Origin of the sequence: Bacteroides faecium (assembly GCF_012113595.1) — a bacterium.
In the GTDB taxonomy this organism is placed as follows: domain Bacteria; phylum Bacteroidota; class Bacteroidia; order Bacteroidales; family Bacteroidaceae; genus Bacteroides; species Bacteroides faecium.
Genome location: NZ_CP050831.1, coordinates 2,537,540 through 2,652,882, shown reverse-complemented (window position 1 = coordinate 2,652,882; position 115,343 = coordinate 2,537,540). Strand labels below are relative to the sequence as shown.

The following is a 115,343-nucleotide window of genomic DNA, read 5'->3' as shown; positions in this document are numbered from 1 at the left end:
TTTATGGAATCTCATTATCGTGCACCCACGACTACGACTTTATCGGCACTCCTTACGAACGCCAGTTGAATTACCATGCGGCACATGACTTGGGACATGCCATGCAGGACTATATGTTAGTGGGATGCAGTTCGTTCGCCACCTGGGGAACTCAAAGTGCGGACTCGTCGCTGCTTATAGGGCGCAACTTCGATTTCTATGTCGGGGATGCCTTTGCAGAAAACAAGCAGGTCACCTTCTGCGCACCGTCCAAAGGGTATAAATTCGCTTCCATCGGATGGCCGGGCATGATAGGCGTATTGTCCGGCATGAACGAAACCGGGCTCACCGTAACCATCAACGCGGCAAAATCCGCCATGCCGACAAGTTCCGCCACGCCTATCTCCATCCTTACCCGGGAAATCCTGCAATATGCGTCAACTATCGACGAAGCCCTCGCCATCGCCCAAAAGCGGAAAACTTTTGTCTCCGAATCTATCTTGATAGGCTCTGCCAAAGACGGCAAGGCAGCTATTATCGAGAAATCTCCGGAGAAGACCGTCCTTTTCAACGGAAAGGAAAAAGACAGGATTATCTGCACTAATCATTACCAATCGGATGCATTTGCCAAGGACGAACGGAATATGGAAAACATACGGACTTCCGACAGTCCTTACCGTTATGCACGTCTGGAAGAACTGATTAGCGAGAACCAACCGATGAATCCGGTGAAAGCCGCTTCTATCCTGCGCAACCGTAAAGGGCGGCAAAACGCCGACCTGGGACTGGCAAACGAAATGGCTATCAACCAGTTTATCGCCCACCACTCCGTCATCTTCCAACCTGAGAAGCAGTTGATGTGGGTATCCACCTCTCCGTGGCAATGCGGCAAATACGTAGCTTACGACTTGAACCTGATATTCAAAAAAGCCATCGCTCTCCGGGCTGAGATATACATTCCGGAACTGACCATTCCCGCAGATGAATTCATGCAGGAACCGGAGTTCGAACAACTCCTTACTTACAAAAGGCTTACTCCGTTGCTACTGAAAAAGATAAAAGCAAAGGAGAAAGTGGAAGACAGTCTGCTCAAGGAATACGAAGCGTCCAACCCTTCTTTCTATTATGTGTATGAAGTACTGGGCAATTACTACGAAGCTATCCGCCAGCCTCAACAAGCCGTCGGCTATTGGAAAAAGGCACTGACCAGACCGATTCCCAAACTACAAGAAAAAGAACGTATCCAACAGAAAATACAAAAACACTCTTAAGATGGAAAAGAACCCCGACATTCAGTTCCGCTCACCGGAAGAAATAAAATGCTATCAAGAAGAACAGCTAGCTGAAGCGTTAGCCTATCTGCAAGCACATTCCAAGTTCTACCAACAGATGTTCGAGGAACATCATATTGATATCAACCGGATTCGGAAGATAGAAGACCTGCAACAAATCCCCGTCACCACAAAGACGGATTTGCAACTTCATAATGAAGATTTCATCTGCGTAGGCAAAGAAGAAATCATCGACTACGTGACGACTTCCGGCACATTAGGCGACCCGGTGACTTTCGTCCTCACTTCCGAAGACCTCGACCGCTTATCCTACAACGAGTTTCTATCTTTCACCACCACCGGATGCACCAGGCAGGATATCCTGCAACTGATGACTACCATCGACCGCCGCTTCATGGCAGGACTGGCATATTATATGGGCGCGCGCGAACTCGGCATGGGAGTTATCCGTGTAGGCAACGGCATCCCTGAGCTGCAATGGGATACGATTCGGCGGATACAACCCACTTGCGGAATGGTGGTTCCTTCTTTCCTTATCAAACTGATAGAGTTCGCCGAGAAAAACCATATCGACTATAATGCCTGTTCCATGCAGAAATGTATCTGTATCGGTGAAGCATTGCGCAACCAGGAGTTCCAGTTAAATACGCTCGGACAGAAAATACATGATAAATGGCCTGCCTTGCAACTGTATTCCACGTATGCTTCCACCGAAATGCAGTCATCCTTCACCGAATGCAGCGAATTCCACGGCGGACATCTGCAACCGGAACTTATCATCGTCGAGTTTCTGGATGATAATAACCAGCCTGTTGCCGAGGGAGAAGCAGGCGAAGTGACCATTACGACATTGGGTGTCAAAGGGATGCCGCTGCTCCGCTTCAAAACGGGTGATATCTGTTACCATCACACCTCACCTTGTGCCTGCGGAAGAAACACGATTCGCCTGAGTTCCATCCTCGGTCGGAAAGGGCAAATGATAAAGTACAAAGGCACGACATTATATCCACCCGCATTATTCGATATTCTGGATAATATTCCTTTGGTAAAGAACTACATTATAGAGGTCTACACCAACGAACTGGGTACGGATGAGATTCTGATTCGCATCGGAAGCGAGAACCGCAGCGAGAGTTTTGCCAAGGATATAAAGGACTTGTTCCGCTCGAAAGTCAGAGTGGCGCCAAGCATCAATTTCGAGTCGGCGGAGTATATCGCCAAGATACAAATGCCACCCATGAGTCGAAAAGCGATTAAATTCATTGATTTACGATAACTTTTTTCTACTTTTGGGAATCGATAACAATATACATAATTCACTTTAACATTAACGTATATGAAAAAACTTATCCTATTCTTATTCTTAAGCACAAGCCTGTTCTGTTTCGGACAAGGCAAAAGTGCATTGAAAGATGTTCAGTCTATCAAATTCTATGGTGTAGACTATTCTCAGGTCAAAGTTTTCGGTGCGGATGAATCACCGCTACAATTCAAAGATGCTTTCAGACGTATCAATGAATTGTTTATCACGGAAGCCAAGAAGTATAATGTAGGCAAACAGTTGAGAAAAGAGGTGACGGAAATTTCACTGGACGCCGTTAATCAGGTAAATCGCAATATTAACGAGTCCGAACTGATGACTACTAAAACAGAGTATAGTCTCGACAAAGAACAAATCAAGACAGCCATCGAAGCACTGCCTATTCAGAAAACGCCCGGCGTAGGCATGGTATTTGTCGCACAATTCCTGGACAAGTCCAAAAACAGAGGTACATATGAAGTCGTATTTTTCAATACCGAAACTAAAGAAATCATCGAGGAATGGATTACAGAAGGAAAAGCAGGTGGATTCGGATTACGTAACTACTGGGCCGGTTCCATTCATAGCGCACTCAAGAAATTATAAACAATTAGAAATAGAATTATGAGAAAACTACTATTATTACTGACTTTATTACTGAGTATCAGTACTTACGTTGCAGCTCAAAACTACACAGAAGTTGTATATCTGAAAAACGGAAGCGTTATCAAAGGAGTTATCATTGAGCAAGTGCCCAATGTTTCTTTAAAGATTAAGACCGGCGACGGTAGTCTCATCATCTGCCAGATGAATGATGTGGAGAAAATCATTAAAGAGGAAAGATACACAAGAGATTATCGCACCGATATCGACAATCGCAAAGCAGCGAGAAATACACTGAAAGGCTATAAAGGTTTCGTTGACTTCGGCTACATAGTTGACCTTAGTGATTATGATGCGAACAAAGTAGAAATTTCAACTTCCCACGGATACCAGTTCAATAACTATTTCTACTTGGGTGGTGGTGTTGCAGCAGATTTCTATACCGATGCAGACCTGATAGCCGTACCTATCTTTGTTGATTTCAGAGCCAACTTTATCAACAAGAAAGTAACTCCGTTTGCTGATATCAAAACAGGATATTCAGTTGGAGATGTTGAAGGGGCATATGTTTCTACCGGTATCGGAGTACGTTTTTCTTTGAAAGGTAAAAAAGCTATCAATCTCAAATTGGAATATAATTATCAGCAGCATAATGACCATGGTGATTATTCATACAATAATAATTACTATTCTTATGATTATGACTATGATTTGGAAGGTCTTGGATTTAAAGTAGGATTTGAATTCTAGTAGATTTAAGTAACTAATATCCATAATAACAAGCCAAACAAAAGCATGAAAAAGAGAATAACAACAGTTGTATTATTAAGTTGCTTTACTATCCTTTCATACGCACAAAGCATTGTTATGACTTCCGGTTCTATTGATTTCATTAAAGACCAGAAAACCATTGACTTTTCTTTCTCTTATGAAGAGATGTTGGTAGGCAAGCTAACCGAAAAAGAATATGTAGATAAGAAAGTGTCCGAGTATAACAAGAAAGAAGAGGGCAAAGGCGACCAATGGAAAGAAGCCTGGTATGGTGACCGCAAAGAGCGGTTTGAACCAAAGTTCTTAGAGCTTTTCGACAAATATATGAGTGAGGTAGGTATCACAGCAGGTACAGAAGGAGCACAATATCGAATTGAAATCAATACGGACTTCACAGAACCCGGCTGGAATGTAGGTGTCATGCGACAAAATGCCTCGGTCGACTTGAGTTGCAAAGTGAAGAATATTGAAACAGGCGAGCAAGTAGCCTCTATCCGAATACGCAATGCCTCAGCCAATAACTTTTGGGGTACTGATTTCACTTCCGGATATCGCGTTCAGGAAACGTATGCCAAAGCAGGAAGAGAACTTGCCAAATTCTTCATCAAGAAAGCAAAGTTGCGTAAAATAAAAGACTAAAGCCATACATTGCTTTTGGATATTCCAATAACGAAAAAGCGAAGTTTCTCTGGAAGCCTCGCTTTTTTTATTTCTCAATACATTAGCAATCAATTAGGGTAATTGCACCAAAAGTCTGTTTCTTTTCTTGCGGTTTCATTCAAAACCGCACGTGAAATGAACTAAATTATAAATAAAGGATTAGGCACGGATTACACGGATTAACACGGTTTCTTTGCGTAAACATTACACTAAAACCGTGAAATCCGTGTAATCCGTGCCTAAAAAATATTCCTTTCTGCATCGTTTTTCTCTAATTCAAATACTGCCTCACCTTCTTGATTGATAAGCCTCTCCCTATTTGATTAGGAACAACTTCCGCAGCACATTAGCCATATCCGTATTGTCTCTCCTGCCCGAATAAAGAACAGCCTGCTTGCCTATCGCATACAATGGCACAGGCGCTCCCGTATGAGTTTTAGTTGTCCATCCCAATGACGCCTTCTTATCCAACAAGGCAATAGCAGCCACCGCTAAAGGTTCGTCTTTCGCGTAAAGGCTGACCACATCTTTCGACTTCTTCTTCAAGAAAGACTCTTCGTAGCAAACCAATAATTCAAGTTCTTCACGCGGGGTAATCTTAATTTGCTCCCAAAAGCCCAGGTTCTTTTTCAGAAACGCTTTCATGTCTTCCCACGAAGGAATCATCTTTCCGCTTTTCATTTCACGCATAGCAGCAGTCAAGGCTTCTTGTGAACACTTCTGATATTGGAGCAAGTCAATATTCAAGTTCATATCGGAGTTGCCCAGTCCAAGACCGCCCGTTTCGTGGTCGGCAGTTACTAATATCAATGTCTCGTTCGGATGATTTTTGTAGAAATCATAAGCCAAGCGGATACATTGGTCGAAGTCAATGGTTTCCTTCACAACAGCGCCACCGTCGTGGGCATGGGCCGCCCAATCTATTTTTCCGCCTTCTACCATCATAAAGAAACCCTTCTTCTCAGTTTCCTGAAAATTAGCAAGGCAGGCTTTTGTCAAGTCAGGCAAACTCAAGTCTTTGGCGGAACGGTCCATCGCATATTTCAGGCTTTTGCTCACTGTGTCGGTTGGGAAAAGGAGAATTTTATCCTTTGCAGTAGCACGGTTATAAGCGTCCATTCCACGAAACATCGTATAGCCTTTCTGATTGAACAAGTCGTAAAGGCAAGGTGCCGAAGGGTTACGCTTGCTGCGAGGTTCGAGCAATCCCGCCCCGCCGAAGAAATCGAAACCGGAATTGGCGGCATCCACTCCTATTTCGTAATACATAGAGCGGTCGGGCTGTGAAGCATAGAATCCACCGGGAGTAGCGTGGTCGATAGAGGCAGAGGTGATTATTCCTATTTTATAACCTTTATCTTTCAGTTGGCGTGCCAGGGATTTTAACCCGTGATTCTTTTCCGCATCCATTCCGATTACATAGTTCGTTGTTTTTTCTCCGGTAGCCAAAGCGGTAGCCGCGGCGGATGAACAAGTTATCAGGTGAGAAGCCGAGCGCGTGCATACCTGAGTCATCACAGGAAAAGTGGGAAATAGCAGCGAACGTTCGCCCGTATCTGTTCCTACTTTCTCCGCATAAATCTGGGTTGCTTCCACATGGTTGAATCCCATACCGTCACCGATAAACAAAAAGATATATTTGGGGACTTGTGCTCCGTTTACAACGACACTGCACAATAATAATAGCCCCAACAGGGACAATCTTAAAAGTTTCTTCATTTCATTTTCCATTTTATTCGCAGCTTCAAGCCGTGCGATAGCTGATAAACAATAAGGTTATTCATAAATATAAATGATGTTGGGCACTCCGCGTTCTCCGGCATGGTCGAAACGTTTATTATCACAAGGATAATTGACGACACCATTATCCGGTGCTCCCGACAGCCATAATGTTGTGGAACCGCCACCGTCCAGATTCAACGCATCCTTACCGCCTAATATCCGAAGCAAGTGTGCCAGTTCGGGGATATTCACCCCTTCGGCACGCCCCGGGAAACGTCCGTTCACCGTGACAAGCAGTATTTTTCCGTCCTTCGTCATACAAACAGCACTACGGGGATGCTTGGTCCGGACAAAGTCCCTTCCACACAAGCTCCAGTCGCATACCCGACCGTCTTTTAATAATAACGGACCGGATGCCAATATTGTACCCACCTTTCGCTTATATTTTTTCTCAATCTGTCTGTTCCAGGGAATCAGCTTCATCTTTCCTTTCCGTTCGTAAACGGCTCCCGTGACACGTAGTTTAAACTCGTTTATCGTTGTCGTATCAATCACTTGCCTGTCTGTTTTCAGGAAACAGACAGAATTCCCATGCTTCATATCAAAATAAGAACCATTGATTGCCGCAAGCGCATGATGTTCGGAAGCTATCCGGCTTGTCTTTTTCATACCGTCCGATAGGGCAATACCCGCTTTCATCCCTTTGCCGGGGTCAATCTCTATCAGGTTGATAACTTGGGGACACTGATAAAGCTGAGGTATAGACGCACTCTTGTGGATAAGCCCCTTTTGAGCATGTACTATCTCCCATTGTGCGGAAACGATTGCCAAAGAATCTGATGCGGTCTGCCCTTTCAATGTTCCGACGGAACAGAGAGCTAAGACAAGGGTAACGAAGTATTTTCTCATTGTAAACAGACAGATAAATGTGTTAAGTTAATAAATTAATTAAGTTATCTTATTCAGTAAGACTATTCCCTTGCAATATCCACGCAGCTTTCCGGGTTGCATATTGCGACCATGCCTTGATATCCGCAGGTATCTGTCCACTCAACTGATTATCATTCACTCTGAATATACCACTCGAACCACTCTTCTCGATTACCGTTCCATATCCGTAAGGGATACTACCACTGAATCCGTTGGTATAAATCATAAACTCTTTCAGGCTCTTCCAAGTGGTCGGTTTATTGTTTCCGTCTAACGGAATAACCGGAAGCGGCCCGCTCAAATTATTACAATATGCCTTTATTGTCACCATACCGGGAATATTTATCAACATATCCAGATTGCCGGTAAACGTATTGTTAAATCCGGCCGGAGTGGAAGTTGGATGATTTGAGATGTTAAAGCTAGTCAATAATTCACATTCTCCCAAAGATTCCGGCAAGTTTCCGCTTGCAGCAGATTCTATTATCCATAAAGTGGTCAATTGGGACAGTTGTCCTATTTCCTCGGGAATACCTGCTAACTTCTGATGTTTGAACTTTATGCTTCTCAGTTCCGACAAGTTGCATAAGGGGATAATATCTCCTTCGATATTATTCGGGGACTGAATATCAATCTCAACCACCCTCTTATTCTCAAACTTCAATCCGAACCAGTTTGTCGGGTTAGTTTCCAGTGGAGCGTCAAAGTTCCATTTCTTCGTCCAGTTATCTCCGTTCGCACTTTCGTAGAACATTCTCAGGTAATCGATGTCTCCCAAAGGTTTCTTATCCTGCGTTATTGTCAGTACGTCGGTAATCCCATTCGAACCTTTCAGGTACAATGAGGCGGTACGTCCCTCGTCTATATCCGTATAAGGGTCAATCGCCAATTTCAGTTCCGATTCATTGATGACGCCCGGAGTAATTGCCGCCCCGTCGGTAACGTGTATCCAGTCGCATCCTTCGGACAGTTCGTATGTGTAAGTAACCATTGTCGAAAAAGGTATCACCTCTTCCGCACTACCTTCCGCTCCTACTTTCACCGCACGTTTCTTTAAAGCGATACCCACTCCTTCCTGTACCACTCTCAGCTTTGTTTCGGCACCCTCGATAATCCAGCCTGCAATTTCCGCTTCGCGGGGAGCTACATTCGCATTTTTGGATACCGATATTCTGAAACTTCCCGTACCCATCCCGTTCGATGAAAGCAAGTCAATCCAAGTGGCGGAAGTCTTCACACGCCAAGGCAGATTGGACTCGATATCCACCGTATATTCCTTTTCTTCCAACGGAAGATTCAGCGTTCCGTCCGCAAACTTCAAATCCGGTTCGGGCATTGTGCGTCCCGTATCATCCGTAAAGTCCTGACAGCTTGCCATACCCATCAGCAAGGACAGGCAACAGATGATTCCCCATAGACCTTGCCGGCAACTATACATTCTATTATTTCGTATCATAATGATTCAACTATTAAGATTCAAACTATTAATTATCGGTCACCACCAACAGTCCGTTGGCAACCGCTCTTTCGACACCGCCATTATCATAAGGCCAATTGCGGATAGCAAAACGGCCCTCTTCAAATCCCGCCTTCGAGCGGATAATGAAAGTAGACGAACCACCGCCATCCAGATTGATAGCATCCTTCGCTCCCAACGCTTTCATGACAGCTCCCATTTCAGCATACCTCATGCCGTTGGAGTACCAAAAGTTACGTCCGTCGGCAACCAAAATATAAACGACATTATTGTCCGTCACGCCGATAGCCGTCCGGGGTTCCAGTGCTGTCGATGTCTGAGGAAGCACATTCCCGTTCGTCATCAAACGCACGCGACCGCCCACCGCTTCCTGAATCTCATCCTTATAAGTATCATATTCGTCATACGAGCCAATCACCGCCTTCTTACCCTTCGTGACGGCAAAGAAAGTACATACATTATCGGTCATCGTATTCTTCAAGCATACCCCGTTCCGGTAGTAAATGCCTTGCGGTGTTCCGTCCGTAGCAAAGAAATCACCATTCACGGCAGCCAGTACACGGCTTCCCTGTTTGTCGTGCGCCAATGCCTGCAACGTCATTTGTTGTTTGGTTTTGAGCTTGCCTTCGTCTTTGGGAGACGAAGCTTTCATCGTCAGGTGCGTGTCTTTCAAATCGACTTCCAGGACAAACATCTTTACTGCCATACCTGTGGCAGAAAGGATTTCCATCTCCAAAGCCTTTACGCCCGGAGTCAACGTATAAGTAGTGTCCGAGAAATATTGTCCGACGTATCCGTCACTTCCGGCAATTATCTTCTGTCCCAACTCCGTTTTCGCGCCCTCGGTGGAATAGACGGTCAGGTCTTCATCATTATTGCATCCCGTCCATAGCAGACACCCCAAAAGAAGAAGAGCGGAATCATATATCAGTTTTTTCATCATTTTGTCTCTTTAATAAGTATAAATACAATCATTATCAATATCCGGGATTCGGCTCCAGGTTCGGATTCGAAATCATTTCCTTGCCTGGTATAGGCAATACCAACTGGTAATCTTTCAGTCCGAGCATTGTCTTTGCCTTATTCGTACGTATGAGGTCATAATATCTGAAACCTTCAGCAAGCAGTTCCTTCCGGCGTTCGTCCAGGATATATTCTATAAATTCGTCTTCATCCTTCGGATTTACGGCATCCAGCCCGCGTTCTTTCCGCAAGTCGTTCAGCCGTCCCAGACCTTTGGAGAGTCCTTGCGCTTCCGCACTTATCAGGTACATTTCGGCCAGACGACTCATCACCACCGGGTCGGTACCGGTTTGTCCGCTCGGATATTTATTGATACAAGGTTCGGCACCTACATTGATAATGGAAACTTCTTTCCGTTTATCCTTGTCGTCATACATATTCATCACGTCGTTCGTGGGACGATACACATAGCTGCCGTGATTGGGATGAGCATATGTATAGAATAAGGTGGAAATGGTGATATTCGATTCTTCCGCCAGACATTGGAAGGAAAAGATAACTTCCGTGTTGGTCTTTCCACGGAATATCTTGTCGAAGCTATCCAGTTTGTATTTTCCATCCTTTATCAGACCTTCCGCCAGTGCAGCCGCTTCCGTCTTTTTGCCACGTTCGAGCATCACACGGGCTTTCAGTGCAAGGGCGGCATCGCGGGATACATAGTAACAACTGGAAGAAGTCCCCAAGAAAGCAAGGGCTGTTTCGAGTTCTTCCTCAATAAATGCCCACACTGCTTCTTCCGAATCACGGAAAGGCTTGTCCATCGTGTTCACTCTTTGGACAGGCACACCACCCCAGCGTGTCACCAGTGAATGATAGATATATGCCCTGAAATAATGCGCTTCTCCGATAATCAGATTGCGCAGGTCGGATTCGGGAAGGTCTTCTACGATGGAGATAACATTATTTACTTGATATAAAGCATTGTAATAGCCGTTCCAACTGTTGGCTACGATCGAATTCAGTGAGGAAAGTACAGAGTTTATCAAGTCCCTTGCATTCCCTGTACTTTGAGTCAAGTCTCCGCCCAATATATCGAATGTAATATATGACTCACGCGCCGGAGAGTTCTGTACCTTATTGTACATTCCCATGCGTAAAGCCGATAAGTCTTTGGGCGTCACACTTCCCGGCGATACGGCGGAGTGGGATTCGATATCAAGCATGCCACTGCATGAAGCCAGCAACAGGCATCCCAGAAATATAGTAATAATCTTTTTCATCATTGTGAGCGTTTATGATTAGAAACTAAGGTTTATTCCGAAATTAACCGAACGGGAAGGCGGCACTCCATACAAATCGACGCCAAAGTACTGCGGATCCATGTTCTTACTCACTTCAGGGTCCCAACCGGAGTATTTGGAGAACAGTAACAGGTTGTCCCCTTGCACATAGAGACGCAGACCTTTCAATCGAATCTTTTGTAACATTACCTGCGGGAATGTATAACTGAATGTAAGAGAACGCAAGCGGATGAAAGAGCCGTCTTCAAGGAAACGGGTGGAGTTCTTGCTGTTATGCCCACACAGCGTATTGACCGCACGCGGATATTTATCAGAACTTCCCGGAGCTGTCCAACGATTCTTGGCGACATCTTCCGTAATGGCCATGCGGTATCCGGGACGGGTAGCGGTCACCGCCCATTCGGCATACACATCATTTCCGTACATATACGTAAAGAACACATCCAACTGGAAACCTTTGTATTTGAAAGTATTGTTCCATCCGCCGAAGAAATCGGGATTGGAAGAACCGGTCAACACACGGTCGTTATCATTGATAATGCCATTATTATCCGCGTCATGATATTTCACGTCACCGGCACGTACACCCAGGTCGTACAATGGTTGCGGCACTTCACCGTCATATTGGTAGAGCCCGTCCATTTGGAACAGGTAGAAAGCTCCCAGTTCCTCACCCACTTTCAGGGCACGGTTAGCACCTATCGGAAGTAAGTCGTCTCCCAGCAGTTTGGTGAGTTTATTTTTATTATGGGATATATTGAAAGAAGAAGTCCAATTCACCTTTCCGATATTCATGTGCCCGTTTATTGAGAACTCGACACCATAATTCCGCATCGAGCCGATGTTGCTGATGATACTGGTGAAACCGCTTGTCCCGTGCAAGGGCATTGAATAAAGCAGGTTGTTCGTATTCTTCAGATAAATATCGGCTATCATATTCAGCTTCCCGTTCCAGAAACCCAGGTCGAAGCCGAAGTCATACTGGTCGGCAGTTTCCCACGTCAGTTTGTTATTTCCCATGCTGGTGACTGCCATACCGCTATTATTGCCGTAATTGATGCCACCGGACATTAACGGTTGCCAGGCATAATTGCCGATTCCATCCTGATTTCCGGTCTTACCATAACTCAGGCGGAACTTCAAGTCTGTCTGAGGGAATTTCCAGAAAGATTCTTTCGAAACATTCCAACCTAAAGAGACAGAGGGGAAATATCCGTAACGGTCGGAAGGGGCAAAACGGGATGAACCGTCCGAACGCATAGTCACATTCAGAATGTAACGGTCTAAATAAGACAGGTTGATACGTCCGAAGTAGGACTCCATGGCAAACTCGGAGATGCCGCCCGAAGCATTATAAATTTCGGAAGCCGTGCCGACCGTATCGAATACCGGAGACGGAAAACCGCGTCCGTCGATGGAAGATGTACGGGTGGACATCTTCTGAAAAGAATGTCCTAGCATCAAACCCGCTTCAAAATCACCGAACTTATCATTATAGTTGAATACATTCTCTATCAATAAGTTCTTCACCAGGCGGTTGTACTCCACAATACGTCCGCCGCCTGCTCCATAAGGATGATTCTCATTGTAGTACACATAGTCATACGTATATCCGATGTCGGTGCTGACAGAGTTCTTCAGACTGAACTTCTTATATTTTAAGTCGGCATTGAACGTTCCTAAATAACGGTAGGTATCAATATAGGATACTTCTTCATTCAGAATCTGAAGCGGGTTATGACGTGCCAGTTCATCAGTTCCACCTAAATAATAGTCTCCGTTCGGCTTGTAAGGGCGGTCGAAAGGACGCTGTTCAACGGCACGGGCTACGATGGTAGAACCGATATTGGCTCCCGGAACCCGGTTATTTTTCAGATAGTTACCGCTAACATTGGCACCGACTTCCAACCACGAAGCCATTTCATGGCTAATCTTCGCTTTCAGATTAATTTTGGTTATATCATTAGTCTTAATAATACCTTCCTGATAATTGTAATTGGCTCCGACATAGAATTTAGTTTTCTTGCTTCCACCGGAAAAGGAGAGGTCTACATTGTAAGAATGCCCCACTTGAGTAATCAAATCCAGCCAATCCGTATCGGGCATTCCCTGAAATGGGTTGGAGATAGGTACTACATATCCCGCCGAACCTACGGTATAGCCATTCTGACGATTATAACGTTCGACTCCGTCGTTGTAGGTTTCCACATACAAGTCGGAATCCGCATATTTGATGCGTCCTTTATTGGCAAATTTGGAGATTCCCGTACTGACATTCAAACGAATATCCGAACGGCCTTCCTTACCGGATTTGGTTGTAATCACCACCACGCCATTCGTTGCCCGCGAACCGTAGATAGCTGCCGAAGCGGCATCTTTCAAAACTTCAATAGATTCGATGTCCGTCAGATTCAATACTGCCATCGAACTCAAATCTTCCCCCATATTGAATAAGGAAGCGTTACTGTTAAGGATGGGAATTCCGTCCACCACGTACAGAGGCTCGTTGCTGGCACTCAAAGAAGCCGCACCGCGAATACTCATACGTTCGGAACTTCCCAAATTGCCGGAGCCGGTCGATACCGTAACACCCGCCACTCGTCCTTGTAGTAATTCGCTCGGAGTCAACACCGGACGCATATTCGATTCGCTGGGCTTAAAAGAACTGATTGCATTAGTCACCAACGCCTTGCGTTGTGTACCGTATCCTACAACCACCACTTCATTAAGCGCCTTTGAATCTTCGCCCAAGGTCACATTGATAGTCTGCTGTGCTTTCACCGGATATTCCATACTCTTATATCCGAGGAATGAAAAGACCAAGGTAGCATTATCGGGAACTTCAAGGCTATACTTGCCATTTATATCGGTGATTGTGCCGATGGTAGTACCCTTAACCGACACATTGCATCCTACGATGGCTTCGCCCGAATATTCCTTCACCAGACCGGTTATTCTTTTCTTGTGTTGCACAGGACTTAGTGCTTCAACTTGTTTTTTCGTAAGGATGATGTGTTTTCCTTCCATTGTATAGGAGAACTCCGTACCCTTCAGCGCATCCACCAGCAGACTTGCCACTGTCCCATTCTGAGTGGAAATAGACACTTTCCGTTTCAGACTAACCTCGTGTTCATTATAGATAAACAAATAGTCTGTTTGTTTTTCAATCTGCCTGATGATTTCGGCGAATGTTGCGGTTCCTTTATTCATCGTAACTTTTTGATTCTGAGAATAGCCGTTTAGGGCATACGTCTCAAAAATGATGAATAACAGGAAAAAGACAGTTAACCTCATAATTCTTAAAATTTGAGTACAGTGTGTTTTTCTATGGACAATACGCCCATACCAAAGATTATTTTTCATATCTTTGCCTAGAGTTATTAAGTTAATACATAAAGATTTGGAATGAAAGTCGAGTCTTTTTTATTGACTTCTCACATATCGGTAAATGTTGCAGCATTTACCGATATTTTCGTTCTAAACAGACAGGTGCTCTTGTTCTCATGTTTTTCATTTTAGGGTTCATACTTCTTAATCAATAGATGATAATCTGATTCTTCTCATCATCCTGCATATAGTTAAATTTAACGTACTTCTGCAATACCTTCATCACGTGTTCGATACCTTCTTTCTGCCGGAACTTACCTGTACACGGACGGGAAGCTATCTCTTTATTATTGTTGATAATCTGCACTTCATAATATTGCTCCAATTTCTTGAATACCGTTGCCAAAGGTTCGTTCTTGAAGGAATAGATTCCCATCCGCCAGAGGAAGTCGTTGTCCGAAGTGAATGTCTCTTTATAAAGTTTACCGTCTCTCGCTTCTACTTTCTCATGCGGTTTCAGCACTATTTCGTTTTGCGTATCCGGCTGGTAGACGGTTACTTTTCCTTCTATCAGAGACGTTTCGAACATATCGGAATTCGGATAGGCGGATACGTTGAAGGTGGTTCCCAATACCCGGATATCATATTTCTGCGTTTCAACAATGAAAGGGTGTTTCTCGTCGTGCGCCACTTCAAAGTATCCTTCTCCTTCCAAAATCACCTTTCTGTTTGTAGAGTGGAAGCCGTTGGCGGGATATTTCAATGTGGAGTTGGAGTTCAACCAAACTGTTGTCCCGTCAGCCAATAACAGATTGGCACGCTGTCCTGCCGGAACGGTCACTGTCTGCACATCGGTAGAATGTTCCAACCGGTAGTCCTGATATTCCTTATGGATGATAAAAGCAAGCATGGCAACTACCGCGGCTATCTTCATCGACGTCCAGAGATACCGCATTACAGGTTTCTTCCTTTCCGTATTCTTCGTATTCTGTCCGTCAACATTTCCGTTCCAAAGAGTTGCGTTATAAATGCGATGCAACTGCATCAGTTGTTCACGATGTTCTTCGCTCTCCTTCATCCAGCGTATCACTTCCTTCTTTTCTTCGGGAAGTACGTCACCGGCAATATATTTATTAAGTAGTCTTACGTCCATACTTTCTCTGATTAAAAAGCAATCCCTTCATGGGCTTACATATATAGGACACATCACTTGCGAAGTTCACTAGTGGAAATATGAAAAATAGCACACTTTTTTTCGGGAATCCGTTCCCCGGTGCCGAAAGCATCGCTCCCCGGTGCCGCGAGGGGTCTTCCCCGGTGCCGAAGGGTGTCTTCCCCGGTGCCGGACTTTTTGAAGGAAATCAGATGAAAAACAGGATATACAAATAGTCCTTCAAATTCACCCGCAGGGCTTTCAACGCTTTGCCTATATGGTAGTCTGCTCCCTTAACGGTGATGTCAAGTGAGTCGGCAATCTCCTTTACCGATTTATTTTCGTACCGGCTCATCACAAATGCCTTTCTAGTCTTTTCCGGCAATTCGTTCAGGGTTTGGTTGACAATCCGGTTTATCTCTTCCGAGAAAATATCCGTCGGATTGCAGGCGTCCAAAGAAGAGATGCGGAAGTCAAGCTCATAGAGTTCGTCATTCAGGATATTCTCACGAGCTTCCATCCGCAAGTGCTCATTCCGCAGATGATTCAACGACTGGTTCTTTACTACGGTCATCAAGAAAGCACGGACATTATCCACTTCTTCCGTCTTCATCGTAGTCCATAAAGTAATCATCGCCTCGGAAGCTATATCTTTCGACAGCATTTCATCATGGAGGTAGGATTTGGCGAATAGGAAGCAACGTTGATAATACTCTGAATAGATATTATCAAATGTCATATTGGAGTCTGTGACGTTGCGCGGCTTTCTCATTTATCAGATTCTTATTGGTGGAGCAAAGATAAACCAAAAAAGTTATCTTCCAAAAATCAGCTATAAAAACTAAAAGACACCCCATATCAAACTTCCGGTTTTCCACTGCCCATGAAATATTTTCGTCATATCTACTCCCACTTCCGGTTTTTTTCGTACTTTTACCCCTCGTTGGAAAGAAGTGCCTTTCGCAACCCTTGAGAACAGAAAAAGAAAAAACAATATATAAAATGAATCACAAATGGAATTATCGACCCATTACACCCGAACAGGCAGAGACAAGCCAGACATTGGCCCAGGAATTAGGGATTAGCCCTATACTTGGACAACTTTTGGTACAGCGGGGAATAACGAAGGCAACGGATGCCAAGAAGTTTTTCCGCCCGCAATTGCCCGACCTGCACGACCCGTTCCTGATGAAGGATATGGATATTGCAGTAGAACGTCTGAACAAGGCGATGGGAAAGAAAGAACGTATTCTAATTTATGGAGATTATGACGTAGACGGTACTACTGCCGTAGCACTGGTCTACAAGTTTATTCAACAGTTCTATTCGAACCTTGATTATTACATACCCGACCGCTACAACGAAGGGTATGGCATTTCGAAAAAAGGAGTGGACTATGCTGCCGAAACCGGTGTAGGACTGATTATCGTACTCGACTGCGGAATAAAGGCAGTAGAAGAAATCACGTATGCCAAAGAGAAAGGCATTGATTTTATCATCTGTGACCATCATGTGCCGGATGACATCCTGCCGCCTGCCGTAGCTATCCTGAATGCCAAGCGTCTGGATAATACGTATCCGTACACGCATCTTTCGGGCTGTGGCGTAGGTTTCAAATTCATGCAGGCGTTCGCTATCAGCAACGGTATCGAGTTTCATCACCTGATTCCGTTGCTCGACATCGTAGCGGTAAGTATCGCGTCGGACATCGTTCCGATTATGGGTGAAAACCGTATTCTGGCTTTTCATGGGCTGAAGCAGTTGAACAGTAATCCGAGTATCGGAATGAAAGCCATTATCGACGTATGTGGACTTTCCGAAAAAGAAATCACTGTCAGCGACATTGTGTTCAAAATCGGGCCGCGCATCAATGCGTCGGGACGTATCCAGAACGGAAAAGAAGCGGTGGACTTGTTGACGGAAAAAGACTTCTCGGCTGCGCTTGAGAAAGCCGGACAAATCAATCAGTATAACGAGACACGGAAAGACCTCGATAAAAGCATGACGGAAGAGGCGAACAAAATCGTCGCCAACCTGGACGGGTTAGCCGACCGCCGCTCTATCGTGCTTTATAACGAAGAGTGGCACAAAGGGGTAATTGGTATCGTAGCTTCCCGCCTGACGGAAGTTTACTATCGTCCTGCCGTAGTACTGACCCGGACGGATGATATGGCAACTGGTTCCGCACGCTCTGTTTCCGGTTTCGATGTATACAAGGCGATTGAACATTGCCGCGACCTGCTGGAGAATTTTGGCGGACATACCTATGCTGCCGGATTGTCCATGAAAGTGGAAAACGTGGAAGCTTTCACCAAACGGTTCGAAGAATACGTCTCGCAGCACATCCTACCGGAGCAGACTAGTGCCGTTATTGATATTGACGCCGAGATTGACTTCAGGGATATTTCTCCCAAGTTCTTCAATGACTTGAAAAAGTTTAATCCGTACGGCCCCGATAACATAAAGCCCATCTTCTGTACGCACCATGTCTATGATTATGGGACAAGTAAAGTGGTGGGACGCGACCAGGAACATATCAAACTGGAACTGGTTGACAATAAATCGAACAATGTGATGAATGGTATCGCATTCGGGCAAAGTTCGCACGTACGATATATCAAGACCAAACGTTCGTTCGATATCTGCTACACCATTGAAGAGAATACCCACAAACGTGGTGAAGTGCAACTTCAAATCGAAGATATAAGACCGATTGAATAAGTATCAGGAGATATTAAGACAATACTGGGGATATGACTCTTTCCGCGATTTGCAGGAAGAGATCATTACCAGTATCGGTGAAGGCAAAGATACACTGGGACTGATGCCGACCGGTGGCGGCAAGTCCATCACATTTCAGGTTCCTGCCCTCGCACAAGAGGGACTTTGCATCGTCATTACTCCTCTCATCGCCTTGATGAAGGACCAGGTGCATAACCTGCGCAAACGCGGTATCAAGGCTCTTGCCGTATATTCCGGTATGACACGGCAGGAGATTATTACCGCACTTGAGAACTGTATCTTCGGCAATTACAAATTCCTCTATATTTCTCCGGAACGTCTGGATACGGAAATATTCCGCATCAAACTCCGTTCCATGAAAGTCTCCATGATTACAGTAGACGAAAGTCACTGTATCTCACAATGGGGATATGATTTCCGTCCTGCTTACTTGAAGATAGCGGAAATACGGGAACTTTTGCCGAGTGTTCCGGTACTGGCACTTACCGCGACCGCCACCCCGGAAGTAGTAAAAGACATTCAAGCCCGCCTGAATTTCCATGAAGGGAATGTTTTCCGCATGAGCTTCGAGCGGAAGAACCTGGCGTACATCGTCCGCAAGACGGATAACAAGACAAAAGAATTATTGCATATCTTACAAAGGATGCCGGGCAGTGCCATTATTTATGTACGCAACAGGCGACGGACTAAAGAAATCACCGAACTATTGGTAAACGAAGACATTACCGCCGATTTCTATCATGCGGGACTTGATAATGCCGTAAAAGACCTGCGGCAAAAGCGTTGGCAAAATGGTGAGGTTCGCGTAATGGTGGCGACAAACGCCTTCGGAATGGGTATTGACAAGCCGGATGTCCGAATTGTACTGCATCTCGATCTTCCCGATTCGCCCGAAGCCTATTTTCAGGAAGCCGGACGTGCGGGAAGAGACGGGGAAAAGGCTTACGCTGTCATCTTATATTCCAAATCGGATAAAACAACACTACATAAGCGGATAGTGGATACTTTTCCCGACAAAGAATATATCCTCAATGTCTACGAACATTTGCAGTATTACTATCAGATGGCGATGGGAGACGGATTCCAGTGTGTCCGCGAATTCAATATCGAAGAGTTTTGCCGGAAGTTCAAATATTTTCCGGTGCCGGTGGACAGTGCACTGAAAATACTGACTCAGGCCGGTTATCTGGAATATACAGACGAGCAGGACAATGCTTCGCGTATCCTGTTTACGCTTCGCCGGGATGAGTTGTACAAGTTGCGCGAAATGGGACCGGAAACGGAAGCACTGATACAGACTATTCTCCGTTCGTACACAGGAGTGTTCACGGATTATGCTTATATCAGCGAAGCATCCCTGTCCATACGTACCGGGTTGACACGCGAGCAAATCTACAACATACTGGTGACGCTGACCAAACGCCGTATCGTGGATTATATTCCTCACAAAAAGACACCTTATATTATATATACGCGCGAACGGCAGGAACTCCGTTTCGTACATATCCCGCCTTCGGTTTATGAAGAGCGCAAAGTCCGCTATGAAGCGCGCATCAAGGCAATGGAAGAGTATGTCACTTCAGACAATGTATGCCGCAGCCAGATGTTGCTCCGCTATTTCGGAGAGAAGAACGAACATAACTGCGGACAGTGTGATGTCTGCCTCAGCCGTCACGCAACAGATTCTCTATCCGAAGATTCTTTCGAGGAACTGAAACGGAAAATCATAGAGCTGCTTACTCAGAATCCGCTATCTCCAGTAGAGATAGCCAATCAAATAGCGGCGGAAAAAGAGGAAGTGGCGGAAGTCATCCATCATTTATTGGAAGAAGGTGCATTGAAGATGCAGGACGGAATAATACATATTTCAAAATAAGTTATTACATTTGCAGATAAACTCAAAAACAACATATCATGCCGAACTTTTTTAAATCTTTCTTCTCCGGAAAGTCTGAAACTCCGGAAAGCGAAAAGCAAAAAAACGACCAGAAAAGATTCGAGATTTTCAAATATGACGGTCTGCGTGCACAACGCATGGGACGTCCGGATTATGCCGTAAAATGTTTCACTGAAGCTCTTGCCATCGAGGAAGAGTTCGAAACAATGGGATATCTCAGCCAACTCTACATCCAAATGGGAGACACGGCAAAAGCACGCGAACTGTTGGAGAAAATGGCTGCAATGGAACCGCACATCACCAACACTTTCCTGACATTGGCAAATGTATGCTTTGTTCAGGAAGATTATCAAGCGATGGAAGAGGCTGCCAATAAGGCGATTGCCATCGAAGAAGGAAATGCCGTAGCACATTATCTGTTGGGAAAAGCCCGTCAGGGACAGAATGACGACCTGATGACCATCGCCCATCTCACGAAAGCCATCACTCTGAAGGATGATTTCGTTGAAGCCCGCCTGCTGCGTGCAGAAGCTCTCCTAAAGCTGAGACAGTACAACGAAATGATGGAAGACATAGACGCTGTACTTGCCCAAAACCCGGAAGAAGAAACTGCCATACTCCTGCGTGGAAAAGTGAAAGAAGCGAACGGACAGGCCGAAGAAGCGGAAGCGGACTATCAGCTTGTTACGGAAATAAACCCTTTCAACGAACAGGCATATCTTTATCTGGGCCAACTTTATATCAACCAGAAGAAACTGACGGAAGCCATCGCCCTGTTTGATGAGGCTATCGAACTGAATCCTAATTTCGCCGAAGCCTACAAGGAGCGCGGACGTGCCAAACTGTTGAATGGAGATAAAGACGGCTCTGTGGAAGACATGAAGAAGTCTTTGGAACTGAATCCGAAAGAGGAGGCCGGGCTGAACGGAGAATTCAAGAACCTTGGAGCGAAGACGGAAGCACTGCCGGGTATCTTCTAAGTGTCCTTTTTATATATTTTAGGCAAGAAAATAAAAAAAGTATCGCTTTTTGTTTGCGTTTAACAGAAAAGTATTACTTTTGTCCCCAGAATTAAAAACCAAAGCAAAAAACAAAGACTCGTATGAGATCATTTACTTATGCATATTACTTCTTTTTTTACTTTTACTTTAGCAACAAAGTAGAGCGGGAGTTTGTATGTATCAAGTGACAGTGATGCTTAAGGACTGAATAGAGAAATCAATCATATGAATCCCGCTCCAATATGGACGCGGGATTTTTTTTATATAAACCATTTAGAACAATGAAAAAGATAGCAATTCAAGGAACACTCGGCTCATATCATGATATCGCCGCACACAAGTACTTCGAGGGAGAAGAAATAGAGTTAATCTGTTGTGCCAGCTTCGAAGACGTGTTTACTTCGATACGTAAGGACAGCCAGGTTATCGGAATGCTAGCCATCGAGAATACGATTGCAGGCAGCTTGCTGCACAACAATGAGTTGCTGAGACAAAGCGGTACGCAGATTATCGGTGAATACAAACTGCGTATCTCGCACAGCTTCGTCTGCCTGCCCGATGAAAGTTGGGAAGACCTGACGGAAGTCAACTCCCACCCTATCGCTTTGATGCAGTGCCGTGATTTTCTGAATCAGCATCCGCAACTGAAAGTGGTGGAAGGTGAAGACACGGCACGCAGCGCAGAAGCTATCAAGAACGGAAATCTGAAAGGACACGCCGCTATCTGCTCCAAAGCGGCTGCCGAACGCTATGGAATGAAAGTCCTGCAAGAAGGCATCGAAACAAATAAGCATAACTTCACCCGTTTTCTAGTCGTTGCAGACCCTTGGCAGGTGGACGAGCTTCGCCAGCATCATGCCAACGCAACCAACAAGGCGAGTATGGTATTCACTCTACCGCATACGGAAGGCAGTTTGTCACAAGTATTGTCTATCCTGTCTTTTTATAATATCAACCTGACCAAGATACAATCGCTGCCGATTATCGGACGTGAATGGGAATACCAGTTTTACGTAGACGTAGCTTTCAACGATTATCTGAGATATAAGCAATCCATTGCAGCAATCACTCCATTAACCAAAGAACTTAAATTATTAGGCGAATATGCAGAAGGAAAATCAAACGTATAAAATCGCTCCTGCCCACAGACTGGCAAGTGTAAGCGAATACTACTTCTCAAAGAAGCTGAAAGAGGTAGCACAGATGAATGCGGAAGGAAAAGACGTTATCAGTCTGGGTATCGGCAGTCCCGATATGCCGCCTTCGGAAAAGACCATCGAAACATTGTGCAACAATGCCCACGACCCGAACGGACACGGTTATCAGCCGTATGTGGGTATCCCCGAACTCCGCAAAGGTTTCGCTGCCTGGTATCAACGCTGGTACGGAGTGGAACTGAATCCGAATACGGAGATACAGCCATTGATTGGCTCGAAAGAGGGTATTCTTCATGTCACACTGGCTTTTGTCAATCCGGGCGAACAGGTATTGGTTCCGAATCCGGGGTACCCTACTTATACTTCCTTGAGCAAGATACTCGGTGCGGAAGTCATCAATTATGATTTGAAAGAGGAAGACGGCTGGATGCCCGACTTTGAAGCACTGGAGAATATGGATTTAAGCCGCGTGAAATTGATGTGGACGAACTATCCGAATATGCCGACAGGCGCAAACGCAACCCCCGAACTGTATGAACGTCTCGTTGACTTTGCCCGCCGGAAGAATATTGTGATTGTGAATGATAATCCGTACAGCTTTATCCTGAACGAAAAGCCGATCAGTATTCTGAGTGTGCCGGGAGCTAAAGAATGTTGCATCGAATTCAATTCCATGAGCAAGAGCCACAATATGCCGGGCTGGCGTATCGGAATGTTAGCATCGAACGCTGAATTTGTACAATGGATACTGAAAGTAAAAAGCAACATCGACAGCGGAATGTTCCGTGCCATGCAACTGGCGGCCGCAACAGCTCTGGAAGCAGAAGCAGACTGGTATGAAGGCAATAACGAAAACTACCGTAACCGCCGCCACCTCGCCGGTGAGATTATGAGAACATTGGGATGCACCTACGACGAAAAGCAAGTAGGAATGTTCCTTTGGGGGAAAATTCCCGCATCTTGCAAGGATGTAGAGGAACTGACGGAAAAAGTGCTGCATGAAGCTAGAGTGTTCATCACACCGGGATTTATCTTCGGCAGTAACGGAGCGAGATATATCCGTATCTCCCTCTGTTGCAAGGATGCAAAACTAGCGGAAGCACTGGAAAGAATCAAAAGACTCTGACCGCCCGGGAGCAAAGATGATTACTGATAATCAAACTAATCCCGCCAGAGTCGTTACAATAAACAAGTATAAAAGTAAAAACAAATAAGAATATGGAACTCGAATCAATTTTATTACCGGGCATTGAAGCTAAAAGACCGATTGTCATTGCCGGCCCATGTAGTGCAGAGACTGAAGAACAAGTGATGGATACAGCCAAGCAATTGGCAGCTAAAGGACAAAAGATATTCCGTGCAGGAATCTGGAAACCGCGTACCAAGCCGGGTGGTTTCGAAGGAATCGGCGTAGAGGGTCTTGCCTGGCTGAAAGAGGTGAAGAAAGAAACGGGAATGTATGTTTCTACCGAAGTGGCAACAGCCAAGCACGTTTACGAATGTCTGAAGGCCGGAATTGATATTCTTTGGGTAGGTGCACGTACCACCGCCAATCCTTTCGCCGTACAGGAAATCGCTGACGCACTGAAAGGTGTTGACATCCCTGTATTGGTTAAGAATCCTGTTAATCCGGATCTTGAACTATGGATTGGAGCTTTGGAACGTATCAACAACGCAGGTTTGAAACGATTGGGTGCTATCCACCGCGGTTTCAGCAGCTACGATAAGAAGATTTACCGTAATCTTCCTCAATGGCATATTCCTATCGAACTACGCCGCCGTATCCCCGAACTGCCCATTTTCTGTGACCCGAGCCATATCGGCGGCAAACGTGAACTGGTAGCTCCGCTTTGCCAGCAAGCAATGGACTTGAACTTCGACGGTCTGATTGTAGAAAGCCACTGCAACCCGGATTGTGCTTGGAGCGATGCTTCGCAACAGGTTACTCCCGATGTACTCGACTATATCCTCAATTTGCTGGTTATCCGTACCGAAACTCAATCTACAGAAAGCCTGAGCCTGTTGCGTAAACAGATTGACGAATGTGACGACAATATCATCCAGGAACTTGCCAAGAGAATGCGTGTCGCCCGCGAAATCGGAACATTCAAGAAAGAGCACAACATCACTATACTACAAGCCGGACGCTACAATGAAATTCTCGAGAAACGCGGAATGCAGGGAGAGCAATGTGGTATGGATGCAGAGTTTATGAAGAAAATCTTCGAAGCTATCCACGAAGAATCTGTTCGTCAGCAGATGGAAATTATCAATAAGTGATTCACGGTTAGTGATTAATGATTAATTGGCTGCGCTATATTATTGTATATGTAAGATAGTAGGTTTATCATCAGCCTATGACTTTAATCATTAACTTATTCGTTAATCATTAATCACTAACTCTATTCGTTAATCACCAATCACTAACCATTAATCGTTAACAAACGTGAGAATATTAATCCTCGGAGCCGGAAAAATGGGCTCCTTCTTTACTGATATTTTGAGCTTTCAACACGAGACGGCCGTGTATGACGTCAACCCGCACCAATTGCGTTTTGTCTACAACACGTATCGTTTCACTACATTAGAGGAGATTAAGGAATTCGAACCGGAACTGGTTATTAATGCCGTTACAGTAAAGTACACGCTGGATGCTTTCCGCAACGTATTGCCCGTACTGCCCAAAGACTGTATCATTAGTGACATTGCCTCTGTAAAAACAGGACTGAAGAAGTTCTATGAAGAAAGTGGCTTCCGTTATGTTTCCAGTCACCCGATGTTTGGCCCTACCTTCGCCAGTCTTAGCAACCTGAGCAGCGAAAATGCGATCATCATCAGTGAAGGCGACCATTTGGGAAAGATATTCTTCAAAGACCTCTATCAGACGCTGAGACTGAATATTTTCGAATATACATTCGACGAGCATGACGAGACAGTAGCCTACTCACTCTCCATTCCATTCGTCTCGACTTTCGTATTCGCTGCCGTAATGAAACATCAGGAAGCTCCGGGAACTACGTTCAAGAAGCATATGGCTATCGCCAAAGGTCTGCTGAGTGAAGATGATTATCTACTTCAGGAAATCCTGTTCAATCCACGTACTCCGGGACAAGTGACCAACATTCGCACCGAGCTGAAGAACCTTCTTGAAATCATTGAGAACAAGGATGCGGAAGGGATGAAAAAGTATCTGACGAAAATTCGGGAGAAGATTAAATAATCCGCAACCGATATAGGTAAGATTTAACCATCCCCTGCAAAAAAGTTCTTTGCAGGGGATTTTTTTATGTGTACCTTTGTATCCGCAAAAACGGATTCACAGGAGAAAAGAAGAATGATAGATCAAGTTACCATCGACCGGATATTGGACGCGGCACAGATAATGGATGTCGTTTCAGATTTTGTCACCCTGCGCAAGCGTGGTGTCAATTACGTCGGTTTGTGCCCATTCCATAGTGACAAGACACCTTCTTTTTACGTTTCTCCCGCCAAAGGGCTTTGCAAATGCTTTGCCTGCGGCAAGGGTGGAAACGCAGTGCACTTCATCATGGAGCACGAGCAGATGTCTTATCCCGAAGCTCTGAAATACCTTGCCAAGAAATACAATATTGAAATCAAGGAACGGGAGCTGAGCGATGAAGAGAAATTTGTGCAGAGCGAACGCGAAAGTCTGTTTATTGTTAATAACTTCGCACGCGACTACTTTCAGAATATACTGAAAAATCATATAGACGGCCGCAGTATCGGTATGGCCTACTTCCGTAACCGTGGTTTCCGGGATGATATTATTGAGAAGTTCCAATTGGGATACTGTACCGACAGCCATGATGCTTTCTCCAAAGAAGCGTTACAGAAAGGATATAAGAAAGAATACCTCGTAAAGACGGGACTTTGCTATGAGACAGACGACCATCGTTTGCGGGATCGTTTTTGGGGACGTGTCATTTTCCCTGTACATACCCTCTCCGGTAAAGTAGTGGCCTTTGGCGGACGTGTGCTCGCCAGTGCTACAAAAGGGATTAAAGTTAAATACGTCAACTCTCCAGAATCAGAGATTTACCATAAGAGTAACGAATTATACGGTATCTATTTTGCCAAACAGGCAATTGTGAAACAAGACCGTTGTTTCCTGGTCGAAGGTTACACGGATGTTATTTCTATGCATCAGTCCGGTATAGAGAATGTAGTCGCTTCTTCGGGAACGGCTCTTACACCGGGACAAATCCGTATGATCCACCGCTTCACCAATAATATGACTGTGCTCTACGACGGTGATGCGGCAGGTATCAAGGCTTCTATCCGAGGGATTGACATGCTGCTTGAAGAGGGCATGAATATTAAAGTCTGTCTGCTACCCGATGGTGACGACCCGGACTCTTTTGCCCGCAAACATAACTCTACGGAATTTCAAGCTTTCATATCAGAGCATGAAACGGACTTTATCCGCTTCAAGACCAACTTACTGTTGGAAGACGCAGGAAAAGATCCTATCAAGCGGGCGGAACTTATAGGTAATTTGGTGCAAAGCATCTCCATTATACCGGAAGCGATTGTACGCGATGTCTATATCAAAGAATGTGCCCAGTTGCTGCATGTAGAAGATAAATTGCTAGTATCGGAAGTTGCCAAAAGACGGGAAACACAGGCGGAGAAACGGGCTGAGCAAACCGAACGGGATCGCCGGATTGCCGCAAGGACAGCTACGATAGCTCAACAAGGGCAGCCGGGAGAAGCAGGCGGAAGTGCCCCCATGCCCAATGGCGATATTCCGTTGCCACCGGAAGCCAGTGATGCCGGATATGCTGAATCTCCTTTTCCGCCAGAGGATAACTATGCTTCTTTCATTCCGCAGGAAGGAAAAGAAGGACAGGAGTTCTATAAATTCGAGCGGCTGATACTGCAAGCGGTAGTTCGTCACGGTGAGAAAGTCATGTGCAATCTGACTGACGAAGAAGGAAATGAAATTCCGGTGACCGTCATAGAGTATGTGGTCAATGACTTGAAGGAAGATGATTTGGCTTTCCATAATCCGTTGCACCGCCAAATGTTGTCGGAAGCTGCCGCACATATGCATGATTCAAGTTTCATCGCGGAACGCTATTTTCTGGCGCATCCCGATCCCGTCATCAGCAAGATGAGCGTGGACTTGATTAATGTACGTTATCAACTTAGCAAATACCATTCCAAGTCACAGAAGATTGTGACAGATGAAGAACGGCTCTACGAACTGGTTCCGATGCTGATGATTAACTTCAAATACGCAATCGTAACAGAAGAACTGAAACATATGCTTTATGCTTTACAAGATCCGGCTCTCGCCCATGATAATGAGAAATGCGACTCGCTTATGCAACGCTATAATGAACTGAGAACTGTGCAAAGCGTCATGGCAAAACGATTAGGTGACAGGGTTGTACTGCGATAATTCTTCCCCGGTGCCGAAGGTATCCTTCCTCGGTGGCGAACACCCTCTTCCCCGGTGCCGAAGCCTGTCTTCCCCGGTGCCGGACAAAAATCACGTTTCCTGTAAGTTTCCCCTACAAAGTTCCGTGTTGAATGAGATTCATAAACTCTTCGCGAGTCTTAGCCTGATTGAAAGCGCCTGTAAAGTCTGAAGTAGTAGTAATGGAGTTTTGTTTTTCCACACCGCGCATTTGCATACACATATGCTTTGCTTCCACTACAACCATCACGCCTAATGGATTCAGCGTTTCCTGAATACATTCTTTGATTTGCAGCGTCATGCGTTCCTGCACTTGCAAGCGGTGAGAGAAAATATCGACTACACGGGCAATCTTGCTCAACCCGGTGATATAGCCGTTTGGAATATAAGCCACGTGCGCCTTCCCGTAGAACGGCAGCATGTGATGTTCGCAGAGAGAGAAGAAATCAATGTCTTTTACAATCACCATCTGGCTATATTCTTCCTGGAATTTAGCAGAGCGGAGTACTTCGTGAGGATCCATATGATACCCCTTTGTCAGGCTCAACATCGCTTTAGCCACCCGTTCGGGTGTTTTCAACAACCCTTCCCGTTCGGCATCCTCACCCAACAAAGTTATAATACTGTGATAATGACTTTTCAACTCTTCCAGATTCGGAGAGACTATTTCTTCTTTTCCTAACATGATTGATTTATAAAGGGATATTTATCTGATCTCTTACAATAGAAACCTCTTTAAACACACCGGTAGCTTTCAACCGGCGCATCATCGCGTCCGCCTCTTCAATGCTCCTGAAATCACCCACACGGCAAAGCCAACGGGGCGGAGTGAATGAAGTATATATCGGCAACTCCGGGAAATACTCTTTAACACGTGAGGCGACATGATAAGCATCATTCTTCGCCTGACGGGTATTATTACCGGCATACGCCTGTATCCGGTATCCGGAAGTCTTTATTACCTTATGCTCACCTGTCGCAGGACGTTCCACACCAATCAGAGCTCCAATACGGGGGTCTTGATGAATAGTCACCTTTCCCTGTCCCGGCACTGTACGTTCCAGGCTTTTGACAATGCCCTGTGCTTGTATGCCGGCACCTGTCAAGACCAACAATAAAGTAAGTAAAGCTAGTTTTCTCATTTTATAAATAATATTAGGCACGGATTACGCGGATTACGCGGTTTCTGATTTCATACACTAAACCGTGTAATCCGTGAAATCCATGCCTGAAATAAATTTTAATTATGCGTTAAATGCATCAATGATTCCTTTGAAATCAGATACTTTCAGAGCAGCGCCACCAATCAAACCACCGTCAACGTCCGGGTTAGAGAACAATTCTTTAGCGTTAGAAGGCTTGCAGCTACCACCATAAAGGATAGAAGTATTATCAGCGATTTCCTTGCCGTACTTGTCAGCTACGATTGAGCGGATGAAAGCGTGGATTTCCTGTGCTTGTTCAGGAGTAGCAGTTTTACCTGTACCGATTGCCCAAACCGGTTCGTAAGCCAATACAATCTTAGAGAAGTCTTCAGCAGACAGAGAGAATACAGATTCCATCTGAGCAGCTACTACTTCATTTTGCTTGTTAGCTTCGCGTTCTTCCAATACTTCACCGATACAGAAAATCGGAGTCAGACCGTTAGCCAAAGCCAATTTTACTTTTTCTTCGAGGATAGCAACTGTTTCACCGTAGTAAGCACGACGTTCAGAGTGACCCAGGATTACATATTTAGCACCAGTAGAAGCAACCATTTCAGCAGAAACTTCACCTGTGTATGCACCTGATACTTTGTCAGCACAGTTTTCAGCACCTACGCCAATCTTAGCAGCGTCTACCAACGGAGTAACAGAAGCCAAGTGGATAAACGGAGTACAGATTACTACATCACAATTAGGTTTTTCAGCCAATGCTTCGTTCAGTTCTTTTGCCAAAGCGATACCCTCTTGAAGGGTTTTGTTCATTTTCCAGTTTCCTGCAACAATGTTCTTTCTCATTTTGTTTTCTTTATTTAAAGGGTTAATAAATTTACTATTCTCTCATTTACGATTTACAATTTAACAGTCTATGGTTTCATCTCGTTGGAGTTATCTACTGACATTGGAGCGTTGTCTGTCGGTTTTTGGGCGTTGTCCGCCAGTTCTTGGGCACTGTCCGTCAGTTTTTGGGCTTCGGCAGCTTTCAGAGCCTCTTCCTGCAGCTTCCGCCTGGCGAATTTCCGTTCTCTGCGACGAACCACCAGGACATCCACTCCCAATACCAGCAACAATGGAATAATGAACCACAAGAATACATATCCCACGGTGTGAGCGTCGCTCACCATCTTTTGCTGTCCCAACGGCAAATTTTCCAATTTGTCGGTCAATACATATTCATCCGGTATATCCTCATCGCTCCATTTATTCAGAATCGTTCCGTTCTTTATCAACATCAATCCCGGATTGGAGCGAACCATTGTCTTCAACGTTATATCATCCATCTGACAGAAAGGATATTCCGCTCCGGTCTTATCCTTCCACAGTTCTATCTGTTCTTCCGGCGAAGAAGTCAGGCAATAGAACTTATAGCCATGCTCCACCGAGTAATCGTATATTTCGTTAATCAGGTCGATATTACTGTCATCCGCTTCTTCAATCCGATGGGCAACCAACAGGAAAGTGTATCCCATATCAGTCAATACATCTTGTGTTATATCATCTCCTGTATTCAAATCCATCATGGAGAAATCGTGGATAGCCGGTTCATATCCTTTCTCTTTGAGTATAGTACGTGTGTCTACAAATGTCCATGTACTGTCCGGATAGTTATCCAGCGTAAATTCTTTCTTTTCTCCGTTCTTTTCTAAGATAAAGATACTTTCATATACATTAGGCTTTGCTCCTTCGGGCATTGTCATTCCCTCTTGGATATTCTTTCCTATCTTGTAGGGGCGAAAATCTAAAACAGGCAGACGATCCAAACAATAGAACGACAGGGTAAATACAAAAAACAGGGTATATAAAGAAACCAGCCATTCCATTTTCACACTGATAAAACGGGTCAGCATCGTTCTGTACCGGAACGCCTCGATTGCCGCAAGTAGCAGTATGACATTCTTGCCGAATGTTTCCCAGTTTGTCAACACCCAGGCATCACCGAAACAACCGCAGTCTGAAACCGGATCGAAGAGGGCAAGATAGAAAGTCAGTGGTGTCATGACAATCATTAGCATCAGTGCCAACGAAGAAGCAAGTGTTCTCCGCGTACCAAAAAACAGGGAGATGCCGACAAAAAACTCAATGGCAGACAGTACTATACCGCCCAGCAAAGGGAAAAATGAAGGGAACCAGGAAGCCATGCCGAATGCAGTCAGATAATCCTGTATCTTATACTGGAAGCCCAGCGGATCAACTGCCTTGACAAATCCGGAAAAGATGAACGAAGCCGCCAAAAGAAAGCGACCGATATTCGCTATGACTTTCTGAATAATATGTAAGTTCTTATCCTTCAAATTCTATCTTTATCAGTCCGAAAACAGAGTAATTTATCATATCCATGTAATTGGCGTCAATTCCCTCGGACACCAACGTATTGCCGGACAGGCTTTCAATCTGCTTGGTACGGTATATCTTCATCAAAATCAAGTCTGTGTAAGAGCTGACGCGCATACTCCGCCAAGCCTCATCATAGTCATGATTCTTGGCAAGCATCAGTTCCAATGCCTCTTTGGCATATTTATCGTATAAAGCCATCGCTTCCTCATTGCTGATATCGGCAGATTCTGCGTATCCCAGTTCCAACTGGATAAGTCCGATGATGCCGTAATTGACAATCGCAATAAACTCGGCACGGATTCCTTCATCAATCAAGGTCACCCCCTTGGTTTCAATACTACGAATCCGGTTGGCTTTGATAAAAATCTGATCGGTTACTGAAGCCGGACGCAGAATACGCCACGCAGGCCCGTAATCGTGCAGCTTCTTGGAAAATAAGTCACGGCACAAAGCGATGACATGTTCAAATTGTTGCTTGGTATCTTTCATTTTCTTCCAAATAGTGCGCAAAGGTAACAATAATTAAGTAAAAACAGAAAGAGGGCACTCTAAATTATATTAAAGTGCCCTCTTCCAAAGCTATTGTATTACTGTTTTATAAGCAAGTGAGTTTATGAACAACGCAAAACCTGTCCGATACGCAAAGTTGTGGTTGCTTTAATACGGTTCAATTTACAAAGTGTGCTGACCGATACACCACGCAATTTAGCGATGCGTGACAAAGTATCACCACTCTTCACTTTGTGGTAGCGAATTGCGCCGTCAGCCACCTGAGTGTCATGTGAGCCTGCGCGCTTCACGCCTTTTGTCTTCCTGAACGTATAAGTATCGGCAACGATATCTTGTTTCGGGAAGTCGAACATATAAACCGGGTTGATTGCAATTCCCAAGAAACGGGTTTCAAAATGAAGATGTGAACCTGTGGAACGTCCTGTATTGCCACCCAAACCGATCGGTTCGCCGGCTTTCACCAACTGGTCGTTTTCAACCAACTGTTTTGACAAGTGTCCGTAGACAGTTTCCAGTCCATTGTCGTGACGAATTACGACATACTTGCCATATCCTCTGCGTTCATATTTCACAACGCGTACTTTACCATCGAATGCGGCAACAATAGTATCACCGATGTTCACTTTCAAGTCCAGACCATTATGCATTCTTCTCCAACGAGGTCCGAAAGGGGAGGTAATTCTCGTACTCGGAGTCGGCATATGGAAGCCTGTCAGGTCGATAGTGTAAGTTTCGGGGATAATAGCATTTCCGTAAGCGTGTACATACTGGTTGTTCCAGTTAGGATAAAGACTCAGGGCGGGATATTCGGACTGTTCGGCACGGATTTGCTTTTGCAAGGCCAAAGAGTCTACAGATTTTAATTTCTTGTCTATCGGTGCTTGGCGGGCAATCAGGTCTTGAGAGAAAGAGCTCAGACTAACCATAGCCGCTACGGCTACCAATCCAGTTTTAATAATGCAATTGAAATTCATTCGTTCTTTGTCAATTCATTTAATATTCGTCGTTTGCATACAGGTAGTCAAAAGTCGCCTGTTTGTACTCGAATATTTCTTCCGGTTTAAAAAATCTCATTAATTCAATAGCTGCAGTCTCCGGTGAATCAGAAGCATGAACTATATTCTCTTGAAAGCTCATACTGTAATCTCCACGAATGGTTCCCGGAGCAGCCAGACGTCCATTAGTCGGTCCCGCCAACGTACGGACTGTTTGAATAGCATCCACACCCTCAAAACAACAAACGATAACAGGAACTGTCATCATGGAATCTTTCACACGTTGAAAGAATTCTTTGCCACTGAGGTGGGCATAATGTTCGCTTAATAATTCATCAGTCAGTTGCATCATCTTCATGCCGGCCAACCGTAATCCTTTACGTTCGAAACGATGAGTAATCTCACCAATCAGTCCCCGTTGAAGGGTACATGGTTTTAAAATGACCAGCGTTTTTTCAAGCATAATACTCGACTTTTCAAATGGTTAAACGATACATTTACTAAAAAAATTCCCCCAAAGGTAGTATTTTCCTTTGAAACAGCAAGGGAGTTATTAACTATTTTTCAGACGATTAGCGACAAACAGGAAAAGAAAAGAGCCTTTAAACCCCTATAAATAGGAGAGATAGAGACCAAATATGTTATGCAACACATTTACGCAAATAAACCGTATGTTTAACCGTTTTTTCAGCTAATGGCAGCCCAGTTAACATTCGTTTTCCGCAGGGATTTGAGTTGCCGCCACAAAATTTCGTTCTCCGGATTCTGTGCCATGGGGTCTTGCTCCACGATTCCTTCGGCTATGGAACGGACATATTGCAGCAGTTGTCCGTCACGGGCTATATCGGCAATCTTCAAATCGAAAGCGACACCGCTTTGTTGCGTCCCCTCAAGGTCACCGGGGCCGCGAAGTTTTAAATCCGCTTCGGCTATTTCAAAGCCGTCATTGGTGCGTACCATAATTTCCAGTCGTTTCCGGGTGTCCTCGGTCAGTTTATAATTGGTCACCAGGATACAATAAGACTGGTCGGCACCACGCCCTACCCGACCGCGCAACTGGTGCAACTGTGAGAGTCCGAAGCGTTCGGCATTTTCTATAATCATCACCGAAGCGTTCGGTACGTTCACTCCTACTTCAATTACTGTGGTAGCTACCATTATCTGTGCTTTTCCCGAAATGAAAAGTTGCATCTGCTCGTCTTTCTCGGCAGATTTCATTTTACCGTGCACTTTGCAGACCGTACATTTGGGAAATTCTTCAAGGATATATTGATAACCTTCTTCAAGGTTCTTTAAATCAATCTTTTCGCTCTCCTTTATTAAAGGATAAACAATATAAACCTGGCGTCCTTCGTCTATTTGTTTCTGTACGAAACGGTACATGCTTTCCCGACGATTATCAAACTGATGGACGGTAGTTATCGGTTTTCGTCCGGGGGGAAGTTCGTCAATAACAGAAACCTCCAAGTCGCCATACAGGGTCATTGCCAATGTACGGGGAATGGGGGTGGCAGTCATCACAAGCATATGTGGCGGTTGGTTATTCTTACTCCAAAGGCGGGCGCGTTGAGCCACGCCGAAACGGTGTTGTTCGTCGATAACGACAAAGCCCAGCGAAGAGAAGTTGACAGTATCCTCAATGACGGCGTGCGTTCCTATCAGGATATTCACGTCTCCGTTCAGTAATCCGGTAAGGATGGCTTCCCGTTTTTTTCCTTTGATGGAACCGGTCAGCAGCTCGACACGGATGTCCATTCCGAAAAGCAGTTCTTTTATGGTTTCATAGTGCTGATTTGCCAGGATTTCGGTAGGAGCCATCATACATGCCTGATAGCCATTATCCAAAGCAAGCAACATACTCATCAAGGCGACCAGTGTTTTTCCACTTCCTACATCTCCCTGCAAAAGACGGTTCATCTGCCGACCGCTGCCTACGTCATTACGTATTTCTTTCAAGACCCGTTTCTGCGCACCTGTAAGTTGGAAAGGAAGGTTCTTTGTATAAAATGTATTGAATACATCGCCCACCTTTTCGAAGATATAACCACGATATCTCCTTTGTCTGTCTTTGGCATAACGAAGGATATTGAGTTGCACATAAAACAGTTCCTCGAATTTAAGGCGATACTGCGCCTTGCGAAGCAAATCGGGGTTCGTCGGGAAGTGAATATTCCGAAGGGCTTCCGTCAACGGCATCAGATGATGCTCTGCCAATAACTTGGGAGAGAGCGTTTCGGGCAAAGGTTCTTGTAGTTGCTGAATCACAGTTGCCATCATTTTCTCTATTGCATGAGAATTGAGGAAGCTGCGTTTCATTTTCTCCGTCGTATTATAATAAGGTTGCAGGCCTACGGAAGAAAGTTTCAGTTCATCCGCCTTGTCTATATCAGGATGGGCTACATTGATACGTCCGTTGAAAACAGTCGGTTTGCCGAAAATGATATATTCCTCGTGAAGTTTATATTTACCCAAGATATACTTGATTCCTTGAAACCACACCAAGTCCACGACTCCTGTTCCATCCGAGAAATGGGCAGTCAGACGTCGTTGACGCCCTTCGCCAATGGTTTCGAAACCTAGTATTTCTCCTTTCAACTGGATATATGGCATATTGCCATCTATTTCGTGAATGTAATAGATGCGGCTCCGGTCAACGTACTTGTAAGGGAAGTAATAAATTAAATCATGCAAAGAGTAGATTTCCAACTCCTTATTTAATACAGCAGCCTTCTGTGGCCCTACACCGGAGATAAATTTTATGTCGCGTGTGACTAAATCGAACATTTACAACAGAGCACTCCCTACTTTCAGGTCGAAAGGAGTTGTTATTTTTATATTTTCACGATTACCTTCTGCAAGATATACAGGTACACCCATTGCTTCTACCACTGAAGCGTCGTCTGTAAAGAATGGAGTAAACTCCTGCGCATAAGCCCGTTTCAGTAATTCCACATCAAAGACTTGCGGGGTTTGCACCAATTTATAGTCATTGCGGCTGACCGTTTCACTTCCGCCGTCCGTCAGATGGCGCAATGTTTCTACTACGTCAATCACCGGAATCACCGCTTTCTGCTCTTTTGCCAAATCATAGCAACGACTTATCACGTCTACCGAGACAAACGGACGAACACCGTCATGCACTCCCACCAGTCCGGGAGCCTGCACCAATGCCAGTCCATTCTTTACGGAATGGAAACGTGTTTCACCGCCGCTGGCAATGAGGTGTTCCACGGCAAAACCATGTTCCTTGCAGAGTTGTTTCCAAAAGTCCTGTTGCTCTTTTGGAAGCACTAATATAATCTGAAGTGTAGCGTCATACTTCCGGAATACTTCCAGCGTATGCATCAACACAGGTTTGCCACCGACAGGAAGGAATTGTTTCGGAAGTTCACTTCCCATCCGCAAGCCCTTTCCACCGGCGACAATAATGACAGATTTCTTCATGGACAGCTTAGCGTTTGACGCACATCGCTTCTACCAGCTCGTCTACTTTTTCTTTACCTGCCAACAGGTCAACAATAGTCAAAGCAAATTCCATGGCAGCACCCGGTCCCATACCTGTGATGATATTTCCGTCACGCACTACGTGTTCATTAACACATTCAGCGCCATCCAGATATTGCTCGAAGCTAGGATAGCAGGTAGCTTTCTTGCCTTTCAGCAGTCCCAGTTTGCCCAGCACCATCGGAGCTGCGCAAATGGCGGCGATAGGCTTGCCCTTTTCCGCAAAGTTAAGGATTAACTTCCGCAACCCTTCGTGCTTATCGAGCGTAGCGGCTCCCGGCATTCCACCCGGCAAGAACAAAAGTTCAGCATCAAAGAAATCGCAATTATCAAAGTTGATGTCACAAAGGATGGACACGTCATGCGCTCCGACTACAATTTCATCCGGTGTAACGGATACGATTTCTACATTCATTCCGGCACGTCTCAACGTGTCAATAGTAGTAAAGGCTTCGATTTCTTCAAAACCATCTGCAAAAAATGCGTATACAGTTCCCATAATGCTATCTATTTTTTGGTTAATGATACTCTATCTCAAATTAAAATAATAAGTGATTGTTCCCGTTTGGTTCGTCACTCCATCCACTGTATTAAAGCGAGCCTTCTTAGCCGCATCTTCGGCGGCTTTCCGCAACGCTGAACTTACAGTATTTGTCTGGGGATTAATGCCGGTCGAAATTACGTGTCCCGCAGGATTTACGGTAATATTCACTACGACACGTCCCTCTTCCTGCACATTATATGCAGGTTTTGGCAAACTGCCCGTACCTAAAGAACGTCCGCCGAGGTCAAATGTTCCATAACCACCCGTTCCTGTTTTGGCTCCGGTAGAAGAATTACCTTCTTTACTACCTTCGGTTCCGGTACCACTGGCCGATGTTCCTTTGTTTCCTTCCATTTGCGCTCCCTTTCCAAAAGCACCGGAAACTCTCTTTCTTGCAGCCTCTTCGGCAGCTTTCCGTTCACGTTCCGCCTTTTCTTCGGCGAGCCGTTTGGCTTCCGCAGCTTTCTCTGCTTCTGTTTTTTCGGGCTTTTTCACCGGTTCTTTCGGTTTGGTTACTTCTTTCGGTTTCACCGTTTCTTTTTTGGGTTCTTCCGTTTTCGGTTTCAAAGTAACCGTTTCCTCTTCGGTCTGTGTCAGCAAATCTTGTTCGGAAGGAAGTTCGGGTGTTGTCTCCGCAGGAGCTGCCGCATCTTCATCCAGTACATCCACATCTACCAGTGAAGGGTCGTCAAAGCCGCGTGCCGACTCCACATTTCCCATCATCACAGGCACTCCGCCTGCGTCTTCATCCGGCTGGGGGACAGTAAAGCTCACCAGAATCAAAAGAGCAATCACTGCCACGTGCACCAACAGTGCACCCAGCGCTCCTATGTATTCACCCTTTTTTCTTCTGTCCATTGTTCATTATTTGTTTTCAGGCGGGCGCGTAGCCAACACCATCTTAAAATGATTCTCGTTTGCGATGTTCAATACACGTACAATCTCACGGTAAGGTACCGATTCGTCCGCATACAGTGCCACGTACATTTCGGGTTCCTTCTCTGCACAGCTCTGCAGGAAGGGAGTCAGTTCGTTCAATGCCACCGGTTGCTCCTTCTCATTGCCGAAAGCGGCATAGAAGTTCAAGTCTTTATCAATAACGACTCTTGTCAGCGGCTTCGCCGAAGTCTGTTGCTTGCCTTGCGGCAACAGCACTTTTATAGCATTGGGCGACACCACCGTAGAGGTTATCATAAAGAATATCAGCAACAGGAATATGACGTCCGTCATGGAAGCCATACTGAAATTGGGCGATACTCTATTTCTTCTTTTTAATCCCACTTTGTTAGTGTTTAGTGGTTAGTGATTAATGATTAACGTTCTCGGTTACTTTTCCACTTTCAGGTGGGTTCGTTCAGCCTTTATATGGACTCATTCACCTTTATGTGGGTTCGTTCAGCAAGTCCATGAATTCCATTGTGCGGGATTCCATCTTGTTCACCACACGGTCTACAAGCATCACCAGGTAGTTGTAGGCAAACATGGCAATGATACCGACAATCAAACCACCGACCGTAGTAATCATGGCTTCGTAAATACCGCCGGAAAGCAGTGTAATATCTATATTTCCGCTACCTGCGTTCGCCATTTCGTAGAATGCGCGTACCATACCGGTCACCGTACCGAGGAATCCGAGCATCGGGGCTCCGCCGGAGATGGTTGCCATCACCGTCAGTCCTTTTTCCAGTTTTGCCACTTCGATATTTCCGACGTTCTCAATGGCAGCCTGCACGTCGTTGATGGGACGCCCCAGGCGGCTGATACCTTTTTCTATCATACGTGCCGAAGGTGTGTTCATCGTGCGGCAGTAGTTGATGGCTGCTTTGATTTCACCGCTATGAATATAATCCTTGATGCGTTCCATAAACATGGGGTCTTCTTTTCCTGCCTTACGAATCATATAGTTGCGCTCGAAAAGGATATAGAAGCAAACTACGGACAGCACACCCAGCACAATCATAATCCAACCACCCTTGATAGCCATATCAAGCATGTTCATTTCAGGAGCGTTCACCTCTGTCAGGACAGGATTGGCAGTAGCCAGCGAGTCGGCCATATTCATAGCCCCTTGGGCTAACAAGATCATTGCATTCATCAGCGTAGACAGTTTTTATATTCCTGAATGGTACGTTCCAGTCCCAAGTACAGCGCATCACTAATCAATGCATGACCAATAGAAACTTCGTCCACCCAGGGAATGTTTTTATAGAAATAGTTTAAATTTACAAGGCTCAAGTCATGTCCGGCATTCAAGCCGAGACCTAGTTTACGAGCTGTTTTGGCAGCTTCAACAAAAGGAGCGATGGCTGCTTCCGGATTCTTCGGATAGTCCGTTGCATAGGGTTCCGTGTACAGTTCCACACGGTCGGCACCTGCTTTTGCCGCATATTCCACCATTTCGGGGTCGGCAGCTACAAAGACAGAAGTGCGGATACCTGCGCTGTTGAACTGGTCGAGAACTTCCGTCAAGAATTCCAGATTCGCTTTTGTATCCCAACCGGAATTGGAAGTTATCTGTGAAGGATCGTCAGGCACTAAAGTTACCTGATGCGGTTTTACCTTCAACACCAAGTCTATAAAATCCGGCGACGGATAACCTTCGATATTGAATTCAGTCCGCAATAAAGGACGCAAATCATATACATCCGAACGACGAATGTGGCGTTCGTCGGGACGAGGATGAACGGTAATACCGTCCGCTCCAAAAGATTCACAATCAAGCGCTACCTTTACAACATCGGGCACATTTCCACCGCGTGCATTTCTCAGCGTAGCTATCTTGTTTATGTTTACACTTAATTTAGTCATGGTTCTACGTAATATTTGCCGCAAAAATACAAATATTATTATTAGTTGCCTAATAATACGAAACGCATTATAGGTTCTTTTTTGGTTATTTAAAGTAGAAATTCACAAGAAAACACAGAAAAAGCATACTTTTGTATACTTTCACTCTCATCGAACCCTAAATAAAAAAGCGTATGAACCAATACTATGGCAACATTAAAGTTAAAATTGACAATCTGGTAAACAGTATTATCCTGAAAGTCATTACAAGCTGTGACCCACAATCTCTTCTCACGAAAAATGAGGACGTAAAGCCTTCACTGGAGGATATAGACAAGATGCTGCATGACCACCTGTTGACAATAGGGTTGGACGAAAGGCAATTACCTTTTCCCGACTCCTTGGGAAAGGGCTATGGTTTTTCGCAATTGCCTAAGAATGATCTCCTGCAAACATTTCTGTTTTTTAAAGAGGAAGTGCTCCTAATGCACAAAAACAAACCTTGCCTCATGGACGAATTTCATGCGCTGTGCGAAAGCTATTATCGTGATACCTATAAAAAGAAAGGAATCCACCGATTTTGCCAAGACTATAAAAGAGAATATATCATCAAATCTTCCGATAAGCGTGATGAAATTGATGCCTGGCTCTATGAGCAGTGGATAAACAAGAGGTACCCTTTGGAAAACATCCGGCTTTTTGTTGAACGCCTTAGTTCGTATTGTCAGGATAAAGAGCAAAGTGCACATACCGACAGCAGCGAAACAAAAAAGAAAATAGAAGAAGACACCCTGCGTGAAATTGAAGCCTTGACACGCCAATGGGAAGAAATGAATGTAATCTCCCGGTTCTTTAAGGGGAAAAAGATTTTCGATGCATATGCTTCAACCTTATCCGACTATTACCTGCAACAATTACAGATAGAAACAGATGAATGTCTTGCATCGTTTTTTCATGTGACCCGAAACGGAATAGAATATTTGCAAACAACCATCAACACCATCTATGAAGTCCTGAACGAGAATGATAAACTATCCGATCATCCATTTATAGAAAAAGAGACACTTTCTGTTCTCATCTCAATGATAGAAAAGGAACATTTATCACTGTCCGACCTAGGTATGAGTAGCATGACAGACATACTTTGTTCACTCCAAGAAGCATCATATCCCGAAGGCAACGAACACGTACAGAACTTGCGAAGAGAATTATCCGACATCCTGATAGACAAATATTTATATCAATTGGAAGAAAGATACCAACAAACCTTCGATGTGATAATTGACGATTCGGGAGTGAAGTACACTGCCGATAAAAGAATATTGCTTAAAGCTCCCCAAGATCTGACTAGTTATTATATTCCGGAAGGGGTTGCGAAGATTTACGATTCCGCTTTCTCTGGTATTGCCAGTCTTGAATATATTAAAATACCGGAAGGGGTATGTACTGTCGGAAAACATGCTTTTCAGGGATGCAGTAATCTGAGAGAGGTCATCTTACCCAAATCGGTTACCCAAATCGGAGATTATGCTTTCAATGGATGTACCCGGTTGGAAGATGCGGTCTTTCTTTACCGGGATATTTCATTTAATGATGAATTATTATTCAAAGATTGTCCGGCACTAAAGAAAGAACGGATTAAGACTTACAATAGTGTAATCACCGGATGGATATTTGATGCAGAAAAACGATCGGGCACCCATAAAGAAACGGGCATAGAGCTTCTGTACTGTTTTGACAATGGAGATGGTACCATAAAAACACAACTCGTCAACTTGTCCGATCGCATGAAAACCTTTCGTACACAAGGGCACTCTCAAGAAGAGATAGATAGTATTTTCAGGAAAGTAGGACGCGAATTTGTGATACTATGCAGATCGCTGCATTAAGATAAAGCACCGTTAGGATTCCATTCACTTTTGTTCCGTCATCGAACCGAATAATTGCAAACCGATTGGCTATCTCAGAAAAAAATGCCAAATTTGCATTTTGAACTAACAACATTGCTTATGAAATTTGCCATTTTCGGAAATACGTATCAGGCTAAAAAGTCCTCTCATGCCGCCAATCTGTTCCGGTTATTGAAAAAACGGGGAGCGGAAGTCTGCGTATGCAGGGAGTTCTACCAATTCCTGATTTCAGAGCATATGGAAATCGAAGCCGACCAGTTATTTGACGGTGATGATTTCACAGCCGACATGGTAATCAGTATCGGCGGGGACGGAACTTTCCTGAAAGCTGCCCGCCGGGTAGGCAGAAAGGGAATCCCTATCCTTGGCATCAATACAGGACGTTTGGGATTTCTTGCTGATATTTCTCCCGAAGAGATGGAAGAGACATTCAACGAGATTCAAGCTGGAAGATACAGCGTGGAAGAACGGAGTGTACTTCAACTTATCTGCAACGATACCCATCTGCAAGCATCTCCGTATGCTTTAAATGAAATTGCCGTGCTCAAACGGGACAGCTCTTCAATGATTAGTATCCGTACTGCTATCAACGGTGCATTCTTGAATACTTATCAAGCCGACGGATTAGTGATTGCCACCCCAACCGGTTCGACAGCCTACTCCTTAAGCGTGGGCGGACCGATTATGGTTCCTCATTCCAACACTGTCGTCATTACTCCCGTAGCTCCACATAGCCTCAATGTCCGTCCTATCGTGATACGTGATGATTGGGAAATCACATTAGATGTGGAAAGCCGCAGCCATAACTTCCTGGTTGCCATCGACGGCAGCAGTGAAACGTGCAAAGAAACAACCCAACTCACTATTCGCCGTGCCGACTACAGCGTGAAAGTAGTGAAACGCTTTAATCATATCTTTTTCGATACGCTTCGCAGCAAAATGATGTGGGGAGCGGACGGCAGAAGATAATCCTTCCTTAAAAAATCAGAGGTACCTAATAACGGATATTCCACATACGGCATGATTAGTAAAGCTATTTCATAATTAGTTTCAACCCCATTTGAAACACTTTGTTTCAAGTAGTGAAACACTTCGTTTCACACCGAGAAACAAAGTGTTTCACACCGAGAAACAAAGTATTTTTAAAAGATGCGCAAAGATAACGCAACTGTGCTAAAAATCAAATAGTTATAAAACATATTTTTTAGCGAAGTCGGAAAAGGAAGCAAAGAAAAGCACATTTGGGCCGGAGTTACGTTACCAAATCGTAACTCACCCCAAATTGCCGCTAAAAACGAAACAATATCCTGTATTTCAGTTTGTTGCTCACTTTTGCATAACATCAAATAACTCAACAGTAATTAAATTTGTAACTAAAAAAAGTTGAGTTATGAGAAGTACGTACCGTGTATTATTTTACACCAAGAATCAGGCAGTAAAGAATGGTAAGGCACCGATTATGGGCCGTATAACCATCAATGGAACCCAGGCAGGTTTCAGTTGTAAGAAAGAAGTGTCCCTCGCTTTGTGGGACGTCAAAGCCAACCGGGCAAAAGGTAAATCCGAAGAAGCCCGCACTCTCAATCAGGAACTTGATAATATCAAGGCCCAGATTACCAAGCACTATCAGTATATTTGCGACCATGACAGTTTTGTCACGGCTAAGAAAGTCTATAACCGTTACGTCGGTTTTGGTGAAGACTGCCACACGCTTATGGCACTTTTCAAAGAACAACTTGAATCGTATAAAGAAAAGATAGGTAAAGGAAAAGCAGAAAGCACCTACCGTGGACTGGTTGCCGACTACAAAAGCCTTCTGCTTTTCATGAAAACCAAAAAGAACATTGAAGATATAGCTATTGATGAACTTGAAAAGCCGTTCATTGAGGACTACTATACATGGATGCTCGGAACGGCAGGAAATGCTAACGCCACAGCCTTCAACCGTGTCAACACCCTGAAATGGTTATTGTACATCGCACAGGAAAGAGGTTGGATAAGAATCCATCCGTTTGTATCCTTCGAATGTGCGCCCGAATATAAAAAACGTTCTTTCCTTTCCGAAGACGAATTGCAGAAAATGATCCATATAGAACTGAACCATAAACGTCAACGGGCCAATCGGGATATGTTTCTTTTCATGTGCTTCACCGGGCTTGCTTATGCAGACCTGAAAGCTATCACCTATATGAATATCCATACCGACTCTGACGGCGGCACATGGTTAATGGGGAACCGTATAAAAACCGGTGTCGCCTATGTAGTAAAATTGCTCCCCATTGCTATCGAACTTATAGAAAAGTACAAAGGAGTGAATGAAAGGAAAATCTCTCCCGATAATGTTTTTCCCGTGGGAGAGTATCAGGCAATGTTGGGCAGTCTCAAATTTATCGGGAAGAAATGCGGTTGTAAGGTCGAAGTCACCCCACACCTCGCACGCCACACATTTGCAGTTCTGGCCATCCTCAAAGGGATGCCGCTGGAAACTCTGCAAAAGGTTTTAGGGCATAATTCCATTCTCTCCACACAAATATATGCCGAACTTATTAACCCGAAAGTCGGTGAGGATACAGACAAGCTGTGCGAGAGAATCGGCCACGTTTACAAACTTGCCATGTAACATGACAATAAAGAGGAACGTCCCCCAAGCCATAGCTCGGAGGACGTTTCTTTTCTTTCTTATTTCCTAAACCGCCTGAAATCCCGGTAGTTCTTTTTCAGCACTTCATACAGCCCGCTTTCCGGGTAAAGCAGTTTCCCGCCGATAGTGGTATAGGGCATCACCTTCTCATCCCTCAACGTTTGCAGTGTCCGTCTTGAGATGTGCAGCATGGCACACACGTCATCCCCGGTTAGATAATGCTCATCTGCAATTGTCGGACGTATCCGTGCCGTTGCTTCTTCAACCGCTTTCCCAGTTTTTTTTATCCATCCGGCCAGTTCTTTGAACTCTTCCGAATCCCTTGTGATAATCTCCGCCATACCCTTATTTCCTTCTGATTAGTCCGCTTTCCAATATCTCCTGAATATCCACTTCCCGGTAAAAGAATTTTCCCCCGACGTTCGAGTAAGGGATAAGCCCGTTGTCACGGTAGTTTTGTAGGCATCTTTTCGATATGCCCAGAGCCAGACACACGTCCTGCGCATCCATTCATTTGTCCGGTACGGGCGGAGCAATCTTTTTCTGAAAGTCACCCATTTGTACGGCCAGCGTACTGACCAGCCTTCTCAGCTCCTGATACGCACCTGTTTCAATAATCGTCAGTTCCATACTAAAATCATTTTTAAGTTTCTGAATATGCGGCAAAGTAAAGCACATCTTCCGTCCCTTCCAAATTACGGGAACCGGAGTCACCCGTTGGCGTGCATTGTCTTGACAGCGCAAAGACCCATTCCTGCATCCGGACAGCAACGGGTCTCACATTCATTTGCCTGTTTATTCGTTATCCTATATCTTCCTGCCTTTACTCTTTTGGGGCGTTTCCTTCCCCACCTTCTTTTCCGGTGTTGTAGCCTCTTTCTGCCGCATGACCGGAAAATTCTCTTTCAGCAATCTTTCTGCCAGCTTCTTCGCCTTCTCCTGCATCTCGTCGTACACATCCCATCTGTCCCGGCCTGTCAGCTTGCTTTCTATCTTTTCAAATTTCTCATGAAAACTGAAATTGTCAGGATACTCGTCTACCAATCCGTCCCTCGGATAACCTTTATCCATGATATAAAGCAAGGTCATCCGGTCATAACTGTCTACGCTCCGGGCTATTCCAAGCCCTTTTTCATTGTCCGTCAACCAGGCATAATTCTCCCATGTAGGTGAAAGGTTGAATGTTTCAGTATCGGTTACATTCTTTAATGCCGACTTATCCACAAAGGCATCCGCCGGAATTTCTTCCAACGGCACCAAACAGCCATAATCGTCGTAACAGCGGTTTACTTTCCCTTCCATCAGAGAAGGCCATCCCCTCAATTCATATACAGTCAGAGACTTGCCTTCAAAATCCGGTTCAAAGAAACGTTTCTCTATATTCATTACCAAAAATACATCATACTGCCGTTTCCCGACATAATCCCGGCTGAAAAGCAGCACCCCCCTGTCCGTTTCAACGCCCGTATAAAATTTATTCCCGTGCTTCAAATCATCCAACATATCCGTCATCGCTACGGGTGACGACTTTATTTCCTGCCACATTTTCGGCGTGAGCCACCGAGTATAAGTCTCATCCCTCGAAAACGGATCTATTTCATTTCACAGACAATACACCACTTCCGACAACCGCTGGTATCTCTGCAACTCAATCCCATGTTCGTCCATCACTTTTTCCAGTTTTTTCAGATAATCCTCATTGTTTCCTTCCTGCAAAGGCGGTACAATCCCCATATCAGGCACATTGTAATACATCATGCCCATAGCGGGCATTTCCGTTTCTTTCAGTGCCTTTTCCACATCTTCCTGCATAAATTCCAGAAATCCCTCTTCGCCCGTACCTTTCGTACTGATATGCACCGGATTAAAATGCTTGTCCACTGTGATATACACACTGCCGCCGTTTGTATTTTCCTTTTCCATATATCAATGAATTAGATGTTTATACCTTGTCCTTTTCTCTTTGCCGGAGTCCGCACCTTCATTTCCACATTCTGAAACTGCACATTATCAGGTAGTCCAACCAGTGACGAAACAATCCGTTCCTGCTCCTTGGTCAACGGCGCACTCATCGGTTGCAGGTTTCTCAGCCGGTTAAAGTTTCTCAGTGTGGGTGCCATATCGCATCGCTTCGTGCAAATTCCGTATCGGAGTATAGCCGGTGAGGCAGTCTTGCAGTTCCCAATCTCTACCCGGTACTTCGCATCCAGCGGTGCCACCTCATGGAATCTCAATTCCTCCGGCTTTCGTATCTCGTCGAAAAAGTGTCTGGTCAAATCGTTCAGAAAATCTTCCAATGCTTTGTCCCCCTTGTCCGTTTTTCCCAACAGCAATACCTGCTGTCCGTATTCCACTGCCGTACAAGTAGGAAAAGCCGCCAGTCCGTTCCTTATCACGTCCCCGTCCATTCCAAAACGGTGTCCCAATCGCTTGTAATCTTCGTTTTCCATCAAAGCCGTATGCTCTGCCAGTGACGACAGTTGTACGATCCCCCTTTCTTCACAAAATGCTGCATCCCGCAACCTTACCACACCCGAAGGATGAATCCTTTCCTGTTCCAATACCGGACACAGCCGTTCCAGATAATCCATATTGTCCGTTCCGAATATGCCCGGAATCAGGCTTTTGTCCCTGAAATCGAAACGAAACATTCAGTGGTCGGGTACAAATTCCCTACCTGCCGTATGAAACTGTACATTATTGCTAATATACCGGGAGAACCCTTCTTCCCCCTGTCCCCGCATACTTAAGTACACAGGACGGTAAAAGGCGTCCAGCGTCATATACAGACTGCCGTTTTCCGCCACTTGCATTTTCTTCTCTTCCATAAATTCTATATGATTAGTTGTTTTTTTTCCTTCTTGTCGGGAGTAATGGAGGCTACATGTTTTGCCTGCCGCTGCCTGTTATCCTGCTTCTGTGCCGGAACATCCCGTTTGTGAGCCGTATCAGCGGATACACCTGTCTTCGGTTGTTCGGAATGTGGTTTGGGTGTCAGTTGAAGCGTCTCCGCCTTTTCACTCCGGTTCATCCGTGCCCCCGGCCTGAACTCCCCGTCCGTGATATGGAACTCCGATTGCAGAATATCCTTTGCCACCACCTTCGCTTCCTTCTGCAAGGCAGTATAACCGAAATCGTGTGACGACATCGGTACCGATTGCCGTGCCTTGATGCTGTCACCCAGCTTTTCCGCCAAATCCCTAAACTCATATTCATAACTGAACGGATGAAAATAGTCCGCCACCACATGACCGGCATATCCGTTTTCGGAGATATAGAGCAGTGAAGCCACATCGTAGTTCCGGGGTGAAATTCCCAGGTTGAAGTCTTTTGTCAACCGGTCAAAGTTGTTGTAATCCGGTCTTAAATCATATTTGTCCGTACAGACGGCACCTTCCAGTATTTCTTTTCCCACCAGTTTCTCAGGTGTGAAGCTGAACTCCGATTTATTCAGTTGCGTACCGGCACTGCGCAGGTCGCTTTTCGCCAACTTGTCGATGCAGTTGTCCACCAGTTCCGCCACTTGCCGGGAGGGTGCCTCTATTTCATACAGCTTCAAAGTTTCCGCCCCTTTGGTCATATTGAAAAATCCGTCCGCCAGATGTTGCAGGTAGCTATTACGCGCTTTCATACCCTTTTCACAGTCCGAGAAGAGCAGTACGCCTTCCTCCGTTGCCACGGCATACACCCGTTGCTTTTCGCCCGGCAGTTTTTTGTTGTTCCAGCCTTCCGCCTCGTTATGCCGGATAAACTCTTTATACTGCTTGTCTTTTTGTAGTGCCGCAGGCGATGTCCGGCGGCTGAACAGTTTCAGTCCCGTTTTTAGCGTATAGGCTGCATCCCGTAGCGGGATCTGCCTTCCCGTTACCGCCTTGTGTTTATGGATAGCCGGAACCAGCGTGTGGAAATACCAGTTCGCCAGCTCTCCCCGCCGGGAAGGTATTTTCCCTTTGTCCGCAAAATCTGCTTTCAGAATCGTTCATCCGGGCAGGTAACCCCGTTTGTCGAAATTCTTCACCATCTTTCCGATATACTCCTCATACGCTTCTGGTGTGGCATCACCTCTGCGCATATCCACAGGAGTCTTCTTTTCGTCCAGCGTAATAAACACGCTGCCCGGCCCTTCCGCTGCCTGTCCCGACAAACGGGCCATCCAGCGGGCTGTCCAATCTTTCAGTAGTCCCATAACTTTGATCTGTTTACAGAAGTTTTATAACTGCAAAGAAAACGCTTTGACCGTCAATCCGCAACACCGGAGTCATGCAAGTCGCTCACTGGCGGCTATTGGCGTGCAAACTTTACGCCAGCCGTTCGTCCAGCATCCTAATATAGCTTTTGCGAATTGAGTCGATGAAAGGAGTAGAAGCCGTACAGCGGTCAAACACCTTACCGCGTTTGGTGTATAAGGCATTTATTTTCAGATTAAAAGCATCCTCAAATACTCTGATAACATCTACAATGGTAAGTTTCTTCCCTTCCACACTGTCCACAACTCCGGCAGCCATCAATGCGGCAACCAGTTCTATCAGGTCATTATCCGTACCATTCCAGTGTAATGCGCTTCTCTGTTTGCCGCCGTGTGTCTGAACTTCCATTTTCATACTGGCATTATCTGCATGATGACGGAAATAATCTTTTACCATGTCTATCTCTGCATCCAATAAGGAAAGAGCCTTGCCGACAAACACATCATACAGTATATGCCGACCTTCCTTTAAATTGTTGTAGGATTGCTGTATAAAAGAAAGTTCTATCCTTGTGTAATTTAACCGTCGTAATTGTCGCATTCTATCCTCATCCTGTGGAAGTTCGGCAAGCAGGTTTACAAAATCTTCATAGGCGGCAGGTAACCGTTCCGATAGAAGTTCTGAATCTGCTATATAAGTAGTAAATATGTCGAATAGCGGTGTATCGGTCAGTGTCCTCATGATATTGAAATTTAAAGTTTAAAACTATTCCGGTCTTTGCCGTCAATTGTCATAACCATAAAGAACAAGTGATATGCCATTGAATAATGGTTGATTTAATACACTGAAAACAAGAATATTATAATCTTATCTCCAAAGTATGTGTCTGTATTTATTATCTATATTAAAACACTATGTGTCCACATTTCCGGACATATTCAGATTAAGCCGTATTTTTTCAGTTTTAAATAAAGTGTGCTTCGGGATATGCCCAGCAGCCGTGCGGCCGCTTTCCGGTCATTACCTGTAATTTCCAGCGCTTTCACAATCGCTTCCCATTCCGTTCGTTCCATATCCAACCTGTAATCATCCGACGGTTTTACATCCACCGGAAGGCTGATGTCTTTGAGAGTAATCCAATCTTCTCCGGCCAGAACACACGCACGTCTTACCACGCTTTTTAATTCGCGGATATTTCCCGGCCATGAATAAGCCTTGAATGCTTTCTTTACATCCCGGTCAAACCCTTTTATATCTTTTGACAGTTCCCCATTTGCATAAGAAAGGAAAAATCCGGCCAACGGGATAATATCCTCTTCACAATCCTTCAACAGCGGAACATAAAGCGGAAACTCGTTCAATCGGTGGAACAAGTCTTCCCTGAACCGGCCGTCGCTTATCGCCCGTTCCAAATCTTCATTGGTCGCTGCCAACAACCGTATGTCCGCCTGTATCTCTTCCTTTCCGCCTACGGGTCTGTAACGTTTCTCCTGCAAAGCGCGTAATAGTAACACCTGTGTTTCCATGCTCAAATTGCCTACCTCATCCAGAAATAGTGTCCCGTGATTGGCAGCAGCAAACATACCGGCCCTGTCCTCTGTCGCCCCCGTAAAGGTTCCCTTTTTATACCCGAACAGTTCCGATGCAGCCAATTCCCGTGGTAACGCGCCACAATCCACCGCTACAAAAGGAGCATCTGAACGTTTTCCGAGTGAATGTATCTGTCGTGCCACCCATTCTTTACCCGTACCCGATGCGCCGCGTATCATTATGGACAGGCCATCGGCGGGAGCCACCAAACGCACTATTTCCCGAAGTTTCACTGCCAACGGACTTTTGCAGACGTAGAAAGCCTGTTCCGGTCTTTCCCTTGTCTCCCTGCGGCCCAATAGTTCACGGATGATGCCTATCACTTTTTCTGTCTGTACGGGTTTAGGCAGATAATTGTCAGCCCCTTTCTTCACGGCTTCTACGGCACCGGGTATATCCCCGTATCCTGTCATGATAAGAAAAGGCATACTGTAACCATGTGTCTTCATCCATTCGAGCAGTTCCACACCACTACTATCACCAAGGCGAAAATCAGACAAGACCAAATCCACCTCATTATTACTTAAAAAATCTTTTGCGGTATCAACCGACAGCACGTAACGGGCATTCATGCCGTTTTTCACCAGCCAGTTGGCTGTAGTACGTGCATATATCCGGTCATCCTCTACTATCAATATGGCTTTCATCCGTTTTTCACTTTAATCCTTTTGCTTTTTTCACAGCTTGTTCCACCGCCTTAATCAGCTTTTTTATCCGTCCGTCCAATTCCCGGCTCCATTTCTCGGGAGAAAATGAAGCCAATTCTTCCAGTTCACGTAAGGAGACATTGATACGTATCATGCCCCATAGCGGAGCCGCTTTGTGTATGATGCGTCCCAACTGTTCATAATCTTCCGTTTCCAGCGCATCCCGCATTCCAGTGAGTTCCCTTTCTGTATCCTCAATGAACATATCCAGCAGTTCCCCCGTATTTTCCTCACCTACCATAATAGCTGTAAAATCAGTTCTGTCTATCTGTGAGGTAACCGATAATAATTCTTCCGGCGAGAAAGGCTTGTGCAGGCAACCCGCAAAGCCTGCGTCTTTGAAATACTTCGGCTTTTTATCCGCCTGTGCGGTTACAGCCAGTACGGGAAGCGTTCCTGTCTGTCCGAGGTTGCTGCCCCGAAGTAAGGCCAGCACTCCGTATCCGTCCATATCCGGCATCCGCATATCCGTCAGTACGATGTCATAACGGTTACGGCGTAACGCTTCCACCAATTCGCTAATATTCTGGCAGCAGTCACATTCCACTCCGTAACGTGCATACATTTTTCTGGTTACATCCAGTTGCATCCGGTCATCATCTATGGCCAGTACCCTCATTCCTGAAAGTGCGCCATATTCCGGGAGACTCTTTATCGAATCCGTTTTTCCGTCCGTTTCAGGCATAGGAAGACATACTTCAAAGGTACTGCCATGCCCCGGTGTGCTTTGCACGTGGATAGTTCCCTCCAGCAATGTTACCAACTTATGGGTTATCGCCAGTCCCAGTCCGAAGCCTTGTTCCGCATCCGGCGCTTCGCCCCGTTCAAAAGCGGTGAATATCTGTTCCTGCTTTTCTTTGTCGATACCTATACCCGTATCTCTAACGAAGAAGGATAACTTTCCATCCCGGTATTGTGCGCCAACATGTATATATCCGGTACGGGTAAACTTTACAGCATTCGAGAGCAGGTTGTTGAGTATTTGCACCAACCTCCCGCTATCTCCCTCGACAAGTACGTCCAGGTCCGTCACTTCCGTTGTCAAGGCCACCCCTTTTTTTTCCGCTATCGGCAGAAACGAGCGGGCAGTATCTTCAATCGTCCGTCCCGGATGAAAGATTTCCTTTTCCGGTTGTACCTTTTCCGCTTCAAGTCTGTAATAATACAGCAGGTTGTTCGCCAGTCCGATAACGTGGTGCGAAGCACGCAGGATATTCACTGCATATCCTTTGCTTCGTTCCACATTTTTTTCCTCTTGCAATAGTTCTGCATATTCCCTGATGGTACCGAGTGGTGCACGCAGGTCATGGCTTACCGTTAGTATAAGGTTCCGGCGTGCGGAAAGTAGTTCACGATTCCGGAGGTCGGATGCCTCCAGTCTTTTCCGGTATTCCAGTCTTTTACTGATGTCATGATATATAAAGATGTAAAATACCACTATCAGCAGAATAGCGGTAGCAGCTATGAATAGAATGATACGGAAAGATTGTTCCCTTAAACCGGTTATCTTCTGTGTATCTTTTTCTGTTTGCATGACTGCCATCTGTTCAAACTCGCAAATAAGTCTGCTTATCTGCGAGTTCAGTTCCGTATTACGCCATTGCAAGCTGTCTGAATAAGCTTCCAGCTTGTTCCAGTAATCCATATATTGTTCGTGCATCTCTTTTTGCAGGGAATATAGCTTTTCGGTTGTTTGCCGGAACACAGGTGGTTGTTCCTGTTTTTCTTGTTTTTCCCTTTGGCGTGCATAAGCAGATTTTTCGTCTTTCTTTTTGAATAGTCCGAGCAAACCTCTTCTTTTTTGCTTCTCTGTCCCGGATGTTTTCGGTTGTTTCAGTATCCATGTTTGTGAGGCGATAATGGGTATTTTCTGTTGCAACAGGCTGTCCGTCCGCGATAGTTCTGAAAGGGTATTCATTACTCCGAGTAGCAGCGTTTCCTTTTCCAATAACAGTGAAGATATTTTGTCTATTTGTGAACGCTGGAGGTCAGTGGAATAATATTGCTTCAATTCGTTCAAAGTATTGGTTGCCACTTTACGCTTCATCTGGTACTCGTCGAATTTATCATTGTCTCTTAACAGCAAAAAGTCGTCGGAGAAGGAGTAATCAAGTAGTTTTTCAAAAGTCCGATTAACGGTCTCTCTTTTCTGGTTAATAAGCAATTCACCACTGTTTAATGCTTCCATTTTCCGGTGTTCCAGCCATACCAGAAAGATGATAATACCGAATAAAGTGAGCAGTAATACATATCCGGCAATGATTTTCAACTGAAGTGCAAAAGAAGAATGCTTTGTTTGAGATTGTTTTGTTGCTTTCATCATAGTGTAATTCGGATTGTCTGAACATCCCCTATCAGTAAGTGTTTTTATTGATTTTTTGTATTATATCCTTTAGTTCTTCTAAATTGTGATATATTCCTGTCGTCACTTTTTCAATCATCCCTCTTCCTCATTCATATAATAAAATAGTGAACGGGCGAACCAGGGAAAGCGTTGGAACACCCAGTAGAAAAACCAGAAGAGATAACCGATAAAGAGCACTGCCGCCACATATGTAGTCCAACCATAGGGCAGGAAGTGTGCCAATAATGCAAGTAGAGTGATGATGAGCAGTCCTTTGTAGAGGCAGTTTATCCACGGCATAGATTTGGGCAGGCAATCGTAGTCGGAAGCTATGTCGTCAGGCGTTTGGTTCACAGCATCCCAGCAGCAACGATTCAGATTGTCGTATTCTTTGTAGAACAGCGGTGTGTACCAGCCGATGAGTGCCACCAAATGAACAGACTGGAGCACGGAAACCGCTTCACCCCATGCCGGGAACACCGCGTAGAGGGCGCACAGCATGGTCAGAGGCAGCAAACAGAGCAGGCAATTTTTCCGGTTACTAATGGCGGCATCGCATAATCCCAGCAGCATCCCGGCATGTGCCATGAAGAACAGCGTCAGACAAGCCGGGACCAAAGGCGACGCCCAGCTATCACCCACTCTGCCGTCAGCGGGTGATGCTGGCCACAACCCAGACAGGGCGGCAATACCAAGGAGAATGTAAACCACCGCCAGCACACGACGACTACGGAGGTAACTTTTACTACCGGCATGTTTCATATGCGGTACCACGCCGTAGTCGTTGTAAGGATAGAGAAAGAATGCCATGTAGCCGTAAATGAAGAACTGTACGGCGAAACAGATTTCTATCATCCTGTCTATGTCAATGGTTACTCCCATGTTGTTGGTTATTGTTTGTCAGAGTTCTTTATAATATCATACATTCAAAAGCCCGATGGTCTGAATAATAGCCAGGTGTATATCTTATATCCCCCACGTCTCCCTGAAAATAGACATAATCCAGCGTATTACCGCCTTGATGGGTTGCTACCTGAGGATTGTGAAAATTGTTTTCATCAAGAAAACGCTTTTCTATATAATTGAATGGCATATTAAAGTCTCCTGCTATGACATAGCGGTGTCCGGCAGGTATTCCATTCATCACAGACTTAAAGTGGGCAAAAGAAGCTTCTGCCGTTGGTGGATAACCCGAAGGAAGATGTACATTACCTATAAAAGTATTGCCTATTCTCACCCAAAGCATCGGTCTGTTACTGAGAGAAATATCTGATTCAGCCCCAAAAGCAGCGACAGATGACATCGCATATATAGCTAAACTGCACCGTTTGTTGCCCCCATGACTCCACTCGAAATAATAACACGTGTATAATGGCTCCCTTTTCCGCCGGTTGGAAACAGGCGGGTCCATAGTATGTACCCTCACTCCGTCCGTTCCCACACCCTGGAAGCGGAAGCTGGGCAAAGGTTCAGTCATTTCCTGCAAACACACCACGTCTATTCCACGCTTAAACATATCCATCAATAGGGTTCGTTTCACATCGTCGTCTAACAGACTTCCGCCCTGCATATTCCAAGTTGCAATTCTCATTGTCATTTCCTGTGTTACGGATTTTTAATACGGATAGAGCCGGGTAGTAATGGCGGAAGCATAGCGACCCAAATCGATATAAGGTTGCAGCTCCGGTATGGATTTGTCCGCCAAATTACCATTGATGAGACGCAGGCAGGTATTAAGCAAAGCGCCACCGTGATTTCCATCTTCACATGCCAACAACAACATCAACGACGGGTAGAGGGTGGTAAGTGCCGAAAGATTCCACCGCTTGGCGTCGTAGAGCGATGTCGTCCATCTGACGTAATCGCTCGATGCACCAGCCGCACCGCCTATCTGGTAGAGGGCGGTGTTTTCGAACTTGTGCGATGAACTATCTTTTTGTTCCGTCATCCAGCTTCCACCGTAAGCACCGCCTCCACCTATCTGCCGGAACGAGGTGTCGAAGGAAGCCGAGAAGTCCGTCTTTTCCTTTTCTGCCATCTCCAAGTCTGTCACCTCTGTTACGGTCTCCGAGTAGAGGATGCCACCTAGCGAGAAAACTTGTGGAATGTAATAGCCCCACTCGTTCAACAGTTCTATCAGTTCCAGACAGCGCATCCGGTCTTTCTCGTTCTTGTTCACGATGTTTTCCACCTCTTCGAGGAAGGCGGGAGCAACCCGCACACGGTCAAAGTTCGTCTTGAAGCCACACTTGTGGATTATGTATTGCGAAAGCAGGTATTCGCTCACTTTGGAGCTTGATTTGCTGTTCTCTTTCTCATGTTTGAACTCGCTGTCCATAGAAGCGAAGCGTGAGTGGAAGGAAATCGAAGCTGTATTGATATTCATTTTCTTCATCTCATGCGTCAGTTTGGAAAAGGAGTATTCCGTCCGTTGCATGGTGTTCACTACCGGTTGAAGAAAGGTGGGTAAATATCCATCTTGCCAAGTGTACAAATCATGGAAACCCCGTCCCCCACCATCGTTTTCGGAGAAGAGGAATCCACGGAAAATATTCACGTTCTGAAAGAGGAATGCTTTTTCCTCGTCGGTAAGTTCCAGATAGCCTACCGCATTATCATATCTGTCTATCATATCGTCTATTTTTTATTATCCATATATATTAATATCCAGTGAGTTCAATCCCCGAATAACTCTGTCAGCTTCGGCTTTGGACTTGAATACAAAGAAGTGTACTTTCACCACACCCAATGGCGTGGGGTCTATCTTAATGTCACGGAGTCCATTGCCGTAGTTCTGTGTCGAGTCAGCGCCCGGAGTTGCTGCGCCCGGTTCCACGCTGTCGCCAGGCACTACTACATTCTCTTCCTTCGGTGCAGAGGCTTTCAGTAGCAAGGAAGACGAGCACAGGGCCTTCTTTGCCGATGGCCGGGGCGGTTTGATATTGGAGGCATAGGTCACACCTTTACTATCAGTAAAGGACACCATATTGTGGGTGGTGAATGTGATTTCGCTATAACCGCCCTTCAATGTGGGAATTATCTCATCGATGTTGCTTACGCCGGTTATCTCGATGGTCTTCAGGGTGCCCTTTCCCTCCCAGGTACGGCGATTAGTTTGCCCCATACGTCCAAAATTATCACATATTTTATGATACATTCTACTCACGATGGGGGGCCCCGAAGTGGGAACGATGCTATAACGGTAACCTACTGCGCCCCAGGACTGGATGATAAATTCCACCGCCGTGCCATCTACGCATACACATACGTTTTCTATTCCTTGTCCGCGGCTGATGTTAGTGGGCACAACATCTCGCAGCATCAGTGGGGCGAAGGCCTGGATGCGCTTGTTTTGCTCTTTGGCGGTCACATCTTTTTCATTGAGCTTCACGGCTACAGTTATATAGCCATTCTTCCACGTTTCACAGACAAAACCTACCAAGTCGCTCTGGGGTTTGGAGGTATTGGTTAGTACCAGCTGGTGGTCGTTGCCCCAAACGGTAGACACTTTTACTTCGGACTCGTTGTTGATAGAGTTTACAATAATATCTTGTAAGGCAGTCTCTACATTTATGTTCCCCGCTTCATCGGTTGGGCGTGTACCCCTTGCGTCTTTCTTATAGATAAAACGGTAGGTACTGTTCGGACCTTCTTTGATAAACCCGGCATTTTCTAATAATTCTCTTACTGCTTCCAGAGTGGTGTCGGCTTGTACTTCGATGGTAGTGAAGTCATTATCTCCTGCTCCTTTATAACATGTTATCTTCATATAATTCAGTATAATGAGGTTGTTAATAATTTTAAACAAAAGCTCTACAAATCTAACCCTACGGTGTCTTTTTTCCAAAATACCATTGTCGGGTTCGTCTTAATATGGTTTAATCTCCTTATTCGCTCAGATATATCGCCTCGATCATAGCGCTTGTCCCTCCCGTCGGAATGTCAAGGTCGGTGCGCGCACCGTCGAACCAATAGCAGGGTTTATAATTATCGAAACCGGTATAATGCGTACCTCCGACATAGACCTTGCCGTTGATAACGCCGATGGATGTCCCTTGCGACCAGCTACCGTCAGGAGCGTTGAGGTCCGTGCAAATGCCGTCAATCCAATAACAGCCCTTGAAATTGTTGTTGCTCGGAATGGAATATCCCGAAACATATACTTTACCGCCTGCAACGGTCATTGACTGACCGACGGCTCCCAAAGTCGCCGACCCGGCAATAGCAAGTTCGGAACGTGTGCCGTCCGTCCAAACGCACGAGTATGTTTGGGAGTTCAGCTTGTACGTTCCCATGACGTAAACCTTGTTGTCCGAAACGGCGATTTTCATTGCTTCGCTAATCTGAAAGACCGCTCCATCGGGTAAGGGAAGTGATACGAAAGTATCGTCCAGCCAATATCCCGGAGTTCTCATGCCGCCGCTCCCGTTCATGTGATATCCGGCCACATATATTTTCCCGTCGTCCCGAACTGCGATTGATTTGGCAGCACTACTGTAAACCCCGTCGGGTAACGTAAGCGTTGTCAGAGCACCGTCCACCCAATAACACGGGATGTTTTTAGGACCACCGGAATATCTTCCCGCTATGTATATCGAGCCGTCCGAAACAAGAATCGATTCGGCATAGTGGTAGATATATTCTTGCTCCGATACTTCAAGTTTCGTGGCTGCTCCATCGACCCAATAACACGCTTTTGCATTGCCATCGTTCCCGTCGAAATAACCTCCGACCACATAGGTTTTGCCGCCGGAAACCGCCATAGCATTCGGAGTAGCACTCACTCCTCCTTCCGGAGGAGTGAGTGCCGTATATGCACCGTTTACCAGCGTATATGCAAACTGGTCATAAGTGTTGTTTATATACCACCCCGCCAAATATGTCGAATATGGGGGATCACCGCTGCCGCTACCTTCGTTCAGGGTCAGTTCGATAGGGTATTGCACACCACTTTCCAATTCCTTTCCTTGCGTACCTTTTACGATGTGCTCGGTCGTTTTACCATTTACGGTGATGGCGAGTTGCAATCCAATCCCCAAGTCTTGCGGAGGAATAACAGCATAGAATGTATTGCCTACTCTTTTAGGGGTTATATAACCAACGACGTGACCTGTATCTATTCCATCTCCATCAGGCCTCATAGTATAGCCAATATTGACCGCCTTGATAACGACTGATGCATCGGCAGCAGCTTTACCCTGTAATGTGATTTTAAGACAGGCCATCTTGTGCACAAAGTTAAGTTCTATTATACCGTCCTGTGGCTTTGCTGCATATTCTTTCATGGCGAACAACAGGTCGGACTCTTCGTAATTTCCAGATTGGCTTTGATCTGTTTGTACGGTGTAATTAACAGTTCCTTTCCTGTAAGGATAACAGGCTGTAAAGCGAAGCGGTTTTTCTTGGGATATCTCAGCGTAGTTGTCCCATGTCGTAGTACAACCTGACCAGGAACCGTTACTGTAAGTGAGACTTTGTAAAGGTTCGGCTGTGGTGTTTTCTTTCATCCATTTGACCGATAGTCCTATTACGTCACCATTCTCGAAAGATCCTTTCCCGGTATCGTCGTTAATAGTTGCCCTTGTGCCGGGCGCCCCGTCCTCCACCGTGAAATCTCCTACGGTGGCGGCGATTCGTATTTTGTCACTGTCGCCGCCGGGTATTGTTCCTTCCGCCGGGAGTTCCTCCTTGCTGCAGGCTGCCAAAGCGAGAACTATCGGCAAGGCCAGACTGATTATTCGAAATGTCTTCATATTCTTTTCTAATTTTATGTTCCTTATAATTTGTTCCGACAACCGGCGGTAAGCGCATTACAGCAGTCGTATATCCGTCAATTGGGTTGTACAACTGCCGGAAGTCAGCCGTGAGTGAAACGCTGGTGTCAACCTAACGGATTATCTTCCAGATCACCTTCGGTTTCAATAGGTTTACCCTTGACGATGGCTTGCGGGTAATACACATTCTTTGACTTGTTATGTTGCTTTTTCCAAAATGGCATAATTATAAGTTTGTTAAGGTGAATATTATCTGTTAAACTTTCCGGTTCTCAAAGTTGAACTTTGGTGATGTCAATGTTGAACTTCGACCGCCTCAAAGTTCAACTTCGAGGAAAGGGCCGGTAGCTATCAAATATCGGCGTAGCCCAACGTTGCTGATTCCTCCTCCATTAACCCAAACATGGGTGGCATTGGTGCGAGACTACTCCGCGAAACGTGGAGAAGGAGAAAATACAAGGTCACTATAAGTCATATTTTCCATCAGCACGCCCACGGCAATACCGGCATTGTAACCGGCAGTGTAGTTCTGTGCCTCGTCCACGTCATCGTCGAAGTGGAGGTAGCGGTCGGTAATGGGTGAAACAAACAGTACAGGATACCGATGCTTTCCTCCTGCGGCTTCTGCGGCAGACATCTTCACTATTCCGTGTGTGGTCTCTATCGAAGCGGCAACCAAGTCAGGATTTTCTTTCTTGAATGCTTCGTATGCGGCAGGGTCGGCTTTGGCATAAGCATCATAATGGACGATGTTTATTACACCGATTGATGTAAACTCCCTGGATGCGGCACAACATAGGGCATGGCGTGATGCACCTACATGTTTCGGGCACACGAGCAGTTTGTTGATGGATGGCGTACATTGTTGAATCAAACGATAAATCTGCCATTGCACGAATGACTCCGCCAGCGGTTGAGCTTCGAGGTTGCTGGGCGAGGTAGGGTCATACTGCTTTGCGTCGAGTTGGTAGAACATTTCACCCATCAGCACAGAACCGTTGAGAGATGTGTCCTCGGGCTGAACATCCGGGGTCGACTCTGCCGTGCTGACGCTTATGATAAGGTGTGGATTGTCTGTCCGGATGTATTCGGGCAGTACACGGAATTTCTCCTGCGAGTTCGAGCCGCTTGTACCGCTGTCCATCAAATCCTCGATACACCACACATTGAAGTAGTTGCCATTGATGAAATATTCCAGACGGGGCACACCGGGCTTTTTTCCATCCATGTTTTCTTTTTTCACCGGTGAAGGCAAGCCTTTGCTTTCGAGCCATTGCAGAGCGTCGATGAACGGTTCCACTTCGAATTTCTTGTTGACGAAGATGTCCACCATGTTGGGTAATACGATATTCTTGTTCATAATCATTTATATTTTTATTTTTTGTTTATTATTCGGACTGAGTCTCAATACACCGCCAAAATTCGACTTCGGGAATGGCGGGGTTATTCTTGTTCAAACGTAATGCTCTTCCAAGTCTGACTCACCCAAGTGCTCGCGTCTGTCACCGTGGGCGAACCTGCGCCGGACTGCTTCTTGTCGGCGTTCAGCATGATGGCACAATTACCGTACCGGAAGTCCGAAGATAACGGTATCCCAAAAGTTGATTCCCATATGGCCTCACCATCAACGTTAACTAACGCGCCTGCTGCAGTCAGTTTTAGATTGGTAAGGAGTGAGCAATCAGCCACAATGCTATAACCAAAGATTTCGGCATTGGGTAGCGAGAGGGTGGTTAATTCGGTGCAACCTCCAAACAAATAACTACCAATAGTAGTGGCAGGCAGTTCTATTTCTTCCAGCCCTATACAATCTTGAAAGGCTTGCTCGCCAATAGTCGCAAGGGCAGGTAGTTCTACTTTGGTCAATTTCTCGCATCTACTAAACGCTTGTTTGCCTACCGTTATCACTTTATCGAGATTTATGCTCTCCAAGCCCGTATTAAAGAATGCTCTTTCGTTGATTTCCGTCAGTTCAGGCATGTTTACGATTTCGAGTGCCGAACAGCCTGCGAATGAGAAGTACCCCGTATTAGTCAGGAAAGGGGCTTCGACAGAAACCAGTAATTGACAACTGGCAAACGAACCGATACCACCTGAGTTACCATCTGTAATTCCTTCGCTAATCGAAGTGGCTTTGGGAAGAGAGAGGGCAATCAACCCAGCACGCCGGAAGGCTCCTTCGTAAATGGTGGTAACTTCGGACATATCGACTTCTTCCAAAGCCGAACAGTCCGCGAAAGCGCTCTTACCGATGTGTGTGACATTCTCCAGATTAATCTTGGAGAGCGATGAGCAATAGTGGAAAGCATCAGCCCCTATGGCTTTCACCTCTTCGGGCAGGACTACCGTCTCCAAGGCGGTACAATATAAAAAGGCGGTTTCAGGCACTCCTACCACGGTTTTGGTGGAATTGCTATTTCCGTCTATGTTTACGGGCTCCCAACCCGTCACGCCGGAAAGGTCTAACTTTGTCACCGCGGTATTATAAAATGGATTCATTGCGGAGGAGCCCGACAACCCTAAATTGGCAATGGGGCCTGTCAACGTAAACTCGGTGATGCCCGCATCGAAAGCGGCTTTAATGGCGGCTTTCACTTCTTCGGCGGTCTTGCCGATCATGTTAATGTTACCGTCAGCAGGCGTATTTCCGCCTATCACTACATCGTCCGTAATCGTTCCGCCATTGCCCCAGCCGGAGATGTCGGAACCGGAGAGTTCCACCTCGGTCTGTCCCGTCTGCTGATTCTTTTTCAGCGTGAGGTTGAGGGTGAGCTGCTTACCGCTTTCGAGGCGGGTGGGATGGGCGGGATTGCTGCTGTTCAAGTTGTCAGGTACATTATAGCACCACATATCCTCGCCAACCATTATCCTGAGCCATTCCGCACCTGCTCTCAGGTCTTGGGGCGCCACTTTCCAGTCGGCATTGCCACTACTTGCGTTGGTAAGTTGTATCAAGCTCCCATGCCGGCCATAGTTGACCTCACCGGTCAACAGGTTAACCTCCACGTCGCCATACATCGTATAATCGCCATTCTTTCCCGCGGAATTTATCAAGGCAGTGGTCAAATCCGTGCCGGTCATGCCTTCTCCCGCGGTCAGGTTGATGATGAGCCGGTGCATCAGATGCTTGAATGTCAGTGTCACCGTCCCGCCTTTGCTTGCTGTGGCAGTGGCGTGGAGCAGGTCGTCTGTCTTGTTCCACTCTAAAGGTGTATGCATATATGCCGCAGGATTGGCAATGGCTTCCGTGATGCGCGGATAATGTGCGGAGAAGGTGACGGGGGATGTTTCACTCAGGTCTTCCCAATAGAGCGGGGAGCTGTTGTCAGCCTTGTAAGCGATGTTTTCGTTACTGTATGCCGGGGATGTGGCATCTCCCGTAAAAGTGTACATGCCCCATTCGTCAGCAGGGTCGAACGAGCCTTTGCCTTCGGCATCAAGCTGCGGTGCGCGTGTCTGCACTCCCTCTATTTGAGCAGTGAGGTGTACTGCGCCTTCGGGTAGCGTATTGTTCCGCATTTCGTCTTCATTGGTACATGCCGTCAGGGCCAGCGTAGCAAGCCCGAGGGCGGTGATAAGTTTCATTGCTTTCATATCTTTTTCGTTTTATTGGTCGTTTATAGATTTTAGAAATGGCTTAGGCATTTGACTGCAAATACAGGCCAACCATATCGTCTTTTGTTAATCTCCTTATGACATCCCCGTTTATTGTGGCGCGACACTTATATTCCGCAACCTCCTGTAAGCGTGATGCACACATCGTTATAGTCATTATCCGTCGAGTCTTCCATATAGATACTTTTATGCAGGAGCACACCTTTCGGCCCGACTGTTGTCCATGTGTCTATCTTGACATCTATCCTATGAGCCAATGAAGATGAAATATCTATATAAAGGTCTTTTCCCATAAATAGCGCTTGCCCCTGGGCCAGTGTAATCAAATTGTCGTTACCCGTCTTCTTTTTAATGGCGCAGGCATAACTTTTTCCCGTATCATCATAAATATGAGTGATGGAGTCATAACAAGCACTGGCGGATATGTCCCATTGGATAGTTGTACCGGTTACGAACCCACTCAGCAGATAGGTCCTTTTCCGGGGGGTCGAGTCAAGAGGCTCTACAATGTTCCACATCCCATTGAATGTATCAAAAAATTGGTATAAGGAGGTAAGACTCGCCCCACCGTCTGTCTTTGTACCCGGGCAATCGTCCGGATGCAAGGTAAGCATACGCAACCGGAAATCCTCCGCGAACGCTTCCACGCCGGCAAAGGTGATGACGTTTTTCTCCGCCAACTCTTTATCTTCGGTTTTATCTTTATGATGCAGCACGCCGTTCACCAAATGCAGTTCATGGGTCTGATTCGTATCGTCAAAATGAACATACAGCAACAGGTTAGCCTTTCCGGCTTCCACACCGTTCACCAAGGTGGCGAAATATTCGAATATATACTCAGGAGTCAGTGTTTTCAACGTAGCAGTCGCCTGAGTGATAAACTCTTTATTGGTACGAGGCAGTACTCCCATCGGTTCGCCGCGCAATTCGAACGCTGCGCTCAGAAAGATGTTACGCCACGTGCCACTTTCGAACGAATAAGCCAGTTGTTCCAGTGCATCGGCCTGCAAGTAACGGGCTTGCATATTTTCAGGATCATTGAATACCACCTGCCGCGTCAGCTCCACCGTCCAGCGGTAGTCGGCCTTCTTGAAATATTCCATCGCTTTTCGCAACACGGCATCGGCTCCTCCCATATCGGCTACGAAACGCAGGGCCACCTCTTTGTCGGGATACTTGAAATAATTGGCCGGGTTGCCGTCCCACCAGCCGATATAGCGCTGTACAACTGCCTTCACATCGTGGTTCACCGTTCCGTAGTAGCCTCGGTTGTAGAACTCGCAGTTCAGGCTGTCAGGCAGGGTGAACGTTTCAGCTATTTCTTCCATATTCATACCCTTATTGAGCAGGCGGATTACCTGATCGTTGAAGTAGAGGTAGAGGTCGCGCTGCTTTTCCATCAGGGCGATACATTCGGCGTTTCCCCAGGTGGGCCAGTGATGGTTGCCAATGAGGCACTCCATATTTCCGAATAGGCGGATCGCATCGTCAATGGCTTTGCCAAACGCTTTAGGGTCGCGTACCTTTGCTCCGCGCGACGTCAGCAGGTTATGCAGAGTATGGGTTACATTCTCACCCGGACAAAGCGCCCGGTATTTTTTTATATATACATGAAACTCTGCCGGAGCTTCCGTACCCGGCACATCCTGAAACTGCATTTCCAATCCGTCAATATAGAGTGTCACAAGCTCTTTGTCCCCCGGTTTCACCTCAAACGAAGGTGACAACAATGCCCCTGTACCGGTGCTGATGGTTTTTCCCAACCCGGAGCCGACATGCCCTTTTTCGTCTTTAGGCAGGGCGCTTCCGTACATGTAGACGGCACGGCGACTCATGCAATTGCCCAGATACAGATTTTCGGAAATCGCCTCGTTGTAGAAACCGTTGGGAGCCACTACCAGTACCTTTCCTGCGGGAATGCCCCTTTTAGTTTCAAAATCGGCTTGTGCCACTCCGCGCAGGATGCCGGTTGCGTCAATGATACCTTCCACGCCTTTGTAGTGGTCCACATGGCTATGGGTGATGATAATGGCAGATATCAGGGCGTTGGCATCCACTTGTTCGCAAAAGCATTTCCATCCTGCGGCGGCCGTCTCATTGCTGGTCAATGGGTCGATCACGACCCATCCGGTATCTCCTTTGACAATGGTCATCGTAGCCAGGTCGTAACTGCGTATCTGATAGATATTGCCGGTCCTGCCACCCTTTTCCGCTTTGGGGTGTACCTGGAATAATCCGTTTTTGTTGTTCAGCCTTTCCATACGCCATAGCACGGGATTGACTGTTGGGGGCGCTTCGCTATCATCCATAAAGGCATTGTAATCATTCATGCCCCACACTGTCGTGTTGCCCGAAGTTATAGGATGCGACAATGCCGTTCCTCCCACATAACCGCAAGTGGCGTTTTTCTCGTCCGTCGTATCGTCCAAATGTAGGATACCTGGCGGAGGATAATAGAAGCATTTATCTATTTTATCCTTGCGGATGGCAGAAAAGGAATCTATGTTTCCCGCTGCTGTATGGTTTGTTTTATTTTCGGAGATTGCCATAATATTATTATTTTTATAGGGGAAGAATTATCATTGTTGTATAATATCTCCATTCACAGTTCCCTGTATGCCCCACGCTTGTATGCTGGTGGTCACTTCAATGCCTGCGCGTGCCAGGCGGATGTTGAAGACGGTTTTCTTCCCGGTTTCAAAAGTGCGGTCAGTTTCTATGTCCCAGGTAAAAATGGAGTTGTTCTTCATTGTGAAGGTCAGCGTCCGTCCCGTCAGTCCCTCTTGCGGCAGGATGATGGCGGATGCCTTCCGCCCGTTGGCGGCAGTGTTCAGGGTGATGGTGCCGGTTTCGCTGCCAGAAGTCAGTTTGTCAGTCAGCAGTTCAAAGTCTGCTTTCAGCGGCTGGTTGCTCAAGGTGATGGCCAGCCCCGCAAGGTCGGCATTGGTGAATCCGTCACCTGCTTCCACATTCACTTCCACACGGCTCAGACGATGCCCGAAGATGAAAACGACGGCGGTGTGGTCTTTGTCCAATGGTTCGTCGGCAGTGCTCGCTATGCGGGCGGTCATCAGGTCGATGGAGGCCGGAGAGCTCTGGGTAGTAATATCAGCTTTATAGATATCGTCGGTCAAACCGGCAGTGTATGGATAGTAGGCCACGAAGTCCACTTTCCGGGTTCCGTCCACAGGAAAGTAGATAGTCTGGTCGGCGGCGGCCGGAGAGAATTTGCCGTCGGCTGCCGGAGTGAGATACTTCCGGTTGGCAGCGGCTTCAGAAATATTTGTCGTTCCGGCATCAAGCATATAAATGCCGATGGCATCGTCAGGGTCCCAAGTACTGAGGGATGCACGGGTCAGGCTGATATCAGCACTAAAGGTAGCCGGGATAAGGTCGTTGTCCGTTCCGGTTTCGTCATTGCTGCACGAGGCGAACAGTAGTGATGCCAGTGCGAAGGGAAATAAAATCTTTTTCATAAGCTGTTGTTTTGTTTAGTATTTCAGTTAATGGTAATGTCTTTCTCTTCCTGCACCTGCCAGTCGGTGATGGTAGATGTGCCCGGTTGGATGGCAGTCGGGGTTTTCAGCGTACCGCTCACTTCGAGTGCCGTATGGCTGTCGTTGAAGTGGGCGAGCTGTTCCGTGAGGTCGCTTTCGATGGTTTGGGTGAGTCCGTCGGTGAAGGTCAGCAGCAATGTCAGCCGTTGCGTGCCGGTCATGCCCAACAGGTTCAGCGATGCGGTGATTTCGGCTCCGCTCCGTGTGAAAGCGGGAATGACGGAGCCTGCTCCCGACAGTTCACCGGTAGCAAGCCGGATGCTGCCCGCCACACCGGAGAGTGTACCCGACAAGGAAGCGATGCGTTCCGGGGCGCCATCGGTCACGGTCAGGCGGAACAGGAGGCGGCGTGTCTGCTGCACCACGGGAATTACACAGCCCAAAGTGTCATCGGCTACGGCGGTAAATTCAGCCGCACCCGTGAAGAGTGCTCCCGGTGTGGGCAGCAAGGTGTTGCCGTCGGTGGCTTTGTTTACTGTGGCATCATCGGTGGTGATGCTGAAGCCGTCCGGACTGTTGTACATCAATGCACTGTATGCACCGGGCAGGAGCAGCGGCAAGGTGCCGGGTGTGGAGGCGTCGACTTCAACCGTAACGTTTTCCGTTCCACGCAGATTGATTGAGAAACTTCCGGGTTTCACCACGCCTTCTTCCGTTGCCGTCCAGTCAATGGACAAGGCTACTGCTCCCTTGTCGGGATGCGGAGTATTATGCAGGTCGTCCTTCACACAGGAAGCGAGCCAAAGCAGGCTTATTGCGCCATACATTATTAAATACACTTTATTGTTCTTCATTCTGTGTCCCTCCTTGCGTTAAAAAATTGTCCATATTAAGCTGATTCCGGCGTGGTTCACGCCCCAGTAGTTCTTATCCGCCTTACCGTGTTTCACATTCACACCGTCGATAACCGTGTATTTGTCATACTCCGCATGAGTGCAGCCGATACCCAACGAAAAATCAAGGTTCAACGCACGGTTCAGTTTCAGAAGATAACCACCCGTTATGCCTCCGCCCATCAGGTTGCCCTGTTTGCCGGTATCGGAAAGTTTGTAATTGAATTCTCCCACGTGATACATCACGCCGAGGTAACCCCGCTTCTGTGTGCCCAAGTAGTATCGTACTTCCGGTGATATTTCCCAAAGGGCATAGCGGCGGTTTTTGTCATCCCAACTCCATGAAGTCCATGTGCCGTTTACCTGTATGCTCCAATTCCGGTTGATGCGCCATTCGATACCGAGGTCGGGGGTAAGCGTTGCCCAGCGTAGCAGGTTGGTACGCAGGGAGAATGTGCCATAATCAGTTTTGGTTGTCCGTGAAGAAGCTGTTTCTGTTTGTTTGACCTCATTGGAAGGAGTAGCGGTGTGGCTTGCCGTTTCCTCCTGGGGTGCGGCTACCATTTCGGGTTGCTTTTGAGTGTCGGTTAAAGTTGATTTATCCATCTGTACCGGTGCATCCTGCCGTTTCTCCGCTTCCAACTGATTTAATAAAGGTAAAGTGACAAATACCACATTTTTCAGGCCGTTCCATTCGCCTACGTTATTAGTCGTTGTGAAATGTTCTTCCTGTAATCCTTTACGGGTAATCAGTTCGGACTTTACCCGGTTGCAGCGTATCATTGACAGTTTTCTGGTATCGCTGTAGCCGTCCACTTTGACACTTCCCTTATCCAGTGCAGCCGGTTTTATCATTCGGCATAACGAATCGAGTGCTGTTCCGTTTCCGTTCCACGGCACATAGAACATATCATTTCCCTCCACAAAACGGAATACTATTTGTGGGGCTTTGTCCGTCGCCTGCGCAAACATCGGCGTGGCAACCATGACCAGTAGTGTGCATAAAAGCACAGTTTTCCATGCATTCATATTAGTATGGTATAATAGTGATTTTATATAGGATGCCTTACGGCTGTTTTTCGTACAGAAAGTGGAAGAGATGGGTTACTAAAGAACCTTTCGTATTGCACGAAAATATGACATATAATCAATTGTTGCAAATAAAATCAATTGTCTTTCGTTCAAACTAACGAAAGACAATTTTTTATGTGCTGAAAAGCAGGAAAACTAACGAAAGACAATTTTCAATTAACGAAAGACAATTTTGTCCAAGCATGAAAAACAGTGTAGCAGTTGAGGAGATTCAGAAAAACAGGCACATTATTAATTGATAATCTGATGCGCTGAATGTAGGAAAGATGATTTGGAAAAGCAAAATGTCAGGAGAGTGTAGCATCAAAATACAGAGTACATGGACGTTTACATATAGCCATGACAGTATATCGGGTGTCTTTGTAGAAATCGAGCAGGATAAAACAAAGTAAATCGCTGATAATTAATATTTTACCCCCACCGTGAATTTTTGTTAAAATTCACGGACGCTTTAAGTTCTGCATTAGTGTCCTTTAAGTAGATTTGTTTGCAGTAATTTTTGGGAGTCATTCCCATCATTTTTTTGAAATCCCTGTTGAAATTACCGCTATTGTTGTACCCTACCAATTCACATACTTCTTCTATCGTATATCCGGGGTTTTCGGCAAACAACCGGGATGCCTCGCGTAAACGTAGCTCCTTGCGCCACGGACGGAAATCCATCCCATAACTATCTTTCATATATTGCCTGAAGAATGATTGGGACATCCCGAAAGAATCGACCACAATACTGGAAGGGATATCCTTCTCACAGTATTCTTTTTCATCTATGTATTTCTGCAATCTTTCTTTTAATAGCTGTTCCTTTGTAAGAAAAATGGTTTCCGGTTCCTCCTTGTCCTCTTTTACAGACTTGTCTGTTTCACCAAAGTCTGTTTCCGTCGGGTTTGTATAAACCTTTACTTCGAGTGGAGCATCCGCAATGACCGGAATCGCAAATTTCATCCTGCGATAGTAGTTGACAAACCACATCACCATGAAACTATAATAAAGCACATACAGTGGAACAAAGAATTTATAAAGGATGGGAAAAAACAAAACGGATATGGCCATGACCCCAATAGCCAATGCACTATAAAACCCGGTCTTTACCCATGTCAGACGACTTTCCTCGTCCTCGTCATAGTAATCCTCCACCTCTTGTACCGTCTTGTAGTAAGCCAGCGTGAATTTTCGAGTATAGATAATCAACTGAATAATATAAGCAGCGATGCCCGTATAAAAAAACCACAAATAATAATCTGTAAAACAAAACAAGGAGATAAACAGGGCAATACCTGCCACCGTAATAGCTCCGGCCTGTCGGAACACTGTACTCCATCTGACTTCACCCGGACGTATGAAAACCAACATGGACATGGTAAAAAGAAGAGCCTGAAACGATGCTACAAAAAGCGTACTGGCAGGTTCAATACAACGGTCATAGCCCGTAAAGCAGCATACCAGGCTGAGAAGGGCCAGTACAAAATAAGAAGGCACAAGGATATTACGAGCTTTGCGTAACTTCTCCAATCCGTCTTTCGGCAATATCGTAGTAGCCAGCATGAATCCCAGTACTGTAATCACGAAAGCCGAAGCACCCATCATAAACTCGTATATCTTCACATCCATATTTTCAAGTCGTTATAATTACAAAAGTAGTTTTTTTTACGATTTGAGCCAAACGTTTTGTTTTCAAAGAATTTAGAAAATATAAAACTAAGAATATTAAATATTCTGAATGTATAATCCAGTCGGCACAGCCAGCCCCGAATCTTGCCGTATTTCAGTTCTCTTTTTCCCCATATAGCCATTTCCTCATTTTATCACCCTGTCAATGACTTCACCTTGCCGTAGTTCAGGGTGCGAAGCTACGTCCGGGGCCCCTAAAAATCTGTAAGCCCGCTTCGCGCCCTACGGGTTTTGGCGAAAATTTTTCAATCCGTCCAGCAGGGCGGTTGAAAATTTTTCACCAAAAGCCTTGCATATTTTCTCCCCGTCCGTATCTGCCCCCTGAAACGAGCAAGGTGAAGCCACCGACAAGGCATAAAAAAAAAGTCAATGTTATGAAAAAGAGAACTGAAATACAGCAAGATTTGAAACGAGGCTTCGGCTCCGCTCCAACCGGCATTAAAAAATGGGTGAAGTGGTCGGCTGTCGGCTTCGTGGTGTACGTGGCGGTGCGTTTCGTGTGTGCTTTTGTCGGTGGTGTGGTGGCAGGTTTGGGCAGTTTGCTGCCTTCATTGAGTGTTTTGGCGGTAGTGGTTTTCCTCATCCGTGCTGTTTGGCGCATCCTTTCCGCTTTCCTCTCCCTTTGTGTGCTTGCTCTTTTGCTCATTCTTTTTTGCGTGATACTCTGACTGATTATTAATCCCTTTAAAATTCAATCATTATGACTAAAGTACATTTATTAGGAGCTAACAGAAGCTACGACAGAGACATTCAGACTGTTTCAGTCAATCAGATTGTTGTGTTGGAAGGCTACGCAGGTGGCAGTTATGTAGTCTATGACGTCACCCATAACCAACGTGGATTTACCTATCATCTTGTACATACAAGAACCTACGACTTCAACACATCCGACCTTATCCGACCGTTATCTGAAAAGTTCGGAATAGGTATCTATTACGACAGTGAGAACCCGACGTTTTCAGATCCGTTGGAAACGGCTACTTTACTTTCCAAGGCAAAAGAGAAGAAAGCCGAAGAAGAACGGAAAGCAAAAGAAGCACGGGAGGAACACGAACGTATCTCTAAAATCGGTGCAGTACGGTTGCGCCCCCTTATTCCATCGGATGCAAAAGCCGTTATTATCGGAGAATTACGGGTAAGTGAATGCGACAGTTATACCGATTACTATGATTATCGGACAGAACGAATCGTCATTTTAGGTTTCTCCAAACATACACGCAACCTCTTTGCAGAGATGCGCAAATGTGCCGCCAATTTTGAGGGAACGTCCTATTTAGCGGAATATAACGCAGACTTCGAACACCGTGAGAATTACAGCATGGGGGACGGTATGTATTTGGGCAGGAACAAGTACAGTGGTTGGACGATTAATAAAGAGCCGATTTACAGCCTTGAAAAGTTCCTTGAACGGTTTGCATACACCGCAGGGGATGAAGCAAATATTTGTTTGAAAACACCGCAAAACCAAACAGACACGGCAGAACAGCCGACAGCATCCGCAGACCTTTCTGCACTTAATCTTGAAATTGTGGAATACAGCGAAAAGGCGATAGCCGTATTCGGTGACACCAAGCCGATAAAGCAGATTTTAAAGGACTTAAACGGTCTGTTCCGTGCCAACCTCACCTATAACGGTGAAAGGCGTGCAGGGTGGATATACAGCAAGAAGCAGGAAACGAAAGTAAGGGAAGCTCTTGCGATATGTACCCACGTATAACGATACCCAATGCAGGGCGGAGCAAAATCCGCCCTACTTATCAGACAATCAAATTATCAACATTTAAAAACTTATCATTATGAAGACGAACAAAAAAGTACAGAAGAACAACGTACAGAAATCAGAGAAAGAGACAGCAGTAAAAGTAACCGCTTTGGCTATCATTCCAAAGCCGATGATATTACTTTCACCGCAGAACGTGCCCACAGTTACCGAAGTGACGGAAACATCCGAAACGGCAACCGTTCCGACCATAACGGAAGAAGCACCGCAGCAAGCCACGTTCAAAACACCGCTTGCAACGGCTACAGCCGAAACCGACCTTGATATTACCACCGTGCATCCGAGCGCAGACAACCACCGCAAGACGTTCAATGACGCATCTTTGCAGGAACTTGCGGAAAGTATTCGGGAGGTGGGCGTTTTACAGGCTATCGCAGTACGTCCACGTACGGCAGGAGGTTACGAAATCATATATGGCGAACGCCGTTACCGTGCCTCACTGCTTGCAGGAGCAAAGACGATAAAGGCAACTATCTATAATAATATAACAGATGATGAAGCGGAAGATATGTCACTGAGTGAAAATTTACAGCGTGAGGAAGTACGCCCCACCGAAGAAGCAAAAGCCTTCAAACGCTTGCTTGAAAAGGGCAGGTATGATATGTATTCACTTGTCAGCCGTTTCGGACGAAGCGAGAAATATATCTATACCCGTCTGAAACTGAACGAACTGTATCAGCCTATCGGTGAACTGTTGGACAATGAAACAATCACTATCAGCGTAGCCGAAGAGATAAGCACCTATGAACCTAATATCCAAAAGGACGTTTACGAGAAACACTTCAAAGAGGACAGCAGGGACAATTGGGCAGGCTATACACTGAAATTGTTCAGGAAGTATTTTGAAGAATACTATACCACCGACCTTGAGCAATACAAGTTCGACAAGACGGAATGTAAGTCATGTGTACACAACGCAGCCAATTACAACCTTTTTGCCGAGCATAACGGGTGCGGACATTGTACCAACCGCAAGTGTTTGGATACCAAAAATGCCGCATTTGTAGCAAAGGAAACGGAGAAACTGTTGAAATCCGACCCGAAGTTAGTGATAGCCCGACCCTATTACGGTGGCATGAACGAAACGGCACTTCAGAAACTCGACAAGAAAGGGCACGAGATAAAAGAATTGAATTATACCGTTTCGGCACAAAGTTTTCCGAAAGCACCCGAAGCACCGAATCAGGAACAGTTTGCCCAGCCGAAGGAGTACGAACAAGCTGTACAGACCTTTGAACAGAAAAACGAGGAATACGCCCGAAAGGTGGAAGAATTAAATCGAAAGAAGGAGGAAGGCAGGATAAAGACCTATGTAAAGGTAGGACAGACAGAACCCGAACTTTGCTATGTAGAGATAAACAAGAAGGAAACCTCCCCCGTCACTATAGAGACATTGCAGGAAAGGGACAAACGCTTCAAACAGCTTTCCATTGAGAAGATTGTAGCCGATACAAAGAAAGTAGTCCGTGAAAACGACTATCCCGAAAGCCCTTTTACACAGTACGAGGACGGGATGATGTATTTTATCATGCTGACCAAACTGCAAAGAAAGCATTATCCGCTTTGCGGTATCAAAGACCAGCCTATCCGATTGGATGAAAAACAGCGGATGAAAATTGTAGCCAAGCTGACGGACGCACAGAAAGCAGTCATCAAACGGGACTTCATCAGCCATTTTCTTTGCGAGGACGCTTACGGGGACAACAGCGCATCCAAACTGTTACGGGATTTCGCAAACATGCATTTCTCCGACCAGTACGGACTCGCCAAAGCCACCCACGAGGAAGAATATCAGAAACGCCATGAACGTTTGGACGAGAGGATAAAGGAGATGAAGAAAGCGGAAAAGGCAGCAGCCAAAGAAGCGGAACAGCAACCTGCAACGGAAGCGGGAAAGACAGAAAAGAAAGTAACCGCTAAACCTAAAAGCGGAGAAGCCGCCTAAAAACAGTGAGTATGTGCCGGAGACTATCATCCGGCACATATTTTCCCCGCCCCCAAGAGAGCAGAGAGCAGGGCCGGGCGACCCCACCCACACCGCCACCGTAATTATCATTCAAAAACGTCAATCAATGAAATATATCAGAATTTCCCCGAATGTGGAGTATTCCACCGATATGGATTTTTTCCTTGAACATCAAATCCTCTGTATGGTAAGCAAAGAAGGCACGAAATTTTGCAGCCTGATAGAGAACCGTTTGTTCATGCGTTCCGACAACCGTCATATCAGTGAACGGATGAAACTGAACATCATGTGTGAAATCCATAAGGACATCTGCCGTCTTTGTTATGGCGGTGAACCCGTGGACTGACCTGCCACACCCCACACCTGCAAATCCCATCCGAAAAAAGTCGGGCAATCCCTATGCGGTTGCCCGGCTTTTTTCTATTTTTGCGCAGTTGAATTAAAAAAAGATAGTTATAAGACTAAAAAAGTTGAATGATTACATAATATAATAGCTTTTAGCTGTTTATTCTACTCTCGAAACGACCAATTTTAATGCAGGAGAATAAACGGGCGAAGTCCTTGTCATACGCTTATGGCACGGTCTTAACTCGTTTCCTGCATGGGTGCTTGGTCGTACCTGAGAGTAAAACTTGTTAAGTACCGTGCTTTTTTTCGGTACATAGCAGAAAGTTACAGACAAGGTATCCACCAAAAAATCATAGCAAGATGTACAACAAGAGCGTTGCCATTACCGGCAGTACCATTGAAAAGACAACAAAGTATGACCAATTCCGGGAAGATAAAATCCGTATGGAACTCTACCGGATCATCCTTTCATTTTATGGCAAAGGTTGCCACACATTCACCTGCCACATGCACACCTATCTCGGACTATTGGCCGCAGATACAATAATCATGCTTCGTGAATCGGACAAATGCCCGGAGATAATTCTTTCGGCAGTCATACCGGGAACAGCTTTTCCGGCAGATACCGATAAAGTGTATCATGCCTTGTATGACGACCTGATGAAGCAGGCGGACAAAAAAGAAACGCTTCCGGAAAAAGAGATTTTCTGCAATGCACTTGCCGGCAGTCATATCATCTGTTATTATGACGACTTTTCCGAAGAAATCGGGCAGGTGCGTGCATCCGGTATTCCCTATACCAATATCCGTAAAATGATATAGGCACACATACCTTATTGCATGTTACAGCAGTTTTTCCAACCGTTCAATCCGTTTTTCGGTTGACGGATGCGTGCTCATGATATATTCGGTGAACGATGGCCGACCGCCGACCGTTTCGGCCACCGCCAGCCGACGCAGGAACGATAGCAGGCCTTCCCCGCAGCCATAACGCACGGCATACGTGTCACAGCGGTATTCGGCATATTTGTTGATATTCACGTCGGCTATCCGGCTGATGCCGTAAATCGTGTGATGCAGCAGTTTATAAAGACCCCACCACAGCTTTGCTATCCCCACCACAGCGAACCGGACAGCCGGAGCCACTGCAATCACGAGGTTGCCGATTACTCCGAATACCAGTGCAGGAATCAGGAACAACCCGTACAGGCAGCGGTAGCCAAGCGACTGCATCGAAAACAGAAGCACCTGATACACGAAGTCATAATGCGAGATATGCCCCACCTCATGGCTGATAACCCCTTTGAGTTCCTCATCCGTAGCCGCCCGGAGTATGCCGTCCGTCAGACCGATTGTATTGAAACCGAAAGTCACGGCATTCGTTCGTGCGTCCTTATTGCGGTATATATTCAGCTTCCGTTCCATCCCCATTTCTGCGAGCAGGAGTTCCACCCGTGCCCGCTCTTCACCGCCCAGCGGTTTGTACCCTTCCTTTATCCGCATGATCCATACGTTCAGCGGTGAAAGGCTGTACAGGATATAAAGCAGTACAAGATAGAAAGGCATCGAATAGACCAGATGATGAGCGAAGGAGTATTCCGCAAACAGTCCCGACAGGAATGAAGGGGCCACCCATTCCACAATAAGCAGCAGCAGGACATAAAAAGCCGATATAAGGATGATGTTTACCACTGTCACATAAGAGAGCAGAAGCAGCTTGAATAAAATACGGAATATACGGAGTGTCGTTTTCATGTGCTTATAAATTTAAAACGGTTGGTAAATATAAAAAGTTAATTTGAATCAAAAGGCAGGTAAATCGTTCAAATTGCCGCCATCCGGTCAAATTTATGAAATGAAAAAACGGCGGGATGCCCCGCCGTCCATTCTGATAGGTAATGATAACGGCTATTCTTCCGTCGTACCGCTTTCCGTGTCAAACGAAACCGTAAGTTCCCTTTCCTTTCCGAAATTATCACGGACAAAGAATTTCAGTTCCGAACGTTTGGCACTTGTCGAACGGTAAAAGAGAGTGAACACCTGTTTCACCGGATTTTCCGTATCCAGTCCCGGCACCTCTGCCAGCGGCCTCACTTCCCGGTTCACAAGTTTCACGCCTTCGCTGTCGGACACTTCGCCACGGCCTTCCATTTGAATATAACCTATTTCATACTCCGCTTTTTCATAGTTCCCTTCACGGTCAAGATAAAAGCGTATCTCCACCGTTTCACCCGTTGCGACCTGTTTTTGCAGATACCATGAAGACAGGCTGAAATCATAATCCTGCCGGATGTCTATTTCATCGTTACAAGAACTGAAGGCCAGCACCGCAAAGAGTGCGCCTATACATATATATAATACGTTTTTCATTTTCTGTTTCTCCTTTCTTTTTCCGTTAGTTGATAATAAGACGAACGCCCAGACCTATCTGTGTATGGAAATTGCCCGCATCCGTTCCGAACAGCGCCCTTTCCTTGACTTGCAGCAGGAAGATGATCCGGTCTGTCAGATAGACATCGAAAGCCGCCGTCAGTCCTCCGCCACAAATAAAACTGTCCCCGTTTGTCACTGCCGCCCCGTCAGGAAGCAGGGAGGCTCCCCAGTTGACTGTCTCGAAGCCGCCCAGAGCGGAAAGTCCGATACGGAAACAGACGTTCCGGCCCTTGTCCGACAATACGGGAATAAAGTAACCGAGTTCCCCCGTGAACTGCGCTTTGGGTATCGCCTTATTTTCGTAGGTGTACTCCTTTATCTGATAGTCCAGACCATACAGCCAGTAGGTACGGTTGCGGTTGGTACGGGTAAAGGCCAGCGATGTGAAGTAGTGGCGTTCGCCGCCACTCTTCCATGAAAGGAAATGATTCACCCCGCCCGATGTGAACTGTATGCCTGTCTGCCCCGGCAGGTCACGCTGTGCGTATGCTTCGCCCGCAAAGAGCGACAACACGGCAACTGTCAGTATGAATAGTATTCTTTGCATATACATTATATTATATATAGGTTATTATTTCAGATGCAGTTCACTGATTGGTTTTGCCGCCACAAGGTCTGTGTTCTCTATGCGGAACGACTGGTGACGGGCACCGCCCTTTTCGTAAACCTCCACCACGAGCAGCTTGTCATCCGGCAGGGTGAGCTTGGGCAGCACGAATATATTGCGCACCGTGGCTTTCCCGTCCACCGTTATCAGGCGGTTGTATGCCCTTACAGGTTCTATGAAGTTCTCCTGCATGGCCGTGCGCTTGGCTACTTTCTTGTCCACCACTTTGAAACGGATATAGTCAATGTCGAACGATATGTCCGAACTGTTGCGCAGGGAGATATGCAGGTACAGCAGGTCATTGTTGATATAAAGCCCTTTGAGCAGTGTCTGTATGCCGTACTTCTTGCAACCGATATGCCTGATGTCCCTTTTGTTCTTCTTATACAGCGTGTACATGATACGGTTCACCACCAGCGGTGTTTCCCCGCCGAGTTCTTTCAGCTTCACGAACATGCGGTCGCCCGCAATCCCGCCTTCGGGATTCTCCCGTAGCCAGTCTTCCATCTCAATGGAGAGTTGTGCCGGTTCGTCCTTATAAACCACATTAAAAGAATAGAAACAACCGTCGGCAGTGATGACGGAGAAGTTCGTTTCCCCTTCAAATCCTTTCACCGCCGCCTTGATGCGTACCACATTTTCCGCTCCCGTGGCCTTGTCCGCTATGATGTCGAACGAGCCCAAATCCACATATTTCACTTCGGAAGGGAAAAGGATATGTACGGTTTTCTGAAAAGTCACCTCAATCTTATGCGGTGAGATAATCTGGTTGGTGGGGAAAATCTTTGTTTCCACCGGTTCCTGCGCCTTTACCGACAATACGGTTAAAAGCATGACTAATGATAAAATAATTCTTGTCTTCATCTGATTACTGCTTTTTGGATATTAATAAAAGTTGATAATTTGCCCTTACAGCCACCTTCACCTCACGCATCTTTGTGGCTAGATATTGTGATCCGCCGCTAAGTACGCCCCTTGTCACGTCCATGACGAGTTGTTGCGAGGCACTGCGTGCGAACGAGATGCTTGTTCCGAAATTGCCCCCGATATTGGCGGCGGCTTCTTTCATGGCGGTACGTTCTGCGGTATTCGGAACGAAAAGTCCGGCCTGTCCGTCCATATCGTAAGCCGTTAGTTCCACCGGCAGGATATTCCCGCCACTCTCTATGGAGCTTACTGTGACTGCCATCCGCTGCCCTTCGATACGCACCGTACCATATAGCGGAGTATTGGCAGGTACAAGCACACCGCCCACTTGCAGCGGTTCCAGCAACCGGAACTTCAGTCATGCTCCGGTGGTCACTGTCTGGTCTTCAGCCACGCAGGCACGTATCGTATTGGCTCCGGCAAGCTGTCCGCCACCCACGGCAGTGGCAAAACCGTAATTGCGGGGTATCGTGTCGGATACCGGAGGTGCGGCCAGTGACGAAACCACATTCTCCGTGGCACGTCCGGCAGCTATGGCGGCAGGATTGCCGGATGAACCGCCCGCAGGTTGTATGTTCTTCACCTGTCCGCCCGTCTGTCCGGGAAAATAGCGTGCCGCCATCTCATACGACTTCTCCATCAGTTCCAGCGGGTCTTGTCCTTTCCGTTCACGTTCCAGCTTTTCGTTAAGCTCCTTTACCTGCCGCTCCAGTTCGTCCACCCTCGGACTCTCCTTCGGTTCCTGATAGAACGAGGTGATCTGCCTTGAAATCTGCCGTTGTTTCTCTCTGGACTCCCGGACAGCATCCGCTTTGGGTGCATCTTCTTCCGGTTTCATTCCGCCCGTAGTATCCGGCATCAGGTAGTCCCCGGCCACATCCTGCAAGGTTCTTACCTTCTCCTGCCTGCGTTTTTTCATTGCTTCCAGTTCGTAAGCCTTCTGTTTGTCGGCCATCGTTTCGGGTGCGATAGCGTCGGGTATCGTTGTATTGATGCCCGACGTTCCTTCCGCCGTTTCAGGTGCGCCCGGCTTGAAAATAAACCAGATGAACCCGGCGCAAAGCAGGGAAAGGAATGCCACCACACCATAGAATTTCAGCTTGTCGGCGGCCTTGCCGCTTAACCTCTTCTCCTTTTCGGATACGGGTGTCGCCTTCTGCGTTTCCTTATCCTTTTCTTCTTTCTTATCGGATTGTGTCATTGGATACATTGTTTTTTAATGGTTGGATACTGTCCGTTTGGGGGAGCACAACCCTTTGGAGATGCTGCACCTCAATCGGAAATTTGTCTGTCCCGCAGAAACCGCCCACGATGTAGGCAAGGTCGATGGCGGCGAAGAGTCCGAGCAGGTAAAGGATGATAATCCTTTGCTGCCGATAGCTCAGCCGTTGCCAGCGTCTGCGGAGTTTTGCTAGTTGGCGGTCTTTCCCCGTTCTGAACGAGTGGAAGACCTTCTTTATCCCGTTATCTTTCATACTGTCCGATGTCCCTGTTTTCGATGATTGTGAAACTCTCTATCAGGAATCCCTGCGGATTGTTGTCGCTCCGGGTTACATTCCTCAGACGGCAGGTAGTGACAAGCGACCTTTCGGTAACGCTGCTCGAACGGATGATGTGCTGACGGCTATAGGTCTTCATCTCGTATGGATAACTGTTGAAGTTTCCCTGTATGCTGTCCACAGTCAGGGTCTGCGAGATGTTTCCCGCTATCATCCGGTTGAAGTAGCCTTTCTCCTGCAAGTTCCGGTAGTAACCGATGGCACTTTCATCCGAGAGGTAAAGGGCACGCTGGATGTTGCTTTCAATGGCACCCTTGTCGGGTGACAAGGAGAAGAACAGTTCATGGAAACGCCTGATATGTTCCCTCGCTTCCACGGGACGGTTCTGCTGCACGTCCTGCGAAAGTGCCAGCATCAGCGACTTTCCGCTGTCAAGTACATAGATTTTCTGCCGCTGCGCTTCCGCAAACTCGTATGCCTTTCAGGTGGCAAAGACCGTTACCAGCGCGCATACTCCCAGGAATACCATTCCGAACAGCCGTAGCTGCCGGAATGATGTCTCGATGTTTTTTAAAGATTTGAACTCCATGTCTTTTTTCTTTTTTTTAATAATACGTTTTAGAACATTTTCTTGATGCGTCCGGCTACCGATCCGCCGACTGCTCCACCGACTGCCGCCGCACCGTTTCCGGCTATTTTCCCGGCACCGTTGGCCTTCTGCCCGTAAGCTCCCGCACCGCCTGCCTGGATAATCCACGAGGACACCGTGGGAACGCAGAAATAACCGATGATACCGATAATCATGAATATACAATACACACTGTTGGATGCGTCCGGTATGAACGTCGGGTCCTGCATCTGTTTGATATCCTGCTGCAACATCAGAACCTGTATGCGTGAGAGGATAGCGCCGAACAGGTCGCCCACGGGCAGCCATAAGTAAATACAGATATAGCGTGACAACCATGTGGTGAGTGTACTCTGGAACCCGTCATAGACGGCCAGTGCAAAAGAGATAGGCCCCAGTATGGACAGGACAATCAGGAAGAAAGTCCTCAGCGTGTCTATCAGCAGCGAGGCTGCCTGAAAGAAGAGTTCCAGCAGTTCCCGGAACCATTGCCTCACCTTTTCCCCCATGTCATACACCGCCTTCTGCCCGTACATGTTTATCATCGTGTCCATGTCTCCCAGCGACCAGCCAAGCTCGTCTATCTTCTTGTCAAATTCCTCATCACTCACAAGGAAAGCCTTTGCCGGGTCACGGAGCATCGCTTCCCGTTCCAGTTCGTCCTTCTCTTCCTGATACTTCTTCATGTCGAAAGTCTGCTGTTCCACCAGTGAGGAAGTGGCACTGCATACGGGGGAAAGAATCCCGTTGATTGTCCCCAGCACCATAGTAGGAAAGAACATGATGCAAAGGCCCAGCACAAATGGTCTGAAGAGTGGGAACACGTCTATCTCTTCCGCCCTTGAAAGGGACTGCCACACCCGGTAGGCCACGTAGAACAGGGCACCGATACCGGCCACTCCCTTCGCCACACTGGCCATATCCTCGCACAGCGGCATCATTTCATCGTAAAGCGAACGCAACAACTCATGCAGGTTCGTCCAGTCTATTGATAGTAATACCATAGTCTATCTGTTTTTTAAGGATGAATGATTACCAGTAACGCTGGTCGTGTGTCCCGTACAGGGCAAGCACCCGCTGGGAATCCCCCTTTTTCTTGCTTCGCAGGTACGATATGCCGATGTTCTTTCGGGTATAGTACCATGTCAGGTTCTTGTATTCCAGCACTTCGCCGTATATCCGGTTGATGATGTCCAGTCGTTCCTTGTCGGTCATCGAGAGTCCGGTAGCCGTAGTCACTTCCTTCAAGTCCAGCAGCAGGTTACTGCTTTCTTCAAGTAGCCGGTTATACCCGAAAGCAATGGCCGAGAGTTCTTCCACGGTGAAGTTCGGGTCGCCCATCATCGTATTGAAATTGGTCACGTAAATATCGCTGATGTCACCTACCAGAAGGATAGTCTGTTGAACTTTCCGGGCGCCTTTTACAAGGTCATGCACCGATTTCAGCGCATCATAATAACGCTTTCCCTGCTCATAAATCTTTACCGTTTCCTTGAAATTATTAATCATATTTTCAGCGGTGGAGGAGGTTTCTATGATTTCGTTGGCAGAATTTACGATACTTTGCGCAAAGTTGCTGGGGTCGAAAACTGCCCATTGTGCCTTGACTGTCACTGAAAGGGAAAGCATTGCCATGAATAGAATTAGTAGTCTCTTTTTCATGCGTCTATCTCCTTTCTTTAGTAAGTAAATACCGGCTGTCGTCATCACGGGCAAACAGCCCGTAACAGCCGAACAGCAATACCTCGCTTCCGCTGAAATACCCGATACATCCCGCATCCTTGTTCCCGTGCAGGAAAAGGTCGTCCCCTTTCCGAAGCGGGATATTGATTTCGGTATAACTCATTTCTCCGGCGAACAGCGTGGCCTTGTATCCCTTGAATCCGTCCGTCACATGGTTGGATTTACGGATTGTCAGCGTGGAGCCGCCTTCCTTGTTCATTCAGTGACCGCAGATGCGGTCGTGTTCCAGTTCCTTCTTCATTTCCCCGATCAGGTTCAGCAGATCCAGATTGGTCAGGGTCGCATCTCCGAGTGCTTCCCTGCATTGGCTTAATAAATCTTTCTTACTCATTGTTATCTATGGATTAAAATGGTTACTTGTTTTCCTGCCGCTTGCTTTCGGCAAGTTGTTTGATAGCTAACTCGATGTTTCCGCCCAGCTTTTCCGTAAGGCGGGTAAGTTCCAGTTTCTCAGTTTCTTCGGTGGTGTAGCACAAATATTCCTCGCCCGAAACTTCTGTCGCATATACCGCGCTCTGCGTGCCGCCAAGCCCTATCCAGACCTCTTTATAAAGGCGGTTCGCCGCATTGGCAAGATTGATAGAAAGTATCTGGCTACGTTCCTTGTCCGTCAGGCCGAGTAAATTCTGTATCTGGTCGAATTTGTTCTGATACTTCCGCTGATCAAGCAATATTTTGCAATCGCTGTTGTTGATAATCGTCTCTTTCACAACGGGGGAAGAGATAATATCATCGACCTCTTGTGTAACTACAACCGCCTCTCCGTAAAACTTTCTAACCGTTTTAAAGAGATACTTTATGTAGGATGCCATACCTTCCTTGGCGATTGCCTTTCATGCTTCCTCAATCAGTATCATCTTGCGGATACCCTGCAAACGGCGCATCTTGTTGATGAACGTCTCCATGATGATAATCGTGACGACCGGAAAGAGGATGGGATTATCTTTCACAACATCCAGTTCGAATACAATAAACCGTTTGTTCAGCAAATCCAGTTCCTTGTCCGAGTTCAGCAGATACCCGTATTCACCGTTCTTATAATAAGGTTCCAGCACATTCAGAAAACCGTCCACATCAAAGTCCTTCTCCCGCACGTTCTTGTCTGCCAACACTTTGCGGTAGTCTTTCCTGACAAAGTCATAGAACGAGTTGAAGTTCGGCTTTATCTTCCGGTTCTTCTTTATCTTCTCGATATACAGGCTGACTGCGTTCGAGAGCGCCACCTCTTCCGAACGTCGGGGCGGTTCATCCTCCCTTTTCCAAAGGGTGAGTATCAGTGTCTTGATACTGTCCCGCTTCTCGATGTCATACTGGTAATCCTCGGTGAAAAACGGATTGAAAGAAATCGGATCATTTTCCTTGTATGTAAAATAAATCCCGTCATCCCCTCCGGTCTTCTGGTGTATCAGGTCACAGAGTCCCTTGTATGAATTTCCGGTGTCCACCAGCAGGATATGCGTACCTTGTTCCCAATACTGTCTCACAAGGTGGTTGGTAAAGAAACTTTTTCCGCTGCCTGACGGGCCAAGTATGAACTTGTTTCTGTTGGTCACCACCCCTTTTTTCATGGGTAAATCCGATATGTCGAGGAAGACGGGCTTTCCCGTCAGCCTGTCCACCATGCGGATGCCGAAGGGAGAGAGCGAGTTCCGGTAACAGGTTTCAGCCGTGAAGAAACAGAGCGCCTGCCCGGTAAACGTGTAGAACGTCTCTTCGGCCGGAAAGTCCGCTTCATTTCCCGGTATGCCTGCCCAATAGAGAGCCGGAAGGTCGGTCGTGTTATGGTGCGGGGTACATTCCATCAATGCCAGTGCGCTTCCCACATCGTTCTTCACCCTGCGGAGTTCGTCCCCGTTTTCCGCCCATGCGATGATGTTGCAATGGCAGCGCACCGACTGCAATCCATTGGTATGCGCTTCATTCAGGTATTCGTCCAGCCACTCCTTATTGATCTGGTTGCTGCGGCTGTACCGGGAAAGCGACTGCATGTTCTTTGCCGCCTTCTCGAAACGGGAAAGGTTTTCGTTGCTGTCATCTATGAATATCCACTGGTTGTAGATATGGTCGCAGGGCAGCATCACGCCTACGGGTGCGGCATAACTCAGGCGGCAGTCCGAGCGGTCTGTCGAGAGGCGTTCGTACCGCTCGTCCGTCTTAACTTTACCCGGAAGGTCATCGAGGTCGGAAAGTGTATGCAGGCAGAGCCGCTTGTCACCGATACGCATTTCGTCCGGATTCAATTGCATGTCCTGCAACATGGTCGTTCCGTCTGCCGAGAGCGTAAGGTACCGTTCGATAATACCCGGTTCGTTTTCCGTTCCCGTAATCTCTTCCGTAGTCAGCCGTTCCAGCCTGATAAGTCCGCTGTCGTTAACGATACTTTCAAACTGTCCCACCGCTTCCATGAAACGCTCCACCGTTTCCTTGTCCCTTATCTCCTTCGGAACCAGAAAACCACGGCAGAGCGTATTCCAGTTGCTTTGTTGCCGGGAACGCTCTTTGGTGGTCTTGGTGAGGAACAGGTAGCAGGTGTGGTGCAGGTAGGGACGTTCGTTGAAGTGGCGTTCAAAACTGCGGGAGAGAAAGCTGAGTTCGTCCCGGCGGATGTTCGGCTCGTATTTCTCCGTGATGAAAATATCCTGTTTGTGCAGGATTGAATAGTTCGGCAACACCTTGATTGCCTTCGCTCATGTGGCGTGCATCGCCTCATATTCTGCGGATGATACCGAAAACACTTCCGGCAGTGTGACCCGGAAAGCGACCGTGATGTCGGCGTCCTTGCTGACGATGCAACCGTGTTCCACCGCCATGATGGGAAACTTGCTTTCCAGTGTGGATGCTTTTAATATACTTCTCATAATTTACGATTGTTGTTTGTTGATCAGACGTGTGATACGTTTTCGTGAGAGGATTCTCCGGGGATGCTGCCGGGCCGCGAACAGCTTCATCAGCCCGTGGCTGCCGTATTTGCGGTTCAGCGTAAAGGTCAGCCATACCAGTATCGTAGCCGCCGATACTCCGAAACCGATGCAGATTCACTGTCCGACGCCCGCCATATACATGATGACGAACATCACGAATACGGCAAGCAGGCCGGCGGCGAAAATAAACAGGTATTGTGCCCGGAGTCCCTTGAACTCAACTTCACGACCCACCCCTTTATTTATTTCAAAATCAGCCATAAGTTATTGTCTTTTTTATGTTTTTAGAGGAAGAACGACCTCAGAATGGTGGCGGCGACTATCAGAAAGATACAGGCTCCGAACCACGAACTGGCAGTTTTACTCGTGTCGGGGTCGCCCGAACTGAACTTCTGATATACCTTGACTCCACCGACGAGGCCGATTACAGCACCGATTGCATAAATCAGTTTTGTGCCGGGATCGAAATATCCGGTCACGAGTTGTGTCGCTTCGGTGATACCTGCCTGCCCGTTTCCTTGCGCCATTGCCGCACTTGCCGCCGCAACAGCGGCCAGCATCATAATCAATCTTTTCTTTTTCATTTGTTTCCGTGATTTTTTAGGTGATTAAAAAAGCCACGGACTGCCCCCTTTCACTATCCCCATAGGCAGCCCGCAGCCGCTTATGGTTTATTGATTCAGGGGGTAAGTTCCGGCCGGAAATCAGCCGGAGTCATAATATGCCATTTGCATTGTTACATGATTTGGTGGTGAAACATTCTTGTTAATTCTCTCTTGAAAGCGGGATGCGAATCATCCCGAATCGTAATAGCCGTTTCTCATTGTCTTTACTGTCTTTATCGGTTTATTTCAGATATTCCCCACATTTGAATCCCTTGCGGGGTGTATAGTCTTCAAAGGAAGAGGATTTGAACAGCCACATCCGGTTCGCCCATCGGGCAAGGTCACGCTCGTAACGGGTAGGTGTTCGTTCATTTCCATAATCCCGAAAAGGAATTACAAAGGGAGTGATTCCCAATTCCCTAAGTACGTTCAACCGGAACAAGTCCTGCTCAACAGTCGAATTGAATCCTATCAGTACGTAGCAGGTTATCTTGTAGGGTTTCACGTATTTTACCATCTCTTTCAGGCGTTCCGTCAAATCAAGCTGCGGCAAGTCCCACGCAATATGGATGTTCTGCTTCATCTTCAGCCTGTTCAGATGCCAGGCCTGTTCCTCGTCCATAATCCTCACATCCACACCGTGCAGTTTCACGGGTTGCCCCTTTTTCATCAGATAATCCACTGCCGACCTTCACTGCGGGTTGGCAAAGAAATTATTGTCCAGCACCTCAATCCATTTCCCTTTCGGGTTCAGTTCCACCGGCTCTACGGCCTGAATGTATCCTTCCTTCTCACGGACGAGGCAGAAAGGGCATTTACGGATGCAGCCTCTTGAAAAGAACTGGAGCGAAAAAGGGTATTCGGGGTAAATGGAATAGTCCATCATCCGGCTGTTTTCCACAGCTTCGGGAAGCCTGCCCGGAATATCATATCCGGTTCCGCCCTTTATCACTTCCCTTGCATCCAGTAGCCGGTAATCATAGTCAGGTGTGAAGGTGAACACCTTGCTTGCCAGCACCTTGTCATAACGTCTCGCCGGTTCCGCTCATTCTACTTGACAACCTTTTGCCTTGTTGTAAGCCGAAAGGCGCATCAGTGCAAAATTGGGGAAGTTATGTCCGTCCACATCTACCAGTCCTATATTCATACGGATAAAATTTAATGGTGAATAGTTCTTGTTACCTTACCGGGTGAATGCCATGAACGGCCTGTCATCCCGAATCATAATAGCCTTTTGTCATTGCCGCTGTCGTTTTATGGATAAGTTAATGGAATGATTGTCTCTTTTGGAGTTAATACGTTTCCCGTCATAAGGGGGAAACCGCCGTTTGTCAACTTGAATCGAAATACGTCATAAACATGGATGATACGTTTTGTTGTTGGTTTTCTACCGAATCTCTCTCCTTACAGTGATACGGGTTATCAACCCGTATCAAAATAACCTCTTACCATTGTTACCTCCTTTTTTTATTGGTTAGTCACTGTCCGGAGCAGCCTCATTCAAATGTTCGGCTTCATCCAGAAATTTGCTGATACGGCTGTCGCTGCCATTGATACTTTCCAGTATCGAGCGTTCAATCTGCGTATCCTTGATATGGTGGATCGCCCTTAAAAGGGACAATCGTTTGTCTGTCGGAATATCCTTGCCATTGCAGAGGTCGATAATCAGGTCAATCTCTTCCGGACCGATACCGGCTGCACCGCCCGGATAATCTTCACGGGCACAGTTCAAATCTTCCAGTTCCTCATTCAGTTCGTCCGTATCCACGTCGTCACCGTTTTCAGTCTGTCCCTTATCATCCTCAAGCCTGCCGGAACTGCCGGTCTCAGAAGCCCGCCACTCTTCCACACGCTTGTCCCGGAACAAATCCGGGATGCGCTCAGGCGGCACTTGTACAGCCTTCTGTGGCACTGTTTCCTCGTTTCTGTCAGCAAAAGTAGAGGCATTTTCCTTACCTGCAATAGCCCCGGAACCGGTGGCGTTTATTGGCGCCTGTTGGCGTGTACCATAGCTTTTTGTAACGACAAGGCTGTCCGTTTCAGGCCGTTTTTGGGGCGGTTTTTCCATGTTCTTGCCTTTTGTCTTTTCCTTAACTTCATCCTTTTCTTTGCCCTTCATTTCCACTTTTACAGTTGGGTGGATCCTTTCTTCAGCTTCCGGCACTGCCACTGCCGGAACTTCTTTCTTTTCCGTTTTTCCTTTCGTACGCCTGCGTCCTTTCTTCGGTTCTTCTTTTGTCGGATCGAACCATCCGGCAATGCTCCGCAGACCTTTTGCCATCCGGCGGCGCATCTTCCCGAAACATATCTCGCCGAGTCCGCCCCTGAACAGGAACTTGTCCATGAACAGATAAGCGAACAGCAACCAGAACAGAACTATTCCGGCTTCATAGTAACCTGATTGTATATCCATAACCTAAAATATTTTGTTATAACTCTTTTGGAGATAGGTCTTCACCTCATCCGCATGTTTTTCGAAATGCTCTTTCAATACATTATCTATATAGTTGCCTACCGTCAACTGCCGTTTACCGGCAATCCCTACAATAACGGATATTTTCTGGTGCAGTTCCTTGTCTATATATACCCCCTGTCTGCCTTCGCATTTATAAGGTGTGAGGAACTTACGGATAAAGTCGGCCAATGCGGTGCGAATCGTTTTCGGTGACGGTTTATCCGTAACCAATTCCGAACAGTCGGTATCATCCGTACCGGAAATATCCCTTACTGTTCCATTCACATTGTTATCCGCTTTTCCTTTTTCATCGGATAAAGCGGTTGCTCTATTTCCGCCGCTCTCTCCGGTAATGGAAGGGGCCGGAGATGAAGGAGGCTCCGAAGGCCCCCCTGCCATCAGACTACGCAGATACGCTTCGTCCACCGGATTCTGTCCGTTTGTTTTCTTTGCCATGACTATTCGTTTTTAAGTATTCCCATGACTTCATCCATGAATATATCAAAGCCGCACTCTCTGGTGAAGGCCGCATCGGGAGCGAACAGCGTACTTCGGTAAACGGGGCCGCCCGTGGAGGACAAGTCTTTAGTGAAGTTACTGCGCACGGGAATACGTGTTTGGAGGCAGTCCAGCCCTAACAGGGAGAACCCCTGCTGGTAGATGTTATACAATGTCGTGCGTTCTCTTCGATCCACCATGTTCCAGAACAGACACAGCCTTTTCAGAGAAGACAAGCCGGTCTTTATCAGGCGGTCATTAATGGTAGTAGCAAAGTTCAGTGTGCTTTCCAGCACGAGACGGTCTGCCTTTATCGGTACGAACAGATAATCGAGCGCACTGATTGCGGCGATAACCCCGTCGCTACCCATAGTTCCGGGCAGATCGAACAGCACCACGTCATAATGCGTATCCGTTTTGTCTTCAAATGCCCTTCAGTCCGCCATGCAGTCTGCCGGGTTACTGCCGATAACCGGATAAGCCCTCTTGTTCAGCCGTTCCGACTGTTCAACAAGCAGACTCTGATAAACGGGAACAGTCTTTACCACTTCCATATCCCGTTTTTTCTGTTTGATGATTGAGTGCTGCGGATAGTCACAATCTACCACAGCTACATTCAGTCCTTTCACATAATGCAGTCACGATGCCGCATAAATGGTGAATGTTGATTTACCCACGCCACCTTTCTGGGTAGCGAACGAAACGAATAATGTTTTCTTTCTCTTTTCCATTGTTACCTAATTTAAGTGAATAATTTGATTTATTGATAGTTTAGCGGATAGACGCCTATCCACTTATCCGTTCATTCATTTCATTATCTGTTTAGCTTTATAGCTATATAGCTACTTAGCTATGAAGCTATTTGTCTATTTAGCTACATACTTACATAGCTATCCAATTATATAGCTATTTATCTATTCAGCTATGTAGCCACATAGCTATCCGGTTGTTTATCTAAGTATTTAGCTAATAGTCTATTTGCCTGTCCATTTATCCGAATATCCACTTGCTTGTCTATACATCTTTATATATCTATAGACATATAAGCGGATAGATAACCTTATGAACGCTTATCTGAAAACTTATTTAATCAAATGGCTATCCAGACAAAAAGCTATTCGGATAGAAAACCGTCCGCATAGTTATCTTGATAACCATCTTTTTATCTATCCGGATAAGTGGCTAAATAACTATCCGGCTACAAATAAACCTCAAAAAGAGCAGTCATGAAGTACCCCCGGTTCCAAAGTCATTCATTGGCGGGTGTTGGCGTGATACGCCATGATGCACGGACAGAAAAAACTATCTACCTTTGTCGCCGGGAGAGCGCAGCCCGTTCTCGAAAAGAGAACGTAAAACAAACCCTTCAGACCTTTAATCCGGCCCAGCCGGATTTTAATATGCGTCAGCATATAGCGAGGTGTACTTTCAGCGGTTGAAAATATTTCCACCCGCTGAAAGTCTCGCCCGAAAGGTGTTTCGGGGGCAAAGGTTCTCCCAAGTCGAACCTTTTAAAATTTTCATGTTATGAAAGATGAAACAAGAATCCGTAACGCCGCAGGGCGTAAGGTGCTGGCGGACCCGCGCACGCACCGCTATTATCTTTGTCTCAACGACGGAGAGAACGAAAAGTTTATCTCCATGTTCGAGCAGTCCGGCATGAAGAACAAGGCCGAATTTATCTTCGCCCGTATCTTCGGTTGAGACTTCAAGGTCGTAAAGATTGACAAGGAAGCGCAGGAGTATTACGCCCAATTAACCGCTTTCTATCAGCAGTTCCGAAGAATTGGAAACAACTACAACCAATGCGTAAAGACCATCCATACCATTTACGGAGAGAAGAAATCACTTGCGTTTCTCTACAAACTTGCCGAAGAAACCCGTAAACTGGAAGAAGTATGCAAGCAGGTTATCGAACTTACGAAGCGGTACGAAAAGGAGTATCTTACTAAAAAGGAATAATGTCATGGTGCCGAATGTTACATCAGGCAGTTCATTTTACGGAGTGATAGCCTATAATAAAATAAAGGTGGACGACGGTACGGCAAAGGTATTGTGACACCCCAGAATTGCAGCGGACACTTCAGGCAATGTTCCGATAGAAAACTGTGTACAGGCTTTCGAGCCTTACGTTGCACTCAATTCGCACGTAAGTAAGCCGGTTATCCACATCTCATTGAATCCTTCCCCGAAAGACATTCTCTCGGAGGAACAGATGACCGTATTAGCGCAGGAGTTCATGGAAAAGTTCGGGTACGGGAACCAGCCTTATATTGTCTGGCTGCACGAAGACATAAACCGCAAGCACATGCACATCGTATCGGTACGCATCAACGAGCAGGGTGAAAAGATAGACCATAACCGGGAAGCTATCCGGGCACAGAACATCTGTCGTGAAATGGAAGTGAAGTACGGGCTTCATCCCACACTCGGAGAACATGGCGAGCGGGAACTGGTAAGTCTGCAAAAGGTGGACTATCCGAAAGGTGATGTGAAAATGCAGGTAAAGCATACCGCCCACACCTTGCTGGAATGTTACAATTTCCATTCGCTTGCCGAATACAACACCCTGCTGAATCTGTACAACGTAACCGCTTACGAGGTAAGGGGAAGTGTGGACGGAAAGGAATACCACGGCATCATGTACGGAGTTTTGGACGATGACGGGCAGCAGGCGGGGACACCTTTCAAGTCCAGTAAGTTTGGCAAAGTATTCGGTTATGAAGCATTGCAAAAGAAGTTTGCCGCATCCATTGAAAAAGTAAAGAGAGACAATCTCGCCGAAAGGACACGCAAGGAAGTCGTCAAAGCCATGCAGGGCATAAGCACGAAGGAGGACTTTGCACGCAGGCTGAAAGAGGCGGATATAGAAGTCATTTACCGTATCAATCCCGATGGACGTCTTTACGGCATTACCTTTATAGACCATGCGGGCCGGACGGTATTTAACGGTTCACGTCTGGGCAAGCCCTTTACGGCCAATGTGTTCAACGAACTGTTCAACAACCCGGATGCAGACCGGAAAAGGTTGATACCGGTGCCGGAGCAGGAAGCGTCCCGGCAGGAAAGGGACACGAAAGCGGAAGAAAAGCAGGAAGGGGCAGAATACCGGCAGCCGGAAAATCAAAGTCATCATCAGAGTGAATCTTCCGGCAGCTTGATTGATACATCTGCACTCGGTGCCGTTGACATTTTCTCCGTGCTTATGGAAGACGACCATACGCACGAGTACATTGATCCGGCCTTCCGCTATGGGCGCAAGAAAAAGAAGAAGCGCAGGCGCGCTATAATATAATAAGGTATAGAACAAGAAGTTTAATTTTAATAGTTACAATGATGCAGAATGAAGATGATTTAAGAGGTCTTGCCAAAGTCACGGACTTTATGCGGGCCATCAGTTTTTTATTTTTGGCGATACACATTTATTGGTTTTGTTACGGCTGGCTTTACGAGATGGGCTGAACACTCGATATAGTAAATAAGATACTATCCAATTTCCAACGTACCACCGGACTGTTTTCATCCTTGCTTTACACAAAGCTGTTTTGTGTCCTTTTCCTCGGTCTGTCCTGCATGGGCAACAAAGGAGTGAAGAAACATGAAATCACATGAAGGCGGATTATCATTGCGGCCATATCAGGCACCCTGTTGTTTTTCTTCAACTGGTGGCTGCTGTCCGTCAATGCTTCATCCGGTGTCTGTGCCGTACTTTATACCACGACACTGACCGGAGGTTTCTTCTGTCTGCTGGCGTCCGGTTTATGGATAAGTCGTTTGCTCAAAAACAATCTGCTTGAAGACGTTTTCAATACGGAAAACGAGTCTTTTTTGCAAGAGACAAAATTAATGGAAAATGAATATTCCGTTAACCTGCGCACGAAATTCTGGTTTAAGGGAAAAATGTATAATGGGTTCATTAATTTAGTAAATATTTTTCGTGCGACAATGATACTTGGAACTCCCGGTAGCGGGAAATCCTATGCGATTGTCAATCAGTTCATTAAACAGACTATCGAGAAAGCCTATGCACTTTACATATATGACTTCAAGTTTGATGATTTATCCATTATCGCCTATAACCATCTGATCAAGTATCGGCACCGTTACAAGGTTCCGCCTAAATTTTATGTAATAAATTTCGATAATCCAAGAAAAAGCCACCGTTGTAACCCGTTGGCACCGGAACTGATGACGGATATTTCCGATGCTTACGAATCGAGTTACACAATCATGCTTAATCTCAATAAAAGCTGGGTGCAGAAGCAGGGAGACTTCTTTGTGGAATCTCCAATCGTCCTGTTCACTGCCATTATATGGTTTTTGAAATTGTATGAAAACGGCAAGTATTGCACGTTCCCACATGCCATTGAATTGCTTAATAAAAGGTATGAAGACGTATTCACCATTCTAACAAGCTATCCTGATTTGGAGAATTATTTGAGTCCGTTCGTTGACGCATGGAAAGGGGGAGCTGCCGAACAGCTGATGGGCCAGATTGCATCTGCCAAAATCCCGTTGTCCAGGCTGATAAGTCCCCAACTCTACTGGGTCATGTCCGGCAGTGACTTTACGCTGGATATTAACAATCCGAAGGAACCGAAAGTGTTATGTGTGGGCAACAATCCCGATAGAATTTCCATCTATGGGGCAGCGTTGGGACTCTATAATTCGAGAATCGTTAAACTGATAAATAAGAAGAAACAGCTTAAAAGCTGTGTGATTATCGACGAGTTACCCACAATTTTCTTTAAAGGTTTGGATAATCTGATTGCTACGGCACGAAGTAATAAAGTGGCGGTTGTGTTAGGCTTTCAGGACTTCAGCCAGTTAAAGCGCGATTACGGAGACAAGGAGGCCGCCGTAATCATGTCAACTGTTGGTAATGTTTTCAGCGGTCAAGTGGTAGGTGAAACCGCCAAAACATTGTCGGAAAGGTTCGGGAAAATTCTTCAAAAACGGGAATCCATGAGCATCAACCGTAACGATACGTCCACTTCGATCAGCACCCAACTGGACAGCCTGATACCTGCCAGCAAAATCAGCACACTTTCGCAAGGAATGTTTGTCGGTGCAGTAGCAGATAATTTCGGTGAGACAATAGAGCAGAAAATTTTCCATGCGCAGATAGTAGTGGATAATGAAGCGGTACAGAAGGAGACGGCGGCTTATCAGCCCATTCCTGAAATCAGCAGCTTTCTGGACGAGAACGGCAATGATACAATGGAAGAGCAGATACGAGCAAATTACCGACAAATCAAGCAGGATATTGTGGAACTTGTGGAGAATGAATTGATACGCATTGAGAATGACCCGGAACTCAAACATCTGTTAGGCGGTAATGAAGGAGAGCAGTCTTAATCCTGAACGGAGTTCTAACAAGTTGTTTCCTATGGCACATTACATCAATCCCAGAAGCTATGCAGGCTTCACTTCCACAGATTGCCGTAAAGAGCCGTTTTCAGAAAAGGATAAAAGCATGGTAGCCAAATTCGACCTTGCCTACCATGCTCTTATCATATCATTAGTGGTCGTAACTACTTTTTGTGTTTAAAAGGTACTTGTTACATATATTTGTTTTTTATCCTAATAACGGTTCAGCAGTCATCCAATTAATATATTTTCCATTGGAGCTGTATTGAAACGAACATCTCCACATAGTTCTTTTCAGCTCATCTGCAAATTCTATATCTGATTTTCTTGGAGAGTAATGTTCCGAATGGTTATCGAACCTTCTTCTCCATGCAGTTGTACTAAACATTGTTCCGTCTTCTTTTTGAAAGACACATATAAGGTTTGTCTTTTTGCCCCACATCTTTTCAATAAGTATAACATCAAACGTACCTTCTTCTTCAATGAAAGGAGGAATTTCTATTTTCCCGTTAGGATAATTTATCGCATCAAATTTCATAGCTTATATATTAATGAATTAATTCACAAAGTTACATATATAACATAAGTTATAGCAACAGAACTGATTTATATTTGCACTTAACATTGTTCATAATAAATTAACAACAATACAAAATGAATAAATCACAACTTAAAAAATGGCTGGTTGCACAAAAAAACACCACTCATCCAATATTCAAATCCAGATAGTACGGATTATGTAAAATTCTAAATTATATAAAGTTTAGGCTACTAATTTGTGCCAGCTGATATCTATACAAGAGCCGGTTTAAAACAAAAACAGGAAACAATAGAAGATACCTACATTGACGTTATTAGTAAGGAATCTCCAATATGGATTGAAAACAACAATCTATTAGATTGGTTGAAAGTCTTTAAATAAATATCAGAATAATATATAACTAATAATTCAAAATATGAGTAAAATCGACTAACGAATTAATTACAAATATTAAAGACATTGGACACTTGTAACTGAGATCGGTTTATATATATTTTGGAATACAGGCATGAGAAATTACCAATTTCTTAAAAACAAAAATGGCAATTCATACCTTTGAGTCATGATTTATAAATTAGTCTTCCCAAATAATACTCAAAACTGTTTGATGAGTTTTTGTCGGAATGCAATATTCATAAAAATCAGTATCTTCATCATACGATTTTAAATCAAACCATGTTGATTTACTTATCCGTTGAGCTTTTTCTTCGAATTTATATATAAATTGATAATCTTGCTGTAAGTATTCCATTGCAACAGAATCACTTGGTGGAGGGAGCCTAGTACATTCTTTTACAAAAACGTGTAAATCTTTCGATTTTTTCCAATATTTGACCCGTCCTTTCTCTGTTAGAATAAGGCAAATTGGGTGTAAATTCATCTCCATATATTTAAAAGCAGTAGCTGTTAAACTGGAATTGAACTTTTCAGAAAGTTGTTTTATTAATAATGGAGAAAATTTACCTTTAGCATCTTCCTTAAAGAGTTTAGTTGGCATTAATAATTCACTCGCAAATAAATTAGCTTCTAATTCTTGTTGTCCACCTTTTAGATGTGCTTCAACATTTTTAAATAGATTAAAATTAGAGAACACATCGTTAGAAAGAGTCATATTCTGATGCATGATGGAATGTCCTATCTCATGAGCAGCAACAAATCTCTTTCTTTGCTCAAATTTAATTTGAGAATCAACTTTCACAATCGTTTTTTTGTTCCCAAAAATAATTTTGCCATCACAGTTACCAAGAGGCTCCTCCATATAAATAAGGTCTATCCCAGATACAAAATCAGATATTGGGATATCTATAATATCATCTAATCCTAATTTATCTAACAAATTCCGAGCTTCATATTGTGGATTGTTCTTCTGCGCCATCTTTTTCTATTTGTTCTATAATGTCAATTAGATTTTTATCTTTAATAATTGCCTGAATATCTTCTTTTGAGAGTTTTTCAAAATTATGATATAGTGCTAATGATTGATTTTCAGACATCAATTGCTTAAGATAGGCAATTGGTTTTGCAGTGTTTTTTTGAATTGCATCTTCAAAATAATTTATAACCCTCTCGATCAATGCGTCATTTGCTTGTTTTTTTGCTTTTGCATTAATCATAAAAAGAAGTTTATTTCTCTTTTTTTTGTAGGCCTCAATATCATTAATGTCTTCTTGTAAGATTTCATTAATTGTATCTTTGTCTGCTTCTAAATAAAATTCAAGTAAAGCATCTTCTATTTTTTGATTTACAGTTGTATTCATATGAGTTGTCTTACTTTTGGTTGAACTTTCAATAACCGTCTTTTTAGCCGTTTCGTAATATTTAAAATCTCTTTTACTTCAACTCCGAGGTCTTCAGAAATAGCAGTTGGTTTACAAATACCATCCACCCAATATGTAAACAAAATAATTTCATCATCATCTGCTCCCTCTTGTTTTAATACTTTGGTGATTTCTTGAATTTCTTCATCTACACTTTCATTTTTTTCTGAAAGGTTATCTGGAATGTCTTGATGAAATATCTGTTTGGATGAATAGAAATTACTAATCTCACTTTTCAAACAACCGAATAAGAATTCAACAAAACTACATTTGGTTTCATCCCAATTTCGTTTACTTTCAAGCGACTTACACAAAATATCTTGCACAAAATCGAAAGGTTCTTTCCCTTGCAAGTTTTTGATGTCTAACAACTTGATTTTTTCTTTTGCATATAGGATCATCCTATTTATAATATCTTCCATATCATGGGATAATATAGCCTCTTCAACAGTCATTAATTTATATTTTCTAATTTGATATGCTATTTAAAATAAAAAAATTGCCATTTGTTGGCAAAATTAATCAAAAATGTAGCATATGTTACTATAAGAGAGGAAGTATGTCGAAGATATTTGAATTTTAACATTTGATATTATAAGAAAGCTTCACTCGCCAGTATATTGTCTTTTAATAATATATATAAATAAAAATAGATACAGAATGAGTGTAACAAGTATTTCTTCAAAGAATAAAAATCTTCTTTGGGCGGTATCTGCGGGAAGATGTGAATATATAGGATGTAACAAGGTTTTGCATACGGATATTCTGACTAACAAAAAGTGTAATAGTGCCTATATCGCCCATATCGTTGGTGATGAACCCACCGGGCCACGAGGCGATATAAAACGTTCTAAGTTATTAGCAAATGACATCAACAACTTAATGTTACTTTGTGATACACATCACAGAATGGTAGATGAGGATGAAATTACATATACCGAACCGTGCCTTCTTGAGATGAAGCGGCAACATGAAGAACGTATTAGACGAATAACGGACATAGCTCCAAATATGTCCAGTGAAATAATTTTATATGGAGCGAACATAGGAATTAACAACTCTCCCTTATCTTACCAATCAGCATGTGAAGCATTATTATATGATTATTATCCAGCAAGCGATAATGCTATAGAATTAAGAATGAAGAATGTGCCGTTTACGGATGATACTGACACTTATTGGATGATGGAAGAAGCTAATCTTTATGAACAGTTTAAGCTACAAATAAAGCCACGATTGATGCAAGGAAATGCTGACCATTATTCTGTATTTGCACTCGCACCGCAGCCACTACTTATAAAATTGGGAGTTTTATTGAATGATTTGAATGATGTAAAAGTATATCAAAAACATAGGGAACCTTCTACGTGGAAGTGGCAGTCGGTATCCAATAATATAGAGTATGTTCTACATGAACCTGCTAATAAAACGAAAATTCCCGTACTCGTATTTAGTTTAAGTGCAACAGTGACACATGATAGAATACAAAAAGCTCTTGGAGAAAATACAAGTATATGGGAAATCACAATAAGTGGTACACCCAACAATGATTTCTTAAAAACAGAAACATTATTATCTGAATTTCGTCGTACGGTCAGAAGTGCTTTTGACAAAATCAAATTTCATCATGGTTGTACGGAATTACACATTTTTCCAGCTATGCCAGTATCCGCATCTGTTGAATTGGGTAGAGTGTGGATGCCCAAAGTTGATATGCCTATGGCAATCTATGATGCGAATAAGTTAAAAAACGATTTTTATAAAACAATAACAATAAAATAAACAGATATGCTAACACAAGAAGAAAAAAAACAATTCGGTGAAATTTTAGAAACACTCGGTGAAACATTGGACATCACAGAAACCCAATATAACACCGCAGTTAGTAGTTATGGTGCAGTAGGCGAATGGTTGGCAAAACCCGAATCATCGCTTGCTCCATATAAACCAGTCGTTCGCCCGCAAGGTTCATTCATGCTTGGAACAATGATCAAACCCATTTGTGAAGATGACGATTTGGATATTGACTTAGTGTGTGAACTGACAGGCAAAAATCCACGGTGGACACAATATCATCTCAAACAAGTGGTCGGAAATCGACTTAAAGCAAACGAAACTTACAAAAATATGCTTGACGGGGAAGGGCGAAGATGTTGGACATTGATGTATTCTGATAGTGCCAATTATCATATGGATATACTTCCGAGCCTTGTTTGTAGTGGATATAATATTGTACTTGAAAAAGCCTTTTCGGATACTGTATTGGAGAAAGATTACGAATCATTGGCAATACGTATAACAGATAATAAACAAAACAACTATTATACTGATACGATTGCTGAAAACTGGATGAAAAGCAACCCCTTCGGTTATGGTAGATGGTTTTTCAATGCAGCTAATGTTTTCTCATTACGTAAATCCATAATGTTGGCGGAAGCTGTAAGTCCTGTTCCAAAATATAATAAAGAGAAGTTACCGCTTCAACGGGTTATTCAAATCCTGAAACGACATCGGGATATAATGTTTAACGGGGATGAAGATAAACCTATATCCATTATTATCACAACTTTAGCTTCTAGGGCATACAACAAAGAAACGTCTATCATAGATGCATTGACGAATGTGATTACCAATATGAGGAATTATATTGAGAATCGCTATGATTCAAGCGTAGGCAGAACTATTAAATGGATTCCAAATCCGGTAAATCCCGAAGAAAACTTTGCTGACAAATGGGTAGAACATCCGCAGCGAGAAAAGAACTTTTATAAGTGGCTCGACCAGGTTGAACAAGATATTCAAGCTATAGTTCAACAACGGGGATTGCATAATATTTCTGAATCTATGGGAAAACCATTTGGAGAAAAAATTGTAACGAAAGTTTTTTCAGAATTGGGCAGGAAAAATTTTAATCTTCGGGAAAATGGGGTATTAAAAATGGCAACAGGTACAGGGATTCTTAGTACAGTTGGTAGTGTCACCGCTGCTGCACATAATTTTCATGGTAATGATTAAAAAACAAGAAATTTCACTAATGATACAAGCTCTTAGGCTTCAGTCCTACTTCCCTGATTCTAAATATTCGATCAGGTTAAATACTCTTGTTTGGAAAGGCCAAATACAACCAACCTGCTTAAGCCCCAAATATCTGATTAAAGTTGTTTACCAACGGGAAAAGCATCCTAATGTCTATGTTTTAGACCCAAAGCCTTTGACATTAGCCAAAGGGGAAACGAGACTTAAACATGTGTATAACACAGAAAAGCAACACTTGTGTATATATTATAAAAGGGCAAAAGAATGGGATGAGACCCAATTTATTGCAGATACAATTATTCCTTGGACAAGTGAATGGCTACTTCATTATGAAATTTGGGTTGCTACAGGTATTTGGCATGGTGGTGGAATACATTAAAAGGATAATTTAAACTACAGAAAATATGAATAATAAAATTTTAGTCGTTATTTTTTCTGCGTTATTGTTGGTGTCGTGTGCCTCAATACCTAAAGAAACCGTAACCCTGTCGAAAACTATAGGTTCGGATTTGCAAATTTTGCATGATTCTCATCGTAATATGGTACAACTGTATTATAACGGAATAAAGCTTAACATAAATACTTTCATCGACGATGTGTATGCTCCGTTCATCATTCATCATGTTTTAGAAGTAGAGCTAAATAAGCATAAAAGAGGCGAATCGTCAATATATGGAATTATAGAAAATGCCGGAAAAAAAGGTGGTAAAGATGAGACTGAAGAAGCCTTGAATGTTATGTTGGAATTTCAAGAGGCAGCAAATCAGCAAATAAATGCGAAAAAAGCTGAGTTACTTTCTCCGATACTACAGCAAGAAAGAGAAATATTGAGTGCAATAGACCAATCCTATCAAAACACGATATACGCCAATACAACTCTCACTGCTTACCTTGTATCGGTTCGCAAGGTCAAAGAAAGCCAAAACGAAGCGCTTTCCTTTGTCGGGCTTAATGGTTTGGATACTACAGTTACCAATCAATTGGTCGAGTTATCGGGTTTTATAGATATGATTCTTGAAAAGGGGGAAAAGATCAACATTAAAAGCGACGAAGCTCAACAGCAAATCGAAGATATAGTAAATAAAATCAAAGAATTAACTAATAAAACAATAAAATGAAAACAAACAGATTTTCAGAATCATTTGCCAATGCAGATGCAGTATTTAACGGTATGTATAGTGCTGAACTAAAACAGTTAAAAGGGTTATCAAAGGAGGAAATTAATGCAATTGTACCCGCATCAAATAGTATGCAAACTTATCAAGCATTAGTTGAAGTTGTAGAGAAAGCCTCCGAAGATAATTTGTCACAAGCCCAACTTATATCGAAAATAAAAAGTTTAGGTACTTCGGCGATTAAATTAGCCAAGAAAATACCTAGCTGGGCTGCATTGTTTTAACATTAAGTATGGTCTAAAACCTGCTATATAAGAAAAAAACAACAGGAATCAATCCACCTGCATTGTTCGGATTGGAAATATAACTTTAAGGTAATGGCTAAAAAAATTACTGGTAAAGCCGCTGCTAGCGACGCTTCAAAAGTATTAAGAGACGGTCGGACAAGTGTTATAGGCAAAACCGCTGCAGGAAGCGCACTTTCTCAAAGAGAAAAAAGTGGAAAGAGAAAATAAACGGTACAAACAAAGAGCGTAGAGAGATTTTTTTGAGCTACGCTCTTTTTAATTTAATATTTGCTGTTAAATTAAACGATTCCATGAAACCATTGTCTATTTATAATCTTTCTTCATGTTAAAATGGGATATAATATAAAGCATTACTGATTAATGATATTAATATATAGTTATTTGTCTACAATTAATGACCATAACTTTCCATTCCATAACAAGGAAGTTTGGACTAAAATCTGATAAATTGAGGAAAATACATAATCGTAAATAAGAACAGTGGAAAGCACCTCTATCACAATTCACATAAGAACTCTATTTCAAATGTTCTAAAAAGACATACCTGAAACAGGAAAGAAAGAGCAGGAAAGAAACAGAAAGAAAAGGGGACAGAAATCTCAGATTTAGCCTCAAAAAAATAGCCAAACAGCACATAAGAGAGTTACGGAGACGGATACTCTCTTTTTTATTATACCACCTTACGCCATCTATCGCCAATTTCCGCCATTCATTTCCACTGGCATTAAAACAACAATAACCTATCAATTAAACCTCTACATTCGCATCACGGACTTAGTTTTCCGGATAGTAGTATAATTATTGTATCACTTAAATTATTGATTTTATGGCTAAGAAAAAGCAAGAACAACAAGAACAGAGTCAGGACGAGCATGTAATGGCCATCCTTGACAAGCGAACCAACAAGACCGCAGTCGTTTCCAAAATGAACGAGCAGGACGGCAGTCTTGAAATCGTGCCACCCGACAAGAAAAACAGCAGCAGCTTCCTTAAACTGGATCGTACCTCACCGCTGGAACTGTTCTTCACCAATTTCAAGAACCAGTACGAAAATCCCACGAGTTTCAGTTTCTTCCTCGTACCTCTTGTCCTTTTGGAAAAGACACTGAATGCCGTAGTCCAGATCCGAAAAGGGGAAGATCCCGGAGTGGAAGGCAAAAAACTGGTGGAGAACAGCGAACTCAACGATGAAGGGCGTATCGCCAAACTCGCCCGCCGGTACAAGTTCGACGAACACCAGCTTCCGTGGAAAGAACTCGCCGCACTGGGAGTTGACAAGCAATTGCTCTTTGACAACCACTGCATGGGTGAGATGCTGAAAGGAAGGATTACCTCGATGGCTTTCCCCATCAGCAAGGAAGTGAACGGTGAAAAGAAGGATATGGGGGAAGCCTGTTTCCTTTGTGTCAAAGGAGAGGACGGCAAGGTACAACTGAAAACTCTAAGCAGACTCGACAAACCGCAGTATGACCTGCCTGCCTATAAAGGAGTATTCACGGACGAGGAAAAGCAGTCGCTTAAAGACACCGGAACTTTGGGTGCAATCAAGGAGATGAAAGATACCCATACGGGAACGGTCTGCAACTGTTATGTATCTTTCCATGAACCGAGCAACCGTATCATTACCATGCCGGTGGATGCCATCAAGATACCCGATTATATCTACGGGAAAAGACTGGATGACAAACAGAAGCAAATCCTCGCGTCAGGCGGACAGCTTCCTATCAACGACATACAGCGCAAAAACGATACACTGCTTTCCGGTGTCGCTTTCGTTGATCCGAGGATAATGGACATCGCATTCAAGCAGTCCGGCGAACAACTCAAAGTCAACGACACTATTATGGGGGCCAAAATCACACCTGAACAGAAGAAGATGCTTCAGAACCATGAAATGGTATTCGTTGAGAATATGCGCTATAAAGGCAGGGTATTTTCCGATGATGTACGTTTCAGCAACAAGAGCAACCAACTGCTAATAGGACGCAACGCCCGTGAATACAAACCTACTGTTGAAGGAAAGAAGAACGACAAGAAAAAGGAAGTAAAACAGCAGGCACCCCGTCATGTGGCATCTGTAAAGGCCCCGTCAAAAAAGAGCCTTTCAGTCATGTAATAAACAGATTATTCATATTTTTGGCAGATATATACCCGGTTTTCTTTCATGGTAACCGGGTATATGTTTAAATATCCAGTTAACATTTTAAAGTAATAGCAAATGACTATACAAGATAAAAATACCGCAACCGGAGAATTGTCCTATTTTGAGACAACTCTCCTTCTTTATTTAAAGGAAAGCCATCCCCACATGTCCGGGGATAGGGAATTTATCAGGTCAAGGGCCGACGAAGCGGCAGATGCCTATGAATGTTCCATACGCAACGGATTGTCCGTCACACAAGCGTTGGAACAGTCGGACGCAGTTCTTTACCGCAACCTGCACTTTTCCAGATTTGATACTGTTTTTGAAGTCGTATCGGAATGGTTTCCGGAGGTCCCCCCTGAAAAACGGGCCGATTTCTGTTTGAAAATGCTATCGCCCGCAGAAGTCGTATTTAATAAATATCCCATAGACGACCGGTTTGAGGATTCCCCGTCTTACCGTACCCTTACCATTGAACTGACAGGTTTCATCCAATATTATATAGAGCAATATGGCATATAACAAACGACAACATTTAGCGGACAATATAGCCGCACTTGAATTTATGTTCATGCGCCCGGAGTTTTGTCTCACGGAAGAAGGGCGCAGGGTATTGAACGGCTACTCCGGTTTTGGAGGATTGAAATGTATCCTCAATCCGGCGGAAAAGGACACGGACATAGAAAAATGAACGACGGACAGAGAACTGTTTCCCCAAGTCCGACTGCTGCATGAACTGTTGCGTGAGTATTCCAAAGACGAGACAGAATACAAGGCATACGTCCAAAGCCTGAAAAAATCCGCACTTACAGCCTTTTACACACCGGAGCCGCTGGTAGCGGCCATGCAGGAATCATTGCAGGTATCGGGAAGCCATCCGGGACGTTTTCTTGACCCTTCCGCCGGAACGGGCATGTTTATCAGCCGGTTGAAAGATGTTCCCGAAATTCATTGTTTCGAGAAAGACAAGCTCACGGGAAAAATTCTCTCATCCCTTTATCCGGAAAGCAAAGTGACCATAGACGGCTTCCAGTCCATACAACCCTATTATAACAGTTACTTCGATATGGTTTCTTCCAATATCCCGTTTGGAAATACCAGAGTTTATGACCGGGACTTTGACCGGAGCGAGGACTCTGTGCGTAAATCCTCACTTGCAGCCGTACACAACTATTTCTTTCTTAAAGGTATGGATACGTTGCACGAAGGTGGAATACTGGCCTATATCACGACTTCGGGTGTCATGGACTCACCACAGAACCGTCCCGTCAGGGAATGGCTGATGAACCATGCCAAGCTTGTTTCTGCCATCCGTCTGCCGGATAACCTGTTTGTTGATGCGGGTACGGAAGTGAGCAGTGACCTGATCGTCTTGCAGAAGAATACCCGGAAAGCGGAACTGACCGAAAAAGAACGGAACTTTATCGAGACTCGTCTTATATCCGGCAGCATCAATATCAACAACAGTTATGCCGGCTTAGACCATATTGTCCATACAGCCGTATCTATGGGTAAAAACATGTACGGACAACCGGCCATGAACTTTATCCATGAAGGCGGAATTGAGGCCATTGCCGGACATCTCAAACAGTTGCTGGCGCAAGATGTGGAAGATCATCTTGACCGGGAACTCTATGACAACAATCTATCCCGAGCAACCGTTTCTACCGGCATTGAACCGGAATTTGAGACACCATTGGAAATAGTAATTGAGAACCATCGGCAAGAGGTGCAGGAGGAAAGTCCCGCACAACCCTATGAACCCATGCTCAACCTGTTTGCCGCCTATGCGGATGAAGGGGAAGCGGAGGTGCAAGTAGTGGAAAGCAGACCTTCCCCAAGCCGGGCACCTTCGGCATCCCGCAAAAAGAAAGGGGATGAACCGGAAATGTTCAATCTGTTCTCGCAAGAGAATATGTATGATGAAGCCGCCGTGCCGGAAAGCATGACCGAAGAACGGGCGGAAGCGGAAGCAAGATGGCTGGAACGCAGACAAAAATTTGAAGAAGAGCGGAAGAAAGAAATGGAGCCACGCCCGTTTACCGGGGAGATACGTCCCGAATACAAGAATGGTTCCATCATAAAGTCGGGTGAACAATACGGGTACTTACGGGGGTTGGGTACTCCCGATGTGCAATTCCATCCCCTCAAACTGACAGTCACCCAGCAATACCGGGCCGCCTACTATATCCCGCTTCGTGAAGCCTACCACAATCTCTACAATACGGAAGCCGAAACGGAAACGGAGCAACCGGAACTCCGGGAGGAACTGGGCAGGCAATACGACCGTTTTTACCGCATGTTCAGAGAGCTGAACGGAAAGGATAACGCCAAATTCCTGCTGATGGATGCCGGAGGAAGGGAAATGCTTTCATTGGAACGCTCCGTTAACGGGAAGATACAGAAAGCGGATATATTCTCCGTCCCCGTATCATTCAACGCCAATGAAATGACCCATGCGGATACTCCGCAGGAAGCACTTGCGGCATCCCTGAACAAGTTTGGGGAAGTCAATCTGGAATATATGGAGAACCTCAGCGAGATTGGAAGGCAGGAACTGCTCAGACAACTGGACAACCGTATCTTCTACAACCCCATGATGAAGAACTATGAAATCAAAGACCGTTTCATTGCAGGCAATGTGGTAGCCAAAGTTGAATGGATAGAAAACTACCTGAAAGACTATCCCGAAGATGAAGCGAGCAAGAAATCATTGGAAGTCCTGCGGGCAGCCGTACCGGAACCGATCAGCTTCGAACTCCTTGACTTTAATCTCGGTTATGTAAAGAAGAAGATTATGTAAATAGTCATGAATAGCTATCTTATTTACAATGGATTAGGATTGATTATACCTAAGTCTCTTTACATAATTATTTGAGATCATAACTTTTGAGCGTTTTCTCCGATTATTTTTTATAGCAAACTATAAATTTATATTTCTTTTTATTATATTTGTATATTGGAAAACGAAAGGTACTCCTAGAGGGTTTAATTCTTAAATAAAAATAATATGAAAAATGCTTTTTGGTCACAAACAACTCATATTAAAGCAGAAGCAGAAACGCCATATCAGCAAATGCTATCTAACATAAGTTTATTAAATTCGTATATTGAAGAAATTCCATCAGATATACGGGTAACAGAAGATGCTCAAAAGCATATTAGCCAAATTGATGAAATTTTAATGATGTATGCAAGAAAACCCAACGTATGTTTATATGGTAATTTTGATTCTGGAAAGTCAACTCTTTCAAATATACTATTGGGCAAACATAAATTGCCAACTGGGCTTGCTCCATTGACAAGAATACCAACATTTATTCATCATGTTGAGGATAGGCCGAAATGGCTTAACGAGAATGATTATGTGCTCATTTTTGATGAAAATTGGGATCCTGTATTTTGGTCAGATGAAGATAATTGCATACAGCACTTAGTTGAAAAGGGGGGATACAATGCTCTTAAAGAATATGTAACCCATAAAAAGAAAAAAAATACTGAATATAAAAGTGCATATGCATTAGTTTTTGTAGATGCACCAGTGCTTCTATATTGTTCTATAACAGATTTTCCTGGTTTTGGTAATTCTAATGAAGATACATTAAGAACAACTAATAGATATTTAGCTGTTGATGTAGCTTTTTATTTATCTATTTTGCCTGGATTTATGGATGCTACAGAACTATACCATTTAGGGGACATTTTAGACAAACTACCTAATTATCCAGAAATCCCCTCTATTAATCAGTTATTTATTGTAGCGACTCATTGTAATCCAAGACGATACAATACAACTTCTATAAAAGAAACACTTAAAATTGCATCGAAAAGAATTTGCAATCAATTTGATAATAAAGAATCTTTCAGAAAAAATAATTTAACTGAGAGGAAGATTAATCAGAGAATATTTGCATGTTGGTTTGATGATGTTAATTTAGATAATTTTACAAATGTATTTTTTGATCTTATAAAAAACGAATTGCCTAAGATATTCCTTAATAGGGTTAATAGTAAAATTGATTTGTTTAAACAAAATTCAAATAAGTATTTTTCAGATATCATAAATGAATATCATGAGCACTTGGCTGATTTTCAAAAAGTAGAATCTTTTTACAATGAATTAGTTCTTAAGGAGCCTGAAAGAAAGAGGCAAACAGATGAGAAAAAAAAGAGTATTATAGCATTAATAAAGACAGATAAAAAAAAATCCATAGATGAATTTTGTCTATATTATGACAATATAGTTAGTATAGAATCAATAATTGGGATAATTGAGAATAAATTTCCTGATAAAAAAGAAGCACAAACATATTTATCTGGATACATAATAGAGCTTTTGCAAGAGAAAGTAAAAAGTATAATAGACGTAAAAACAAATTGCATTTGTAGTGATATAGAAAATTATATAAGTGGTTATCATAAATATTTAACAAGTCAAAAAATGACATCTTTAATACCTTTTGATGCTACTAGAGCATTTTCTATAGGGCTTTCAAACGCATCATCATTAGGTGCAATTTCTTTTGTAAGTGGCATATACAGAACTGGGATTTTAACAGCATTAACAGCAAGCCTTATTTCTTCGATAGGAATGACTGCTGCGAGTGTATTTACTACATTAGGTGCAATCTTGACTCCTCTTGCTCCAATTGCATTAGGAATTATAGCATTAGGGATCTTTTCGTTATTCAAAGATTGGAAAAAAGAATTAGCAAAAGAAGTTTACAACACACTTCTTAAAAAAGACATAAAATCAGTAACTAAAGATTCAATATATAGTTACTGGGAGGATACAGAAACTACATTTATAAGTGGTGCAGAACGAATAGAATTAGAGTGGAGTAATTCATTACATAAAAAAGGATTAGATATTAAAAATAAATCTATTAAAAGAGTAGATATTAACAATTTGTTAAAAGAGAAAAAACAGTTGAAATCTTATTTTGATAAAGCTCCTTGGGAAAAATCAAATTTTAATATATAAATATATTAACATGTACGATAAGATATTATTTATAGGAAACGGATTTGACTTAGATTTGGGTTTCCAAACTAGATATACTGATTTTATTAAAAGCCCATATTATCCTAATGATCAATCAGGCTTAATAGCATATATCAAAGAAGCGTCAAAAAACAATTGGATTGATCTAGAAATAGCCATTCAGGAATATATGATAAAGAATTATAAAGCAAGTGATTTTGATTATAATAAAGAGCATTTTTTTAAGATTAGAGACGCATTGCGAAATTATATAAGAAGTTGTGAATTGGCTAATATTAATGAGAATTCAGTTGCATACAGATTTTTAAGAAGAATAAAAAAAAATACAAGTTTAAAAATATATTCTTTTAATTATACAGATGTAGAAGGTATTTTAAAATATTGCCACAAATCTCAATCTGGATATGATATTACGCATATCCATGGTTCTTTAAAAGATGGATATATAGTAATAGGAATTGATAATAAGACGCGTTTTGATAATAGTAAATACAACTTTATGAAAAAATCAATTCAAATAAAACCTAGTAATTTAAGTAATTTTCAAGATATTATTGATAACAGTAATGAAATTATTTTTTTTGGGTTGTCTTTAGGTATAACAGATCAAGAATATTTTAATAATATATTCTCAAGATTGTCACGGACTAAAGTTCATAAAAAAATTACAATATTCACATATGATGGAGAATCAGAAAAAAATGTGAAAGAACAAATCGATCACATGTGTAATGGAAAATTACTACAATTATTCATAAGAAATCCACCTATTTTTTATAAGACAAGTGACCCATTAGATAAAGATGCAATAGATAAATTCTTGAAAGAATTCTATATCTAACAAATCAAAGGGGAGTTAACATTTTGATTATATATGTTCCCCCCCCTCGGTCCATTATACTTTTCTCTTAGAGCTCTTTTAACCACCTTAATAAATCTTTGCTTGTTTCCCATATAGGAAGCTCTGAAGTATCAGATACTTTTTCAAAAGCGTTTTCCAAGGCCTTTCGTTTTTGTAAAGAATCAGCCCTTGCATAAACTTCTGTTGTAACAACTGATTCGTGTCCAAGTAAATCACGGATGTAAATCAAAGGGACGCCAGCCTGTAACAGATGCATAGCTTTTGAATGTCTTAGCGAATGGCAACTTATTCCCTCAGGTATCAGTGAAGGATTTTCTTGGCAAGCCATTCGAAGATATTTTTGCAGTATATAGCTTATCCCAGCTCTTGTAAACTTTTCATTTCTTGAATTAAAAAACAGAGGTGTTGGTCTACAGTTATTTTGCAACAACTGTTTTTCTTGCATATATTGGATTAGAAGCTTCATTTGTTCTTTCATCATGGGAACAATCCTTGTCTTATTACCTTTTCCAGTAATTGTTATCGTATAAGGTTCCGATAACCGGATACTCCCGATAGTTATATCTGCTATTTCTTGTACTCTGGCACCGATATCATACATTAATGCTATCATTGCCAAATCTCTTCTTCCTCTCCATGTTTTTTGATCAGGTTGTTTTAGCAAAAGTCTTATACCTTCTGTTGTAAGGTATTTCATGACTTTTTTCTCTGTCTTTTTCACATGAATGGACATAACCCTCTGGTATTCAAAAATATTTGCAGGTTCAAGATATTGCAGATAATCAAAAAAAGAACGTATAGCTGCTAATCTAGCATTTCGGGTTTTTACACTATTCCCTTTGGAAATTTCAAGCCAGTATAAAAAATCTACAATATTGTCTTTATTGAGATCATTCAAGCATATCTTTTTAGGCTTTATATGTTTCTCCTGCTCCATATAATGGAATAAAAGTATAAAAGTATCTCGGTAAGCTATTATTGTATTTTTACTTGATCCTCGCTCCGAAGGTAAATATTTGGTGAGAAAATTAGCAAGATGCCTCGCAAAATCAGTCGTTTCCATATTCTGGTTCTGGATAAATTTGTTGATTAATAAATTCTATTTGTCTCTCTAGTTCAGGAAAAATTACTCTACAAAGCCGTACATAATGCTCTGTTGACTGTATGGATTTATGGCCAAGATAGGTTGCTAAAATGGGCATAGAATGATACATATCAGAACCCTCTCTAGTCATCTTTTCCATAGCGTATAGGCTGAAAGTATGTCGCAAATCATGAATTCGAGGTCCATGATGATTCCCTGTAAAGGGTATTCCAGCATTTTTCAATATCAACCTAAACCATCTGAATACAGTATGTTTTGCACCGCATTTATGACCTGACAAACTTAAAAAGAAATACTTTTTGTCAACTTTCAAGGGAAGCCTCTCTCTATAATGAACATATTGTCGGCATACATCAGATAAAGATTGAGATATGGGAACAATCCTGTCTGTCCTATTCTTAGCTTCTTTTATCACCATATAATTTTCATCCAGATGAACATCGGAATCCTGAAGATTAAGGGCTTCGGATATTCTAATGCCTGTTGCATAAAGCATTCTGAACAATGTTGGAAGTATTATAATAACAGAGTTGAAATGTAACCCTGATAGTATAAGATTGTCACAAGCTTTAAAAATTGCTTGCATTTCTTCACGGCTATAGATGTAAGGAATAAAATCAGACTTGGGTATCCGGGGCATTCGTGGTATATAATTAGAGATTCCAATGTCACACATGTAAGACGCAAGTTGAATCAGTGCGGATATTCTACTATATCTTGTCGCATCAGTCTCATTCTGTCTTTTCTCCATCCACCTTTCTATAACTTCTGCCGTAATTGAAGTGAATGTGAAATTATTACAGATAACATATTGGTCGAACTGGTAAAGAACAAACTCCTCAGTCACATATTTATAACCAAAATCACGTTTCATTGATATTAAGTCTGTTATATGCTTGGCATAAACACTGCTAAAATTATAATTACTCATAGAAACAGCCTCCTTTCTGAATGTAAAAATTAGACTCAACTGTCGGAACTTCCAAAGTACACTTTCTCAATGAATCTATATCTATCCGGATATATGTTTTGGTAGAATCAGTTGAAGTATGTCCTAGTACTTCAGATATGACAGGGAGTACAGATTGCTCTTTCAGTAGTAGACTGGCCAAAGTATGACGAAATATATGGGATCCATGCTTGCGACAATTTGGCTTAATTCCTGCAAAGCGCATCGCTTTGTTTACTGCATCATATATTGAGCCGGAGCTCATTTGTCCATAAGGAGATTTTAGCTTTAAGAATATATTTGGCAATGATGTTTTGGGACGACCATATTTGAGATAATCAATGATAGCTTCTCCTACTTCTTTCAATAGAGGCAATTCCAAATGGATTCCTGTTTTATACTGACTTATTATAATTACATTTTCTTCCCATCGAATATTCTTAAGCTCTAACAAACACACATCAGAGGCTCTTAAACCATAACGAGACAAAAGTAATAGTATTGCATAATCTCTTTTCCCTTGACCGCTCGAATGATCTATATTATCAAGCATAGCAGTTATTTCTGATTTTGTATATACAGAAGGTAGTTTTGCTTGTTGTCTATAAATATCATTTGGCATTTGTCTGGCTAGGTTTACGGTAATTATATTTTGGTCATACCAATAACTAAACATTTTACGTAGTCTAACTATACATGAGCTTCTCATTGCACGTTGACTTGTATTTAGTGATTGTAGAAAATCTATTACTATTTTCAGATGCAACTGTTTCACCTCTAAAATTCCTATTGCATTTAAATAATGGATAAATTTTGATAAATACAAACGATCATCATGCCGTGTTCGTGGAGATAAACGATTCTCCGTTTCTCGATATAGTAGAAAAGTATTAATAAGAACTCCAATATTACTACTAAAGTCTTCGACTTCAGGCATTACTGTGATTTTATTTCCTGTAGAAAATTCCGTTATAAATTTCACACTCCTGACCAAATTCTTTTGAAAGCGGTTATATTGCAACGGCTCCTTTTTTCCTAACGTAAAAAGAATAAATTCTTCACCGACAGATTTATCATACTTGCTATATGATAAATCCATCATAAAATGCGATAATCGTCTCCAAAATTTATGATAAACTTCAATTGTTGCTGGAGAGTAGGATAAATCTTCGCTCAAATACAGACAAGCCCTTTTAATTAAAAGGTCAAAACTGTTTAAATCCTGTGATACATAGTTCATACGCTAATTATTTAAGTTCAAAACAATATTGTTTCTTCCTCAATATAATAACTTGTTCTGAATATTATGCAAAGTAAATCACGCTTTTTAGAAAGTAAATCACTAATTTAAAAGACTATAGATTATCATACTTTACATAATCTTCTTCTTTACATAACCCAGATTATGGAAAGCTTTACATAATTTCGGAGAGCGGTGGATACCCATGTCCGTATATGAAGAGTTTGCCGGATACCTTTTTGAGACAAAGGCCCATATCCATTATACGGAATCCATCGACGAGTTCAGCGTGAACTTCGAGAGCAGCAACGCAAACATCACTGATAAATATTATGTAAAGGGGGAGAAACGGGGCTATTACGGATACGACCTGCTGAAACATGCGCTGCACAACACGGTGCCCGACATAACCAAAACCGTGCAGGATGAAGAAGGCAATGATATAAAGGTACGGGATGCCGAAGCCATCCAGCTTGCCGACACCAAAATCAATGAAATACGGTCTGCCTTCACCGACTGGCTGAACGAACAGTTACCCGAATTTAAACAACGCCTTGCGGATTTGTATAACCGTAAATTCAACTGTTATGTGCGTCCCGATTATGACGGCTCCCTGCAAAGTTTCCCCTTCCTTGACCTGAAAGGACTGGATATACCGGATTTATACGACAGCCAGAAGAATGCCGTATGGATGCTGAAGATGAACGGTGGCGGAATAATCGACCACGAGGTGGGCACGGGCAAGACCCTTATCATGTGCATAGCCGCCTTTGAAATGAAACGTCTCGGAATGGCGAACAAGCCGATGATTATCGGACTCAAAAGCAATGTACATGACATAGCCGACACGTTCAAGAAGGCTTATCCGAATGCCAAAGTGCTTTATCCGGGCAAAGAGGACTTTACACCGGAGAAACGTGTCGGAATATTCCATGACATTAAAAACAATAACTGGGACTGCATCATCCTGACACACGACCAGTTCGGAAAAATACCGCAGTCTCCCGAAATACAGCAGGAAATATACACGCAGGAGATAAACAACATCGAAGAGAACCTTGCCGTATTCGAGCAACAGGGCAATGAAGTAACCGGCTGGATAAAGAACGGGCTGGAAAAAAGGAAAGAGAACCTTGAAGCCAAACTTGAAAAGCTGGAGCAGGATATAAAAGACCGGACGGATGACGTGACCGATTTCAGGCAAATGGGTATCGACCACCTCTTCGTTGATGAATCGCATGCCTTCAAGAACTTGATGTTCAACACACGCCATGCGCGAGTTTCCGGTCTGGGCAATCCCGAAGGGAGCATGAAGGCCATGAACATGCTTTTTGCCATCCGTACCATACAGGAGCGCACGGGCAGGGATTTGGGGGCTACCTTCTTGTCCGGTACGACCATTTCCAACAGCCTGACCGAACTCTATCTCCTTTTCAAATATCTCCGTCCTAAAGAAATGGAGCGGCAGGGGATTACGTGTTTTGACGGTTGGGCGGCTGTCTATGCGAAGAAAAGCACGGACTTTGAATTTTCCGTAACCAACCAGATCGTGCAGAAGGAACGTTTCCGCTACTTTATCAAAGTGCCGGAACTCGCCAATTTCTACGCGGAGATAACCGATTACAAAACGGCTGAAGACGTAGGGGTTGACAGGCCGGAACTCAACGAACAGCTCTATCACATATCGCCCACTCCCCAGCAGGAAATTTTCATTCAGAAACTGATAAAGTTCGCTGAAACCGGAAATGCGACCTACATAGACCGGGAGCCTCTGTCTGAAGCGGAAGAAAAGGCCCAGATGCTGATTGCCACCAACTACTCGAACAAGATGTCTCTTGATATGCGTCTGATAGACCAGCAGTACGGTGACAATCCGGGAAACAAAGCGTCTCATTGTGCGGCCAAGATTGCGGAATATTACTATAAATATCTCGACCAGAAAGGCACACAATTCATCTTTTCCGATCTCAGTACGTATAAACCCGACCAGTGGAACATTTACAGTGAGATAAGACGCAAGCTCGTGGAAGACCATAATATCCCGGAAAGGCAGATAAAGTTCATTCAGGAAGCAGGCAGTGACAATGCACGCAAGGAACTGTTCAGCAATATGAACGCCGGACGCATCCGTTTTCTTTTCGGCTCCACGCAAAAATTAGGAACGGGAGTCAATGCGCAGCAACGTGCCGTTGCAATCCACCATCTGGATATACCCTGAAGGCCGTCCGATCTGGAACAGCGTAACGGACGTGCTGTAAGAAAAGGCAATATCATTGCCAAGCAATATGCCGGCAATAAGGTGGACTGTTATATCTATGCGGTGGAGAAGTCTCTGGACAGTTACAAGTTCAACCTGCTGCATAACAAACAGGTATTCATCAACCAGCTTAAAAGCCGTAATCTGGCCGCCCGTACCATTGACGAGGGGGCGATTGATGAAAACGGCGGAGGCAATTTCAGCGAATACGTGGCCATTCTTTCGGGCAACAACGATTTGTTGGAAAAAGCAAAACTCGACAAGAAACTGGCAGTTCTGGAAAGCGAAAGACAGGCATATCACCGTAATAAGGGAAATGCAAAAGGCAAGTTGAACGAAAAAACTTCCGAAATAGAAAAGAACAATGTCTTTATCGGGCGTTTCACCAAAGATTGGGAATATCTGAACAAGGTAGCTCCCGCAGATGCGGAAACCGGACTTCGCCCCAATCCCTTGAAACTGGACGGTGTGGACTCGGATAATATAGAAATACTCGGCAACCGGCTTGCCGCAATCAATCAGAAAGCCCGGACAGAGGATGATTACATGAAAATCGGAACCCTGTTCGATTTCCGCATCCTTGTCCGTACCGAAAAATCTTACGATGGGGATACACAGGTCTTGCATAACAAGTTCATGGTTGAAGGGCTGGACGGCATTAAATATACTTACAATAACGGCTACATAGCCAAAGAGCCGAAACTGGCCGTAATGAATTTTATCAATGCCTTGGAACGTATTCCCGCTATGATAGAGAAACGGGAAAAGGAAAATGCAGAATTGTCAAAGGACATTCCCGTCTTGCGGGAAATAGTGGCAGCCACATGGCCTAAAGACGCGGAAATCAAACAGTTGGGCGAAGAGCTTGCTTCACTGAACCGGAAGATACAGCTTACTCTCAAACCGGTGGGCCTGCACGAAGAAGGGAAGGATGAAAAAGTAGAAATGGAAAAACAGAGGATGGTCAGCGGCAGTGACGTGATCCCGGATTTACCACGGCAGGTAAAGCACGTGCCGTCTATGGTAATTGTAAGCCCGGCAAAGGAGTTGAAAAAAATATCCTAATGTTTCCCACGGCACATTGCTGTACCCCCGGAAGCTACGCAGGCTTCACTTCCGCAGGGGTACAGCAAAGAGCCGCTTTTCAGGAAAAGACAAAGGCACGGCGGACACCCGGATAAATCCGACCTTGTCCGCCGTACCCTTGTCTATGGGGGGAACTGGTTATACGTCATCTTTCTTCCTCAAAGGATAGCTCTTCCACTTGTTTGTTTATCAACTTACCGTCAATGGAATCCTTCAGGTTGATAATGTCCGCAATCGAATAATGCCTTGTACCGTCCTCTTCTTCCGCGAAACGCAGACGTCCGTTCAAACGCTGTTTCTCAATTTCGGCGGGGTCAAGCCCGATCAGTTCACACACCTCGTCCGGCAGCATGGACAATGCCACATCGTTTTCCTGACAAATATGTTGCAACACAGCCAACATGTTCAGGGACTTCTTATAACTTCTCACAAGAGCAGCAAAAGAACTGCTTTCAATCTTAATCATCTTTTTCATAACGCTTATTTTTTAGAGTTTTCTGTTTTTTCCAATAATACGGCACGAAGGACATCCGAGCGGCGATAGTAGATTTTCCCCTTGTCTCTGTAAAAGGGAAGCGTACCAT

Annotated in this window: 108 protein-coding genes and 7 pseudogenes (2 of these 115 running past the window's edge); 39 read left to right on the top strand and 76 right to left on the bottom strand. The window is 44.6% G+C overall.

The features are described from left to right. The 5 genes in view from BacF7301_RS09460 to BacF7301_RS09440 are tightly spaced (at most 60 nt apart) and all read left to right on the top strand, a layout consistent with a single transcriptional unit that may run on beyond the window. Window positions 1-1,250, top strand: partial view of a C45 family autoproteolytic acyltransferase/hydrolase gene (locus BacF7301_RS09460; RefSeq protein ID WP_167962221.1) — the 3' portion only. The gene continues 469 nt to the left of window position 1, outside the view; only the last 1,250 of its 1,719 coding nucleotides appear in the window; its start codon lies off the left edge, out of view; it ends in the stop codon at window positions 1,248-1,250. 1 nt (window position 1,251) lies between these two features. Continuing rightward, window positions 1,252-2,547 (top strand): flexirubin biosynthesis putative acyl-CoA ligase FlxY, encoded by a 1,296-nt coding sequence (gene flxY, locus BacF7301_RS09455; protein ID WP_167962219.1) that lies wholly within the window; start codon window positions 1,252-1,254, stop codon window positions 2,545-2,547. A 60-nt stretch (window positions 2,548-2,607) separates the two neighbouring features. Beyond that, on the top strand, window positions 2,608-3,177 hold the full coding sequence (locus BacF7301_RS09450) for a hypothetical protein (protein ID WP_022137641.1): 570 nt from the start codon (window positions 2,608-2,610) through the stop codon (window positions 3,175-3,177). 18 nt (window positions 3,178-3,195) lie between these two features. After that, window positions 3,196-3,924, top strand: a complete 729-nt coding sequence (locus tag BacF7301_RS09445) for a DUF481 domain-containing protein (RefSeq protein ID WP_167962217.1) — start codon at window positions 3,196-3,198, stop codon at window positions 3,922-3,924. A 45-nt stretch (window positions 3,925-3,969) separates the two neighbouring features. Next, entirely contained in the window at window positions 3,970-4,584 is a 615-nt protein-coding gene (locus BacF7301_RS09440; RefSeq protein ID WP_022137643.1) for a hypothetical protein, read from the top strand. Window positions 4,585-4,920: 336 nt separating this feature from the next. On the opposite strand, the gene BacF7301_RS09435 is transcribed toward BacF7301_RS09440, so the two are convergent. From BacF7301_RS09435 to BacF7301_RS09400, 8 genes are all read right to left on the bottom strand, one after another. Continuing rightward, window positions 4,921-6,324: an alkaline phosphatase gene (locus tag BacF7301_RS09435; protein ID WP_167962215.1), complete on the bottom strand. Its 1,404-nt coding sequence runs from the start codon at window positions 6,322-6,324 to the stop codon at window positions 4,921-4,923. A gap of 57 nt (window positions 6,325-6,381) precedes the next feature. Further along, window positions 6,382-7,236, bottom strand: coding sequence for a phosphodiester glycosidase family protein (locus tag BacF7301_RS09430; protein ID WP_167962213.1), 855 nt, complete (start codon window positions 7,234-7,236; stop codon window positions 6,382-6,384). Window positions 7,237-7,285: 49 nt separating this feature from the next. Next, a complete protein-coding gene (locus tag BacF7301_RS09425) occupies window positions 7,286-8,713 on the bottom strand; it encodes a BACON domain-containing protein (protein WP_167962211.1) in 1,428 nt (475 codons plus the stop codon). A gap of 28 nt (window positions 8,714-8,741) precedes the next feature. Next, window positions 8,742-9,677, bottom strand: coding sequence for a phosphodiester glycosidase family protein (locus BacF7301_RS09420; protein ID WP_167962209.1), 936 nt, complete (start codon window positions 9,675-9,677; stop codon window positions 8,742-8,744). A 34-nt stretch (window positions 9,678-9,711) separates the two neighbouring features. After that, window positions 9,712-10,980, bottom strand: coding sequence for a RagB/SusD family nutrient uptake outer membrane protein (locus BacF7301_RS09415; protein ID WP_209319516.1), 1,269 nt, complete (start codon window positions 10,978-10,980; stop codon window positions 9,712-9,714). A gap of 15 nt (window positions 10,981-10,995) precedes the next feature. Next, window positions 10,996-14,208: a TonB-dependent receptor gene (locus tag BacF7301_RS09410; protein ID WP_167962207.1), complete on the bottom strand. Its 3,213-nt coding sequence runs from the start codon at window positions 14,206-14,208 to the stop codon at window positions 10,996-10,998. Between the two features lie 325 nt (window positions 14,209-14,533). After that, the gene (locus BacF7301_RS09405; protein WP_167962205.1) at window positions 14,534-15,478 is read right to left on the bottom strand and encodes a FecR family protein; all 945 of its coding nucleotides are present in this window, start codon (window positions 15,476-15,478) and stop codon (window positions 14,534-14,536) included. Window positions 15,479-15,686: 208 nt separating this feature from the next. Next, the gene (locus BacF7301_RS09400; protein ID WP_167967149.1) at window positions 15,687-16,217 is read right to left on the bottom strand and encodes an RNA polymerase sigma-70 factor; all 531 of its coding nucleotides are present in this window, start codon (window positions 16,215-16,217) and stop codon (window positions 15,687-15,689) included. A gap of 263 nt (window positions 16,218-16,480) precedes the next feature. On the opposite strand from BacF7301_RS09400, the gene recJ reads away from it, so the two are divergent. The 8 genes from recJ to dnaG all read left to right on the top strand — a co-directional run bounded on the left by recJ (window position 16,481) and on the right by dnaG (window position 27,700). Continuing rightward, a complete protein-coding gene (gene recJ, locus BacF7301_RS09395) occupies window positions 16,481-18,199 on the top strand; it encodes a single-stranded-DNA-specific exonuclease RecJ (protein ID WP_167962203.1) in 1,719 nt (572 codons plus the stop codon). Continuing rightward, a complete protein-coding gene (locus tag BacF7301_RS09390; RefSeq protein ID WP_167962201.1) occupies window positions 18,192-20,096 on the top strand; it encodes a RecQ family ATP-dependent DNA helicase in 1,905 nt (634 codons plus the stop codon). The genes recJ and BacF7301_RS09390 overlap by 8 nt, the downstream gene beginning before the upstream one ends. Before the next feature lie 38 nt (window positions 20,097-20,134). Beyond that, on the top strand, window positions 20,135-21,097 hold the full coding sequence (locus BacF7301_RS09385; RefSeq protein ID WP_167962199.1) for a tetratricopeptide repeat protein: 963 nt from the start codon (window positions 20,135-20,137) through the stop codon (window positions 21,095-21,097). A gap of 302 nt (window positions 21,098-21,399) precedes the next feature. Further along, entirely contained in the window at window positions 21,400-22,248 is an 849-nt protein-coding gene (locus tag BacF7301_RS09380; protein WP_167962197.1) for a prephenate dehydratase, read from the top strand. Then, window positions 22,223-23,401 (top strand): pyridoxal phosphate-dependent aminotransferase, encoded by a 1,179-nt coding sequence (locus BacF7301_RS09375; RefSeq protein WP_167962195.1) that lies wholly within the window; start codon window positions 22,223-22,225, stop codon window positions 23,399-23,401. Before BacF7301_RS09380 ends, BacF7301_RS09375 begins: the two co-directional genes overlap by 26 nt. A gap of 92 nt (window positions 23,402-23,493) precedes the next feature. Then, window positions 23,494-24,555 carry a bifunctional 3-deoxy-7-phosphoheptulonate synthase/chorismate mutase type II gene (locus BacF7301_RS09370; protein ID WP_167962193.1) on the top strand — a complete coding sequence of 354 codons (1,062 nt, stop codon included), beginning with the start codon at window positions 23,494-23,496 and terminating at the stop codon, window positions 24,553-24,555. 166 nt (window positions 24,556-24,721) lie between these two features. After that, entirely contained in the window at window positions 24,722-25,495 is a 774-nt protein-coding gene (locus tag BacF7301_RS09365) for a prephenate dehydrogenase (RefSeq protein ID WP_167962191.1), read from the top strand. Window positions 25,496-25,609: 114 nt separating this feature from the next. Further along, window positions 25,610-27,700: a DNA primase gene (gene dnaG / locus BacF7301_RS09360; RefSeq protein ID WP_167962189.1), complete on the top strand. Its 2,091-nt coding sequence runs from the start codon at window positions 25,610-25,612 to the stop codon at window positions 27,698-27,700. A 112-nt stretch (window positions 27,701-27,812) separates the two neighbouring features. On the opposite strand, the gene folE is transcribed toward dnaG, so the two are convergent. The 14 genes from folE to BacF7301_RS09290 form a co-directional block, all read right to left on the bottom strand. Continuing rightward, window positions 27,813-28,403 (bottom strand): GTP cyclohydrolase I FolE, encoded by a 591-nt coding sequence (gene folE, locus BacF7301_RS09355; protein ID WP_167962187.1) that lies wholly within the window; start codon window positions 28,401-28,403, stop codon window positions 27,813-27,815. A 7-nt stretch (window positions 28,404-28,410) separates the two neighbouring features. After that, entirely contained in the window at window positions 28,411-28,860 is a 450-nt protein-coding gene (locus BacF7301_RS09350) for an SPOR domain-containing protein (protein ID WP_167962185.1), read from the bottom strand. A gap of 102 nt (window positions 28,861-28,962) precedes the next feature. Beyond that, window positions 28,963-29,718, bottom strand: coding sequence for a triose-phosphate isomerase (gene tpiA / locus BacF7301_RS09345; RefSeq protein WP_167962183.1), 756 nt, complete (start codon window positions 29,716-29,718; stop codon window positions 28,963-28,965). Between the two features lie 68 nt (window positions 29,719-29,786). Continuing rightward, the gene (locus BacF7301_RS09340) at window positions 29,787-31,211 is read right to left on the bottom strand and encodes a BT_3928 family protein (RefSeq protein WP_167962181.1); all 1,425 of its coding nucleotides are present in this window, start codon (window positions 31,209-31,211) and stop codon (window positions 29,787-29,789) included. Further along, window positions 31,201-31,743: a DUF1599 domain-containing protein gene (locus BacF7301_RS09335; protein ID WP_167962179.1), complete on the bottom strand. Its 543-nt coding sequence runs from the start codon at window positions 31,741-31,743 to the stop codon at window positions 31,201-31,203. Before BacF7301_RS09335 ends, BacF7301_RS09340 begins: the two co-directional genes overlap by 11 nt. Window positions 31,744-31,865: 122 nt before the next feature. After that, window positions 31,866-32,738: a peptidoglycan DD-metalloendopeptidase family protein gene (locus BacF7301_RS09330; protein WP_167962177.1), complete on the bottom strand. Its 873-nt coding sequence runs from the start codon at window positions 32,736-32,738 to the stop codon at window positions 31,866-31,868. 19 nt (window positions 32,739-32,757) lie between these two features. Beyond that, the gene (gene ndk / locus BacF7301_RS09325; RefSeq protein ID WP_167962175.1) at window positions 32,758-33,222 is read right to left on the bottom strand and encodes a nucleoside-diphosphate kinase; all 465 of its coding nucleotides are present in this window, start codon (window positions 33,220-33,222) and stop codon (window positions 32,758-32,760) included. A gap of 224 nt (window positions 33,223-33,446) precedes the next feature. Beyond that, complete coding sequence (gene recG, locus BacF7301_RS09320) at window positions 33,447-35,543, bottom strand: ATP-dependent DNA helicase RecG (RefSeq protein WP_167962173.1); 2,097 nt, start codon at window positions 35,541-35,543, stop codon at window positions 33,447-33,449. After that, window positions 35,544-36,203: a 2-C-methyl-D-erythritol 4-phosphate cytidylyltransferase gene (locus BacF7301_RS09315; RefSeq protein WP_167962171.1), complete on the bottom strand. Its 660-nt coding sequence runs from the start codon at window positions 36,201-36,203 to the stop codon at window positions 35,544-35,546. Window positions 36,204-36,210: 7 nt separating this feature from the next. Beyond that, window positions 36,211-36,762: a DJ-1 family glyoxalase III gene (locus BacF7301_RS09310; protein ID WP_167962169.1), complete on the bottom strand. Its 552-nt coding sequence runs from the start codon at window positions 36,760-36,762 to the stop codon at window positions 36,211-36,213. A 30-nt stretch (window positions 36,763-36,792) separates the two neighbouring features. Beyond that, window positions 36,793-37,665: a cell envelope integrity TolA family protein gene (locus BacF7301_RS09305; RefSeq protein ID WP_167962167.1), complete on the bottom strand. Its 873-nt coding sequence runs from the start codon at window positions 37,663-37,665 to the stop codon at window positions 36,793-36,795. A 6-nt stretch (window positions 37,666-37,671) separates the two neighbouring features. Further along, window positions 37,672-38,088, bottom strand: coding sequence for an ExbD/TolR family protein (locus BacF7301_RS09300; RefSeq protein ID WP_167962165.1), 417 nt, complete (start codon window positions 38,086-38,088; stop codon window positions 37,672-37,674). A 100-nt stretch (window positions 38,089-38,188) separates the two neighbouring features. Next, window positions 38,189-38,902, bottom strand: a complete 714-nt coding sequence (locus BacF7301_RS09295; RefSeq protein ID WP_022137725.1) for a MotA/TolQ/ExbB proton channel family protein — start codon at window positions 38,900-38,902, stop codon at window positions 38,189-38,191. Continuing rightward, on the bottom strand, window positions 38,902-39,615 hold the full coding sequence (locus tag BacF7301_RS09290; protein WP_167962163.1) for a pyridoxine 5'-phosphate synthase: 714 nt from the start codon (window positions 39,613-39,615) through the stop codon (window positions 38,902-38,904). Before BacF7301_RS09290 ends, BacF7301_RS09295 begins: the two co-directional genes overlap by 1 nt. A gap of 173 nt (window positions 39,616-39,788) precedes the next feature. On the opposite strand from BacF7301_RS09290, the gene BacF7301_RS09285 reads away from it, so the two are divergent. The 3 genes from BacF7301_RS09285 (at window position 39,789) to BacF7301_RS09275 (ending at window position 44,124) form a co-directional block, all read left to right on the top strand. Beyond that, window positions 39,789-41,483 carry a leucine-rich repeat domain-containing protein gene (locus BacF7301_RS09285; protein ID WP_167962161.1) on the top strand — a complete coding sequence of 565 codons (1,695 nt, stop codon included), beginning with the start codon at window positions 39,789-39,791 and terminating at the stop codon, window positions 41,481-41,483. A 120-nt stretch (window positions 41,484-41,603) separates the two neighbouring features. Further along, window positions 41,604-42,473, top strand: coding sequence for an NAD kinase (locus tag BacF7301_RS09280; RefSeq protein WP_167962159.1), 870 nt, complete (start codon window positions 41,604-41,606; stop codon window positions 42,471-42,473). A gap of 421 nt (window positions 42,474-42,894) precedes the next feature. Then, the gene (locus BacF7301_RS09275) at window positions 42,895-44,124 is read left to right on the top strand and encodes a site-specific integrase (protein ID WP_118423999.1); all 1,230 of its coding nucleotides are present in this window, start codon (window positions 42,895-42,897) and stop codon (window positions 44,122-44,124) included. Window positions 44,125-44,183: 59 nt separating this feature from the next. On the opposite strand, the gene BacF7301_RS09270 is transcribed toward BacF7301_RS09275, so the two are convergent. The 24 genes from BacF7301_RS09270 to BacF7301_RS09150 form a co-directional block, all read right to left on the bottom strand. After that, window positions 44,184-44,486, bottom strand: a complete 303-nt coding sequence (locus tag BacF7301_RS09270) for a helix-turn-helix domain-containing protein (protein WP_118424000.1) — start codon at window positions 44,484-44,486, stop codon at window positions 44,184-44,186. A gap of 4 nt (window positions 44,487-44,490) precedes the next feature. Continuing rightward, on the bottom strand, window positions 44,491-44,655 hold the full coding sequence (locus tag BacF7301_RS09265) for a helix-turn-helix domain-containing protein (protein WP_118424001.1): 165 nt from the start codon (window positions 44,653-44,655) through the stop codon (window positions 44,491-44,493). A gap of 133 nt (window positions 44,656-44,788) precedes the next feature. After that, the gene (locus tag BacF7301_RS09260; RefSeq protein WP_167962157.1) at window positions 44,789-44,932 is read right to left on the bottom strand and encodes a hypothetical protein; all 144 of its coding nucleotides are present in this window, start codon (window positions 44,930-44,932) and stop codon (window positions 44,789-44,791) included. A 20-nt stretch (window positions 44,933-44,952) separates the two neighbouring features. Beyond that, complete coding sequence (locus BacF7301_RS09255; protein ID WP_209319515.1) at window positions 44,953-45,690, bottom strand: DUF6047 family protein; 738 nt, start codon at window positions 45,688-45,690, stop codon at window positions 44,953-44,955. A gap of 57 nt (window positions 45,691-45,747) precedes the next feature. Then, on the bottom strand, window positions 45,748-46,068 hold the full coding sequence (locus BacF7301_RS09250) for a hypothetical protein (protein WP_118424002.1): 321 nt from the start codon (window positions 46,066-46,068) through the stop codon (window positions 45,748-45,750). Between the two features lie 11 nt (window positions 46,069-46,079). After that, entirely contained in the window at window positions 46,080-46,796 is a 717-nt protein-coding gene (locus BacF7301_RS09245; RefSeq protein ID WP_167962155.1) for a DUF6047 family protein, read from the bottom strand. Then, window positions 46,797-46,973, bottom strand: a complete 177-nt coding sequence (locus BacF7301_RS09240; protein ID WP_167962153.1) for a hypothetical protein — start codon at window positions 46,971-46,973, stop codon at window positions 46,797-46,799. A gap of 5 nt (window positions 46,974-46,978) precedes the next feature. Then, a complete protein-coding gene (locus tag BacF7301_RS09235; protein WP_245208423.1) occupies window positions 46,979-47,824 on the bottom strand; it encodes a DUF6047 family protein in 846 nt (281 codons plus the stop codon). A 300-nt stretch (window positions 47,825-48,124) separates the two neighbouring features. Then, the gene (locus BacF7301_RS09230) at window positions 48,125-48,331 is read right to left on the bottom strand and encodes a hypothetical protein (protein WP_167962151.1); all 207 of its coding nucleotides are present in this window, start codon (window positions 48,329-48,331) and stop codon (window positions 48,125-48,127) included. Between the two features lie 112 nt (window positions 48,332-48,443). Next, window positions 48,444-49,073 carry an RteC domain-containing protein gene (locus BacF7301_RS09225; RefSeq protein WP_167962149.1) on the bottom strand — a complete coding sequence of 210 codons (630 nt, stop codon included), beginning with the start codon at window positions 49,071-49,073 and terminating at the stop codon, window positions 48,444-48,446. A gap of 197 nt (window positions 49,074-49,270) precedes the next feature. Continuing rightward, window positions 49,271-50,569, bottom strand: a complete 1,299-nt coding sequence (locus tag BacF7301_RS09220; protein ID WP_167962147.1) for a sigma-54-dependent transcriptional regulator — start codon at window positions 50,567-50,569, stop codon at window positions 49,271-49,273. A 7-nt stretch (window positions 50,570-50,576) separates the two neighbouring features. After that, window positions 50,577-52,952: an ATP-binding response regulator gene (locus BacF7301_RS09215; protein WP_167962145.1), complete on the bottom strand. Its 2,376-nt coding sequence runs from the start codon at window positions 52,950-52,952 to the stop codon at window positions 50,577-50,579. A gap of 114 nt (window positions 52,953-53,066) precedes the next feature. Then, the gene (locus BacF7301_RS09210; RefSeq protein ID WP_167962143.1) at window positions 53,067-53,645 is read right to left on the bottom strand and encodes a hypothetical protein; all 579 of its coding nucleotides are present in this window, start codon (window positions 53,643-53,645) and stop codon (window positions 53,067-53,069) included. A gap of 238 nt (window positions 53,646-53,883) precedes the next feature. Beyond that, window positions 53,884-54,564, bottom strand: coding sequence for an endonuclease/exonuclease/phosphatase family protein (locus tag BacF7301_RS09205; RefSeq protein WP_167962141.1), 681 nt, complete (start codon window positions 54,562-54,564; stop codon window positions 53,884-53,886). A gap of 24 nt (window positions 54,565-54,588) precedes the next feature. Beyond that, on the bottom strand, window positions 54,589-55,605 hold the full coding sequence (locus BacF7301_RS09200) for an MAC/perforin domain-containing protein (protein WP_167962139.1): 1,017 nt from the start codon (window positions 55,603-55,605) through the stop codon (window positions 54,589-54,591). 15 nt (window positions 55,606-55,620) lie between these two features. Continuing rightward, complete coding sequence (locus BacF7301_RS09195) at window positions 55,621-56,742, bottom strand: hypothetical protein (protein ID WP_167962137.1); 1,122 nt, start codon at window positions 56,740-56,742, stop codon at window positions 55,621-55,623. Window positions 56,743-56,860: 118 nt separating this feature from the next. Further along, window positions 56,861-58,726 (bottom strand): fimbrillin family protein, encoded by a 1,866-nt coding sequence (locus BacF7301_RS09190; RefSeq protein WP_167962135.1) that lies wholly within the window; start codon window positions 58,724-58,726, stop codon window positions 56,861-56,863. A gap of 445 nt (window positions 58,727-59,171) precedes the next feature. Continuing rightward, the gene (locus BacF7301_RS09180) at window positions 59,172-60,107 is read right to left on the bottom strand and encodes a hypothetical protein (RefSeq protein WP_167962133.1); all 936 of its coding nucleotides are present in this window, start codon (window positions 60,105-60,107) and stop codon (window positions 59,172-59,174) included. 83 nt (window positions 60,108-60,190) lie between these two features. Beyond that, window positions 60,191-62,341: a leucine-rich repeat protein gene (locus BacF7301_RS09175; protein ID WP_167962131.1), complete on the bottom strand. Its 2,151-nt coding sequence runs from the start codon at window positions 62,339-62,341 to the stop codon at window positions 60,191-60,193. Window positions 62,342-62,469: 128 nt separating this feature from the next. Continuing rightward, window positions 62,470-64,911, bottom strand: a complete 2,442-nt coding sequence (locus tag BacF7301_RS09170; RefSeq protein ID WP_167962129.1) for an alkyl/aryl-sulfatase — start codon at window positions 64,909-64,911, stop codon at window positions 62,470-62,472. Between the two features lie 30 nt (window positions 64,912-64,941). After that, a complete protein-coding gene (locus BacF7301_RS09165; protein ID WP_167962127.1) occupies window positions 64,942-65,838 on the bottom strand; it encodes a fimbrillin family protein in 897 nt (298 codons plus the stop codon). A 23-nt stretch (window positions 65,839-65,861) separates the two neighbouring features. Next, on the bottom strand, window positions 65,862-66,713 hold the full coding sequence (locus tag BacF7301_RS09160; protein ID WP_167962125.1) for a FimB/Mfa2 family fimbrial subunit: 852 nt from the start codon (window positions 66,711-66,713) through the stop codon (window positions 65,862-65,864). A gap of 18 nt (window positions 66,714-66,731) precedes the next feature. After that, complete coding sequence (locus BacF7301_RS09155) at window positions 66,732-67,781, bottom strand: DUF3575 domain-containing protein (protein WP_167962123.1); 1,050 nt, start codon at window positions 67,779-67,781, stop codon at window positions 66,732-66,734. 474 nt (window positions 67,782-68,255) lie between these two features. Beyond that, on the bottom strand, window positions 68,256-69,455 hold the full coding sequence (locus BacF7301_RS09150; RefSeq protein WP_167962121.1) for a helix-turn-helix domain-containing protein: 1,200 nt from the start codon (window positions 69,453-69,455) through the stop codon (window positions 68,256-68,258). A 434-nt stretch (window positions 69,456-69,889) separates the two neighbouring features. Here BacF7301_RS09150 and BacF7301_RS09145 point away from each other — a divergent pair, with 434 nt between their 5' ends. The 5 genes from BacF7301_RS09145 (at window position 69,890) to BacF7301_RS09125 (ending at window position 74,431) form a co-directional block, all read left to right on the top strand. After that, window positions 69,890-70,183: a hypothetical protein gene (locus BacF7301_RS09145; protein WP_167962120.1), complete on the top strand. Its 294-nt coding sequence runs from the start codon at window positions 69,890-69,892 to the stop codon at window positions 70,181-70,183. Window positions 70,184-70,215: 32 nt separating this feature from the next. Beyond that, complete coding sequence (locus BacF7301_RS09140; protein ID WP_167962118.1) at window positions 70,216-71,232, top strand: fusion protein; 1,017 nt, start codon at window positions 70,216-70,218, stop codon at window positions 71,230-71,232. A 79-nt stretch (window positions 71,233-71,311) separates the two neighbouring features. Beyond that, complete coding sequence (locus BacF7301_RS09135; RefSeq protein WP_167962116.1) at window positions 71,312-73,240, top strand: ParB/RepB/Spo0J family partition protein; 1,929 nt, start codon at window positions 71,312-71,314, stop codon at window positions 73,238-73,240. Window positions 73,241-73,367: 127 nt separating this feature from the next. Then, a complete protein-coding gene (locus BacF7301_RS09130) occupies window positions 73,368-73,607 on the top strand; it encodes a hypothetical protein (protein WP_046149133.1) in 240 nt (79 codons plus the stop codon). Between the two features lie 362 nt (window positions 73,608-73,969). Further along, entirely contained in the window at window positions 73,970-74,431 is a 462-nt protein-coding gene (locus BacF7301_RS09125) for a hypothetical protein (protein WP_167962114.1), read from the top strand. 21 nt (window positions 74,432-74,452) lie between these two features. Here BacF7301_RS09125 and BacF7301_RS09120 read toward each other — a convergent pair whose 3' ends face one another. The 21 genes and pseudogenes from BacF7301_RS09120 to BacF7301_RS09015 form a co-directional block, all read right to left on the bottom strand. Beyond that, window positions 74,453-75,364 carry a M48 family metalloprotease gene (locus BacF7301_RS09120; RefSeq protein ID WP_167962112.1) on the bottom strand — a complete coding sequence of 304 codons (912 nt, stop codon included), beginning with the start codon at window positions 75,362-75,364 and terminating at the stop codon, window positions 74,453-74,455. 153 nt (window positions 75,365-75,517) lie between these two features. After that, the gene (locus tag BacF7301_RS09115; RefSeq protein ID WP_167962110.1) at window positions 75,518-75,979 is read right to left on the bottom strand and encodes a TraQ conjugal transfer family protein; all 462 of its coding nucleotides are present in this window, start codon (window positions 75,977-75,979) and stop codon (window positions 75,518-75,520) included. 25 nt (window positions 75,980-76,004) lie between these two features. Further along, the gene (locus BacF7301_RS09110; RefSeq protein ID WP_167962108.1) at window positions 76,005-76,595 is read right to left on the bottom strand and encodes a conjugal transfer protein TraO; all 591 of its coding nucleotides are present in this window, start codon (window positions 76,593-76,595) and stop codon (window positions 76,005-76,007) included. Window positions 76,596-76,613: 18 nt separating this feature from the next. Next, a complete protein-coding gene (gene traN, locus BacF7301_RS09105; protein WP_167962106.1) occupies window positions 76,614-77,513 on the bottom strand; it encodes a conjugative transposon protein TraN in 900 nt (299 codons plus the stop codon). Between the two features lie 4 nt (window positions 77,514-77,517). Next, window positions 77,518-77,922 carry a conjugative transposon protein TraM gene (gene traM / locus BacF7301_RS26100; RefSeq protein ID WP_167962104.1) on the bottom strand — a complete coding sequence of 135 codons (405 nt, stop codon included), beginning with the start codon at window positions 77,920-77,922 and terminating at the stop codon, window positions 77,518-77,520. 12 nt (window positions 77,923-77,934) lie between these two features. Further along, complete coding sequence (locus BacF7301_RS09095) at window positions 77,935-78,777, bottom strand: conjugative transposon protein TraM (protein WP_167962102.1); 843 nt, start codon at window positions 78,775-78,777, stop codon at window positions 77,935-77,937. Next, on the bottom strand, window positions 78,761-79,051 hold the full coding sequence (locus BacF7301_RS09090) for a hypothetical protein (protein WP_167962100.1): 291 nt from the start codon (window positions 79,049-79,051) through the stop codon (window positions 78,761-78,763). The genes BacF7301_RS09095 and BacF7301_RS09090 overlap by 17 nt, the downstream gene beginning before the upstream one ends. Beyond that, a pseudogene (traK, locus tag BacF7301_RS09085) lies at window positions 79,041-79,664 on the bottom strand (conjugative transposon protein TraK). The gene BacF7301_RS09090 and the pseudogene traK overlap by 11 nt, the downstream one beginning before the upstream one ends. 29 nt (window positions 79,665-79,693) lie before the next feature. Further along, the gene (traJ, locus tag BacF7301_RS09080) at window positions 79,694-80,707 is read right to left on the bottom strand and encodes a conjugative transposon protein TraJ (protein ID WP_167962098.1); all 1,014 of its coding nucleotides are present in this window, start codon (window positions 80,705-80,707) and stop codon (window positions 79,694-79,696) included. Between the two features lie 28 nt (window positions 80,708-80,735). Beyond that, entirely contained in the window at window positions 80,736-81,365 is a 630-nt protein-coding gene (locus BacF7301_RS09075) for a DUF4141 domain-containing protein (protein ID WP_044299369.1), read from the bottom strand. Between the two features lie 4 nt (window positions 81,366-81,369). Further along, a complete protein-coding gene (locus tag BacF7301_RS09070) occupies window positions 81,370-81,645 on the bottom strand; it encodes a hypothetical protein (RefSeq protein ID WP_004313115.1) in 276 nt (91 codons plus the stop codon). Beyond that, complete coding sequence (locus BacF7301_RS26035; protein WP_008020351.1) at window positions 81,646-81,777, bottom strand: hypothetical protein; 132 nt, start codon at window positions 81,775-81,777, stop codon at window positions 81,646-81,648. A 22-nt stretch (window positions 81,778-81,799) separates the two neighbouring features. Next, window positions 81,800-84,304, bottom strand: a pseudogene (locus tag BacF7301_RS09060) (TraG family conjugative transposon ATPase). 3 nt (window positions 84,305-84,307) lie between these two features. Continuing rightward, window positions 84,308-84,628, bottom strand: a pseudogene (locus BacF7301_RS09050) (DUF4133 domain-containing protein). Between the two features lie 23 nt (window positions 84,629-84,651). Beyond that, complete coding sequence (locus tag BacF7301_RS09045; protein WP_044299371.1) at window positions 84,652-84,951, bottom strand: DUF4134 domain-containing protein; 300 nt, start codon at window positions 84,949-84,951, stop codon at window positions 84,652-84,654. A gap of 262 nt (window positions 84,952-85,213) precedes the next feature. Beyond that, a complete protein-coding gene (locus tag BacF7301_RS09040; RefSeq protein ID WP_004315588.1) occupies window positions 85,214-85,642 on the bottom strand; it encodes a hypothetical protein in 429 nt (142 codons plus the stop codon). Window positions 85,643-85,663: 21 nt separating this feature from the next. Beyond that, on the bottom strand, window positions 85,664-85,990 hold the full coding sequence (locus tag BacF7301_RS09035) for a hypothetical protein (RefSeq protein WP_004315589.1): 327 nt from the start codon (window positions 85,988-85,990) through the stop codon (window positions 85,664-85,666). Window positions 85,991-86,446: 456 nt separating this feature from the next. Beyond that, on the bottom strand, window positions 86,447-87,385 hold the full coding sequence (locus BacF7301_RS09030) for a hypothetical protein (RefSeq protein ID WP_167962094.1): 939 nt from the start codon (window positions 87,383-87,385) through the stop codon (window positions 86,447-86,449). Between the two features lie 3 nt (window positions 87,386-87,388). Continuing rightward, window positions 87,389-87,883 carry a DUF3408 domain-containing protein gene (locus BacF7301_RS09025; protein ID WP_044299373.1) on the bottom strand — a complete coding sequence of 165 codons (495 nt, stop codon included), beginning with the start codon at window positions 87,881-87,883 and terminating at the stop codon, window positions 87,389-87,391. A gap of 2 nt (window positions 87,884-87,885) precedes the next feature. Next, window positions 87,886-88,296, bottom strand: a complete 411-nt coding sequence (locus BacF7301_RS09020) for a P-loop NTPase family protein (protein WP_167962092.1) — start codon at window positions 88,294-88,296, stop codon at window positions 87,886-87,888. A 63-nt stretch (window positions 88,297-88,359) separates the two neighbouring features. Beyond that, a complete protein-coding gene (locus BacF7301_RS09015; protein ID WP_167962090.1) occupies window positions 88,360-88,554 on the bottom strand; it encodes a conjugal transfer protein TraA in 195 nt (64 codons plus the stop codon). Window positions 88,555-89,151: 597 nt separating this feature from the next. Here BacF7301_RS09015 and BacF7301_RS09005 point away from each other — a divergent pair. From BacF7301_RS09005 to BacF7301_RS08985, 5 genes and pseudogenes are all read left to right on the top strand, one after another. Then, window positions 89,152-89,364: a hypothetical protein gene (locus BacF7301_RS09005; RefSeq protein WP_010802154.1), complete on the top strand. Its 213-nt coding sequence runs from the start codon at window positions 89,152-89,154 to the stop codon at window positions 89,362-89,364. A gap of 88 nt (window positions 89,365-89,452) precedes the next feature. Then, window positions 89,453-89,887, top strand: a pseudogene (gene mobA / locus BacF7301_RS25915) (conjugal transfer protein MobA). 136 nt (window positions 89,888-90,023) lie between these two features. Continuing rightward, window positions 90,024-91,220 (top strand): conjugal transfer protein MobB, encoded by a 1,197-nt coding sequence (gene mobB, locus BacF7301_RS08995; RefSeq protein ID WP_087425249.1) that lies wholly within the window; start codon window positions 90,024-90,026, stop codon window positions 91,218-91,220. A gap of 41 nt (window positions 91,221-91,261) precedes the next feature. Continuing rightward, window positions 91,262-93,283 (top strand): annotated as a pseudogene (gene mobC, locus BacF7301_RS08990) (conjugal transfer protein MobC). Between the two features lie 31 nt (window positions 93,284-93,314). Further along, a complete protein-coding gene (locus tag BacF7301_RS08985; protein WP_153880866.1) occupies window positions 93,315-93,476 on the top strand; it encodes a hypothetical protein in 162 nt (53 codons plus the stop codon). Window positions 93,477-93,503: 27 nt separating this feature from the next. Here the strand turns inward: BacF7301_RS08985 and BacF7301_RS08980 are convergent, their stop codons facing one another. The 4 genes from BacF7301_RS08980 to BacF7301_RS08965 all read right to left on the bottom strand — a co-directional run bounded on the left by BacF7301_RS08980 (window position 93,504) and on the right by BacF7301_RS08965 (window position 96,108). After that, the gene (locus BacF7301_RS08980; protein ID WP_087425247.1) at window positions 93,504-93,833 is read right to left on the bottom strand and encodes a hypothetical protein; all 330 of its coding nucleotides are present in this window, start codon (window positions 93,831-93,833) and stop codon (window positions 93,504-93,506) included. A 577-nt stretch (window positions 93,834-94,410) separates the two neighbouring features. Beyond that, entirely contained in the window at window positions 94,411-95,211 is an 801-nt protein-coding gene (locus BacF7301_RS08975) for an ImmA/IrrE family metallo-endopeptidase (RefSeq protein ID WP_167962084.1), read from the bottom strand. Then, the gene (locus BacF7301_RS08970) at window positions 95,183-95,593 is read right to left on the bottom strand and encodes a hypothetical protein (RefSeq protein ID WP_087425245.1); all 411 of its coding nucleotides are present in this window, start codon (window positions 95,591-95,593) and stop codon (window positions 95,183-95,185) included. Before BacF7301_RS08970 ends, BacF7301_RS08975 begins: the two co-directional genes overlap by 29 nt. Beyond that, a complete protein-coding gene (locus BacF7301_RS08965; protein WP_087425244.1) occupies window positions 95,590-96,108 on the bottom strand; it encodes a sigma-70 RNA polymerase sigma factor region 4 domain-containing protein in 519 nt (172 codons plus the stop codon). Before BacF7301_RS08965 ends, BacF7301_RS08970 begins: the two co-directional genes overlap by 4 nt. A gap of 205 nt (window positions 96,109-96,313) precedes the next feature. On the opposite strand from BacF7301_RS08965, the gene BacF7301_RS08960 reads away from it, so the two are divergent. The 12 genes and pseudogenes from BacF7301_RS08960 (at window position 96,314) to BacF7301_RS08905 (ending at window position 108,101) form a co-directional block, all read left to right on the top strand. Then, the gene (locus tag BacF7301_RS08960; RefSeq protein WP_087425243.1) at window positions 96,314-97,435 is read left to right on the top strand and encodes an SAVED domain-containing protein; all 1,122 of its coding nucleotides are present in this window, start codon (window positions 96,314-96,316) and stop codon (window positions 97,433-97,435) included. Window positions 97,436-97,441: 6 nt separating this feature from the next. After that, on the top strand, window positions 97,442-98,668 hold the full coding sequence (locus BacF7301_RS08955) for a nucleotidyltransferase domain-containing protein (RefSeq protein ID WP_167962082.1): 1,227 nt from the start codon (window positions 97,442-97,444) through the stop codon (window positions 98,666-98,668). Next, window positions 98,661-99,068, top strand: coding sequence for a type II CBASS E2 protein (locus tag BacF7301_RS08950; RefSeq protein ID WP_227414082.1), 408 nt, complete (start codon window positions 98,661-98,663; stop codon window positions 99,066-99,068). Before BacF7301_RS08955 ends, BacF7301_RS08950 begins: the two co-directional genes overlap by 8 nt. A 25-nt stretch (window positions 99,069-99,093) precedes the next feature. Beyond that, entirely contained in the window at window positions 99,094-99,807 is a 714-nt protein-coding gene (locus tag BacF7301_RS08945; protein WP_087425240.1) for a hypothetical protein, read from the top strand. Continuing rightward, window positions 99,804-100,088, top strand: coding sequence for a hypothetical protein (locus BacF7301_RS08940; RefSeq protein WP_087425239.1), 285 nt, complete (start codon window positions 99,804-99,806; stop codon window positions 100,086-100,088). The genes BacF7301_RS08945 and BacF7301_RS08940 overlap by 4 nt, the downstream gene beginning before the upstream one ends. A 93-nt stretch (window positions 100,089-100,181) precedes the next feature. Continuing rightward, window positions 100,182-100,319 (top strand): hypothetical protein, encoded by a 138-nt coding sequence (locus BacF7301_RS08935; protein ID WP_167962080.1) that lies wholly within the window; start codon window positions 100,182-100,184, stop codon window positions 100,317-100,319. Window positions 100,320-100,938: 619 nt separating this feature from the next. Next, the gene (locus BacF7301_RS08930) at window positions 100,939-102,228 is read left to right on the top strand and encodes a DUF3945 domain-containing protein (RefSeq protein ID WP_087425238.1); all 1,290 of its coding nucleotides are present in this window, start codon (window positions 100,939-100,941) and stop codon (window positions 102,226-102,228) included. Between the two features lie 102 nt (window positions 102,229-102,330). Next, window positions 102,331-102,777 (top strand): DUF1896 domain-containing protein, encoded by a 447-nt coding sequence (locus BacF7301_RS08925; protein ID WP_167962078.1) that lies wholly within the window; start codon window positions 102,331-102,333, stop codon window positions 102,775-102,777. Then, window positions 102,767-102,946: a hypothetical protein gene (locus BacF7301_RS08920; RefSeq protein ID WP_025726218.1), complete on the top strand. Its 180-nt coding sequence runs from the start codon at window positions 102,767-102,769 to the stop codon at window positions 102,944-102,946. Before BacF7301_RS08925 ends, BacF7301_RS08920 begins: the two co-directional genes overlap by 11 nt. A gap of 153 nt (window positions 102,947-103,099) precedes the next feature. Next, a pseudogene (locus tag BacF7301_RS08915) lies at window positions 103,100-105,034 on the top strand (winged helix domain-containing protein); the annotation flags it as partial. A gap of 231 nt (window positions 105,035-105,265) precedes the next feature. Continuing rightward, window positions 105,266-107,239: a phage holin family protein gene (locus BacF7301_RS08910; protein ID WP_167962076.1), complete on the top strand. Its 1,974-nt coding sequence runs from the start codon at window positions 105,266-105,268 to the stop codon at window positions 107,237-107,239. 10 nt (window positions 107,240-107,249) lie between these two features. Beyond that, on the top strand, window positions 107,250-108,101 hold the full coding sequence (locus BacF7301_RS08905; RefSeq protein ID WP_167962074.1) for an AbiH family protein: 852 nt from the start codon (window positions 107,250-107,252) through the stop codon (window positions 108,099-108,101). A 67-nt stretch (window positions 108,102-108,168) separates the two neighbouring features. On the opposite strand, the gene BacF7301_RS08900 is transcribed toward BacF7301_RS08905, so the two are convergent. The 3 genes from BacF7301_RS08900 to BacF7301_RS08890 are packed head-to-tail and all read right to left on the bottom strand — an operon-like array spanning window position 108,169 to window position 111,416. Then, a complete protein-coding gene (locus BacF7301_RS08900; RefSeq protein ID WP_167962072.1) occupies window positions 108,169-109,185 on the bottom strand; it encodes a site-specific integrase in 1,017 nt (338 codons plus the stop codon). Further along, entirely contained in the window at window positions 109,172-110,158 is a 987-nt protein-coding gene (locus BacF7301_RS08895; protein WP_167962070.1) for a tyrosine-type recombinase/integrase, read from the bottom strand. Before BacF7301_RS08895 ends, BacF7301_RS08900 begins: the two co-directional genes overlap by 14 nt. Continuing rightward, the gene (locus BacF7301_RS08890; protein WP_167962068.1) at window positions 110,151-111,416 is read right to left on the bottom strand and encodes a site-specific integrase; all 1,266 of its coding nucleotides are present in this window, start codon (window positions 111,414-111,416) and stop codon (window positions 110,151-110,153) included. Before BacF7301_RS08890 ends, BacF7301_RS08895 begins: the two co-directional genes overlap by 8 nt. Window positions 111,417-111,597: 181 nt before the next feature. Here BacF7301_RS08890 and BacF7301_RS26170 point away from each other — a divergent pair. Then, window positions 111,598-114,738 (top strand): annotated as a pseudogene (locus BacF7301_RS26170) (helicase-like domain-containing protein); the annotation flags it as partial. 166 nt (window positions 114,739-114,904) lie between these two features. On the opposite strand, the gene BacF7301_RS08875 reads toward BacF7301_RS26170, so the two are convergent. After that, window positions 114,905-115,234 (bottom strand): hypothetical protein, encoded by a 330-nt coding sequence (locus BacF7301_RS08875; RefSeq protein WP_087425233.1) that lies wholly within the window; start codon window positions 115,232-115,234, stop codon window positions 114,905-114,907. Window positions 115,235-115,239: 5 nt separating this feature from the next. Then, window positions 115,240-115,343, bottom strand: partial view of a helix-turn-helix domain-containing protein gene (locus BacF7301_RS08870; protein ID WP_007655403.1) — the final stretch only. The gene runs 193 nt beyond the window's last position; only the last 104 of its 297 coding nucleotides appear in the window; its start codon lies beyond the right edge, outside the window — the gene reads right to left on this strand; it ends in the stop codon at window positions 115,240-115,242.

Excerpts from the sequence above, each read along its gene's own strand:
- flxY (WP_167962219.1), top strand. The coding sequence starts at position 1,252 with ATGGAAAAGAACCCCGACATTCAGTTCCGCTCACCGGAAGAAATAAAA.
- BacF7301_RS09450 (WP_022137641.1), top strand. The coding sequence starts at position 2,608 with ATGAAAAAACTTATCCTATTCTTATTCTTAAGCACAAGCCTGTTCTGT.
- BacF7301_RS09445 (WP_167962217.1), top strand. The coding sequence starts at position 3,196 with ATGAGAAAACTACTATTATTACTGACTTTATTACTGAGTATCAGTACT.
- BacF7301_RS09440 (WP_022137643.1), top strand. The coding sequence starts at position 3,970 with ATGAAAAAGAGAATAACAACAGTTGTATTATTAAGTTGCTTTACTATC.
- BacF7301_RS09435 (WP_167962215.1), bottom strand. The coding sequence starts at position 6,324 with ATGAAGAAACTTTTAAGATTGTCCCTGTTGGGGCTATTATTATTGTGC.
- BacF7301_RS09430 (WP_167962213.1), bottom strand. The coding sequence starts at position 7,236 with ATGAGAAAATACTTCGTTACCCTTGTCTTAGCTCTCTGTTCCGTCGGA.
- BacF7301_RS09425 (WP_167962211.1), bottom strand. The coding sequence starts at position 8,713 with ATGATACGAAATAATAGAATGTATAGTTGCCGGCAAGGTCTATGGGGA.
- BacF7301_RS09420 (WP_167962209.1), bottom strand. The coding sequence starts at position 9,677 with ATGATGAAAAAACTGATATATGATTCCGCTCTTCTTCTTTTGGGGTGT.
- BacF7301_RS09415 (WP_209319516.1), bottom strand. The coding sequence starts at position 10,980 with ATGATGAAAAAGATTATTACTATATTTCTGGGATGCCTGTTGCTGGCT.
- BacF7301_RS09410 (WP_167962207.1), bottom strand. The coding sequence starts at position 14,208 with ATGAATAAAGGAACCGCAACATTCGCCGAAATCATCAGGCAGATTGAA.
- BacF7301_RS09405 (WP_167962205.1), bottom strand. The coding sequence starts at position 15,478 with ATGGACGTAAGACTACTTAATAAATATATTGCCGGTGACGTACTTCCC.
- BacF7301_RS09400 (WP_167967149.1), bottom strand. The coding sequence starts at position 16,217 with ATGACATTTGATAATATCTATTCAGAGTATTATCAACGTTGCTTCCTA.
- recJ (WP_167962203.1), top strand. The coding sequence starts at position 16,481 with ATGAATCACAAATGGAATTATCGACCCATTACACCCGAACAGGCAGAG.
- BacF7301_RS09385 (WP_167962199.1), top strand. The coding sequence starts at position 20,135 with ATGCCGAACTTTTTTAAATCTTTCTTCTCCGGAAAGTCTGAAACTCCG.
- BacF7301_RS09380 (WP_167962197.1), top strand. The coding sequence starts at position 21,400 with ATGAAAAAGATAGCAATTCAAGGAACACTCGGCTCATATCATGATATC.
- BacF7301_RS09375 (WP_167962195.1), top strand. The coding sequence starts at position 22,223 with ATGCAGAAGGAAAATCAAACGTATAAAATCGCTCCTGCCCACAGACTG.
- BacF7301_RS09370 (WP_167962193.1), top strand. The coding sequence starts at position 23,494 with ATGGAACTCGAATCAATTTTATTACCGGGCATTGAAGCTAAAAGACCG.
- dnaG (WP_167962189.1), top strand. The coding sequence starts at position 25,610 with ATGATAGATCAAGTTACCATCGACCGGATATTGGACGCGGCACAGATA.
- folE (WP_167962187.1), bottom strand. The coding sequence starts at position 28,403 with ATGTTAGGAAAAGAAGAAATAGTCTCTCCGAATCTGGAAGAGTTGAAA.
- BacF7301_RS09350 (WP_167962185.1), bottom strand. The coding sequence starts at position 28,860 with ATGAGAAAACTAGCTTTACTTACTTTATTGTTGGTCTTGACAGGTGCC.
- tpiA (WP_167962183.1), bottom strand. The coding sequence starts at position 29,718 with ATGAGAAAGAACATTGTTGCAGGAAACTGGAAAATGAACAAAACCCTT.
- BacF7301_RS09335 (WP_167962179.1), bottom strand. The coding sequence starts at position 31,743 with ATGAAAGATACCAAGCAACAATTTGAACATGTCATCGCTTTGTGCCGT.
- BacF7301_RS09330 (WP_167962177.1), bottom strand. The coding sequence starts at position 32,738 with ATGAATTTCAATTGCATTATTAAAACTGGATTGGTAGCCGTAGCGGCT.
- ndk (WP_167962175.1), bottom strand. The coding sequence starts at position 33,222 with ATGCTTGAAAAAACGCTGGTCATTTTAAAACCATGTACCCTTCAACGG.
- recG (WP_167962173.1), bottom strand. The coding sequence starts at position 35,543 with ATGTTCGATTTAGTCACACGCGACATAAAATTTATCTCCGGTGTAGGG.
- BacF7301_RS09315 (WP_167962171.1), bottom strand. The coding sequence starts at position 36,203 with ATGAAGAAATCTGTCATTATTGTCGCCGGTGGAAAGGGCTTGCGGATG.
- BacF7301_RS09310 (WP_167962169.1), bottom strand. The coding sequence starts at position 36,762 with ATGGGAACTGTATACGCATTTTTTGCAGATGGTTTTGAAGAAATCGAA.
- BacF7301_RS09305 (WP_167962167.1), bottom strand. The coding sequence starts at position 37,665 with ATGGACAGAAGAAAAAAGGGTGAATACATAGGAGCGCTGGGTGCACTG.
- BacF7301_RS09295 (WP_022137725.1), bottom strand. The coding sequence starts at position 38,902 with ATGAATGCAATGATCTTGTTAGCCCAAGGGGCTATGAATATGGCCGAC.
- BacF7301_RS09290 (WP_167962163.1), bottom strand. The coding sequence starts at position 39,615 with ATGACTAAATTAAGTGTAAACATAAACAAGATAGCTACGCTGAGAAAT.
- BacF7301_RS09285 (WP_167962161.1), top strand. The coding sequence starts at position 39,789 with ATGAACCAATACTATGGCAACATTAAAGTTAAAATTGACAATCTGGTA.
- BacF7301_RS09280 (WP_167962159.1), top strand. The coding sequence starts at position 41,604 with ATGAAATTTGCCATTTTCGGAAATACGTATCAGGCTAAAAAGTCCTCT.
- BacF7301_RS09275 (WP_118423999.1), top strand. The coding sequence starts at position 42,895 with ATGAGAAGTACGTACCGTGTATTATTTTACACCAAGAATCAGGCAGTA.
- BacF7301_RS09270 (WP_118424000.1), bottom strand. The coding sequence starts at position 44,486 with ATGGCGGAGATTATCACAAGGGATTCGGAAGAGTTCAAAGAACTGGCC.
- BacF7301_RS09265 (WP_118424001.1), bottom strand. The coding sequence starts at position 44,655 with ATGGATGCGCAGGACGTGTGTCTGGCTCTGGGCATATCGAAAAGATGC.
- BacF7301_RS09260 (WP_167962157.1), bottom strand. The coding sequence starts at position 44,932 with ATGAATGTGAGACCCGTTGCTGTCCGGATGCAGGAATGGGTCTTTGCG.
- BacF7301_RS09255 (WP_209319515.1), bottom strand. The coding sequence starts at position 45,690 with ATGTGGCAGGAAATAAAGTCGTCACCCGTAGCGATGACGGATATGTTG.
- BacF7301_RS09250 (WP_118424002.1), bottom strand. The coding sequence starts at position 46,068 with ATGGAAAAGGAAAATACAAACGGCGGCAGTGTGTATATCACAGTGGAC.
- BacF7301_RS09245 (WP_167962155.1), bottom strand. The coding sequence starts at position 46,796 with ATGTTTCGTTTCGATTTCAGGGACAAAAGCCTGATTCCGGGCATATTC.
- BacF7301_RS09240 (WP_167962153.1), bottom strand. The coding sequence starts at position 46,973 with ATGGAAGAGAAGAAAATGCAAGTGGCGGAAAACGGCAGTCTGTATATG.
- BacF7301_RS09230 (WP_167962151.1), bottom strand. The coding sequence starts at position 48,331 with ATGGGACTACTGAAAGATTGGACAGCCCGCTGGATGGCCCGTTTGTCG.
- BacF7301_RS09225 (WP_167962149.1), bottom strand. The coding sequence starts at position 49,073 with ATGAGGACACTGACCGATACACCGCTATTCGACATATTTACTACTTAT.
- BacF7301_RS09220 (WP_167962147.1), bottom strand. The coding sequence starts at position 50,569 with ATGAAAGCCATATTGATAGTAGAGGATGACCGGATATATGCACGTACT.
- BacF7301_RS09215 (WP_167962145.1), bottom strand. The coding sequence starts at position 52,952 with ATGATGAAAGCAACAAAACAATCTCAAACAAAGCATTCTTCTTTTGCA.
- BacF7301_RS09205 (WP_167962141.1), bottom strand. The coding sequence starts at position 54,564 with ATGAGAATTGCAACTTGGAATATGCAGGGCGGAAGTCTGTTAGACGAC.
- BacF7301_RS09200 (WP_167962139.1), bottom strand. The coding sequence starts at position 55,605 with ATGATAGACAGATATGATAATGCGGTAGGCTATCTGGAACTTACCGAC.
- BacF7301_RS09195 (WP_167962137.1), bottom strand. The coding sequence starts at position 56,742 with ATGAAGATAACATGTTATAAAGGAGCAGGAGATAATGACTTCACTACC.
- BacF7301_RS09190 (WP_167962135.1), bottom strand. The coding sequence starts at position 58,726 with ATGAAGACATTTCGAATAATCAGTCTGGCCTTGCCGATAGTTCTCGCT.
- BacF7301_RS09180 (WP_167962133.1), bottom strand. The coding sequence starts at position 60,107 with ATGAACAAGAATATCGTATTACCCAACATGGTGGACATCTTCGTCAAC.
- BacF7301_RS09175 (WP_167962131.1), bottom strand. The coding sequence starts at position 62,341 with ATGAAAGCAATGAAACTTATCACCGCCCTCGGGCTTGCTACGCTGGCC.
- BacF7301_RS09170 (WP_167962129.1), bottom strand. The coding sequence starts at position 64,911 with ATGGCAATCTCCGAAAATAAAACAAACCATACAGCAGCGGGAAACATA.
- BacF7301_RS09165 (WP_167962127.1), bottom strand. The coding sequence starts at position 65,838 with ATGAAAAAGATTTTATTTCCCTTCGCACTGGCATCACTACTGTTCGCC.
- BacF7301_RS09160 (WP_167962125.1), bottom strand. The coding sequence starts at position 66,713 with ATGAAGAACAATAAAGTGTATTTAATAATGTATGGCGCAATAAGCCTG.
- BacF7301_RS09155 (WP_167962123.1), bottom strand. The coding sequence starts at position 67,781 with ATGAATGCATGGAAAACTGTGCTTTTATGCACACTACTGGTCATGGTT.
- BacF7301_RS09150 (WP_167962121.1), bottom strand. The coding sequence starts at position 69,455 with ATGGATGTGAAGATATACGAGTTTATGATGGGTGCTTCGGCTTTCGTG.
- BacF7301_RS09145 (WP_167962120.1), top strand. The coding sequence starts at position 69,890 with ATGAAAAAGAGAACTGAAATACAGCAAGATTTGAAACGAGGCTTCGGC.
- BacF7301_RS09140 (WP_167962118.1), top strand. The coding sequence starts at position 70,216 with ATGACTAAAGTACATTTATTAGGAGCTAACAGAAGCTACGACAGAGAC.
- BacF7301_RS09135 (WP_167962116.1), top strand. The coding sequence starts at position 71,312 with ATGAAGACGAACAAAAAAGTACAGAAGAACAACGTACAGAAATCAGAG.
- BacF7301_RS09130 (WP_046149133.1), top strand. The coding sequence starts at position 73,368 with ATGAAATATATCAGAATTTCCCCGAATGTGGAGTATTCCACCGATATG.
- BacF7301_RS09125 (WP_167962114.1), top strand. The coding sequence starts at position 73,970 with ATGTACAACAAGAGCGTTGCCATTACCGGCAGTACCATTGAAAAGACA.
- BacF7301_RS09120 (WP_167962112.1), bottom strand. The coding sequence starts at position 75,364 with ATGAAAACGACACTCCGTATATTCCGTATTTTATTCAAGCTGCTTCTG.
- BacF7301_RS09115 (WP_167962110.1), bottom strand. The coding sequence starts at position 75,979 with ATGAAAAACGTATTATATATATGTATAGGCGCACTCTTTGCGGTGCTG.
- BacF7301_RS09110 (WP_167962108.1), bottom strand. The coding sequence starts at position 76,595 with ATGTATATGCAAAGAATACTATTCATACTGACAGTTGCCGTGTTGTCG.
- traN (WP_167962106.1), bottom strand. The coding sequence starts at position 77,513 with ATGAAGACAAGAATTATTTTATCATTAGTCATGCTTTTAACCGTATTG.
- BacF7301_RS09095 (WP_167962102.1), bottom strand. The coding sequence starts at position 78,777 with ATGACACAATCCGATAAGAAAGAAGAAAAGGATAAGGAAACGCAGAAG.
- BacF7301_RS09090 (WP_167962100.1), bottom strand. The coding sequence starts at position 79,051 with ATGAAAGATAACGGGATAAAGAAGGTCTTCCACTCGTTCAGAACGGGG.
- traJ (WP_167962098.1), bottom strand. The coding sequence starts at position 80,707 with ATGGTATTACTATCAATAGACTGGACGAACCTGCATGAGTTGTTGCGT.
- BacF7301_RS09075 (WP_044299369.1), bottom strand. The coding sequence starts at position 81,365 with ATGAAAAAGAGACTACTAATTCTATTCATGGCAATGCTTTCCCTTTCA.
- BacF7301_RS09070 (WP_004313115.1), bottom strand. The coding sequence starts at position 81,645 with ATGAACAAGGAAGGCGGCTCCACGCTGACAATCCGTAAATCCAACCAT.
- BacF7301_RS26035 (WP_008020351.1), bottom strand. The coding sequence starts at position 81,777 with ATGAGTAAGAAAGATTTATTAAGCCAATGCAGGGAAGCACTCGGAGAT.
- BacF7301_RS09045 (WP_044299371.1), bottom strand. The coding sequence starts at position 84,951 with ATGAAAAAGAAAAGATTGATTATGATGCTGGCCGCTGTTGCGGCGGCA.
- BacF7301_RS09040 (WP_004315588.1), bottom strand. The coding sequence starts at position 85,642 with ATGAAAAAGGGGCAACCCGTGAAACTGCACGGTGTGGATGTGAGGATT.
- BacF7301_RS09030 (WP_167962094.1), bottom strand. The coding sequence starts at position 87,385 with ATGGATATACAATCAGGTTACTATGAAGCCGGAATAGTTCTGTTCTGG.
- BacF7301_RS09025 (WP_044299373.1), bottom strand. The coding sequence starts at position 87,883 with ATGGCAAAGAAAACAAACGGACAGAATCCGGTGGACGAAGCGTATCTG.
- BacF7301_RS09020 (WP_167962092.1), bottom strand. The coding sequence starts at position 88,296 with ATGGGTAGCGACGGGGTTATCGCCGCAATCAGTGCGCTCGATTATCTG.
- BacF7301_RS09005 (WP_010802154.1), top strand. The coding sequence starts at position 89,152 with ATGAAGTACCCCCGGTTCCAAAGTCATTCATTGGCGGGTGTTGGCGTG.
- BacF7301_RS08985 (WP_153880866.1), top strand. The coding sequence starts at position 93,315 with ATGGCACATTACATCAATCCCAGAAGCTATGCAGGCTTCACTTCCACA.
- BacF7301_RS08980 (WP_087425247.1), bottom strand. The coding sequence starts at position 93,833 with ATGAAATTTGATGCGATAAATTATCCTAACGGGAAAATAGAAATTCCT.
- BacF7301_RS08975 (WP_167962084.1), bottom strand. The coding sequence starts at position 95,211 with ATGGCGCAGAAGAACAATCCACAATATGAAGCTCGGAATTTGTTAGAT.
- BacF7301_RS08970 (WP_087425245.1), bottom strand. The coding sequence starts at position 95,593 with ATGAATACAACTGTAAATCAAAAAATAGAAGATGCTTTACTTGAATTT.
- BacF7301_RS08965 (WP_087425244.1), bottom strand. The coding sequence starts at position 96,108 with ATGACTGTTGAAGAGGCTATATTATCCCATGATATGGAAGATATTATA.
- BacF7301_RS08960 (WP_087425243.1), top strand. The coding sequence starts at position 96,314 with ATGAGTGTAACAAGTATTTCTTCAAAGAATAAAAATCTTCTTTGGGCG.
- BacF7301_RS08955 (WP_167962082.1), top strand. The coding sequence starts at position 97,442 with ATGCTAACACAAGAAGAAAAAAAACAATTCGGTGAAATTTTAGAAACA.
- BacF7301_RS08950 (WP_227414082.1), top strand. The coding sequence starts at position 98,661 with ATGATTAAAAAACAAGAAATTTCACTAATGATACAAGCTCTTAGGCTT.
- BacF7301_RS08945 (WP_087425240.1), top strand. The coding sequence starts at position 99,094 with ATGAATAATAAAATTTTAGTCGTTATTTTTTCTGCGTTATTGTTGGTG.
- BacF7301_RS08940 (WP_087425239.1), top strand. The coding sequence starts at position 99,804 with ATGAAAACAAACAGATTTTCAGAATCATTTGCCAATGCAGATGCAGTA.
- BacF7301_RS08935 (WP_167962080.1), top strand. The coding sequence starts at position 100,182 with ATGGCTAAAAAAATTACTGGTAAAGCCGCTGCTAGCGACGCTTCAAAA.
- BacF7301_RS08930 (WP_087425238.1), top strand. The coding sequence starts at position 100,939 with ATGGCTAAGAAAAAGCAAGAACAACAAGAACAGAGTCAGGACGAGCAT.
- BacF7301_RS08925 (WP_167962078.1), top strand. The coding sequence starts at position 102,331 with ATGACTATACAAGATAAAAATACCGCAACCGGAGAATTGTCCTATTTT.
- BacF7301_RS08920 (WP_025726218.1), top strand. The coding sequence starts at position 102,767 with ATGGCATATAACAAACGACAACATTTAGCGGACAATATAGCCGCACTT.
- BacF7301_RS08910 (WP_167962076.1), top strand. The coding sequence starts at position 105,266 with ATGAAAAATGCTTTTTGGTCACAAACAACTCATATTAAAGCAGAAGCA.
- BacF7301_RS08905 (WP_167962074.1), top strand. The coding sequence starts at position 107,250 with ATGTACGATAAGATATTATTTATAGGAAACGGATTTGACTTAGATTTG.
- BacF7301_RS08900 (WP_167962072.1), bottom strand. The coding sequence starts at position 109,185 with ATGGAAACGACTGATTTTGCGAGGCATCTTGCTAATTTTCTCACCAAA.
- BacF7301_RS08895 (WP_167962070.1), bottom strand. The coding sequence starts at position 110,158 with ATGAGTAATTATAATTTTAGCAGTGTTTATGCCAAGCATATAACAGAC.
- BacF7301_RS08890 (WP_167962068.1), bottom strand. The coding sequence starts at position 111,416 with ATGAACTATGTATCACAGGATTTAAACAGTTTTGACCTTTTAATTAAA.
- BacF7301_RS08875 (WP_087425233.1), bottom strand. The coding sequence starts at position 115,234 with ATGAAAAAGATGATTAAGATTGAAAGCAGTTCTTTTGCTGCTCTTGTG.